Annotated in this window: 102 protein-coding genes, 1 tRNA gene and 1 other RNA gene (1 of these 104 running past the window's edge); 63 read left to right on the top strand and 41 right to left on the bottom strand. The window is 57.8% G+C overall.

Annotated features, from left to right (window positions below; genetic code table 11):
* Positions 1-640, bottom strand: the 5' portion of a protein-coding gene (locus tag QPL98_RS06520; protein WP_011786811.1) for a calcium/sodium antiporter. It extends 338 nt beyond the left edge of the window; 640 of the gene's 978 nt are visible here — the first part of the coding sequence; the start codon lies at positions 638-640; its stop codon lies off the left edge, out of view.
* Between the two features lie 463 nt (positions 641-1103).
* Between QPL98_RS06520 and mqo the strand changes: the two genes are divergently transcribed.
* A complete protein-coding gene (mqo, locus tag QPL98_RS06515; RefSeq protein WP_303292925.1) occupies positions 1104-2585 on the top strand; it encodes a malate dehydrogenase (quinone) in 1482 nt (493 codons plus the stop codon).
* Positions 2586-2629: 44 nt separating this feature from the next.
* Entirely contained in the window at positions 2630-4300 is a 1671-nt protein-coding gene (locus QPL98_RS06510; protein ID WP_153740550.1) for an acetolactate synthase large subunit, read from the top strand.
* On the opposite strand, the gene QPL98_RS06505 is transcribed toward QPL98_RS06510, so the two are convergent.
* The 5 genes from QPL98_RS06505 to smpB all read right to left on the bottom strand — a co-directional run bounded on the left by QPL98_RS06505 (position 4297) and on the right by smpB (position 8558).
* Positions 4297-5184 carry a chemotaxis protein gene (locus QPL98_RS06505; protein WP_014422626.1) on the bottom strand — a complete coding sequence of 296 codons (888 nt, stop codon included), beginning with the start codon at positions 5182-5184 and terminating at the stop codon, positions 4297-4299. The genes QPL98_RS06510 and QPL98_RS06505 overlap by 4 nt on opposite strands.
* A 180-nt stretch (positions 5185-5364) precedes the next feature.
* The gene (locus QPL98_RS06500; protein ID WP_303292924.1) at positions 5365-5961 is read right to left on the bottom strand and encodes an exopolysaccharide biosynthesis protein; all 597 of its coding nucleotides are present in this window, start codon (positions 5959-5961) and stop codon (positions 5365-5367) included.
* Between the two features lie 101 nt (positions 5962-6062).
* Positions 6063-6428, bottom strand: a transfer-messenger RNA (tmRNA) gene (gene ssrA, locus QPL98_RS06495).
* A 94-nt stretch (positions 6429-6522) separates the two neighbouring features.
* Entirely contained in the window at positions 6523-7941 is a 1419-nt protein-coding gene (locus QPL98_RS06490; protein ID WP_303292923.1) for a wax ester/triacylglycerol synthase family O-acyltransferase, read from the bottom strand.
* Positions 7942-8075: 134 nt separating this feature from the next.
* A complete protein-coding gene (smpB, locus tag QPL98_RS06485; protein ID WP_011786782.1) occupies positions 8076-8558 on the bottom strand; it encodes an SsrA-binding protein SmpB in 483 nt (160 codons plus the stop codon).
* Between the two features lie 179 nt (positions 8559-8737).
* Here smpB and QPL98_RS06480 point away from each other — a divergent pair, with 179 nt between their 5' ends.
* Genes QPL98_RS06480 through QPL98_RS06470 form a run of 3 tightly spaced genes read left to right on the top strand, consistent with a single transcriptional unit; the run spans position 8738 to position 11100 of the window.
* A complete protein-coding gene (locus QPL98_RS06480; protein WP_303292922.1) occupies positions 8738-10324 on the top strand; it encodes a sodium-dependent transporter in 1587 nt (528 codons plus the stop codon).
* A gap of 51 nt (positions 10325-10375) precedes the next feature.
* Positions 10376-10822, top strand: coding sequence for a type II toxin-antitoxin system RatA family toxin (locus tag QPL98_RS06475; RefSeq protein WP_014422610.1), 447 nt, complete (start codon positions 10376-10378; stop codon positions 10820-10822).
* Complete coding sequence (locus QPL98_RS06470) at positions 10822-11100, top strand: RnfH family protein (protein ID WP_303293015.1); 279 nt, start codon at positions 10822-10824, stop codon at positions 11098-11100. The genes QPL98_RS06475 and QPL98_RS06470 overlap by 1 nt, the downstream gene beginning before the upstream one ends.
* Positions 11101-11103: 3 nt before the next feature.
* Here the strand turns inward: QPL98_RS06470 and QPL98_RS06465 are convergent, their stop codons facing one another.
* Positions 11104-11436 (bottom strand): outer membrane protein assembly factor BamE, encoded by a 333-nt coding sequence (locus QPL98_RS06465; RefSeq protein ID WP_022991272.1) that lies wholly within the window; start codon positions 11434-11436, stop codon positions 11104-11106.
* Positions 11437-11558: 122 nt separating this feature from the next.
* On the opposite strand from QPL98_RS06465, the gene fur reads away from it, so the two are divergent.
* The gene (fur, locus tag QPL98_RS06460; protein WP_011786777.1) at positions 11559-11978 is read left to right on the top strand and encodes a ferric iron uptake transcriptional regulator; all 420 of its coding nucleotides are present in this window, start codon (positions 11559-11561) and stop codon (positions 11976-11978) included.
* Between the two features lie 53 nt (positions 11979-12031).
* Here fur and recN read toward each other — a convergent pair whose 3' ends face one another.
* Positions 12032-13711, bottom strand: coding sequence for a DNA repair protein RecN (recN, locus tag QPL98_RS06455; protein ID WP_023009670.1), 1680 nt, complete (start codon positions 13709-13711; stop codon positions 12032-12034).
* Positions 13712-13971: 260 nt separating this feature from the next.
* Between recN and grpE the strand changes: the two genes are divergently transcribed.
* The 7 genes from grpE to greA all read left to right on the top strand — a co-directional run bounded on the left by grpE (position 13972) and on the right by greA (position 23878).
* Entirely contained in the window at positions 13972-14580 is a 609-nt protein-coding gene (gene grpE / locus QPL98_RS06450; RefSeq protein WP_031210352.1) for a nucleotide exchange factor GrpE, read from the top strand.
* A 93-nt stretch (positions 14581-14673) separates the two neighbouring features.
* Entirely contained in the window at positions 14674-16599 is a 1926-nt protein-coding gene (gene dnaK / locus QPL98_RS06445; RefSeq protein WP_303292921.1) for a molecular chaperone DnaK, read from the top strand.
* A gap of 78 nt (positions 16600-16677) precedes the next feature.
* Positions 16678-17802, top strand: coding sequence for a molecular chaperone DnaJ (dnaJ, locus tag QPL98_RS06440; protein WP_011786773.1), 1125 nt, complete (start codon positions 16678-16680; stop codon positions 17800-17802).
* Between the two features lie 11 nt (positions 17803-17813).
* On the top strand, positions 17814-18617 hold the full coding sequence (dapB, locus tag QPL98_RS06435) for a 4-hydroxy-tetrahydrodipicolinate reductase (RefSeq protein ID WP_303292920.1): 804 nt from the start codon (positions 17814-17816) through the stop codon (positions 18615-18617).
* A gap of 345 nt (positions 18618-18962) precedes the next feature.
* The gene (gene carA, locus QPL98_RS06430) at positions 18963-20093 is read left to right on the top strand and encodes a glutamine-hydrolyzing carbamoyl-phosphate synthase small subunit (protein WP_023011652.1); all 1131 of its coding nucleotides are present in this window, start codon (positions 18963-18965) and stop codon (positions 20091-20093) included.
* A gap of 82 nt (positions 20094-20175) precedes the next feature.
* Positions 20176-23394: a carbamoyl-phosphate synthase large subunit gene (carB, locus tag QPL98_RS06425; RefSeq protein ID WP_286715590.1), complete on the top strand. Its 3219-nt coding sequence runs from the start codon at positions 20176-20178 to the stop codon at positions 23392-23394.
* Positions 23395-23398: 4 nt separating this feature from the next.
* Positions 23399-23878 carry a transcription elongation factor GreA gene (greA, locus tag QPL98_RS06420; RefSeq protein ID WP_022991279.1) on the top strand — a complete coding sequence of 160 codons (480 nt, stop codon included), beginning with the start codon at positions 23399-23401 and terminating at the stop codon, positions 23876-23878.
* A 78-nt stretch (positions 23879-23956) separates the two neighbouring features.
* On the opposite strand, the gene yhbY is transcribed toward greA, so the two are convergent.
* Positions 23957-24265, bottom strand: coding sequence for a ribosome assembly RNA-binding protein YhbY (yhbY, locus tag QPL98_RS06415; RefSeq protein WP_011786768.1), 309 nt, complete (start codon positions 24263-24265; stop codon positions 23957-23959).
* Positions 24266-24544: 279 nt separating this feature from the next.
* On the opposite strand from yhbY, the gene ftsH reads away from it, so the two are divergent.
* The 13 genes from ftsH to pnp all read left to right on the top strand — a co-directional run bounded on the left by ftsH (position 24545) and on the right by pnp (position 39149).
* Entirely contained in the window at positions 24545-26488 is a 1944-nt protein-coding gene (gene ftsH, locus QPL98_RS06410) for an ATP-dependent zinc metalloprotease FtsH (protein WP_181800037.1), read from the top strand.
* Between the two features lie 97 nt (positions 26489-26585).
* The gene (gene folP, locus QPL98_RS06405; protein ID WP_286715588.1) at positions 26586-27416 is read left to right on the top strand and encodes a dihydropteroate synthase; all 831 of its coding nucleotides are present in this window, start codon (positions 26586-26588) and stop codon (positions 27414-27416) included.
* The gene (gene glmM, locus QPL98_RS06400; protein WP_011786765.1) at positions 27416-28759 is read left to right on the top strand and encodes a phosphoglucosamine mutase; all 1344 of its coding nucleotides are present in this window, start codon (positions 27416-27418) and stop codon (positions 28757-28759) included. The genes folP and glmM overlap by 1 nt, the downstream gene beginning before the upstream one ends.
* A 79-nt stretch (positions 28760-28838) precedes the next feature.
* Positions 28839-29597 carry a triose-phosphate isomerase gene (tpiA, locus tag QPL98_RS06395; RefSeq protein ID WP_303292919.1) on the top strand — a complete coding sequence of 253 codons (759 nt, stop codon included), beginning with the start codon at positions 28839-28841 and terminating at the stop codon, positions 29595-29597.
* 24 nt (positions 29598-29621) lie between these two features.
* The gene (gene secG / locus QPL98_RS06390; protein WP_023009676.1) at positions 29622-30005 is read left to right on the top strand and encodes a preprotein translocase subunit SecG; all 384 of its coding nucleotides are present in this window, start codon (positions 29622-29624) and stop codon (positions 30003-30005) included.
* A gap of 8 nt (positions 30006-30013) precedes the next feature.
* A tRNA-Leu gene (locus QPL98_RS06385) sits at positions 30014-30098 on the top strand.
* A gap of 313 nt (positions 30099-30411) precedes the next feature.
* Positions 30412-30873, top strand: a complete 462-nt coding sequence (gene rimP, locus QPL98_RS06380; RefSeq protein WP_011786762.1) for a ribosome maturation factor RimP — start codon at positions 30412-30414, stop codon at positions 30871-30873.
* Between the two features lie 54 nt (positions 30874-30927).
* Positions 30928-32421, top strand: coding sequence for a transcription termination factor NusA (nusA, locus tag QPL98_RS06375; RefSeq protein ID WP_011786761.1), 1494 nt, complete (start codon positions 30928-30930; stop codon positions 32419-32421).
* A gap of 20 nt (positions 32422-32441) precedes the next feature.
* Positions 32442-34988 (top strand): translation initiation factor IF-2, encoded by a 2547-nt coding sequence (gene infB, locus QPL98_RS06370; protein ID WP_011786760.1) that lies wholly within the window; start codon positions 32442-32444, stop codon positions 34986-34988.
* Positions 34988-35419: a 30S ribosome-binding factor RbfA gene (rbfA, locus tag QPL98_RS06365; RefSeq protein ID WP_011786759.1), complete on the top strand. Its 432-nt coding sequence runs from the start codon at positions 34988-34990 to the stop codon at positions 35417-35419. Before infB ends, rbfA begins: the two co-directional genes overlap by 1 nt.
* Positions 35416-36339 (top strand): tRNA pseudouridine(55) synthase TruB, encoded by a 924-nt coding sequence (truB, locus tag QPL98_RS06360; RefSeq protein ID WP_153740561.1) that lies wholly within the window; start codon positions 35416-35418, stop codon positions 36337-36339. Before rbfA ends, truB begins: the two co-directional genes overlap by 4 nt.
* Positions 36340-36419: 80 nt before the next feature.
* The gene (rpsO, locus tag QPL98_RS06355; protein WP_014422591.1) at positions 36420-36689 is read left to right on the top strand and encodes a 30S ribosomal protein S15; all 270 of its coding nucleotides are present in this window, start codon (positions 36420-36422) and stop codon (positions 36687-36689) included.
* A 345-nt stretch (positions 36690-37034) separates the two neighbouring features.
* Positions 37035-39149, top strand: a complete 2115-nt coding sequence (pnp, locus tag QPL98_RS06350) for a polyribonucleotide nucleotidyltransferase (protein ID WP_228285567.1) — start codon at positions 37035-37037, stop codon at positions 39147-39149.
* Positions 39150-39362: 213 nt separating this feature from the next.
* Here pnp and QPL98_RS06345 read toward each other — a convergent pair whose 3' ends face one another.
* The 3 genes from QPL98_RS06345 to QPL98_RS06335 form a co-directional block, all read right to left on the bottom strand.
* Positions 39363-40238 carry an alpha/beta hydrolase gene (locus QPL98_RS06345; protein WP_199452708.1) on the bottom strand — a complete coding sequence of 292 codons (876 nt, stop codon included), beginning with the start codon at positions 40236-40238 and terminating at the stop codon, positions 39363-39365.
* Positions 40208-42076: a DUF4105 domain-containing protein gene (locus QPL98_RS06340; RefSeq protein WP_199452772.1), complete on the bottom strand. Its 1869-nt coding sequence runs from the start codon at positions 42074-42076 to the stop codon at positions 40208-40210. Before QPL98_RS06340 ends, QPL98_RS06345 begins: the two co-directional genes overlap by 31 nt.
* 79 nt (positions 42077-42155) lie before the next feature.
* On the bottom strand, positions 42156-42620 hold the full coding sequence (locus tag QPL98_RS06335; protein WP_011786753.1) for a DUF3015 domain-containing protein: 465 nt from the start codon (positions 42618-42620) through the stop codon (positions 42156-42158).
* Between the two features lie 309 nt (positions 42621-42929).
* Between QPL98_RS06335 and QPL98_RS06330 the strand changes: the two genes are divergently transcribed.
* On the top strand, positions 42930-43376 hold the full coding sequence (locus QPL98_RS06330; RefSeq protein ID WP_226538126.1) for a hypothetical protein: 447 nt from the start codon (positions 42930-42932) through the stop codon (positions 43374-43376).
* Positions 43377-43447: 71 nt separating this feature from the next.
* On the opposite strand, the gene QPL98_RS06325 is transcribed toward QPL98_RS06330, so the two are convergent.
* The 6 genes from QPL98_RS06325 to QPL98_RS06300 form a co-directional block, all read right to left on the bottom strand.
* The gene (locus QPL98_RS06325; RefSeq protein WP_199451850.1) at positions 43448-44149 is read right to left on the bottom strand and encodes an ABC transporter ATP-binding protein; all 702 of its coding nucleotides are present in this window, start codon (positions 44147-44149) and stop codon (positions 43448-43450) included.
* A gap of 9 nt (positions 44150-44158) precedes the next feature.
* Positions 44159-44914, bottom strand: a complete 756-nt coding sequence (livG, locus tag QPL98_RS06320; RefSeq protein ID WP_011786750.1) for a high-affinity branched-chain amino acid ABC transporter ATP-binding protein LivG — start codon at positions 44912-44914, stop codon at positions 44159-44161.
* A 5-nt stretch (positions 44915-44919) separates the two neighbouring features.
* Positions 44920-46191 (bottom strand): high-affinity branched-chain amino acid ABC transporter permease LivM, encoded by a 1272-nt coding sequence (locus QPL98_RS06315; RefSeq protein ID WP_199451849.1) that lies wholly within the window; start codon positions 46189-46191, stop codon positions 44920-44922.
* Positions 46191-47114, bottom strand: a complete 924-nt coding sequence (livH, locus tag QPL98_RS06310) for a high-affinity branched-chain amino acid ABC transporter permease LivH (protein ID WP_153740566.1) — start codon at positions 47112-47114, stop codon at positions 46191-46193. Before livH ends, QPL98_RS06315 begins: the two co-directional genes overlap by 1 nt.
* Before the next feature lie 162 nt (positions 47115-47276).
* Positions 47277-48389: a branched-chain amino acid ABC transporter substrate-binding protein gene (locus QPL98_RS06305; RefSeq protein ID WP_113879237.1), complete on the bottom strand. Its 1113-nt coding sequence runs from the start codon at positions 48387-48389 to the stop codon at positions 47277-47279.
* Positions 48390-48549: 160 nt separating this feature from the next.
* Positions 48550-49461, bottom strand: coding sequence for a tetratricopeptide repeat protein (locus QPL98_RS06300; protein ID WP_303292918.1), 912 nt, complete (start codon positions 49459-49461; stop codon positions 48550-48552).
* A gap of 206 nt (positions 49462-49667) precedes the next feature.
* Here QPL98_RS06300 and QPL98_RS06295 point away from each other — a divergent pair, with 206 nt between their 5' ends.
* Positions 49668-50162 carry a MarR family winged helix-turn-helix transcriptional regulator gene (locus QPL98_RS06295; RefSeq protein WP_023009685.1) on the top strand — a complete coding sequence of 165 codons (495 nt, stop codon included), beginning with the start codon at positions 49668-49670 and terminating at the stop codon, positions 50160-50162.
* 47 nt (positions 50163-50209) lie between these two features.
* On the opposite strand, the gene lon is transcribed toward QPL98_RS06295, so the two are convergent.
* A complete protein-coding gene (lon, locus tag QPL98_RS06290; RefSeq protein ID WP_121207592.1) occupies positions 50210-52660 on the bottom strand; it encodes an endopeptidase La in 2451 nt (816 codons plus the stop codon).
* Between the two features lie 138 nt (positions 52661-52798).
* Between lon and trxA the strand changes: the two genes are divergently transcribed.
* Together trxA and QPL98_RS06280 are read left to right on the top strand one after the other, a co-directional pair.
* Positions 52799-53662, top strand: a complete 864-nt coding sequence (trxA, locus tag QPL98_RS06285; protein WP_141067972.1) for a thioredoxin — start codon at positions 52799-52801, stop codon at positions 53660-53662.
* A gap of 59 nt (positions 53663-53721) precedes the next feature.
* Positions 53722-54042 (top strand): hypothetical protein, encoded by a 321-nt coding sequence (locus QPL98_RS06280; protein ID WP_041657046.1) that lies wholly within the window; start codon positions 53722-53724, stop codon positions 54040-54042.
* A 42-nt stretch (positions 54043-54084) separates the two neighbouring features.
* Here the strand turns inward: QPL98_RS06280 and QPL98_RS06275 are convergent, their stop codons facing one another.
* Positions 54085-55449, bottom strand: a complete 1365-nt coding sequence (locus tag QPL98_RS06275; RefSeq protein ID WP_041655078.1) for a KamA family radical SAM protein — start codon at positions 55447-55449, stop codon at positions 54085-54087.
* Between the two features lie 664 nt (positions 55450-56113).
* On the opposite strand from QPL98_RS06275, the gene aceE reads away from it, so the two are divergent.
* The 3 genes from aceE to QPL98_RS06260 all read left to right on the top strand — a co-directional run bounded on the left by aceE (position 56114) and on the right by QPL98_RS06260 (position 61843).
* Positions 56114-58777 (top strand): pyruvate dehydrogenase (acetyl-transferring), homodimeric type, encoded by a 2664-nt coding sequence (gene aceE / locus QPL98_RS06270; protein WP_303292917.1) that lies wholly within the window; start codon positions 56114-56116, stop codon positions 58775-58777.
* Positions 58778-58787: 10 nt separating this feature from the next.
* Positions 58788-60446, top strand: a complete 1659-nt coding sequence (aceF, locus tag QPL98_RS06265; protein WP_153740572.1) for a dihydrolipoyllysine-residue acetyltransferase — start codon at positions 58788-58790, stop codon at positions 60444-60446.
* A gap of 143 nt (positions 60447-60589) precedes the next feature.
* The gene (locus tag QPL98_RS06260) at positions 60590-61843 is read left to right on the top strand and encodes an NADH:flavin oxidoreductase/NADH oxidase family protein (protein WP_153740573.1); all 1254 of its coding nucleotides are present in this window, start codon (positions 60590-60592) and stop codon (positions 61841-61843) included.
* Positions 61844-62242: 399 nt separating this feature from the next.
* On the opposite strand, the gene QPL98_RS06255 is transcribed toward QPL98_RS06260, so the two are convergent.
* The 4 genes from QPL98_RS06255 to QPL98_RS06240 all read right to left on the bottom strand — a co-directional run bounded on the left by QPL98_RS06255 (position 62243) and on the right by QPL98_RS06240 (position 66132).
* Complete coding sequence (locus tag QPL98_RS06255; RefSeq protein WP_227548871.1) at positions 62243-63316, bottom strand: DcaP family trimeric outer membrane transporter; 1074 nt, start codon at positions 63314-63316, stop codon at positions 62243-62245.
* 92 nt (positions 63317-63408) lie between these two features.
* Positions 63409-64698 carry an ISL3-like element ISPpu12 family transposase gene (locus QPL98_RS06250; RefSeq protein WP_011784406.1) on the bottom strand — a complete coding sequence of 430 codons (1290 nt, stop codon included), beginning with the start codon at positions 64696-64698 and terminating at the stop codon, positions 63409-63411.
* Between the two features lie 21 nt (positions 64699-64719).
* Positions 64720-65232, bottom strand: coding sequence for a signal peptidase II (gene lspA, locus QPL98_RS06245; RefSeq protein WP_303292916.1), 513 nt, complete (start codon positions 65230-65232; stop codon positions 64720-64722).
* Positions 65233-65235: 3 nt separating this feature from the next.
* Positions 65236-66132 carry a cation transporter gene (locus tag QPL98_RS06240; RefSeq protein WP_004364974.1) on the bottom strand — a complete coding sequence of 299 codons (897 nt, stop codon included), beginning with the start codon at positions 66130-66132 and terminating at the stop codon, positions 65236-65238.
* A gap of 95 nt (positions 66133-66227) precedes the next feature.
* Between QPL98_RS06240 and cadR the strand changes: the two genes are divergently transcribed.
* The 7 genes from cadR to astB all read left to right on the top strand — a co-directional run bounded on the left by cadR (position 66228) and on the right by astB (position 74757).
* On the top strand, positions 66228-66635 hold the full coding sequence (cadR, locus tag QPL98_RS06235; protein WP_007148576.1) for a Cd(II)/Pb(II)-responsive transcriptional regulator: 408 nt from the start codon (positions 66228-66230) through the stop codon (positions 66633-66635).
* Positions 66636-66894: 259 nt separating this feature from the next.
* Positions 66895-68367, top strand: a complete 1473-nt coding sequence (locus QPL98_RS06230; protein WP_303292915.1) for an exonuclease domain-containing protein — start codon at positions 66895-66897, stop codon at positions 68365-68367.
* Positions 68368-68411: 44 nt separating this feature from the next.
* On the top strand, positions 68412-69629 hold the full coding sequence (locus QPL98_RS06225) for an aspartate aminotransferase family protein (RefSeq protein WP_153740575.1): 1218 nt from the start codon (positions 68412-68414) through the stop codon (positions 69627-69629).
* A gap of 168 nt (positions 69630-69797) precedes the next feature.
* Positions 69798-70814, top strand: coding sequence for an arginine N-succinyltransferase (locus QPL98_RS06220; RefSeq protein ID WP_153740576.1), 1017 nt, complete (start codon positions 69798-69800; stop codon positions 70812-70814).
* 27 nt (positions 70815-70841) lie between these two features.
* Entirely contained in the window at positions 70842-71927 is a 1086-nt protein-coding gene (gene astA, locus QPL98_RS06215; RefSeq protein ID WP_113879245.1) for an arginine N-succinyltransferase, read from the top strand.
* Positions 71927-73402 carry a succinylglutamate-semialdehyde dehydrogenase gene (gene astD, locus QPL98_RS06210; protein WP_153740577.1) on the top strand — a complete coding sequence of 492 codons (1476 nt, stop codon included), beginning with the start codon at positions 71927-71929 and terminating at the stop codon, positions 73400-73402. Before astA ends, astD begins: the two co-directional genes overlap by 1 nt.
* Before the next feature lie 14 nt (positions 73403-73416).
* Positions 73417-74757: an N-succinylarginine dihydrolase gene (astB, locus tag QPL98_RS06205; RefSeq protein WP_153740578.1), complete on the top strand. Its 1341-nt coding sequence runs from the start codon at positions 73417-73419 to the stop codon at positions 74755-74757.
* A gap of 11 nt (positions 74758-74768) precedes the next feature.
* Here astB and QPL98_RS06200 read toward each other — a convergent pair whose 3' ends face one another.
* Positions 74769-75413, bottom strand: coding sequence for a TetR/AcrR family transcriptional regulator (locus QPL98_RS06200; RefSeq protein WP_153740579.1), 645 nt, complete (start codon positions 75411-75413; stop codon positions 74769-74771).
* A 163-nt stretch (positions 75414-75576) separates the two neighbouring features.
* On the opposite strand from QPL98_RS06200, the gene QPL98_RS06195 reads away from it, so the two are divergent.
* Together QPL98_RS06195 and QPL98_RS06190 are read left to right on the top strand one after the other, a co-directional pair.
* Positions 75577-76668 (top strand): efflux RND transporter periplasmic adaptor subunit, encoded by a 1092-nt coding sequence (locus QPL98_RS06195; protein ID WP_153740580.1) that lies wholly within the window; start codon positions 75577-75579, stop codon positions 76666-76668.
* Complete coding sequence (locus QPL98_RS06190; RefSeq protein ID WP_303292914.1) at positions 76668-79694, top strand: efflux RND transporter permease subunit; 3027 nt, start codon at positions 76668-76670, stop codon at positions 79692-79694. Before QPL98_RS06195 ends, QPL98_RS06190 begins: the two co-directional genes overlap by 1 nt.
* Positions 79695-79718: 24 nt before the next feature.
* On the opposite strand, the gene astE is transcribed toward QPL98_RS06190, so the two are convergent.
* The 6 genes from astE to QPL98_RS06160 form a co-directional block, all read right to left on the bottom strand.
* Positions 79719-80777 carry a succinylglutamate desuccinylase gene (astE, locus tag QPL98_RS06185; RefSeq protein ID WP_303292913.1) on the bottom strand — a complete coding sequence of 353 codons (1059 nt, stop codon included), beginning with the start codon at positions 80775-80777 and terminating at the stop codon, positions 79719-79721.
* 171 nt (positions 80778-80948) lie between these two features.
* Entirely contained in the window at positions 80949-81671 is a 723-nt protein-coding gene (locus QPL98_RS06180) for an ABC transporter permease (protein ID WP_014422561.1), read from the bottom strand.
* Between the two features lie 3 nt (positions 81672-81674).
* Positions 81675-82379, bottom strand: a complete 705-nt coding sequence (locus QPL98_RS06175) for an ABC transporter permease (protein ID WP_014422560.1) — start codon at positions 82377-82379, stop codon at positions 81675-81677.
* Positions 82380-82426: 47 nt separating this feature from the next.
* Positions 82427-83179: a transporter substrate-binding domain-containing protein gene (locus QPL98_RS06170; RefSeq protein ID WP_303292912.1), complete on the bottom strand. Its 753-nt coding sequence runs from the start codon at positions 83177-83179 to the stop codon at positions 82427-82429.
* A gap of 106 nt (positions 83180-83285) precedes the next feature.
* Positions 83286-84056 (bottom strand): ABC transporter ATP-binding protein, encoded by a 771-nt coding sequence (locus tag QPL98_RS06165; protein ID WP_022990754.1) that lies wholly within the window; start codon positions 84054-84056, stop codon positions 83286-83288.
* Between the two features lie 59 nt (positions 84057-84115).
* Positions 84116-84874, bottom strand: a complete 759-nt coding sequence (locus QPL98_RS06160) for an FCD domain-containing protein (RefSeq protein WP_206853245.1) — start codon at positions 84872-84874, stop codon at positions 84116-84118.
* A gap of 254 nt (positions 84875-85128) precedes the next feature.
* Here QPL98_RS06160 and dctP point away from each other — a divergent pair, with 254 nt between their 5' ends.
* From dctP to QPL98_RS06115, 9 genes are all read left to right on the top strand, one after another.
* Positions 85129-86262 carry a TRAP transporter substrate-binding protein DctP gene (gene dctP, locus QPL98_RS06155; protein ID WP_031211052.1) on the top strand — a complete coding sequence of 378 codons (1134 nt, stop codon included), beginning with the start codon at positions 85129-85131 and terminating at the stop codon, positions 86260-86262.
* 102 nt (positions 86263-86364) lie between these two features.
* A complete protein-coding gene (locus tag QPL98_RS06150; protein ID WP_014422555.1) occupies positions 86365-87075 on the top strand; it encodes a TRAP transporter small permease subunit in 711 nt (236 codons plus the stop codon).
* Entirely contained in the window at positions 87072-88610 is a 1539-nt protein-coding gene (locus QPL98_RS06145; protein ID WP_014422554.1) for a TRAP transporter large permease subunit, read from the top strand. The genes QPL98_RS06150 and QPL98_RS06145 overlap by 4 nt, the downstream gene beginning before the upstream one ends.
* A gap of 19 nt (positions 88611-88629) precedes the next feature.
* Positions 88630-89055, top strand: a complete 426-nt coding sequence (locus QPL98_RS06140; protein WP_014422553.1) for a heme-binding protein — start codon at positions 88630-88632, stop codon at positions 89053-89055.
* Between the two features lie 12 nt (positions 89056-89067).
* On the top strand, positions 89068-90540 hold the full coding sequence (locus QPL98_RS06135; protein ID WP_303292909.1) for an FAD-linked oxidase C-terminal domain-containing protein: 1473 nt from the start codon (positions 89068-89070) through the stop codon (positions 90538-90540).
* Positions 90533-91600, top strand: coding sequence for a glycolate oxidase subunit GlcE (gene glcE, locus QPL98_RS06130; RefSeq protein ID WP_303292908.1), 1068 nt, complete (start codon positions 90533-90535; stop codon positions 91598-91600). Before QPL98_RS06135 ends, glcE begins: the two co-directional genes overlap by 8 nt.
* A gap of 2 nt (positions 91601-91602) precedes the next feature.
* A complete protein-coding gene (gene glcF, locus QPL98_RS06125) occupies positions 91603-92811 on the top strand; it encodes a glycolate oxidase subunit GlcF (protein ID WP_228224037.1) in 1209 nt (402 codons plus the stop codon).
* 107 nt (positions 92812-92918) lie between these two features.
* Positions 92919-93350: a DUF4124 domain-containing protein gene (locus QPL98_RS06120; RefSeq protein ID WP_153740590.1), complete on the top strand. Its 432-nt coding sequence runs from the start codon at positions 92919-92921 to the stop codon at positions 93348-93350.
* Positions 93351-93447: 97 nt separating this feature from the next.
* Entirely contained in the window at positions 93448-94650 is a 1203-nt protein-coding gene (locus QPL98_RS06115) for a multidrug effflux MFS transporter (RefSeq protein WP_278350544.1), read from the top strand.
* A 6-nt stretch (positions 94651-94656) separates the two neighbouring features.
* Here QPL98_RS06115 and QPL98_RS06110 read toward each other — a convergent pair whose 3' ends face one another.
* The 4 genes from QPL98_RS06110 to QPL98_RS06095 form a co-directional block, all read right to left on the bottom strand.
* A complete protein-coding gene (locus QPL98_RS06110) occupies positions 94657-95454 on the bottom strand; it encodes an ABC transporter ATP-binding protein (RefSeq protein ID WP_153740591.1) in 798 nt (265 codons plus the stop codon).
* Positions 95451-96440: an iron chelate uptake ABC transporter family permease subunit gene (locus QPL98_RS06105; RefSeq protein ID WP_278350545.1), complete on the bottom strand. Its 990-nt coding sequence runs from the start codon at positions 96438-96440 to the stop codon at positions 95451-95453. Before QPL98_RS06105 ends, QPL98_RS06110 begins: the two co-directional genes overlap by 4 nt.
* Before the next feature lie 14 nt (positions 96441-96454).
* A complete protein-coding gene (locus tag QPL98_RS06100) occupies positions 96455-97393 on the bottom strand; it encodes an iron ABC transporter permease (RefSeq protein ID WP_286715577.1) in 939 nt (312 codons plus the stop codon).
* A gap of 95 nt (positions 97394-97488) precedes the next feature.
* A complete protein-coding gene (locus QPL98_RS06095; protein WP_227548872.1) occupies positions 97489-98448 on the bottom strand; it encodes an iron-siderophore ABC transporter substrate-binding protein in 960 nt (319 codons plus the stop codon).
* A gap of 129 nt (positions 98449-98577) precedes the next feature.
* Between QPL98_RS06095 and QPL98_RS06090 the strand changes: the two genes are divergently transcribed.
* From QPL98_RS06090 to QPL98_RS06075, 4 genes are all read left to right on the top strand, one after another.
* A complete protein-coding gene (locus QPL98_RS06090; protein ID WP_278350547.1) occupies positions 98578-99531 on the top strand; it encodes a LysR family transcriptional regulator in 954 nt (317 codons plus the stop codon).
* A 95-nt stretch (positions 99532-99626) separates the two neighbouring features.
* Positions 99627-101657, top strand: a complete 2031-nt coding sequence (locus QPL98_RS06085) for a TonB-dependent receptor (RefSeq protein ID WP_303292907.1) — start codon at positions 99627-99629, stop codon at positions 101655-101657.
* A gap of 11 nt (positions 101658-101668) precedes the next feature.
* A complete protein-coding gene (locus QPL98_RS06080) occupies positions 101669-102535 on the top strand; it encodes an ABC transporter substrate-binding protein (protein WP_153740596.1) in 867 nt (288 codons plus the stop codon).
* Positions 102536-102621: 86 nt separating this feature from the next.
* Complete coding sequence (locus tag QPL98_RS06075; protein WP_303292906.1) at positions 102622-103476, top strand: hypothetical protein; 855 nt, start codon at positions 102622-102624, stop codon at positions 103474-103476.
* On the opposite strand, the gene QPL98_RS06070 is transcribed toward QPL98_RS06075, so the two are convergent.
* Together QPL98_RS06070 and rhtB are read right to left on the bottom strand one after the other, a co-directional pair.
* Positions 103473-104438 (bottom strand): calcium/sodium antiporter, encoded by a 966-nt coding sequence (locus QPL98_RS06070; protein WP_303292905.1) that lies wholly within the window; start codon positions 104436-104438, stop codon positions 103473-103475. The two genes, QPL98_RS06075 and QPL98_RS06070, sit on opposite strands and share 4 nt — an antisense overlap.
* A gap of 90 nt (positions 104439-104528) precedes the next feature.
* Positions 104529-105149 carry a homoserine/homoserine lactone efflux protein gene (gene rhtB, locus QPL98_RS06065; protein WP_113879266.1) on the bottom strand — a complete coding sequence of 207 codons (621 nt, stop codon included), beginning with the start codon at positions 105147-105149 and terminating at the stop codon, positions 104529-104531.
* A gap of 75 nt (positions 105150-105224) precedes the next feature.
* Between rhtB and QPL98_RS06060 the strand changes: the two genes are divergently transcribed.
* Together QPL98_RS06060 and QPL98_RS06055 are read left to right on the top strand one after the other, a co-directional pair.
* Positions 105225-105380: a hypothetical protein gene (locus QPL98_RS06060; RefSeq protein ID WP_022990772.1), complete on the top strand. Its 156-nt coding sequence runs from the start codon at positions 105225-105227 to the stop codon at positions 105378-105380.
* A gap of 154 nt (positions 105381-105534) precedes the next feature.
* Positions 105535-106302, top strand: coding sequence for a ParA family protein (locus QPL98_RS06055; RefSeq protein ID WP_153740599.1), 768 nt, complete (start codon positions 105535-105537; stop codon positions 106300-106302).
* Between the two features lie 12 nt (positions 106303-106314).
* On the opposite strand, the gene QPL98_RS19440 is transcribed toward QPL98_RS06055, so the two are convergent.
* Entirely contained in the window at positions 106315-107262 is a 948-nt protein-coding gene (locus QPL98_RS19440; RefSeq protein WP_153740600.1) for an RDD family protein, read from the bottom strand.
* Complete coding sequence (locus QPL98_RS06040; protein WP_153740601.1) at positions 107262-108944, bottom strand: molecular chaperone HscC; 1683 nt, start codon at positions 108942-108944, stop codon at positions 107262-107264. Before QPL98_RS06040 ends, QPL98_RS19440 begins: the two co-directional genes overlap by 1 nt.
* 150 nt (positions 108945-109094) lie before the next feature.
* Between QPL98_RS06040 and QPL98_RS06035 the strand changes: the two genes are divergently transcribed.
* Complete coding sequence (locus tag QPL98_RS06035) at positions 109095-109763, top strand: alpha/beta hydrolase (RefSeq protein ID WP_153740602.1); 669 nt, start codon at positions 109095-109097, stop codon at positions 109761-109763.
* Positions 109764-109790: 27 nt separating this feature from the next.
* Here the strand turns inward: QPL98_RS06035 and QPL98_RS06030 are convergent, their stop codons facing one another.
* Positions 109791-110435 carry a hypothetical protein gene (locus QPL98_RS06030; protein ID WP_023008653.1) on the bottom strand — a complete coding sequence of 215 codons (645 nt, stop codon included), beginning with the start codon at positions 110433-110435 and terminating at the stop codon, positions 109791-109793.
* Positions 110436-110632: 197 nt separating this feature from the next.
* On the opposite strand from QPL98_RS06030, the gene QPL98_RS06025 reads away from it, so the two are divergent.
* The 3 genes from QPL98_RS06025 to QPL98_RS06015 all read left to right on the top strand — a co-directional run bounded on the left by QPL98_RS06025 (position 110633) and on the right by QPL98_RS06015 (position 111885).
* Positions 110633-110881 (top strand): hypothetical protein, encoded by a 249-nt coding sequence (locus tag QPL98_RS06025; RefSeq protein WP_153740603.1) that lies wholly within the window; start codon positions 110633-110635, stop codon positions 110879-110881.
* A 143-nt stretch (positions 110882-111024) separates the two neighbouring features.
* Positions 111025-111588, top strand: a complete 564-nt coding sequence (locus QPL98_RS06020; RefSeq protein WP_153740604.1) for an NADPH-dependent FMN reductase — start codon at positions 111025-111027, stop codon at positions 111586-111588.
* Between the two features lie 120 nt (positions 111589-111708).
* On the top strand, positions 111709-111885 hold the full coding sequence (locus QPL98_RS06015) for a hypothetical protein (protein ID WP_153740605.1): 177 nt from the start codon (positions 111709-111711) through the stop codon (positions 111883-111885).
* Positions 111886-111981: 96 nt separating this feature from the next.
* Here QPL98_RS06015 and QPL98_RS06010 read toward each other — a convergent pair whose 3' ends face one another.
* Entirely contained in the window at positions 111982-113550 is a 1569-nt protein-coding gene (locus tag QPL98_RS06010) for a methyl-accepting chemotaxis protein (protein WP_153740606.1), read from the bottom strand.
* Positions 113551-113784: 234 nt separating this feature from the next.
* Here QPL98_RS06010 and QPL98_RS06005 point away from each other — a divergent pair, with 234 nt between their 5' ends.
* On the top strand, positions 113785-113961 hold the full coding sequence (locus QPL98_RS06005; RefSeq protein WP_162132545.1) for a hypothetical protein: 177 nt from the start codon (positions 113785-113787) through the stop codon (positions 113959-113961).
* The gene (locus QPL98_RS06000; protein WP_303293014.1) at positions 113909-115297 is read left to right on the top strand and encodes a phospholipase D family protein; all 1389 of its coding nucleotides are present in this window, start codon (positions 113909-113911) and stop codon (positions 115295-115297) included. Before QPL98_RS06005 ends, QPL98_RS06000 begins: the two co-directional genes overlap by 53 nt.
* Positions 115298-115343 lie beyond the last annotated feature (46 nt).

The following is a 115343-nucleotide window of genomic DNA, read 5'->3' as shown; positions in this document are numbered from 1 at the left end:
CAATGGTCAGGCCGATGATCAGATCACTCACACCCAGGCTCTGGGCAATAGCGACCGCACCCCACACCAGAAGCCTTGAACTGACAATCAGCAGAATCAGCCCGATCACCAGCCAGATAATTGCGGTTTTCAGGGGCATGGGGTGGGCAACGATTTCGGACTCAGCATCCCCTCCAAGCGGGTCAGCTTTGCCACGTATCCCCTGATAGATGGACCAACCCATGACCGCGGCAAAGACGCCCAGAAGCACCCAGCCATCCAGTCGGCTCAGCTCTCCGTCGATCAGTTGCGCACCGGCAATCAGAGTGAGTACGACCAGTAGTGGCAGTTCTTTGCGGATGACCTGTGAGTGCACAGCGATCGGCGCGATGATGGCGGTCAGGCCAACAATCAGGGCGATGTTGGTGATATTGGAGCCGTACCCGTTTCCGAGAGCCAGGCCGGGGTTGCCGTCAGACGCAGCCATGGCAGAGACCGCAAGTTCCGGAGCAGAGGTGCCGAAACCGATAATGACCATGCCGATCAGTAGCGTAGGCATGCCCAGGTGTTTCGCGGTGGCGGCGGCTCCTTCCACAAATTTGTCCGCGCTCCAGACCAGCAGGATCAGGCCGGCAATAACGGCACCGATGGCCATCAACATAGAGAAACCTCAAAAAGATTAACGTCGGAAACTCCGGCCCATGGCCCGGAGGAAAGTGTTTGGCGCACAAGATACCGTATTAGGGGGCGATTGGTCAGCACTGAGATGCGCGCCGTTGCAGGTAACTACGGATGATCCAATGGTTGGGTGCCGGGGTATCAGACTAAAGTGGCGCTGATATTGTTAACAAAACACGAGACAATCCCGGCAAAACGATAAGATGACGGGCAATGTGCCAACACACCGGTAATTGCACCACTGGTGCCAGCCGTGCCCGCAACCGACACGCATCAATTGATAATCGCAATTTATTCTTTCGGCGAAAATCGGGATAATTGCGCGCAATTTCAGACCGGAAGCTCACGGCAGCGCCGTCTACCTCGCGCCAGGCCGGCTTCCGACAGGCCACTTTGCTGATCGTGGAGTGGCAGCAGGCTTCAACACTAAGCTAGGGTGAAAACCAATGGCCGTTAGACAGGCAGATGTAGTGCTGGTCGGTGGGGGCGTCATGAGCGCTACTCTCGGCATGATGCTCAGGCAGCTGGATCCGTCTCTGGACATCGTCATGGTGGAACGTCTTGACCACGTTGCCCATGAGAGCACCGACGGATGGAACAACGCAGGTACCGGGCATGCCGGCTACTGCGAGCTGAACTATACCCCTGAAACCGATGATGGCGATGTCGAAATTGAGCGGGCACTGAAAATCAATGCCCAGTTCGAGGTGTCGCTGCAGTTCTGGTCTTACCTGGTAGAGCAGGGCATCCTGCCGGAGCCGTCTACTTTCATCAACCGCACGCCACACCAGAGCTTCGTCTGGGGTGAGAAAGACGTGGCGTTTCTAAAGCGCCGTTACGAGCGTCTGAGCGGGCACCACCTGTTCCAGGAAATGGAATACACGGAAAGCCCGGAGGATCTCGAAGAGTGGATGCCGCTGGTAGTTCGCCACCGTGATCCTATGCAGCGTGTGGCCGCGACCCGAATCAAACATGGTTCCGACGTGGATTTCGGTTCATTGACCCGCAGCATGGTGAAATGGCTGGAAACCCAGCCCAACTTTGAACTGATGCTCAGTAGCCCGGTGCACTACATTGATCAGCGCGACAATGGCCGCTGGAAACTGCGGGTGAAAAACCAGAAAACCGGCGAACTGACCAAGCTGGAAGCCGGTTTCGTGTTCCTAGGTGCTGGTGGTGGCGCGCTGCCGTTGCTGCAGAAGTCTGGCATTGATGAGGCCCGCGGTTACGGTGGCTTCCCGGTCAGTGGTCAGTGGCTGGTATGCCAGAAGCCGGACATCGTCAAGGAGCACCATTCCAAAGTGTACGGTAAGGCACCGATTGGCGCGCCGCCGATGTCTGTCCCGCACCTGGATACCCGCATCATCAATGGCGAACCTGCCCTGCTGTTCGGACCGTTTGCTGGCTTCACCACCCGCTTCCTGAAGCAGGGCTCCATCTTCGATCTGATTGGTTCGGTGCGCGCTACCAACCTGCGCCCGATGCTGTCAGTCAGCAAGAGCAATATGGACCTCACCCGTTATCTGATCGGCGAAGTGTTCCAATCCCATGCCGACCGTGTGAATTCCCTGCGCAACTTCTTCCCGGATGCCCGCGAAGATGACTGGAAGTTGCAGATGGCTGGCCAGCGGGTGCAGATTATCAAGCAGACCGAAGAGGGTGGTGGCAAGCTTGAGTTCGGCACCGAGATTGTCGCAGCCAAAGACGGCACCCTCGCCGCCTTGCTGGGTGCCTCTCCCGGGGCCTCTACTGCGGCTAACGCCATGATCAATGTGCTTGAGCGCTGCTTCCCGGAGAAGATCAAGAGCGAGCAGTGGCAGTCCCGCATGAAGGAGCTGGTGCCATCCTATGGCCAGTCTCTGGTCGATAATGAAGAACTGCTCAATAGCGTTCGTGAACGGACCCTGTCAACGCTCAAGCTCAGGTAATGCTATCCTCTTGATTTGAGAATTCTCAGATCAAGAGGACAGTTATGGCCAATGATCATCGTCAGGCGCTTAACGGCGCCGAAGTGTTTATCCGGGCACTTGAGAATGAGGGCGTAAAATACATTTTCGCCGTGCCCGGCGAAGAGAATCTCGCCTTCCTGGAAGCGTTACGCAATTCCAGTATCCGCCTGGTGTTGAACCGGCACGAACAGGCCGCCGGCTTTATGGCGGCGACCTATGGGCGACTGACTGGCCAGGTGGGAGTTTGCCTGTCCACGCTCGGGCCGGGCGCCACCAACCTGGTGACGGCTGCCGCCTACGCCCAGCTGGGCGGCATGCCCATGATGATGATCTCCGGCCAGAAGCCGATCAAGTCCTCGAAGCAGGGGCTGTTCCAGATTCTGGATGTGGTAGATCTGATGCGGCCGCTCACCAAATATACCCGTCAGATCAGCAACGCCAACACCATTCCCGCCAAGGTTCGCGAAGCGGTTCGCCTCGCCTCGGAAGAGCGCCCCGGCGCTGTGCACCTGGAGTTGCCCGAGGACATTGCCGAGGAGTGCGCCGAAGCGGGCATTCATATCTTTAATCCCAGTGATGCCCGCCGGCCAACGGCCAGTAAGAAGAGCCTGGACATGGCCTGCGACATGCTGCGCAGGGCCCATCACCCACTGATCATGATTGGCGCCGGCGCTAACCGCAAACGGGTATCCAAAGCCTTGCTGCACCTGGTGGATGTGACGGGCATTCCGTTCTTCACCACTCAGATGGGTAAGGGTGTGATTGATGAGCGTCACCCCCGTTACATGGGCAATGCAGCCCTGTCTGCCGGCGATTTCGTTCACTGCGCCATCGACCGGGCGGATCTGGTGATCAACGTCGGCCACGATGTAGTGGAGAAGCCGCCTTTCTTTATGACTCCGGGCGGTAAAAAAGTCATCCATGTGAATTTCAGCGGAGCCGATGTCGACCCGGTGTATTTTCCGCAGCATGAGGTGGTGGGTGACATTGCCAACAGTGTGGAGTACATGGCCGAGCACTGCGGACAATGTGCCAACCATGATTTCACCGGCCTGATGGAAGTGAAACAGGCGGTCGACAAGCATCTTCAGGAGCGGGCCACTGATGACCGCTTTCCGGTGATTCCCCAGCGCATTGTCCACGATGTCCGATCCGTGATGCCGGATGATGGCATCATTGCGCTGGATAACGGCATGTACAAACTCTGGTTTGCCCGTAACTACCCGGCTTACGACAACAACACCGTGCTACTGGACAATTCCCTGGCCTCTATGGGCGCGGGCCTGCCCAGCGGCATGATGGCGGCCATGCTTTATCCGGAGTTGAAGGTTATGTCGATCTGCGGCGATGGCGGCTTCATGATGAACAGCCAGGAGCTGGAGACGGCTGTTCGCCTTGGGCTGAACCTGGTCGTGCTGATCATCAACGACAGCGCGTACGGCATGATCAAATGGAAGCAGGGGCAGGATGGCTACGAAGATTTCGGGCTGGATTACCGCAACCCGGATTTCGTGAAATACGCAGATTCCTACGGTGCCGTTGGCCACAGGGTTAACCGTACCGAGGAATTGCGCCCGACCCTCGAGCGTGCACTGGAGGCCGGGGGTGTTCACCTGGTGGATGTGCCGGTGGACTACAGCGAGAACCGGCGGGTCTTTGATGAAGAGCTGGCGGAGCTCACCTGCCGGCTTTAGCCGGCCTGGGCAGCTCCGCGCAGCATGGCCTGTAACAGTTCCTCTGCGTCAAACTTGGTCAGGGCCTCGTTGGCCCCGACCTGATTGGCGTAGCTCAGGCTCATCTCACTGTTCAGTGAAGTATGCAGGATGATGTAGGGTTGCTGGAGGCTGGCATTATCCCGGATATCGAAAGTAAGCTCGTAGCCATCCAGGCCCGGCATCTCAATGTCACTCACCAGGATGTCGATCGGGTGCCCCAACTCATGCTCCCGGAGAAGAACCTGCAGAGCTTCGTCGCCATTGGCGGTCACGTGATAGCTGATGTCTTTGCTGTCGAGGACGTCAGACAGCTGCTTTCGGGCCACCTGAGAGTCATCCACCAAGAGGATGTTCAGGGATTTGAGTGTCTCGCTCTGTACATCCGTAAGAGCCACGGTCTGGGCGTCGAGCGATTCCGGGTAGACCTTGGCGAGGAGTAGCTCGACATCCAGCAACTGGATAATGTCGCCATCCACATCCAGCAGGCCGGTAATAAAGGCGTTGGCGCCCAGGGCCTTGGGCGGCGGCATCACGCTCTTCCAGTCTGTCTCGATGATCTGCTGAACACTGCGCACCAGAAAGCCGATTTCCTGGCGCTGAATGTCAGTAACAATGATGGACGCTTTCGCCTGCTCTTCGCGGGTGAGGGCCGGGTAGCCCACGGCTGCGGACATATCGATGACCGGCACGGCCGAGCCTCGGAAGGTTGCGGTTCCGATCACGGCGTGATGGCTATGGGGTAGCTTGGTTAGCCGCTGAAACGGGAGAATTTCCCGGATTTTCAGGGTGCCAATGCCAAACAGCCGCGATCCGAACAGGCGGAACAGAAGGAGTTTCTGGGACTGCTTCGCTTTGCTGGACATAAACCGATCCTTGCAAAAAAGATGAAAGCTCCTTGCTGAGCTTGCTGTCACGATTGGTGCTCTGAGAAATGAAACAAGGCGCCAGCGATCAAAAGGTTATGTAGCAATAATAGCAGCTTTATGCTCAGCGATTCGTCATCAGCTTTGTATCAAATGGTGACAGGTCTTTTGACAGTTCGCCTACCAGGGCAGGTTTGTAATCACCAACCAGCCAGTGCCAACGCTAGTGGCGATGGCAACCAGAGCCAGCAGCCCGTCCCGGGCGACAATGGACAGCCCGAACGCCATCAGTGCCAGGCCACCGCCATTGGCACTGAAGGGGATAAGTTCCATCATCGGCATGGCAGCGGCCACCGCCATGCAAATCAGTGCCATCAGATACTGGCCTGCCCCGGAAACCAACCAGGGTAAGCGCCGCCGGGTCCAGCGATCGACAAATGCCGCCGGTTTGTCTGCCCATTGCAGGCCTTTAAACAGTGTCTGTTTGGAAATATGGCGGTTCGATAAACGGGAGGGAATCCAGACTGAGCGACGCTGGAACAGCAGCTGCCCCAAGGTGAGCAGAACCAGCAAGCCCAGTAAGGTGGGTACGCCGGGAATGTCGCCAATAAGCGGCGCCACCGTTACCAGGCCGGCCAGCAGGACCAGCGGGCCAAAAGAGCGCTCACCCACTGCGGTCATCAGATCCCCAACCGACACTCGGTCCTGATCCCGGGTATGGTCACGGATTCTGGCCACCAGCTCTGTCAGGCTTTCCGGGTCGTTTGGCTGGTTCATGGTTGGCTTCCTTTTCCAGAGTGCTGCGAAGGTGCTGCAGGAATTGAGGCATTCCACAAACGAAAAAAGCCCCTGAAATCAGGGGCTTTTCTCTTGCAAGGTGGTGGAGACGGCGGGAATCGAACCCGCGTCCGCCAGCACTAGGCCTTGAGGTCTACATGCTTAGTGTCCTTCTATTGATTTAACCTCAAGCGACCCGAAGGTCAGGGTGCAAGAGGCGAGCTCTTTAATCTTAGCCGAACACCAGTGAGCTCTGGTGAACGGAGCAGCCTATAAGCGATGACGTCCTGGGATGTTGCTACTGAGTTATAGGCGCCTCAGCCAGGACGACTGGAACGGCTTACGCCGCCAGTGCGTAGTTTTCGTCGTTTGCGACTATTACGTTGCAGCTTTGGATTTACGAGATTCGCTGCCATCTCGGCATGCACCCAAGGGTTCGTCACCGGCGTCGAAGCCAAGTCGTCCCCTTGTTATTTCAGTATATGTGTCCGGATTGCCAGACTTCAAGGCTTCTTTGTGTAACGGCGTTACTATTTGTACCTACCGCTGGCTCTGGTGAGCCTAGGAGGCCTGGCGGAAACCGCCGGCGCCAGCTTTCACGAGTGCAGCCTGATGCAGGTTCTCGAAGCTGTCACGGAAATAATTCATCACCTCGCCCGGGTCGGCTTTGATGCCTTTGTCGACGGTTATGCCGAACTGTACCGTGCCGGCGTAACTGAAAATGCTCATGCCTATACCGATGTTGCCGCTCTGGGGTACCCAGAACATGGGTTGAGCCAGTTTGCTGCCCGCCAGGTAAACCGCATGGCGTGGGCCTGGAACGTTGGTCAGCACCGCTGAAGCCTTGTTGCTGAGCAGGTCCAGTGCCCGGCGTTCGAGAATGTCCGGGCCGCGGCCAAACAGGTCCAGCAGGCTATAGGTTACCTGGGCCTGGTAAGACCGTTTGAGCCGGTTCATGTTTTCCTGAACCTGGCGAAAACACATGATTGGATCTGTTACCTCAACGGGCAGGCACACCAGCACCAGGCCAAACTGATTGCCGAGGTTTTCGATGGGTTGGTCCAGCGGTCTCAGGTTGAAAGGAACGGCAACCCGAATGCCGCAGTCCGGAATGCTCTGGCCGTGCTCCGTAAAATGCCGGGTCAGCGCACCGGTCGCGGCGCAAAGCAATACGTCGTTGACGGTTCCCCCCAGTGTCCGCGCGCACTGTTTCACGGTTTCCAGTTCAAGGGGCTCGGCCCAGGCCACTTGTTTGCGGCCCAGCAGCGGGCTTTTCAGGCTGGTTTTGGGCTCGAAAGGGGCAAGTCCCAGTTTGGCCAGGTCCAGAACAATATCGCCGGCGGTGGTGGCCAGCTTCAGTGGGTAGTCAGGCTCTTTGCGAATGGAATCCACGAACAGGTTGGCCTGTCCCCAGGCCGCCTGAGTGCTGTCTACAATCCGGTGCAGGAACCGGCTGGCGGCTGTGCCATTGGGTTTTGCGGGTAGCTTTGGGTGTGCAACGCGCTCTAGCTTGGGTTCAGGAGTGCGATCGGTCAGCGAAAGCAGTACCCGCACCAGGGAAATGCCATCGGCAATACAGTGGTGAATCCTGATTAACAGGGCGCAGCCGTTCTCATAGTTGTCGATGTAGTGTATCTGCCAGAGTGGGCGGCGGAAATCGAGGGCGGTGCTGTTGAAGTCACTGGCCAGGGCCTGAAGCTCCTGCTTGCCGGCATTTCCCGGCAGAGCGATGGTGTGCAGGTGATTGTCCAGATCGAACAGGGGATCGTCTTCCCAATAGACCTTGTCACCTTTGTCAACGATGCGTTGCCGAAAGCGCCGGAACTTCAGGAAACGTTCTTCCAGGGTGCGCTTGAGTCGCTTGAGCGGAATGGGGTGTTCAAAGGCCAGTACCGCGGAAATCATCATGGGATTTTCCGGGGTATCCATGCGTAACCAGGAGCGATCGACCGAGGTCATGGCCGTCCGTTTTGCTGACATAAGCCCTCCCTAGGCTCTGTGCCGGAGTCCGGGCCGCCTGGTACTGCCATCGGGGCCAACTGACGAAAGGCCTAAAAGTATAGGAGGCTTTTTGAAATCAGCAAAGAGGGTGCATATGCGACACAGTTTTGGTGTCAGGTGTTGGCCTCGCGCATGATGCGCTGTTTCTGGCGGTTCCAGTCACGCTCTTTTTCGGTAGCGCGTTTGTCGAACAGCTTCTTACCCTTCACCAGGGCGATCTCACATTTTACCTTGTTCTTTTTCCAGTACAGGGCGAGGGGAATGCAGGTGTAACCCGCCTGATTCACCTGGCCGACAATCTTGGCGATTTCCTTGGCGTGCAGCAGCAGTTTTCGGGTGCGGGTCGGGTCCGCAATCACATGGGTAGAGGCGGTGTTCAGAGGCGTGATGTGGGAGCCCAACAGCCAGGCTTCGCCATCCTTCAGCAGCACATAGGCATCAACCAGTTGTGCCTTACCGGCACGCAACGACTTCACTTCCCAGCCGAGCAGGGCCAGGCCAGCCTCGAAGCGCTCCTCAATATGGTATTCGTGCTTCGCCTTCTTGTTCAGGGCGATGGTGTTGCTGGTTGGGGCGTTTGCTTTCTTCTTGCTCATGAATCCTGTCCGGGATCGGAAGAATGACGATGCTGGTCTTGTCGGTACGCCAGCAAAGCGCGCATTGTAGCGCAGGAGTGCAAGAAGGGTCACGGATTCGCCGTCTGGCTCGGGTTTAGTGTCGTTCCTGCAGGCTTGCTTCGGCTACAATGATGCGCTCGTCACTGCCTGGGGAAGTAATGCTGCGCAAGTACCAGACGTCAATAGGGTCGTTTACCCGAAAATCCACCTTTTTCTGGGCTTCTGTGGGTGCCACGGTCGGCCTGGCCAATTTATGGCAGTTTCCCTATCTGGCCAGTATCCACGGCGGTGGCTTGTTTATCTTGCTGTACCTGGCCTGCCTGCTGATTGTTACCTTGCCGCTGATGGTGACGGAGGCTGTGATTGGCCGTCATGCCCGGCATGGTATTGTGCTGGCCATGGACGGCATGGTTAAAAACGCTGGTTGCTCACCGTTCTGGCGACTGGCGGGGCCGCTTAGCATTCTTGCGGCGTTCGTGGTGCTCTCCTTTACCGCGGTTTTTGGCGGTATTGTGCTGGCTTACATCTTTTTCGGGGCAGCTGACCGTTTCGAGGGTGCTTCGGCGGCCTCAGCAACTGCTGTTCTGTCGGAGCTGGTGTCGGACCCGGGCCACTATCGGCAGTTTATGGCCTGGCATGTCTTCTTCGTGATTCTCGTGGTTGCGGTCTCTGCCCGCGGAGTGGTCAAGGGCCTGGAGCGATCGATGCGCATGATCGTACCCTGCACCCTGCTGTTGATGTTGGTGCTGTTCGGGCTGGCAGCCATGGGGGGGAGCTTGCAGTCCGGGATAGATCACGTTCTGGTGATGCGGCCTGAGCAGGTAACAGCGGCCAGTATCAAGGCAGCGTTCTTTCATGCTTTTTATACCTTGGGTCTCGGAATGGGGGTGTGGGCAATATTTGGCGCCTATTCCACCAGCCATACCCGTCTGAAACGCTCAATACTGGCTGTGGTGTTGATGGACACCCTCGTTGCCATCATGGCCGGATTGATGATGTTTTCAGTTGCTGCGGACGGTAGCAGCCTGGAGGGGGAGCGGGGTTTCAGCCTGCTTTTTGTTTCGCTGCCGGTCGCGCTATCAGGCATGCCCTACAGTCAGGTGGTGATCGCGGCGGTTTATCTGCTGGTGGTGCTGATTGTCTGGGCGACGGGGGTGTCTCTGCTCGAACCGGTGGTGGGATGGTTCCGGGAGTGGACCGGGGCGCCTCGGGGCTGGTCTGCGGTCATTGTCGGGCTTGCAGTCTGGTTCGCCGGGCTGGCTTCCCTGTTCTCCTTCAATCTGTGGGCAGATTACCGCATAGGTGGTGCCACTGTATTTCGATGGCTGGAACTGGTCGCCGGTGGCATTGTGATACCGGCGGTGGCTATTCTCATTGCCACATTTGCCGGCTGGTGTATCACCCGGCGCTTCGCGGCAACCATTTTGGGCAATGCGCCGGTTGTGTTCCGGAGAATCTGGTTCTGGGTCATGCGCCTGGTGCTGCCTGTTGTGGCGGCCTGGATCGGGCTACAGTACACGCTATTCTCACTCGGCAACCTGTGTGACAACGGCAGCGCTGCTATCTGGTGTCAACAGCCTCCAGCGTCTGCCGAGGCGCGGAACAGGGCGCCTGAAGACAGTCCGGTTGATGAAGATGTACCTCCGAAGACACCCGAAGAGGCCGTGCTGCCCGCGGAAAACGGGCAGCTCGAACCAGATGAAAATGCCCCCAAAGAGGGCGATATCCTTTATCATAGTGTCTGACCCGCCCGGCAGGGCTGGAACGAAGTCTGAAACGCAGGAAATCCGGTTTACATGGCACATCAGATCGACAAGACCGCATTGGTTATGCACTCGGCGGAGCGTATGTTCCACCTGGTCAATGACGTTGCCCGTTACCCTGAGTTCTTACCCTGGTGTGCCGGGGCAGAAGTCCACGAACAGAACGACGCTGAAATCATGGCTTCACTGGATATTTCCAAAGGGGGCGTTCGCCACCGGCTGACCACACGAAACCAGTTGCTGATGCCAGAGACCATTGAAATGAAACTCGTGGACGGCCCGCTCAGAAATCTTACCGGGCGCTGGCACTTTCGGGCTCTGGACGATAACGCCTGCAAAGTAATCCTGACCCTGGAGTTTGAATTTTCAGGTTCGCTTTCACGAATGACCTTCGGCCCGGTATTTAATCAGGCGGCCAATACCATGGTGGATGCTTTCTGTCGTCGCGCAGACGAGGTTTATCGCGGAGGGATCGTGTGATGGAAGTGGAAGTGGCCTATGCCCGCCCGGACAAGCAGCAGATTGTGCCCGTGGTGGTGCCTCCGGGCACTACAGCCCTTGAAGCCGTGAAGCTCTCCAGGATTATCGAGATCTTTCCGGAGATTGATCCGGACACTATCGATATGGGGGTGTTCGGCAAAATGGTGAAGAACCCAGCCGAGCATGCTCTGAGAGAAGGCGACCGGGTGGAGCTATACCGCCCACTCAAGATTGATCCCAAGCAGGCTCGCCTGAACCGGGCTAAAAAGAAAGCGTAAGCGCTAGTAGGCTGGTGTTTCTTCCAGGAGCTGGGCTTCGTAGTGGCTCAGCTGATCATTCTCGTAGTAAACGATGATGCGCTGTTCTTCGATCTCGTTGCCCCGGCGCTGAAAGGTGTAAACATAGTATTCCCGGGACGGGTCGACGGGGTTCAGCATCAACGGGCTTCCCAGCAGCGCGTGAACCTGACTTCTGGGCATGCCCTCGGACAGTTCCGTCAGCTCCTCATCGGTGACAATGTTGCCCTGCTGGACATTGATTTTGTAAACGCCCGGAAAAACACAGCCGGACAAGGATAAAATGCTAATAAGAACGATAGCGGGGAGCTTTTGCATCGCCGGGGGAAATCCTCTATCTTGAATTCGCCTGCGTTGAGCAGGTGTGAAACGGGTCATCCGTCGTACTGCGGCTTCATCATACCGGAAGCCGTGAGGCACACCAAAGAGCGAATGGTAACATGTCATCTGAAAACGCCGAATTACGAAAAGTCGGTCTGAAGGTTACTCTGCCAAGGGTCAAGATCTTCAATATTCTTGAGAATGCCGAAGAACATCACCTGAGTGCTGAAGACGTTTATAAAAAGCTGCTGGACCAGGGCGATGACGTGGGCCTGGCGACCGTCTATCGGGTGCTGACTCAGTTCGAAGCTGCTGGCCTGGTGTTGCGTCATAACTTCGAAGGTGGTCACGCCGTTTTCGAGATGGCCGGCGATGATCATCACGACCACATGGTCTGCACCCAGACCGGTGAGGTTGTTGAGTTTGTGGATGAGATCATCGAGGAGCGCCAGCAGAAGATTGCGGCAGAGCACGGCTATGAAATTGTTGATCACAGCCTGATCCTCTACGTAAAACCACTGAAGTCCGATAAGAAGTAAAAAAAGGGCCAGCGACAAGGCTGGCCCAGAAGCTCTCCGAAACGAGAGGGGGATTAGTGATGGGTTGCCTGGCCCTTTACAAACATCTCCCGGGCATGGGCTATGGTCTGTTCTGTCATGTCCACTCCGCCAAGCATTCTTGCGACTTCGCTGATCCGACCCTGATCATCCAGCGGCTCTATGCGTGAATAGGTCGCGTCTTTCTCCGTAAACTTGCTGACGAACAAATGCTGGTGGCATTGGGCCGCGACCTGCGGCAGATGCGTGACGCACAGTACCTGGCCGTTCTCGCCCAGTGATCTCAGCAGGCGGCCGACGACCTCAGCGGTACCGCCACCGATGCCAACATCCACTTCGTCGAACACCAAAGTTGGTGTGGTGGAGGTTTGTGCCACAACCACCTGAATGGCCAGGCTTATGCGGGAAAGTTCACCGCCGGAAGCCACCTTGGCCAACGATCGGGCGGGTTGGCCCGGGTTGGCACTCACCAGGAATTCCACCTCTTCCATGCCGTGAGGCGCGGGCTCGTCATCACTGTTCCGGCTCAGGTGGCTGACAAACTGCACCGATGGCATGCCCAATTGTGCCAACTCCCGGGCGATTCGCTGGTCGAGCTCCATGGCGGCATTATGGCGTGTTTCTGTCAGCTTGGTGGCCAGGGCGTCGAACCTTGCCCGCTGGTTTTCCAGCTCGGCCTGAAGCTGTTCCAGGCTGCCTTCGCCGCCATCCAGTTCGGCCAGCTCCTGGCTCAGGCGTTGATGCAATTCCGGTAACTCCTCCGGGGTGATCCGGTGTTTGCGCGCCATCTGATAAATGGCGCTGAGCCGTTCTTCCACTTCGTTCAGTCGGACCGGGTCGGCTTCGTAGTCGTCTACGAAGCGGCGCAGGTTGTCGCCGGCTTCTGAAATCTGAATCTGTGCTTCGTTCAGCATCTGGATGGTGTCGGTCAGTGCCGGCACATCAACCGGCAGTTGCTCCAGTTGGTGCAGTGCCTGGCGCACCAGATCTGCGGCTGAAACCTCATCTTCAGTGCATAGTAGGGCGGCCTGGTGGCTGCTGTGAAGTACGGCGTCGGCCTGGCTGAGCTGTGCCTGTTCGGCTTCCAGGGTTGTCTGTTCGTCCTCGCCCAGCGCCAACCTGTCCAGCTCTTCCACCTGATAGCGCAGCAGCTGTAAACGGGCCTCGGCCTCATCAGCATTGTGCTGGCGTTGCTGTAGTTTCTGACGCGTCTGGTGCCAGGCTTTCCATGCAGATCGGGTTTCGTCGGCCAGGCTTTCCGCGCCGGCGAACTCGTCCAGCAGCTTTCGGTGGGTTTCCTTACGCAGCAGGGATTGATGCTGGTGCTGACTGTGGATATCCATCAGCAGGCCGCCCAGTTCTTTCAATTGTGACAGCGGGCAGGGCTGGCCATTAATGAATGCCTTGGAGCGGCCGTCCTTGCTGATGGTCCGGCGCAGGATGCAATCGTCCTTGTCGTCCAGCTCATGGCTGTCCAGCCAGAACCGGGCTTCGGGGATGCGGGATATATCGAAGCTGGCGGTAATGTCGGCACGCTTGGCGCCATGGCGAACAGCGCCGGCATCGGCCCGGCCTCCCATGGCCAGGCCAAGGGCATCAAGCACAATCGACTTGCCGGCGCCGGTTTCCCCAGTCAGGGCTGTCATACCGCGGTTGAACTGGAGTTCAACCCTTTCTGCAATGGCGTAGTTCGATACCGTGAGTTGTGTGAGCATGCCGCAACCTCCGCTCGTTCTTGAGCAAGTAATAACTCTGGCCACTGTTCGTTTATACAGTTGCTGTGAATATATACAGGGTTTTTCCGGTTTGCAAACAGGAAATGATGAAAACATCAAAGATTGCGTGGGTGACGGTTGAAACCCGGGAAGCGGGCCCCATATCGGTTCGCAAAGCGATTCTTTCCTGCTTTCTGCACAAGCGGGAGTGGTTATTTCTGCAGGCCTCCGTGGCCGTGAAAACGTTATCAGGAGTTGTCATGAGTGCTGACGAAAAGCGCAACGAACAGGTAGAAGAACGCAACGAGGCAGCAGAAGCTGCGGCGAAAGAGCAGGCTGCAGGTAACCAGGATGCCGAGCAGTCACCGGAGCAGGGCTCCGAGCTGGATGTGCTGCAGCAGAAACTGCAGGAGTACCAGGAGCAGGCCTTGCGGGCACAGGCGGAGATGCAGAATGTCCGTCGCCGGGCCGAGATTGATGTGGAAAAAGCTCACAAGTTTGCGCTCGAGAAGTTTGTGAAAGAGCTGTTGCCTGTGGCCGACAGTCTGGAGAAGGCGGTCGAAAGCACCGAGGGTCACGAAAACGCAGGCGAGCTGGTTGGGTCCATTCGCGAAGGTGTGGAAATGACCCTGACGCTGTTCATGAACAGCCTGAAGAAATTCAACGTTGAACAACTCAACCCGGTGGGTGAGCCGTTCGATCCGCAGCAGCACGAAGCCATGTCCATGGTGCCGGCGCCGGATGCCGAGCCTAACAGCGTGGTTGCGGTTGTGCAGAAAGGTTATCTGCTTAATGGCCGGGTGGTTCGTCCGGCCATGGTCGTAGTGGCCAAGGCAGAAGATGCGCCAAAAATCGACGAGCAGGCTTGAAAAGTCGAGCAGAGCGCCAATATAGCGATTAAACAGCAAAGGCCGGGGTAGGCATTCTCCGGAACAGCATTCAGAAAGATTTGGAGTGATTCGATGAGCAAGATTATTGGTATCGACCTGGGAACCACAAACTCCTGTGTGGCCATCATGGATGGCGACAAGGTAAAGGTAATTGAAAACGCAGAGGGTGATCGCACCACCCCGTCCATCATCGCCTACACCGATGACAACGAGACTCTGGTTGGCCAGTCAGCCAAGCGTCAGGCGGTGACCAACCCGCACAACACTCTGTACGCCATCAAGCGACTGATTGGTCGTCGTTTTGAAGATGACGTGGTTCAGAAAGACATCAAGATGGTGCCCTATAAAATCGCCAAGGCAGACAACGGTGACGCCTGGGTTGAGGTGAAGGGTCAGAAAATGGCGCCGCCGCAGGTGTCTGCAGAAGTTCTGAAAAAAATGAAGAAGACTGCAGAAGACTACCTGGGTGAAAAGGTAACCGAAGCGGTGATCACCGTGCCTGCGTACTTCAATGACAGCCAGCGCCAGGCGACCAAGGATGCTGGCAAGATTGCTGGTCTGGAAGTGAAGCGGATCATCAACGAGCCAACTGCTGCGGCCCTGGCTTATGGCCTGGACAAGAAGAGCGGTGATCGTACCGTTGCTGTGTACGACCTGGGTGGTGGTACTTTCGATCTGTCCATCATCGAAATTGCGGACGTAGACGGCGAGCACCAGTTCGAAGTGCTGGCCACCAACGGTGACACCTTCCTGGGCGGTGAAGATTTCGACCTGAAAGTGATTGAATATCTGGCTGACCAGTTCAAGAAAGACACCGGCATCGATCTTCGCGGCGACTCTCTGGCCATGCAGCGTCTGAAAGAGGCGGCCGAGAAGGCCAAGATCGAGCTCTCCAGCAGCCAGCAGACCGACGTAAACCTGCCGTACATCACTGCAGATGCGTCTGGTCCCAAGCACATGAACGTGAAGCTGACCCGTGCCAAGCTGGAGTCGCTGGTGGAAGACCTGGTTCAGCGCAGCCTGGAGCCCTGTAAGATTGCTCTTCAGGATGCGGGCCTGAAGGCTGGTGAAATCGACGAGGTTATTCTGGTCGGTGGTCAGACTCGTATGCCGCTGGTGCAGGAGAAAGTAAAAGAGTTCTTCGGCAAAGAGCCCCGTAAAGACGTGAACCCGGACGAGGCCGTCGCCATGGGTGCAGCGATTCAGGGCGCGGTACTGTCTGGCGACGTGAAAGACGTACTGCTGCTGGACGTAACCCCGCTGACCCTGGGTATCGAAACCATGGGTGGCGTGGCCACTCCGCTGATCGAGAAGAACACCACGATTCCGACCAAGAAATCGCAGATCTTCTCTACGGCGGATGACAACCAGACTGCAGTGACCATTCACGTCGTTCAGGGTGAGCGTAAGCAGGCGGCACAGAACAAGTCTCTGGGGCGTTTTGATCTGGCCGACATTCCGCCGGCACCGCGCGGCGTGCCGCAGATCGAAGTCACTTTCGATATTGATGCCAACGGTATCCTGAACGTGTCAGCCAAAGACAAGGCGACCGGCAAGGAACAGTCCATCGTGATCAAGGCATCTTCTGGTCTGAACGATGACGAGATCGAGAAGATGGTTCGCGATGCCGAGGCCAATGCCGAGGAAGACCGCAAGTTCGAGGAGCTTGTCCAGGCTCGTAACCAGGGTGATGCCATGGTACACGCCGTGCGCAAGACCCTGAGTGAAGCCGGCGACAAGGTCTCCGACAGCGAGAAGGAGTCCATCGAGGCGGCCATCAAGGATCTGGAAGAGGCCCTCGAGGGTTCTGACAAGGAAGCGATCGAAGCCAAGACTCAGAAGCTGACCGAAGTGTCCTCTGAGCTGGCTCAGAAGATGTACGCGGATCAGGCCGACCAGGCTCAGCAGGCCGGTGGCCAGGAAGAAGGTCAGGCAAAGAGTGCTGACGACGCCGTCGATGCCGAGTTCGAGGAAGTCAAAGACGACGACAAGAAGTAATTCCGAAGTACATCAAGTAGTTGGGGAAACGCGGGCCGGGCTCGCGTTTTCCTCGTTATAAAAACAGGGTTTTGAAGCATGGCCAAGCGCGATTATTACGAAGTACTCGGGATCTCCCGGGATGCGGACGAAAAGGAAATTAAGCGGGCGTATCGAAAGCTCGCCATGAAGTACCACCCGGACCGTAACCCGGATGACAAGGATGCCGAGACCAAATTCAAAGAGGCCAGCGAAGCCTACGAAATCCTGGCGGACTCCAGTAAGCGCGCCGCCTACGACCAGTTTGGTCATGCCGGCGTAGACGGTCAGGCCGGCGGCGGCTTTGGCGGTGGTGGCGCCAGCTTCTCTGACATCTTTGGTGATGTGTTCGGCGATATTTTTGGTGGCGGAGGCCGTGGCCGCACCACCCGCGGTGCAGATCTGCGCTACACCCTGGAGCTGGATCTGGAAGAGGCCGTTAAAGGCAAAACCGTCAAGATCAACATCCCTGGCCATAAAGAATGTGAAGCCTGTGATGGTAGTGGCGCCGAAAAAGGCTCCCGCCCGGAAACTTGCGGCACCTGTCAGGGCATGGGGCAGGTACGGATGCAGCAAGGCTTCTTCACCGTACAGCAAGCCTGTCCTACCTGTCGCGGCTCCGGCCAGATCATCAAGAACCCGTGTAAGAGCTGTCATGGCCAGGGTCGGGTGCGCCAGGAGAAAACCCTCTCCGTCAAGGTGCCGCCAGGTGTTGATACTGGCGACCGTATTCGCCTGTCCGGCGAAGGTGAGATGGGTGTAGACGGAGGGCCTCCTGGAGACCTTTACGTACAGGTCGCCGTTCGTGAGCATTCCATTTTCACCCGTGACGGTCGCAATCTTTACTGCGAAGTGCCCATCAGCATCGTCGACGCCACCCTGGGTGGCGAGCTGGAAGTGCCAACGCTGGATGGTCGGGTAAAGCTCAAGATTCCGCCTGAGACCCAGACTGGCAAACTGTTCCGTCTGCGTAACAAAGGCGTCAGCCCGGTCCGCGGTGGCCCGGCTGGTGATTTGTTGTGCCGGGTGATTGTGGAAACGCCGGTGAATCTCACCAAGCGCCAGAAGGAGCTGCTGGAAGAATTCCAGCAAACCCTGGATGGTAACAACGGAACTCATCATGCCCCCAAGAAAACCTCATGGTTTGAGGGTGTGAAAAACTTCTTCGACGAAATGAAATTCTGAGGGTAGAGCAGATGAGGGTAGCGATCATCGGCGCCGCCGGGCGCATGGGTAAAGTGCTGATCGAAGCGGTCGACGGTACCGAAGGCCTTGAGCTCGGCGCTGCCATCGTCGAGCCGGGCAGCAGTCTGATTGGCGCCGACGCCGGTGAAATGACCGGCATCGGCAAAACCGGCGTAAAAATGGCCGCCAGCCTGGACGACGTCAAAGACGACTTCGACGTACTGGTGGACTTCACCTTCCCGGACCTGACCCTGGAAAACGCGAAGTTTTGCAGCGCCAACGGCAAAATGCTGGTGATCGGCACCACCGGCATGACCGACGCCGAAAAAGAGCAACTGGCCCTGGCGGCTGAAAATGCTCCAGTCGTCTTTGCGCCCAACATGAGCGTGGGCGTCAACGTCGTCCTCAACCTGCTGCGCACCGCCGCCGGAACCCTGGGTGATGACTACGACGTGGAAATCATCGAAGCCCACCACCGCCACAAAAAAGACGCTCCCTCAGGTACTGCCCTGCGCATGGGCGAAGTGGTGGCTGATGCCCTCGGCCGCGACCTGAAAGAGTGTGCGGTCTATGGCCGCGAAGGCTTCACCGGCGAACGCACCCGCAAGGAAATCGGCTTCGAAACCATCCGTGCCGGCGATGTGGTGGGCGATCACACGGTACTGTTTGCAACGGAGGGTGAGCGCATCGAAATTACCCACAAGGCGAGCAGTCGGATGACTTTCGCAAAAGGTGCCATGCGGGCGGCGTTGTGGCTTGAGGGTAAGGCGGCTGGTCTTTATGACATGCAGGACGTTTTGAGCCTGAAAAACTGAGATTGAATAGCATGCTCAGAGGCTGCGGGAGCAGGGCACCTTCCCGAAAATGTCGGAGGCCATGGATGGCCGGAGAGAAGCGCACATGGAAGTGCTCGTAGCGGTTTTCGGGAAGGTGCCCTGCTTCCGTGGCCGGAGTTTGCGTCAGGCCGAGAGCAATTCGGCGTGGACAAAAAACGCCAAAATCGCTTACAATAAGGCGATTTGACTGCACCAAGCGTACCTTTGAAAAGTTTATAAAAGCGGGACCGGGTTTTTACCTTGTCTCGCTTTTTTGCAACCTGAGATTATGCGCTTGCGTTCCTGTTCGTGACGAACTTACGCCACTCGATGAGGATACAAGCCTTGAGCACACCAGCAATCCTTGCACTCGCAGACGGAAGCCTCTTCTACGGCACCGCCATCGGCGCAGACGGAGAAACCAGCGGCGAGGTAGTTTTCAACACTGCCATGACCGGCTACCAGGAAATCCTGACCGATCCGTCCTACTCCCGCCAGATCGTTACCCTGACGTATCCGCACATTGGCAACACCGGTGTTAACGAAGAAGACGTAGAATCCGACCGCATCCAGGCCGCTGGCCTGATCATCCGGGATCTGCCCCTGCTCGCCAGCAGCTGGCGAAACAAGGGTAGCCTTGATGACTACCTGCGAAGCAACAACATTGTTGGCATTGCGGACATCGACACCCGCCGACTGACCCGCATCCTCCGGGACAAGGGCTCCCAGCATGGGGCCATCGTCGCTGGTGAAAACGCCACTGCCGAACGCGCACTGGAACTGGCTAACGCCTTTCCCGGCCTCAAAGGCATGGACCTGGCCAAAGAAGTCACCTGCAGCGAAGCCTACCAGTGGAACCAGGCCGAGTGGGATCTGGTAAACGGCTACAGTGACCGCTCCGAAGACAGGTTCAAGGTGGTGGCCTGGGATTACGGCGTAAAATACAACATTCTGCGGATGCTCGCGGCCCGCGGTTGCGAGATCACCGTCGTGCCTGCGCAAACCCCGGCCTCTGATGTACTGGCGATGAACCCCGATGGCATCTTCCTGTCCAACGGCCCGGGCGACCCCGAGCCCTGCGACTATGCTATCAAGGCCATTCAGGAAGTGCTGGAAACCGAGATTCCGGTATTCGGCATCTGCCTGGGCCACCAGCTACTGGCCCTGGCCAGTGGTGCAAAAACCATGAAAATGGGCCACGGCCACCACGGTGCCAACCATCCGGTGCAGGACATTGCCAAAGGCACTGTGATGATTACCAGTCAGAACCACGGCTTTGCTGTGGATGAAACAACCCTGCCCGCCAACGTGGAAGCGACTCACAAATCGCTGTTTGACGGCACTCTGCAGGGCATTCGCCGCACCGATAAGCCGGCCTACAGCTTCCAGGGTCACCCGGAAGCCAGCCCGGGGCCCCATGATGTGGCTCCGCTGTTTGACGAGTTTATCCAGCTGATGGAAGCGCGATCTGCCTGAGGGCAAGGCCATCAACGATAGCTCACCGGCGCTGAATACCGCGCTGCAAGAATTCAAAAGTTGCTGACAGGTTTACCAAGACATGCCAAAACGTACCGACATTAAAAGCATCCTGATCCTGGGCGCCGGCCCCATCGTGATCGGGCAGGCGTGCGAATTCGACTACTCCGGAGCCCAGGCCTGTAAGGCGCTGCGCGAAGAGGGCTACCGGGTGATCCTGGTGAACTCCAACCCGGCCACCATCATGACCGACCCGGCCATGGCCGATGCCACCTACATCGAGCCGATCACCTGGAAGACGGTCGAAAAGATCATCGAAAAGGAAAAGCCGGACGCCCTGCTGCCCACCATGGGTGGTCAGACTGCACTGAACTGTGCGCTGGACCTGGAAAAGCACGGCGTGTTGGAGAAGCATAGCGTTGAAATGATCGGCGCTAACGCTGACACCATCGACAAGGCCGAAGACCGCGACCGCTTCGACAAGGCCATGAAGAAAATCGGTCTGGAGTGCCCGCGCGCGGCCATCGCCCATTCCATGGACGAAGCCTGGAAGATCTCCGAAGACATCGGTTTCCCGTGCATCATCCGTCCATCGTTCACCATGGGTGGTTCCGGCGGTGGTATCGCCTACAACAAGGACGAGTTCGAGGAAATCTGTACTCGTGGCCTGGACCTGTCGCCGACCAACGAACTGCTGATCGACGAATCCCTGATCGGCTGGAAAGAGTACGAGATGGAAGTTGTTCGCGACAAGAACGACAACTGCATCATCGTCTGTGCCATCGAGAACTTCGACGCCATGGGCGTGCACACCGGTGATTCCATTACGGTGGCCCCGGCCCAGACCCTCACCGACAAGGAATACCAGATCATGCGGAACGCCTCCCTGGCGGTCCTGCGGGAAATCGGTGTGGAAACCGGCGGCTCCAACGTCCAGTTCGGCATCAATCCGGACACCGGCCGCATGGTCGTTATCGAGATGAACCCCCGGGTGTCCCGTTCCTCAGCGCTGGCGTCCAAGGCCACTGGCTTCCCGATCGCCAAGGTGGCGGCCAAGCTGGCCGTGGGTTACACCCTTGATGAACTGCAGAACGAAATCACCGGCGGCGTCACCCCGGCCTCGTTCGAGCCGTCCATTGATTACGTGGTTACCAAGATTCCCCGGTTTACCTTCGAAAAATTCCCCCAGGCCGACGCCCGCCTGACCACCCAGATGAAGTCTGTGGGTGAGGTTATGGCCATTGGTCGGACCTTCCAGGAGTCGGTGCAAAAGGCATTGCGTGGCCTGGAAGTGGGTTCCGAAGGCTTCGATGAAAAGCTGGAAGATCTGGACTCCGAAAACAGCCGCGAAACCCTGACCCGGGAGTTGAACGTGCCTGGTGCCGAGCGAATCTGGTACATTGGCGATGCCTTCCGCGCCGGCATGACCGTGGACGAAGTGTTCCGCCATACCAAGGTAGACCCCTGGTACCTGGTGCAGATCGAGGACATCGTGCGCGAAGAACAGGCCCTCAAGTCGGCCGGTAAGGCCGATATCGACAAGGCCACCCTGTTCCGCCTCAAGCGCAAGGGCTTCTCCGATGCCCGCCTGGCCAAGCTGCTGGGCATTTCCGAAGTCAGCCTGCGCAAGCTACGCCATGATCTTGGCATCCGCCCGGTGTACAAGCGCGTGGATACCTGTGCGGCGGAATTTGCCTCCGATACCGCCTACATGTACTCCACCTATGAGGAAGAGTGCGAGGCAGAGCCGAGCGATCGCGAGAAGATTGTGGTCATCGGCGGTGGCCCCAACCGCATTGGTCAGGGCATCGAATTCGACTACTGCTGTGTGCACGCGGCCCTGGCCATGCGCGAGGATGGCTACGAGACCATCATGATCAACTGCAACCCGGAGACCGTGTCGACTGATTACGACACCTCCGACCGGTTGTATTTTGAGCCGATCACCCTGGAAGACGTGCTGGAAATCATCAACGTCGAGAAGCCCAAGGGCGTAATCGTCCAGTATGGCGGTCAGACTCCGCTGAAACTGGCCCGTGGCCTGGAAGCCGCCGGTGTGCCCATTATCGGCACCAGTCCGGACGCCATTGACCGCGCCGAAGACCGCGAGCGCTTCCAGCAGATGATCCAGCGCCTGGGTCTGAAGCAGCCGGAAAACGCCACTGTGCGCAGCCACGAGGAAGGCATCGTGGCTGCCCGCGAGATTGGCTACCCGCTGGTGGTGCGCCCGTCGTACGTGCTGGGTGGCCGGGCCATGGAGATCGTCTATGACGAAACCGAACTGGTGCGCTACATGCGTAACGCGGTGCTGGTCTCCAATGACAGCCCGGTTCTGCTTGATCACTTCCTGAATGCTGCCATCGAGGTCGATATTGATGCGATCAGTGACGGCACTGATGTTGTGATCGGCGGTATCATGCAGCACATTGAGCAGGCTGGTGTTCACTCTGGTGATTCCGCCTGCTCCCTGCCGCCCTACAGCCTGAGCAAGCAGGTGCAGGACGAGATGCGCGAGGCCGTGAAAAAAATGGCCATCGAGCTGGATGTTATCGGCCTGATGAACGTGCAGCTGGCCTATCAGGATGGTGAGATCTACGTGATCGAAGTGAACCCGCGTGCCTCACGGACCGTGCCGTTTGTGTCCAAGGCTATCGGGGTGTCTCTGGCCGCGGTTGCGGCCCGGGTGATGTCCGGCAAGAGCCTGAAAGAACTGAACTTTACTCAGGAAATCGTGCCGGCCTACTACGCCGTTAAAGAGTCCGTGTTCCCGTTCAACAAATTCCCGGCCGTGGACCCGATCCTCGGGCCGGAAATGAAATCCACCGGTGAGGTGATGGGGTTGGGCGACAGCTTTGATGAAGCCTTTGCCAAGGCCGCTCTGGCCGTGGGTGAACGGTTGCCGGCCCAGGGCGTGGCCTTCATGTCGGTGCGCGATGTGGACAAGCCGGGTGCGGCCAGTGTTGCCCGCGACCTGGTGGATGCTGGCTTCAGGATTATTGCCACCACTGGCACCGCCAAGGCGCTGGAAGCCGAAGGTATCGCCGTTGAGCGGGTGAACAAGGTTCGCGAGGGTCGCCCGCACATTGTCGATGCCATCAAGAATGGTCAGGTTCAGCTGATTATCAATACTACGGAAGGTCGCAAGGCGATTTCTGATTCGGCGCAGATTCGCCAGTCTGCCTTGCAGACCAAAGTAACCTACACAACCACACTGGCAGGTGGCGAAGCCTTCTGCCGGGCCATCAAGTTTGGCCCGGAGCGCACCGTTCGTCGCCTCCAGGAACTACACGCAGGAAAGTAAGGCTATGGCTGACAGAGTACCGATGACCAAGACGGGCGAAGACCGTCTGCGTGAGGAGCTGAAAAAGCTGAAGTCCGAAGATCGGCCGCGGGTGATCGCGGCCATTGCCGATGCCCGTGAGCACGGCGATCTGAAGGAAAATGCTGAGTATCATGCGGCCCGGGAGCAGCAGAGCTTTATCGAAGGTCGCATTCAGGAAATCGAAGGCAAGCTGTCCGTGGCGCAGGTGATTGATGTGACCACCATGGAGAATACCGGCAAGGTGATCTTCGGCACCACTGTGCATCTGGTCAACATGGAAACCGACGAAGAGGTTACTTACCAGATCGTGGGTGAAGATGAGGCCGACATCAAGGCAGGCAAGCTGTCGGTGTCCTCGCCGATCGCCCGCGCGCTGATTGGTAAGAACGAAGGGGATGTGGTGGCTATCCGTATCCCCTCCGGTACCGTGGAGTACGAGATTTCCGAAGTGGAATATATCTGACTCGGTTGTGCTGATCGGGCGTAAAGAAAAAGCCGGCTCTGGGGAACCAGGCCGGCTTTTTCGCGTCTCAGCTTACGCTTATTTGTTGCGCAGCAGATTCGACAGCTTGGGGTTCGGTTTCTTCGCACGACGCAGAATGACGGCGATTTTACCGATCGTCTGGACCAGTTCGGCGCCGGAGCTTTCGCACAGAGCCTGAATGGCTTCCTGGCGGACTTCGCGATCCTGGCTGGCGACTTTGATCTTGATCAGCTCATGGTCGTTCAGGGCACGGTCCAGTTCGTCCTGCAGCCCTTCAGACAGGCCTTTGTCGCCAACGATGATGACGGGCTTCAGGTTGTGGGCAATAGCCCGGTATTCCCGGCGCTGTTCCGGTGACAGACTCATGATGTAATCTCTTAATAGGTGCAATTAACAAAAGGTCAGCGGTGATTCCGCTGGCAACCACGTATAATTCAGCGATTGTAACAGATAGCGACTCATGACAAATGGCCGTATTCACTTACAGAGGGTGTTGTAATTCCGGTCATGGCGTCCCATATAGGTAGTATCGCGATCGGTTCCGGATGGGCCGTTTCTGGTTTACCGGCGTACAATTGGTGTAAGGTGTCGGAAAAGGGTTGGCGGCCTTCAGGCGCTGATCCTGCAATTCACAGGTGATGATCCTTGAACGATATGGCAAAAAATCTGGTTCTCTGGCTAATCATAGCCGCCGTGCTGCTGATGGTGTTTCAGAATTTCTCTCCCACCACCACCGGCCAACAAGTTAACTATTCCCAGTTTGTCGAGATGGTCCAGCAGGGCCAGGTACGGCAGGTGACCATTGACGGTCTGCAGGTGCAGGGTGTCCGCAACGACGGCTCCCAGTTCCAGAGCATCCGGCCGCAGGTGTCTGACAACAAGCTGATGGATGACCTGCTCGCCAACAACGTCGAAGTGATCGGCAAGGAGCCCGAGCGCCAGAGCCTGTGGACGCAGCTGCTGGTAGCCGCGTTCCCGATTCTGATCATCATTGCATTGTTCGTGTTCTTCATGCGCCAGATGCAGGGCGGCGGTGGCGGCAAAGGCCCCATGTCGTTCGGCAAGAGCAAGGCGCGCCTGATGAGTGAAGACCAGATCAAAACCACGTTTTCCGATGTCGCGGGTGTCGACGAAGCCAAGGAAGACGTGAAAGAGCTGGTGGATTTCCTCCGGGATCCGAGCAAGTTCCAGCGCCTTGGTGGTCGCATCCCGAAGGGCGTATTGATGGTGGGCCCTCCCGGTACCGGTAAAACCCTGCTTGCCAAGGCCATCGCGGGCGAGGCCAAGGTGCCGTTCTTCTCTATCTCCGGCTCCGACTTTGTGGAAATGTTTGTGGGCGTGGGTGCCTCCCGTGTTCGCGACATGTTCGAGCAGGCGAAAAAACAAAGCCCGTGCATTATCTTCATTGATGAGATCGATGCGGTTGGCCGTCACCGTGGTGCTGGTATGGGCGGTGGTCACGACGAGCGTGAGCAGACCCTCAACCAGTTGCTGGTGGAAATGGACGGCTTCGAAGGCAATGAAGGCGTTATCGTCATTGCCGCCACCAACCGTCCGGACGTGCTGGACCCGGCGTTGTTGCGCCCTGGCCGGTTCGATCGCCAGGTGGTGGTGAGCCTGCCGGACATCATTGGCCGTGAGCAGATTTTGAAAGTGCATATGAAAAAAGTGCCGCTGGCTGATGGCATTGATCCTGCCGTCATCGCGCGGGGTACGCCAGGCTTCTCCGGTGCCGATCTTGCCAACCTGGTTAACGAAGCGGCTCTGTTTGCGGCCCGTCGTAACCAGCGCCTGGTCTCCATGGAAGAGCTGGAGCTGGCCAAGGACAAGATCATGATGGGCGCCGAGCGCAAGTCCATGGTGATGAGTGAGAAGGAAAAGCGGAACACGGCTTACCATGAGTCCGGCCATGCCATTGTTGGCCGCCTGATGCCTGAGCATGATCCGGTCTACAAAGTGAGTATTATTCCTCGTGGCCGCGCCCTGGGTGTGACCATGTTCCTCCCGGAAGAGGACAAGTACAGCCATTCCAAACGCTATCTGATCAGCTCGATCTGTAGCCTGTTTGGTGGCCGTATCGCGGAAGAGCTGACCCTGGGCTTCGATGGTGTCACCACTGGTGCGTCCAACGACATCGAGCGGGCCACGAGCCTGGCCCGGAACATGGTGACCCGCTGGGGGCTGTCCGAGAAGCTTGGCCCTTTGCAGTACGACACCGATAGCGAGGAACCCTTCCTCGGCCGTTCCGCGGGGCAGGCACATACGGTGTACTCGCCGGAGACCGCCCAGCGGATTGACGAGGAAGTTCGCAACATCATTGATGAGTGCTACGAAAAGGCCAAGCAGATCCTGATTGATAACCGGGACAAGCTGGACATGATGGCCGAAGCACTTATGAAGTATGAAACCATCGATCGTTACCAGATTGACGACATCATGGCTGGCAAGGAACCTCGGCCGCCCAAGAACTGGGGTGACAGTGGTCCTGCCGGAGGCGTCAAGGCTGAAGAGCCTGAGCAGGCGCCGGAGCCTAGAAGCTCCGACGACGGCCGGCAACCCGGTGTAGGGCGTCCGGCCGGCGAGCACTGACTCGCCGTCAAAGCCTGAGTAACTGAATGCGCCGCCCGGGCTCCCGGGCGGCGTTTGTTTTTGTCTCTCCGAAAACTCTGCCTGTGGAAGTCGCGTTATGAAAATGAACTTTGCCGGTCGCGAACTGGATCTGTCTCGGTGCCACGTGATGGGTATTCTGAATGTCACCCCCGATTCGTTTTCCGATGGCGGACGCTTTAATTCCAGGGAATCGGCGCTTGTGCGGGCCAGGCAGATGGTCAATGACGGCGCTTCTTTTATTGATGTTGGAGGTGAGTCGACTCGCCCCGGCGCAAACGAAGTCTCGACCCAGGAAGAGCTGGACCGCGTATGCCCGGTGGTCGAAGCCATTGCCAAAGAGTTGGATACCGTGATTTCGGTGGATACCAGCAATCCTGTGGTGATGGCTGAAACCGCTCGGCTGGGTGCCGGCCTGATCAACGATGTCCGCGCCCTGCAGCGCGAAGGCGCGCCCGAAGTGGCCGCAAAGGCCGGCATTCCGGTGTGCATCATGCATATTCAGGGTGAGCCGGATAGCATGCAGGACGATCCCCGATACCGGAATGTGCGTCGGGAAGTCAGCTCTTTTCTGACGGAGCGTATGCGGGTGGCTGAGCAGGCCGGTGTTCGTGCCGATAACATTATTCTTGATCCCGGCTTTGGCTTCGGCAAGAGCGTGGAGCATAACTATCAGCTGCTCGCCAGCCTTGAGCAGTTGCATATTCTCGGGCATCCATTGCTTGTCGGGGTCTCGCGAAAATCCATGCTGGGTGCGGTCACGGGTCGCGATGTGAATGAAAGGTTGCCGGCCAGCCTCGCTGCCGCGACAATATCGGCCATGAAAGGGGCGAGCATCCTCAGGGTGCACGACGTTAGGGAAACTGTGGACGCCGTCAGGATCGTAACGGCAGTGAAGGAGGCAATCTGATGACCCAGCGCAAATACTTTGGTACCGATGGCATTCGTGGCCGGGTCGGAGACAGTCCGATTACGCCGGAGTTCATGCTGCATCTGGGGTGGGCTGCGGGGCAGGCATTCAAGCGTGCGGGCCAGCGCAACAGCGTACTGATCGGCAAGGATACCCGTTTGTCTGGCTATATGTTCGAATCGGCGCTGGAGGCTGGTCTGGCCGCGGCGGGTGTTGATGTGAAGTTGCTGGGGCCGATGCCGACACCGGCGATTGCCTACCTCACGCGAACTTTCCGGGCATCTGCCGGAATTGTCATCAGTGCCTCCCACAACCCTCATCATGATAACGGCATCAAATTCTTTTCTTCTGCCGGTACCAAACTGGACGACGCCCTGGAAGCCGAGATTGAGCGCTGGCTGGACCAGCCTATCGAAGTGTGTGAGCCGGAAGAACTGGGCAAGGCGAGCCGGGTAGACGATGCGCCCGGTCGCTATGTGGAGTTCTGCAAAAGTACTGTGCCAAACGAGTTTACTCTCGACGGCATGCACCTGGTGCTTGACTGTGCTCACGGTGCTACCTACCACGTGGCGCCCAAAGTGTTCCGTGAGCTGGGGGCGAAAGTGACGGTGATTGGCGCCGAGCCAGATGGCTTGAACATCAACCTGAATGTTGGCTCTACCCATCTGGGCGCGCTGAAACAGGCGGTTGCCGAGAAAAAGGCTGATCTTGGTATTGCCTTCGACGGTGACGGCGACCGGGTGTTGATGGTGGATCGTGATGGTTCCGAAGTGGATGGCGACGAACTGTTGTATATCCTGGCTTCCCAGCGCCAGGCAGAAGGACGGCTGAACGGTGGTGTGGTTGGTACGTTAATGACCAACCTGGGTGTTGAGTTGGCTCTGCGCGAAATCGGCGTCGAGTTCGAGCGGGCCAAGGTTGGCGATCGTTATGTGATGGAGCGCCTGTTGGCCAATAACTGGCTGATTGGAGGCGAGGGTTCCGGGCATATGGTGATCCGGGATTGCACCACCACGGGTGACGGTATTGTCTCTGCGTTGCAGGTACTGCTGGCAGTGCGGAAGTCCGGCAAGACTATGGGAGAACTGCGGGCAGGTATGAGCAAGCTGCCGCAGAAAATGATCAACGTACGCGTTGCCGAACGGTTTGATCCGTTGGGTAGGGCGGATATTGTTGAGGCCATGGCGCGGGCAGAGGCTTCGTTGGGTGATGCCGGGCGCATTCTGCTGCGGGCATCCGGCACCGAGCCGCTGATCAGAGTGATGGCCGAGGGTCAGAGCGCGGACGATATTACCCGGGTGGTGGAAGAGCTTGCCCTGGTGGTGGAGCGTTCAACACCCTGATTTCGAAGGGTGGTTGTGTACCGCGGGTGACTGCTGTATAGTTCCGCCTCCCTTTTGCTCGGGACTGTCGAGGACAGAGATGCGTCGCAGAATTGTTGCCGGAAACTGGAAAATGAACGGGTCGAAAGATCTGGTGAAACAGTTGGTTGGCGCAATTTGCGAGCAGTCCGGTAATGTTGGCAAAGATGTGGAGGTGGTTATTATCCCTCCTGCGATCTATCTGGGCCAGGTTGCCGAGCAGGGAGGCGGGCGGATCACTACCGGTGTGCAGAACGTGTCCCAGTGGCAATCTGGCGCATATACCGGAGAAATCTCCGCCGAAATGGCCCGCGATATGGGTTGTGGCTATGTGCTGGTGGGCCATTCCGAGCGCCGGCAGTTGTTTGGTGAGACGGATTCTGTGGTAGCCGCCAAGGTTGAGCAGGTTCTGTTGAGTGGCTTGGTTGCGGTGCTGTGTGTAGGTGAAACGCTCGCGGAGCGGGAAGCCGGTCAAGCCGAAGCGGTGGTTGCCGAGCAGGTTCGCAGTGGGTTGTCAGTTGTGGCTGATGATCAGTGGTCCAGGGTTGTTGTGGCGTATGAGCCGGTCTGGGCTATCGGAACCGGAAAAACCGCGACGGCAGACGATGCCCAGGCCATGCATTCGGAAATCCGCAAGGTGCTGGATGGTATGAATGCACCGGCTAATGAGATTTCGGTACTTTACGGCGGCAGTGTAAAAGCGGATAATGCGGCCGCTTTGTTTGCAGAGCCGGATATTGATGGCGGTCTCATCGGTGGTGCATCGTTGAAGGCCGAAGAATTTATCAGCATTTGCCGGTCTTTCCCGGCAGGTGTCTAAGCCGACACGTTTACGAGAGTCTGTATGGATTGGTTGGAAACACTGGTAGTTGTTGTTCACGTCGTGATCGCCGTGTCGCTGGTGGGCCTGGTTCTGATCCAGCAGGGCAAGGGTGCAGACGCCGGAGCGGCTTTCGGTGGTGGTGCGTCCCAGACCGTGTTTGGTAGTCAGGGCAGCGGAAGCTTTCTGACGCGGATGACCACTTTTATGGCGGTTATCTTTTTTGTGACAAGTTTTTCGCTGGCAATTTTTGCCAAGCAGCGCGCTGAAGTGGCTGGCGAGGCAGGTATTCCGGTTGTTCAGGAATCGTCTCAGGCAGGTGCGCAAGCTGAGCAGGCGTCCTCTGCTGATGAGCCTGCAGCCAACAGCGAAACCGAGGGTGGGGACGCGCTCCCCGAACTCGAGTAAAGAATGATGCCCGGGTGGTGAAACTGGTAGACACGCCATCTTGAGGGGGTGGTAGCGAAAGCTGTGCCGGTTCGAGTCCGGCCCCGGGCACCATATTAAAAGAAGACGGCTTGGCAAACCCAGGCCGTTTTTTTTGGTCAGTCCTTGACCAGTCCGCGTGGCGTCACTATACTCCCGCGGATATTGGAGCCTGCGAGCATCGAGGCTTCCAGGCAGGCCAGGTGTCTGTCGGCAGAGCGCTTGAAAGGGTTGGCGCTTTGCGAATTCTTGCAACAAAAGGCCCCATGTTTCAGGGGCTTTTTGATTAAGGGGCCTGGCGCAAAGGGCCCTGGTGCATAAAAGGGCTGATTAACAGCCCTTTTTTTGTTTTTGTACCCTGAAAATTCGGAAACGGAGGCGGCGACACTTGTCAGCCAAACTGAAACAACTGGAAGACATCCTGCGCCCGGTGGTCGAGGGTCTGGGTTATGAGTTCTGGGGAATTGAATTCCGCTCCCATGGACACCATTCCAAGCTTCGGGTGTTTATTGATGATGCCGAGAACGGCATCGCGATCGACGACTGCGAGAAAGTCAGTCGTCAGGTCAGCGGGGTAATGGATGTGGAAGACCCCATCCAGACAGAATATACGCTGGAAGTGTCTTCGCCCGGTATGGACCGGCCGCTGTTCCGGCTGGAGCAGTACGAGGCATTTATTGGTCATAAAGTGCAGATCAAGCTGCGTATGGCGTTTGAGGGCCGGCGCAAATTCCTGGGCCTGATCAAAGGGGTGGAGGGCGACGACGTGGTAGTTGTAGTAGATGACCACGAATACCTGTTGCCCTTCGACAGTATCGAAAAAGCCAACATCGTGCCGGTTTTCGAGTGACACATTCGAATAAATCTATAGATGTATCGTTTATTTTGAGGGCAGGGCAATCCCATGAGTAAAGAGATCTTGCTGGTAGTGGAATCCGTCTCGAACGAGAAAGGTGTCGAGAAGGATGTGATTTTCGAGGCGATTGAACTCGCACTCGCTACCGCTGCCAAGAAACGTTATGAAGACGAAGAGGCGGATATCCGGGTTGCCATTGATCGCCGCACCGGAGAATACGAAACCTTCCGCCGCTGGCTGGTGGTCGATAATGATGCCGTTCCTGCGTTGGGCACTGAGCTGACCCTGCAGGAAGCGGAAGAGATCGACACCAATCTGAAGCCGGGTGATATGTACGAAGAGAAGGTGGAGTCTGTGGCGTTCGGGCGCATTGGTGCCCAGGCGGCCAAGCAGATCATCTTCCAGAAAGTGCGCGAAGCCGAGCGCATGAAGATTGTCGACAGCTACCGCGATCGTATCGGTGAGCTGGTGTCCGGTACCGTCAAGAAGGTGACCCGGGACAATGTGATTGTGGATCTGGGTGGCAACGCAGAAGCTCTGCTTCCCCGTGAGCACCTGATTCCCCGTGAAACCTTCCGGATGGGCGACCGCGTTCGTGCTCTGCTGCTGGAGATTCGCACCGATCATCGCGGACCACAGCTGATTCTGAGCCGTACCGATTCGCAAATGCTGATCGAGCTTTTCCGCATCGAGGTTCCCGAGATTGCCGAGGAACTCATCGAGATTCGCGGTGCCGCTCGCGATCCGGGCTCCCGGGCCAAGATTGCGGTGAAGACCAACGACCGCCGTATTGATCCGGTTGGCGCTTGTGTTGGTATGCGGGGCTCCCGCGTACAGGCAGTGTCTAATGAACTGGGCGGTGAGCGTGTGGATATCGTGCTTTACGACGATAACCCGGCTCAGTTGGTCATCAACGCGATGGCGCCTGCTGAGGTCGCCTCCATTGTCATGGATGAAGACCGTCACACCATGGATGTAGCCGTTGCCGAAGATAACCTGGCGCAGGCCATTGGCCGGAACGGCCAGAACGTTCGTCTGGCGACCGAGCTGACCGGTTGGACCCTGAACGTGATGACGGAAGAAGAAGCCGGTGAGCGCCAGGAGCAGGAATACAACCGCCTGCTTGAACACTTTACCGCTCATCTGGATGTTGATGAAGAATTTGCCGGTGTTCTTATCGAGGAAGGCTTTACCTCCATTGAAGAGGTGGCCTACGTACCGATGGAAGAAATGCTGGCGATTGAGGGCTTTGACGAGGAAACCGTCACTGAATTGCGCCGTCGTGCCAAAGACGTATTGCTGAACCAGGCGCTGGCCAGTGAAGAAGCCCTGGAGGGCGCTGAGCCCGAAGACGATCTTCTGAACATGGACGGCATGGACCGAGCGCTGGCATTCAAGCTTGCCGGCATGGGCGTGCGCACAATGGAAGATCTGGCGGAGCAGTCGATTGATGAGCTGCTCGAAATTGAAGGTATGGATGAAGAACGTGCTGGTCAGTTGATTATGACTGCGCGCGCACCCTGGTTTGAAGACCAGGCCTGATTCGGGAGAGGAGGACCAGTATGGCTGAAGTAACGGTAAAACAACTGGCCGCAGATGTAGGCGCTCCCGTGGATCGTTTGCTGAAGCAGATCGTGGAAGCGGGCCTGAAAGCCCGCAGCGAAAACGACGCTGTCACCAGCGATGAGAAGCAGCAGTTGCTGGCCTATCTGAGAAAAAACCATGGCGAGGCGGAAGCTGAACCGCGGAAGATTACACTCAAGCGCAAGACCACGACGACGCTTAAGGCCGGCAAGGCCAAGACCGTCAACGTAGAAGTGCGCAAGCGCCGCACCTATATCAAGCGTGCAGAGCTGCAACCCGAGCCGGAAGCAGAGGCGCCGGCACCGGAAGAGCCGGTACAGGCACCGGCGGCCGAACAGGCGCCGGTGGAAGAAGCGCCGAAGGTCGCAGCGGAAGCAGCACCTGCCGAAGCCCCTGAAACGGAAGCTCCGGCCGCAGCGGAAACCGAAGCCAAAGCTGCTCCGGAACCTGCTGCAGAATCCGCAGAGCCTGCCATCGCGCCGGAGGATATTCCCATGCCTCCGCCTGAGGATGAAGGTCGGGATCGCAAGCCGAAGAAGAAAAAAGAGAAGGTGCGTGAGCGCGGCGATGATATTGAAGAAGGCAAGCCGAAGAAGAAGCAGGCTGGCCATCGCGGTCCTCGCAGCCGTCCGGTAGAAGAACCGGTAGTACTGAGCGAAGACGAAGAGGAAACCACTCTTCGCAAGCCGCTGCGGGCCAAAAAGAAACCGAAAGAAAAGCGTCATGCTTTCGAGAGGCCCACAAAGCCCATGGTCAGAGAAGTACAGATTCCGGAAACCATCACCGTTGGTGATCTCGCCCAGCGCATGGCCGTCAAGTCCGCTGATGTTATCAAGACCCTGATGGGTATGGGGGTGATGGCAACCATCAATCAGGCGCTGGATCAGGAAACGGCGATCCTGGTTACCGAAGAGCTGGGCCACAAGCCCAAAGCGGTGAGCGAGGATGCTTTCGAAGAGGAAGTCCTGAGCGAAATCACCGGCCCGGACGAAGGCAAAGAGAAGATCAAGCGCGCGCCGGTTGTCAGTGTTATGGGTCACGTTGACCATGGTAAGACCTCACTGCTGGACCATATCCGCCGCGCCAAGGTTGCTGCCGGTGAATCCGGTGGTATTACCCAGCACATTGGTGCTTACCATGTAGAAACTGAACACGGCATGGTGTCCTTCCTGGATACCCCGGGCCACGCCGCGTTTACCGCCATGCGTGCTCGTGGTGCCCAGTGTACCGACATCGTTATCCTGGTGGTGGCAGCCGACGACGGTGTTATGCCTCAAACCAAGGAAGCCGTTGAGCACGCCCGTTCTGCCGGCGTACCGATCGTGGTTGCCATCAACAAGATGGACAAAGAAGAAGCCGATCCGGACCGCATCAAGAACGAGCTTTCAGCTCTGGAAGTCATTCCGGAAGACTGGGGTGGCGACGTTCAGTTCGTGCCTGTTTCTGCACACACTGGTATGGGCATCGATGACCTGCTGGAAGCCGTCTTGCTGCAGGCTGAAATCCTTGAGCTGGAAGCGTCCCCGGATGCAGCGGCGAAAGGTGTTGTGGTTGAATCCAGCCTGGAACGCGGCCGTGGTTCTGTTGCTACCGTGCTGGTTCAGAACGGTACGCTTCGCCAGGGCGACATGGTGGTGGCCGGTTCCTTCTTCGGTAAGGTGCGCGCCATGACAGACGAAGCCGGGCGCCAGGTGAAAGAAGCTGGCCCGTCGATTCCGGTCGAGATTCTGGGCCTGAACGGCACGCCAGACGCCGGTGACGAATTCTTCGCTGTGGCAGACGAGAAAAAAGCCAAAGAGCTGGCTGAATTCCGTCAGACCCGTGAGCGTGAGCAACGTCTCCAGCGCCAGCAAGCTGCCAAGCTCGAGAACATGTTCGAGAATATGGGCAAGGACGAGGTCAAGACCCTCAACGTGGTGCTCAAGACTGACGTGCGTGGTTCTCTGGAAGCCATTACCAAGGCCCTGCAGGACCTGGGCAACGACGAGGTTCAGGTGAAGATTGTTTCGTCTGGTGTTGGCGGTATCGCCGAGACCGACGTCAGCCTGGCCATGGCCACCAACGCCGTTATTTTCGGTTTCAACGTGCGTGCGGATACCGCATCCAAGCGTCTGGTTGAGCAGGAAGGTCTGGATCTGCGCTACTACAGCATCATCTATAACCTGATTGATGATGTGAAAGCGGCTTTGACAGGCATGCTCAAGCCGGAATTCCGCGAAGATATTGTGGGCATTGCCGATGTGCGTGACGTATTCCGTTCGCCGAAATTCGGTCAGGTGGCTGGCTGTATGGTGACTGAGGGCACCGTATACCGTAATAAGCCGATCCGCGTACTGCGTGACAACGTGGTGATCTTTGAAGGCGAGCTGGAATCCCTGCGTCGCTTCAAGGACGATGTGGCGGAAGTTCGCAACGGTATGGAATGTGGTATCGGTGTTAAAGGCTACGACGTGAAAGTGGGTGACCAGATCGAAGTGTTCGATCGCGTCCGTGTTGAACGTCAGCTTGAGTCCACGGGGGCCTGATGGCACGGGAATACAGTCGCGTAGATCGCATCGGCGATCAGATGCAGCGAGAGCTGGCGCAGCTGATCCAGCGCGAGGTGAAGGATCCTCGCGTTGGTATGGTCACGGTTAATGATGTGAAAGTCAGCCGTGACCTCGGCTATGCCGATATCTATATTTCGTTGCTGTCCACCGAGGAGCTCACCGAAGATTCACCCGAAGTGCAGGACTCCCTGACGGTGTTGAACAAGGCCTCCGGGTTTCTGCGCGGGCAGGTTGGTCGCGCCATGAAATTGCGTGTGGTGCCCCATCTGCGGTTTCACTTCGACAAACTGTTGGGGCAGAGCCGCAAGATGGATCGCCTGATCCGCGAAGCGGTTGGCGACAAGCCTGCCGTGCCCCGGGACGATAATGATGACCCGGTTTCCGATAACCCGGAGCGTGACGCTTGAGCCGAAGACGCAAAGGCCGTGACGTAAACGGCATCCTGGTAATCGACAAGCCCCAGGGCGTTACCTCCAACGGGATTCTGCAGCAGGTCAAGCGCCTGTATGGTGCGGCGAAGGCCGGCCATACCGGTGCGCTTGATCCGCTCGCCACTGGCGTGCTGCCCCTGTGTTTTGGTGAGGCCACCAAGTTCTCCCAGACCATGCTGGACAGTGACAAGGCGTATATCACCACCGCACGCCTGGGCATCCGGACAGAAACCGGAGACAGCGAAGGGGCTGTGGTGGAGGAAAAGTCGGTTCCCCACTTCAGTGAGGAAGAAGTGGAGGCCGTACTGGCCCGGTTCCGTGGCGACATTCAGCAAGTGCCCTCCATGTACTCGGCTCTGAAGCATCAGGGCAAACCACTGTACGAATACGCCCGCGAGGGTATCGAAATTGAGCGCCCGGCCAGGCCGGTGACCATTTACGAGCTCAAATTGTTGGCGGTTCGGGAACAGGAGCTGGATCTTGCGGTTACCTGTACCAAGGGTACGTATATCCGCTCACTGGTTGAGGATATTGGTGAGGTTCTGGGCTGTGGAGCTCATGTCAGTGCTCTGCGTCGCACCCTGGCCTCCGGCTACACCCTGGCAAATGCCCACGATGTCAAAGACCTGGAAGCCATGCGCGAGCGCGGGGAAAGCCTGGATGGCCTGCTGTTGCCGCCGGAAACCGCCCTCACCATGTTTCCCGAGTACCGATTGTCCGGCGTGCCGCTGGTATCGATCTTGAACGGACAACCGGTTAGAATACCGGGTCAGCCTTTTGAAGGTTTCGTCCGCCTGTATGGCGAGCATTCCTTCGTAGGGCTGGCAGAAGCATTGCCGGAAGGCGATGGCACTCAACTGGTGCCTCGCCGTCTGGTCAAGAACAGCAAACGGTAAACGCCTTTTGCTGATTAGCCGGGCTGTAGAGATGCGCGGTTCGGCTGAATAGGTATGCATCGCAACCAATGAGGTGAAATATGGCACTGTCTGCCAGTGAGAAAGCTCAGATCGTTAAAGATTTTCAGCAAGGTGATGGCGATACCGGTTCCCCTGAGGTTCAGGTAGCTCTGCTGAGCGCCAACATCAACAAGCTGCAGGATCACTTCAAGGCCAACAAGCAGGATCACCATTCCCGCCGCGGCCTGATCCGGATGGTAAACCAGCGTCGTAAGCTGCTGGACTACCTCAAGCGTAAAAACGCTGACCGTTACCTGGACCTGATCCAGCGTCTGGGTCTGCGTCGCTAATCCGGTTTAGCGACCTGATGGCTGGCCCGGGGGTTCCCGGGTTCAGCCGTGCTTCTCTCCCGCTCCCTGCCTTGCTCATTCCGAACAAGCAGGAAGCGTTTTTTGCTGCAGTTGATTTGTCTGTGAAACCGAAGGATTTTCCCTGTCACAATGGAAAGCCGCTATTGATAGCAGGTTGTTGAAAAGCCCGGGAACTCTGGCCGGGGTTTTGCAACAGCCTGTTAGCTTTCAGACGGGTTGCCTTTCGGTTCACTGATCAGACTGCTGCAGTTGTTGGAAAATGGCGAATGAATGGGTCATTGGCCAGAATCAAAACCGCTGAAAATGCAGGAGTTTATTGTGGAACTGCAACCACGTATCAAGACATTTGAAATGGGTGGGGAAACCTTCACCCTGGAAACCGGTCGTATTGCCCGTCAGGCAACCGGCGCGGTACTGGTAAGCACCGGCGACACTGCCGTTCTGGGCACCGTTGTTGGCGCCAAAGAGCCCAAGCCGGGCCAGGGCTTCTTCCCCCTGACTGTGAACTACCAGGAAAAAACCTACGCCGCCGGTAAAATCCCGGGTGGCTTCTTCAAGCGTGAAGGTCGTCCGTCCGAGAAAGAGACCCTGACCTCCCGCCTGATCGACCGTCCGATTCGCCCGCTGTTCCCGAACGGCTACATGAACGAAGTTCAGGTTGTGCTGACGGTTATGTCTGCCAGCAAGAACCACGATCCGGATATCGCTGCCATGATTGCTGCATCTGCAGCCCTGGCCATCTCCGGTATCCCGTTCGACGGCCCGATTGGTGCTGCCCGTGTGGGTTACACCAACGAGAAAGGCTACTTCCTGAACCCGACCTTCGAAGAGCTCAGCACTTCCCTGCTGGACATGGTTGTGGCCGGTACCGACGAAGCGGTGCTGATGGTTGAGTCCGAGGCCAAAGGCCTGACAGAGGACCAGATGCTGGGCGCCGTACTGTTCGGCCACCAGGAAATGCAGACTGCGATCACTGCCATCAAGGAATTTGCTGCCGAGAACGGCAAGCCGCGCTGGGAATGGCAGCCCGAGGCGGAAAACACTGAGCTGCTGAACGCCATCAAGGCCGAGTTCGGTGGTGCCATCGAAGAAGCCTACGCGATTCGCGACAAGATGGCCCGTTACGAGCGTCTGGGTGAGATCAAATCTGCTGCCGTTGAAAAACTGGCCGGTGAAGAAGAAGGCCAGCCTTCCGAAGAGGAAGTGAAGAAGTACTTCGGCAAGGTCGAGAAGTCTGTCGTTCGTCTGCAGGTTATCGAAGGCAAGCCGCGTATCGATGGCCGTGACAACAAGACCGTTCGCCCGATCAAGGTGGAAGTTGGCGTACTGCCGTCCGTTCACGGTTCCGCCCTGTTCACCCGTGGTGAGACTCAGGCTATCGTTACCGCCACGCTGGGTACCACCCGTGACGTGCAGATCATCGATGCCCTGGAAGGTGAGCGCAAGGACCCGTTCCTGTTCCACTACAACTTCCCTCCGTACTCCGTAGGTGAAGCTGGCCGTATGGGTAGCCCGGGCCGTCGTGAAATTGGTCACGGTCGTCTGGCCAAGCGTGGTGTAGCCGCGGTTATGCCGACCATCGAAGAGTTCCCGTATGCCATTCGTGCGGTGTCCGAGATCACTGAATCCAACGGTTCCAGTTCCATGGCTTCCGTGTGTGGTTCATCCCTGGCGCTGATGGATGCTGGTGTGCCGCTGAAGGCTCCGGTGGCCGGTATCGCCATGGGTCTGGTCAAGGAAGGCGACAAGTTCGCGGTCCTGACTGACATCCTGGGTGACGAAGATCACCTGGGTGACATGGATTTCAAGGTTGCCGGTACCAAAGAGGGCGTCACGGCCCTGCAGATGGACATCAAGATTCAGGGTATTACCGACGAAATCATGGAAATCGCCCTCGAGCAGGCCAACGCTGCGCGTCTGCACATCCTGGACGAGATGAACAAGGTGATCGCAGAGCCCCGTGCCGAGCTGTCTGATCGCGCTCCGAGCATCACCACCATCAAGATTCATCCGGACAAGATCCGTGATGTAATCGGTAAGGGTGGCGCAACCATCCGTGGTATTTGCGACGAGACCGGCGCTTCCATCGACCTGGACGACGACGGCAACGTGAAGATCTACGCCGACAACGCTGCGGCCGCACAGGCTGCCGTGAATCGCGTGAAAGAAATCACTGCCGAGATCGAAGTGGGTGCTATCTACAAGGGCCGCGTTGAGCGGATTGTGGACTTCGGTGCCTTTGTTAACATCCTGCCCGGCAAGGATGGTCTGGTGCACATTTCCCAGATCTCCGAGCGCCGTATCGAGAACGTCACTGACGAGCTGAGCGAAGGTCAGGAAGTTCTGGTCAAGGTGCTGGATGTGGACAACCGTGGTCGCGTTAAGCTGTCCATGAAGGAAGTCAAAGAAGGCGAGCAGCCGACTGACTTCACTGACTAAGATGATTCTTGGTTAGAAAAACCCGCCCGGCTTCAAGCCTGGCGGGTTTTGTCGTTTATGGGCCTTGTAGTTTTAGTGCCTGCAGCGGTTGTGGGAAGCCTTTCCAAAAGACGCTACGAGCACATCCATGTGCGCTTCTTTCGGGCCGTCCATGGCCCTCAAGACTTTTGGAAAGGCTTCCCACAACCGCTGCGCTAGACCTTGTGCTTGCCTCTAAAGGCCTTTTTCCATGAATTCCAGTACTGCCTCCCTGTATGCGGGAATCACAAACGTCGCTGCATGGGGCGTATCGGTCTGCAAGAACTCCTTGGGCTGCTCCGCCGCTTCATACAACCGCACGCCATGCTCGAACGGAATGATGCCATCCCGAACGCTGTGGATAATCATCACCGGCACCGGTGATACACCGGCGATCCTGTCGGTGCCTTCGTAGTCATCCGGGATGGTCCAGCTCAGGGGGTACTGGAACGGCCAGGTGAGCCAGAACAGGTCGAGCTTTTCCCGGGCGATGTAGCGGAAGCCGGAGAAGGTGCCGTCGAGGATGATGCCGTTTAGCTCTGGTTGTTCGTCTCGCTGCACCCATTCGCTGGCCAGGGCGATACCGAGGGCGCCGCCGAGGCTTTGGCCGAGGATATAGAGCGGGTGTTCACTATCGGCGCGGCGTTGGGCCAGCCAGCGCAGTCCGGTTTCCACGTCGTGCAGTGCGCCTTCGATATCGGGGGCGCCGGTGGATTGGCCGTAACCGCGATAATCGATGGTGAACACGTTGTAGCCCTGTTCCGGCAGCCAGGCGGCGTTGAGGATGTGGGCGCTGACGTTCTGGGCGTTGCCGTGCAGGAAGTAGATGGTGCCCTTGGCGGGCTCGTCGGTGAGGGCAGGGAGCCACCAGCCGTGGAGGGTTTCGCCGTCCGCGGTCTTGAGGTAGATGTCTTCGTATTCCAGGTTGAGTCGGTCCGGGGTGATGTAAGTGGCATTGTCCGGATAGAAGAACACGCTGCTGCATCCGGTTTGCAGCAGCGTGGTGATGGCCAGCAGGGTGATGAGAGCCGTTTTGGTATTCAGAAGTAAGCGTGCAGGCCGGCTTGCCATGTGCTTTGGTACCTGTCGTAGTGGTCTTCCCGGGTGAATTTGGCGAATAGGCTGAATTCCCGGCCAATGTGCCAGTTGGCTTCGGCATAAAGCTGGTCTTGCCGGTGTTGGCTGCTGACGATCCAGGCTTTGGTTTTTACGCCAGTCAGCAGGCTGAAGCGGTTGTTCTGGTGCAGCAGGCCGAGGTCTGCGCCCGGGGCGAAATCGTAGCCCCGTTTGATGTCATCATCGATTTCCACATCCGCCGTGGCAATGGCGAAGGCTTGGGTGTTCTTGCCCAGGCTCCAGCTGCCGCCGGCTCCGCCTTCAAGATAGGGGGCCAGTACGCGATCATTGCCGGTGTCCGTGCGGCGGCCGCCAAAGCCAACTTGCCAGGAGATCGGGGCAAAGAACTGGTTCCGGGGGCTCAGGGAGCGTATCTCGACGCCGGTGATCTGTTCCACCTGAAGTTCGTCGTTTTTGTGGTAAAGCCTGGCGTCCAGGCGCAGGAACTGCAGTTGTGCACCGGTACGGTAACCGGCGGGCGGATCCAGTACGTCGTGATAGGCCGGCCGGATGGTCAACTGGGTGAACTCGCTGTGGGCGAGCTGGCCGGAACCGAGGCTCAGGCGAAAGGTGTCATGCCCCTGATCGTCGCGGATCTCCGGTTCGGGCACGTCTGGAAGTTCTGCCGCATCCTCAATCTGGCTGCGGGCGACCAGTAGTTGATGAGACAGCGGCGCCGCGTGTTCCCGGGGCCAGCCTTCGGCTTCGCTCTGGTAGCGTACGTAATCGTACGTGGCATCCAGGAGTTGGGCGCGGTCGTCTTTACCAAGCTTACGCACTTCTGGGTCGTTCACTGCCACGTAGCCATTGGCTAAGGCAGCGGCGATGGTCTGGTGGTCTGAGGGCAGGCTTTCCAGGCTATGGGCTACAGAGGTGGCGGCAGACGGGCGGTAATGGATGCTTTCAAGCAGCCCGGCATCCCTCACCCAGCGCACGGTGTCAGAGGGGATGGCGTGAGTGCTTACTTCGTCGAGCAGGTTCGTGCCCGGGCGGGCGGCGTCGATCAGGGCCAGCAGGCGATAGGCGCAGTTCTCATCGAAGAAATAGTAATCAAAGTTCTTGTCCTGAATTTCCCAGGTATGGGCCAGCAGGGTGTCAACCTCCTGTTGGTCGAGATTCAGGGTGTACTCCCAGAGATCCCGGTGTTCGATGTCGTTGTACAGCCGGATCATTTCGTAATAGGGCTTGATGGAGGTAATGCCTGGATAGCCCCCGAAAATACCCCGATAGGCAAACAACAACTCGCTGTCATGTTCAGCGGCATCGGCTGCGTAGGAAACAGTATTTGCCAGCAGCAGATCGGTTTCTTCGTCATCCTGGGGGGGATCGAGCCGCAAGAAGGTGTGTCCGAACATGGATGAGGGACTGTTCAGATAGGACGCAGCAAACACCAGGGTGACTTTCTCGGTATTCAGTGTGCCTGCCCATTCCTCGAAAGCGGGGCAGTTTACCGGTGTATCCGGCAACTCCAGTTGCTCTCTCAGCCAGGCATCCCGGGCCGGGAATCGACAGCGGGCGTGGCTATCACCACCTCCGGGTTGTTGTATGGCCTCCAGGGTGGCTTCCAGTTCGGCTCTGGGCGATGTCTTGCCGTCGTCACTCAGAAAGAAGGCCGGGTCATCGGCCTGGCTGGAGTAATCGGAACCGAACCTGTCCTGATGATAGTGGCCGAGGGTCAGCCAGGTTGGATGAAGGTGAAGGTTGTCAGGCAGTGTAACGGTTTCTGCCTGTGCCCAGGCGGTACTGCATGCAAGCCATAAAACGGCCTGCCCGGTGCGAAGGGTAAAGCCCATGGAGTTGGTAGTTCCGGATTGGTGGCTCTGGGGTTTGTTCGCCGTCCCTGGCGCCATTCTGTTCCATTGTCGCCAGTGATCAGGCGGCCACGTATTTGCTCAGAGCGTCGTTCTGCTCCAGCAGGGCCACGATGGCGTCTACGGCTTCACCTGAGGTGGTATCAGCGTTGGGGAAAATGGAAGCAAAGTTGTCTTGCAGTACTTTGCGGAAGGTATCACGGTCAGTTTCTTCTACACCCAGCAGGACTGCCAGAGTATCCAGGTTTTCGCCAGAACCGCGGGACATGTCGCGGGCAACCTTATCGATGTTGCTGTCCATGTACATGGCCATGGATTGAACAGACTGGTTGGTCTGGCAACCCAGAGTGCCGGTGGTCATGCCGAAGGTCTGGTTACCGAAGGTTCCGTTGGTGGTAGCGGCCAGGACATGTGGAGCAATGCCGGACTGCCCTTTCCAGATCATGGCACCCACGCCACAGCCGGGCTGTGCGAACGCCATGGAGGAAGCACCAAGAAGAATTGCACCTGCGATCAGTTTTTTCATTATCCACTCCTTTCTGTGGTTATAGCTTTGTCGCATACCCTGCAGCGTTCGAATTCCGTGGCTGCAAGACAACGGCCAGTATCTGGTTTGGTTAAAAGACCGTCTGTTTGAGTATAGATCAAAACCTGAAATCGCAAGTTAAGCCACTGTTAAAAAAGGTAGCGGCCTGATACACGGAAATGTGAACATGTGTTCATATTTCTAAATCGAACAAAAAATCATCTGTTAGCCGCTATTGTTATATAGAGTGTATTTCAGTATAGTGCGCGCGGCCATGAGGGCCATGCAACAACATATGGAGAGTTTGTTTTGAAAAAAGCGCTTATTGCATCAACACTCGTTCTGGCCGGCGCAATGACCGGTTGTTCTTCCCTCAACACCAGCGCTCCTTCGCTGCCGCTGACTGGCGCCGTTCAGAGCGACGTCAAAGCTGACATCGAAGTTGGTGAGAAGATTACTGGTAAGGCTTCTGTAACCCAGCTGTTTGGTCTGCTGACTCTGGGTGATAGCAAGAAATACGCTGACGGCGTTGCCTACGGCGTGGGTTCCACTGGCGGTGCTCTGCCCCTGCCGATCGGTGGCGCCAGCCTGGTAGAGAAGGTTAAGTCTTCTGCTGCCTACAACGCTGTGACCGAATCTGGTGCAGACGTGATCGTGGCTCCGCGTTACACCGTTGAGCAAAACGGCTATGGTTTCTTCGGAACCATCGACGTAACCGTTGAAGGCTACAAGGGCACCATCAAGAGCATCAAGTAAGCTGCTTTTGTGAGTCCCAAAAAAAAAGCCGGAGCGCTGATGGCCTCCGGCTTTTTTGGTTTCTGGATGGGTTAACCACCCAGGTAGGCATCCCTCACTTCCGGATTGGCCAGCAGGTTCTTGCCGGTGTCGTGCAGGCGGATACGGCCGGTTTCCAGCACATAGCCCCGGTCTGCCAGGCTCAGGGCCTGGTGAGCGTTCTGCTCCACCAGGAACACCGTAATCCCTTCCTCTCTCAACTGGCCGATGATCTCGAAGATCTGCTGAATGATGATCGGCGCCAGCCCCAGAGATGGCTCGTCCAGAATGATCATTCTGGGTTTGCTCATCAGTGCCCGGCCGATGGCCAGCATTTGTTGTTCGCCGCCGGACATAGTGCCGGCCCGCTGATGTTCACGCTCTTTCAGCCTGGGGAACAGCTCGTACACGTGATCCTGGCTTTTGCGGATTTCCGATTTGGTGTTGAAGAAACCGCCCATGTGCAGGTTCTCTTCCACCGTCAGCCCGGGAAACACGCGGCGGCCTTCGGGCACAATCGCAATGCCGGAACGCATGATGTTGGAGGTGGCGTCATTGGTAATGTCGCGGCCCTCCAGAATCACCCGCCCTGCGCTGGCTTGCGGGCTACCACAAACGGTCATCAGCAACGTGGTTTTGCCGGCGCCGTTGGCGCCGATCAGTGACACAATCTCGCCCTTCTTTACTTCCACGGATACGCCGTGCAGGGCCTCGATTTTGCCATAGTGGGTATGTACGTCTTCCAGTACCAGCATGGTGCCTCCTCAGGCCTCGCCCAGATAGGCTTTGATCACATCGTCGTTCTGGCGAACTTCGTCCGGTGTGCCGGCAGCCAGGGGGCGGCCCTGGTTGATGACGGTAATCCGGTCTGAGATGTCCATAACCAGGCTCATATCGTGCTCAATCAGCAGTACGGAAACGTTGTAGTCCTCTTTCAGGCTGACAATCAGCTGGTTGAGGTCTTTGGTTTCCGCCGGGTTCAGGCCTGCGGCTGGTTCGTCCAGCATCAGCAGTTTCGGTTCGGTCACCATGCAGCGCGCAATTTCCAGCCGGCGCTGCTGGCCATAGGCCAGGTTGCCGGCTTCCCGGTTGGCCAGTTCCAGCAGGCCAACCCGATCCAGCCAGTACGCGGCCCGGTCAAGGGACTTGCGTTCCCGCTCCCGATAGTCGGGTGTCTTGATCAGGCCGGATATCAGGTTGGTGTTCAGGTGCCGATGCTGGGCCACCAGCAGGTTTTCCACTACGGTCATCTGGCCGAACAGGCGCACGTGCTGGAACGTTCGCACCATGCCCAGTCGGGAAATCTTGTAGTCCGGTTTACCCTGGACTTCATTACCTTCAAACAGGATCTTCCCGCCCGTGGGCTTGTAAAAACCACTGATGCAGTTGAAGACCGTGGTTTTGCCGGCCCCGTTGGGGCCGATGATGGAGACTATTTCGTGTTCCTGCACGTCCAGGCTTACCTGGTCGACTGCCAGCAGGCCGCCGAAGCGCATGGACAGATTCTGTACTTCTAGCATGTCTGTCACTCCTGGCGTCTGAGTTCAATGTGAATGCGGCGCATGGGCATCAGCCCCTGTGGCCGCCAGACCATCATCAGTACCATGGCGGCGCCGAAAACCAGCATCCGGTAGTCGGAAAACTCCCGGGCCAGTTCCGGCAGGATGGTCACGGCGATGGCGGCAAGTACAACGCCCAGCTGCGAGCCCATGCCGCCGAGCACCACAATGGCCAGGATGATGGCCGACTCAAGGAACACAAACGACTCCGGGCTGATAAAGCCCTGTTTGGAGGCAAACACAGTGCCGGCAAACCCGGCAAAGAACGCGCCAATGGTAAAGGCAGAGAGTTTTACCGCGGTGCGGCTCAGGCCCAGGGAGCGGGCAGCAATCTCGTCTTCCCGCAGGGCTTCCCAGGCACGACCAACAGGCATGCGCATGAACCGGCGGATGATCAGGGCGGTGATCACGGCCAGGACCAGAGCAATCAGGTAGAGGAAAATCACCTTGTGCTCGCCGCTGTAGGCGATACCGAAGGTCTCATGGAATGACGTGTTACCTTCTTCCCGAACCCGCCGGCCGAATTCCATGCCAAACAGGGTGGGATCGGGAATTCCGCCAATGCCGTTGGGGCCGCCGGTAACGGCAGTCCAGTTGTTGAGCAGAATCCGGATGATTTCGCCGAAGCCAAGAGTGACGATAGCGAGATAGTCACCCCGTAACCGCAGTACCGGGAAGCCCAGAACCAGTCCAAATAAGGCCGCCAGGCAAGCCCCGATAGGCAGAGCCATCCAGAAGGAGATGCCGGCGTATTGGGACAGCAGGGCAAAGGTGTAGGCGCCAACCGCGTAGAACGCCACGTAGCCAAGGTCCAGCAGGCCTGCAAGACCCACGACGACGTTCAGGCCCAGCGCCAGCATGACGTAGATCAGCACCAGCGTCGCCAGATCCACAGCGCCACGGGAGACAAAGAAAGGCCAGAACAGGGCCAGAACGACAATGCCTGTGAGTACCCAGGATTCGATTTTGGCCCGTTTGTTCTCGGCCATCGGCTCCTTCTGGGTTTTGGGCAGCGGGCTTGGGATGCTCTTGAGCCCGCCCATGATCTGATCCCGGAACAACTGGAACAGGAACACGATCACCGCGGCCAGCAACACAAGGATTACTGTGCTGGTATCGGCGCCGGTCAGGGTCACGCTGATGCCCTGGGCTTCCAGGTTAAAGCCGATGATGGGGTAGGAAATGATCAGTGTGATGATCGCGCAGAAGAGCGCGTGTCGAAAATTGTTGGCAGCCATCAGATCTTCTCAACCTCCGGTTTGCCCAGCAGTCCGGTGGGTTTGAACAGCAGAATCAGAATGAGCAGGCTGAACGACACCACATCTTTGTATTCACCACTCAGGTAGCCCGAGGTCATACTCTCGGCAACGCCGAGGATGAGGCCGCCCAGCATGGCGCCGGGAATGCTGCCGATACCGCCAAGGACGGCTGCGGTGAATGCTTTCAGGCCGGCAATAAAGCCGAAGAGTGGATCCACAGATCCGTAATACATGCCAAGCAACAGGCCCGCGACGGCTGCGAGGGCTGCACCAATCACGAAGGTGGCCGAGATGATGCGGTTGGTATCGATGCCCAGCAGGTTTGCCATGCCCAGATCCTGCGAGACCGCGCGACAGGCCCTGCCGATACGGGAGCGGGAGATGAACAGGGAAAGTGCGGTCATACAGATCAGGGTAGTGATGAAGATGGTGATCTGAATGTAGGAGATGGACATCGGGAAGGTATCTTCGGAGCCGAACTGGAAACCACCTTCGATCAATGCCGGAAAGCCGATGTTGCGGGAGCCTTGGGCCAGGTGGACATAATTCTGCAGGAAGATGGACATGCCGATGGCGGAGATCAGTGGAATCAGGCGGTGACGCCCGCGTACCGGCCGATAGGCCACTCGTTCCACGGCCCAACCCATGGAGCTGGAGACAATTACCGCGCATATCAGCGCCACGATCAATATCAGGGGTAGCCAGGCAATCCCCATGGTTGCCAGGCCGGTTATGGCGATCAGCGCGGTGTAGGCACCGATCATGTAAACCTCACCATGGGCAAAGTTGATCATGCCGATGATGCCGTAAACCATCGTGTAGCCGATGGCGATCAGGGCGTAGGTGCTCCCGATCGTCAGCCCGTTAATGAGCTGTTGAAAGAAATACAGGAGGTCTTGCATGTTTGTGGAACTCCGAAAGCCCGCTCCCTCGCCTGGCTGCAACCGGCCACCGGTGTCGCCGGTGCGGATGCAGTGAGGGTCTGCAGGAGCCCAGAAAAACACCTTCCCCCGGATCGCGGTGGGAAGGTGCTCTCATTATTACCGTTAGTTAACGATTTTGGCTCAGTTTACCGGAGTTTTACTGCCGTCTGAATGCCATTCGTACACCACAAACTCGAACGACTTCATGTCGCCGGCTTTATCGTACTGAACAGTGCCGATGGGGGTCTCGAAGCTTCCGGCACGAAGAGCCTGGGCCACGTCGAACGGATCTTTCGAATCGGCGGCTTCAATGCCTTCCGCAATCAACTGCACGGCGGCATAGGAGGTGAGTACGAAGGGGCCGGAGGGATCTTCACCTTTGGCATCAAAGGCGGCGATCAGCTCCTGGTTTTCCTCTTTCTGGTCGAAGCTGGGGGGCAGGGTAACCAGCAGGCCTTCAGCGGCTTCGCCGGCGATGGTGTTAATGTCTTTGTTACCGACGCCTTCCGGGCCCATGAACTTGGCATCTACGTCAGACTGGCGTGCCTGGCGGAGGATCAGGCCCAGCTCAGGGTGGTAACCGCCGTAGTACACGTAATCGACATCAGCTTGCTTGATTTTGGTGACAAGGGAGGAGAAGTCCTTGTCACCGGCGGTAATGCCCTCAAACATTGCGATTTCAATGCCGGCGTCTTTCAGGGTGTCGCGCACGGCGGTGGCAATGCCTTCACCGTATTGCTGTTTGTCGTGAACCACCGCCACGCGCTCCGGCTTCTGGCTGGCGATATAGTTGCCGGCTACCGGCCCCTGCATGCTGTCCAGGCCAATGGTCCGGAACACCAGTTCGTAGCCGCGCTGTGTGATTTCCGGGCTGGTGGAGGCCGGGGTAATCATCAGGATGCCTTCGTCTTCGTAGATGTCAGACGCCGGCTGGGTAGAGCTTGAGCAAAGGTGACCCACCACATACTGAACGCCTTCGTTCACCAGTCGGTTGGCGACGGTGACAGCCTGCTTGGGGTCGCATACGTCGTCCACTTCAACGGCAACGAGTTCTTCACCCATCACACCGCCGGCGGCGTTGATGCGCTCGATAGCCATGCGTGAACCGGAGAATTGCATGTCGCCATACTGGGCTACGGGGCCGGTCATTGGGCCGGCAATACCAATTTTGATCTCGGCAGTTGCCTGGCCTGCGGCCATCAACGCAACGGAAGCGCTAACAACAGTAACGAGTTTTTTGATGGAGGGTTTCATCGTGATGTCCTGTTTGTGTCAGGGTTATTGTTATGTTCTCAGAGATTTAAGAAACACCACCACCCCAGCCTTGTCAAGCTGGGGAGCTGAGGCATTTGCTCCGGAACACAGCATTGCTATTCAAAGTTGAAATAGCAAACGCCGTGCCGTCTCCGGATGATTACGCGTCCGTGCTGTCGTCCTGGTCAACGAACACCAGGCTCCTGAAGCTCTCGTGGTCTTGCAACTGCTCAAAGCTCGGGTCTACCGAGGCGTCGTCCCGGTAGGCCTCGGAAATATTAATGGCTTTTTCAAGGGTGCTGACGGCATCTTCCCAGCGGCCAATCTCAGCGTAGGCGCAGGCCAGCTGGTAATGGGCGTGGCCGTTGTCCGGCGCCAGCTTCAGTGCCCGCTGGCACAGGCTGATGGCCCACAGGGGCTCACGCATTTCCAGCACCGCATCGGCTTTGTAACTGAGCGCCTCAACGTCGTCCGGGCGCAGGTCAAGAATCTGGTCGTAGGCGGCGATCTTGTTCTGTTGCGAGGTCTCCTGGCTTGCCTTCAGCCAGAGCGCATGCACCTCGTTGGTGCGCTCAATCTCAGCCTGGTTCTGATGAATAATCTCGGACTTCTGCTGCAGTTGTTCCTCAATGGACTTCAGGCGCTGTTCATATTCCACCACCAGCTCGTTTACCCGTTTCTCGGCCAGGCTGGTCAGCTGGTTGCGCATGTCGCGGATGGAGTTCCAGCCAATCACCACCAGAATGGAGGTGGCGCCGGCGATCAGGTAGAAAAAGTAAGTCACCGTGTCGGTGGCGTAGGACATGGTTTTGTCGGCCACGGACAGTTCCTTGTCCACCACTTTCTCGATCAGTTCCGCCCGGGTATTCTGCATCTCCTGGCGCAGTGCCTTGGTCTCCTCCAGCAGGTAAAGCTCCACAAACGGGGTATACATGGGTTTTTCCAGGGTTCGTGTGCTTTCCTCTACGTCTTCCGCGGTCAGCTCTTCTTCCGGGCCGAGCTGTTGTTGCTGGGCATTAGCCTGGCCGGCAAAAGTGAGCGCGAGTGCGAACATGAGGTAATACCTGATCATTAACCAGATCCATCAGTCAGTGAATTGAAGCGATTGCTGACCTTAGCATAGTGGCTGGCAGAAATAATGCTGCATTGCCCACCTGAAAGCCCTAAGGCCAACAAGAAAGCAAGCTAGTAAAACTGCACACTTGCAATCCTTGGTGCAAAGACCTCTAATAATTAGTGGTATAAATAATGGTCAGAAATCTCTTCCGGGGGACGGATGTGAACAGCTATGAGCAGGTTTTGGTGGCATTGCGCCGGGTAATCCGGGCCACGGATCTTCATTCCAAGCGACTCAGCAAGCACGCCGGGCTTACCGGCCCCCAGTTGCTGATCATGCGCACTATCCGGGATATGGGTGAGGTTACGATCGGCACGATTGCCGAGAACGTGAGTCTCAGCCAGGCCACGGTGACGACCATTCTCGACAGACTGGAGCATCGCAAACTGGTGTACCGGGTTCGCAGCACGAGAGACAAACGCAAGGTTCACGCCCATCTCACGGAGGAAGGTGCTGAGATTCTGGCTCGTGCGCCCAACCCTCTGCAGGAGGACTTCATCCAGAAGTTTCAGAGCCTGGCGGAGTGGGAGCAGACCATGATTCTGGCCTCGTTGCAGCGCGTGGCCAACATGATGGATGCTGATGATATTGATGCTTCACCGGTGCTGACCGTTGGCTCGGTTCTGAAAGACGACGGCTGGAAAGAAAAGCCCTGACCTGTTTTTGAGGCCGGCCCTGATCAAGGGCCGGCCTCAGCAGTTCATTAATGAACGCTTGATCCCTGCTTCGGCTTGTTGCCAAAACACACCTGAAACACATCGTTGTAGTGTTTGGCAAAGTTCACCGAGATACCTTCTTTCAGGTAATCGGGAAGTTCCTCGTAATCCCCGCGGTTCGCTTCCGGCAGGATCAGGTTATTGATCTTCTGTCGGCGTGCGGCAATCACCTTTTCCCGAATGCCTCCCACCGGCAAGACCTGTCCGGTTAACGTCAGTTCCCCGGTCATGGCCAGGTTCTGTTGCGGTGCTTCCTTGCGGGCAATGGACAACAGGGCGGTGGCCATGGTGATGCCGGCGCTCGGCCCGTCTTTTGGCGTTGCGCCCTCGGGCACGTGCAGGTGGACAAAGGATTTGTCGAAGAAAGTCGGGTCACCCTTGAACCGCTTGAGGTTCGAGGACACGAAGCTGTAGGCGATCTCGGCCGATTCCTTCATCACATCTCCCAGTTGTCCGGTGAGCTTGAAGCCCCGCTGGCTGCTGTGAATGCGTGAGGCCTCAATGCTGAGAGTGGCGCCGCCCATGGCGGTCCAGGCCAGGCCCGTCACCACGCCGGTGCCTTTCAGGGATTTCTCTTTCTTGAATGCCGGCTGGCCGAGATAGTCGGTCAGATCGCCAACACCCACTCGAACCGGGTCATCCGGGTTTTCCAGCAGGCGCACGATGCCCTTGCGGACAATCTTGTGCAGCAGCTTCTCCAGATTCCGCACGCCGGCTTCCCGGGCGTAGCCCTCAATCACCTGGCGAATGGCAGCGTCGCTGATGTTCAGCTGCTTCTTCAGCAGGCCCGCCCGCTTGAGCAGGCGAGGTACCAGGTAATGTTTGGCAATGGCCAGTTTTTCTTCGCCGATGTAGCCGGACAGGCGGATCACGTCCATCCGGTCCAGCAGCGGCCGGGGGATCGTGTCCAACTGGTTGGCGGTGCAGATGAAGAGCACTTTCGAGAGGTCCATGCGCACATCCAGGTAGTGATCCAGGAACTCCCTGTTCTGTTCCGGGTCCAGGGTTTCCAGCAAGGCTGAGGCCGGGTCACCCTGGTAAGAGCTGCCGATCTTGTCGATCTCGTCCAGCATGATCACCGGGTTGGCTACTTTGCTGTCTTTCAGGGCCTGTACGAACTTTCCGGGCATGGCGCCGATGTAGGTGCGACGGTGTCCCTTGATTTCGGCTTCATCCCGCATGCCGCCCACGCTGAAACGGTAGAACTCCCGGCCCAGGGCATCCGCCACCGAATGGCCGATAGAGGTTTTACCGACCCCGGGCGGGCCGACCAGCAGCAGTATGGAGCCGCTCACTTCGCCCTTGAACGTGCCTTCAGCCAGAAATTCAATGATGCGGTCCTTTACATCGTCCAGGCCGTCATGGTCCCGGTCCAGAATCTTGCGGGCCTCGGCCAGATCAAAATGATCCTGTGAATGCACGCCCCAGGGCACCTGGGTAATCCAGTCCAGATAGTTGCGGGTTACCCCGTATTCCGGTGAGCCCTGTTCCAGCACCTGCAGTTTCTGGATTTCATCCTTGAATCGCTCCTGCACGGCTTCCGGCGGATTCAGTTTGGCCATTCGCTCTTCGAAGCGTTCCACGTCCGCGGTTTTGTCATCCTTCGCAATGCCCAGCTCCCGCTGGATCACTTTCAACTGCTCGCGCAGGAAAAACTCCCGCTGGTGCTTCTGCACCTTCTCGTTTACTTCTTCGTTGATCTCGGATTGCAGGCGGGCGACCTCCTGCTCCTTGCGCATCAGCAGCAGTACTTTTTCCATGCGCCGGAGCAGGGGTACGGTGTCGAGAACATCCTGAAGTTCGCGACCCGGAGCGCTGGTCATGGATGCACCGAAGTCCGCAAGGGGAGAGCTGTCATCGGGCCCGAAGCGTGACAGGTATTGCTTCACTTCTTCGCCATAAAGCGGGTTGGTGCGCAGCAGTTCCTTGATGGCGCTGATGATGGCCAGGGTGTAAGCCTTGAGTTCGTCGGCCGGTTCTTCGGGCTCCTGTGGGTATTCGACTTCCACCAGATAGGGTGGGCGACGGCGAAGCCACTGGACAATTCTGAACCGTTGCAGACCCTGGGCGATGAACTGAACCTTGCCGCTCTCGTTCTGGGCTTGATGCACGCGTACGGCGCAGCCCATGGTCTCAAGGTCTTCACTCTCGGGAATGCCGTTTTCGGCCTCTGGATTCTCAACAAAACAGATGCCCAGAACCCGGTGATCGGTTTCACCAACCCGCTTCAGGGTTTCCTGCCAGGGGTCCTGGTTGACCATGACCGGCTGCACCTGAGCAGGAAAGAACGGCCGGTTGGAGACCGGCAGAATATACATGCGCTGCGGCATAACCTGCTGTGGCAGCGCCAGGCTCTTGCTGTTTTCGTCTTTGCCGATGTATTCGGTCACGTCTTCTTCAAATTCTTCCAGGGAGTCTTTGCGGTTCTCGTCATTCATACCGGATTGCTCTCAAGGCGTGAGTGGTTAAAGACCTATGTAACGACAAAAGCCGGGTTTTCAAGCTGGCTTGATTTTTCCGCCGTTGGCTCCATATCTTCAGACAATTTCATTCATTCTGGTTCAGGTTCCCGACATATGAGCAATTCGCCGCATATCTTTGATGCCACCGCCGACAACTTTCAGCAGAAAGTGATGGAAGCCTCTGCTACCACGCCGATTCTGGTGGATGTATGGGCGGAGTGGTGCGCGCCCTGCAAACAGCTGATGCCGATTCTGCAAAAGCTGGCGGAGGAATATCAGGGTAACTTTCAGCTGGCCAAGGTGAATGCCGACGAACAGCAGGAACTGACGGCCTCCCTGGGGGTGCGCAGTCTGCCGACCATCATTCTGGTGAAGAATGGTCAGGCTGTGGATGGTTTTAATGGCGCCTTGCCCGAGAGCGAAATCCGCAAGATTCTGGAAAAGCACATCGAAGCCCCGGCGGAAGATCCTTACGAGAAAGCCCACGCTCTTTGGGAAGCCGGTGATGTGGACGGAGCTCTGGCCATCCTCACGGAGCTGAACCAGAAAGACCCGGAAAACCTGGATGTGCTGATTGATCTGGCCCAGTTGAAGGCCGAGCAGGGCGATCTGGATACCGCGGAGCAGGTGCTCAACAGCCTGCCGCCGGAAGAAAAAATGCAGCATAAAGCCAAACAGCTGGCGGCGAGGGTGAAGTTCCTCAAGCAGTCGGGTGAACTGCCCGCGCAGGCGGAGTTGGAGGCAAAACTTGAGGCCAACCCGAAAGATCCTGAGGCCCTGCATCAGTTGTCCCTGCACATGGTTTTGCAGGATAAAAACGCGGAAGCCATGGATTTGCTGATCCGGCTGATGCAGGCCGATAGCACCTACAAGGACGGCGTCGCCAAAACCACATTGGTGGAGCTGTTTGAGAAACTGGGCAACAACAATCCGGATGTGCGCACGTATCGTAGGAAGCTGTATACCCTGATGCACTGAGCCGGTTGGACGGTGAGCCGGTCGGTAGCATCGCTGACTGGCTCAATTATCTCTCCACGATGCTGAAACTCCCTCCCCAGCCCGACCATTGTGAGCTTTGCGAACGCCCGGTGGCAAAGCTCACAAGGCATCACCTGATACCCAGGCATCTGCATCGCAAGAAGCGCTTTCAGAAACTGTTTTCCAGGGAAGAGTTGATCACCCGTACGCTTTGGGTCTGTCGCCCGTGCCATAACGCGATTCACAGGGCGTGTTCAGAGTATGAGCTGGGGCTGAATTACAACTCGAGGGAAAAGCTGCTGGAGCTCGAGGAGGTGAGGGTGTTTGTTGAATGGATTCGGGAAAAGCCGGCGGGGTTTGTGCCTAAGAAGGGACGGTAAGGAGGCCCGTCACGGGGACGGGCCTGATCTTAAGTCAACGCCTCAGGCGTTGCCGTTCTTCATTTCTTCAAACTCATCCTCAAAGAAGAACTTCTCTTCTCCGAAGGCGGGCTCGAGCTCATGCAGCCAGGTGGCCGTTTCGCTGTATTTGGCGAAGAACGGTCGCTGCACCCAATCCGGGTTTCGGCCTTGCAGGAAGCGCAGTACGAAGACCTTCTCGCCGTTGATTTCGGTGATGCCCTGGATCTCCACTTTGCCGGGGCCGGCGCTCATGCTGGGGCCGCGGGCGGTCCGGGCCAGGCCGCTGACTTGCTTCATGGCCTCACGATAGATGTGGTAAGCCTCGGCCAGGGGCACCTCGAAGTAGTTCTTGGCACCGGTGTCCCGCTCTACGAACATGTAGTAGGGGATGATGCCCAGCTTCACTTCTTTCTTCCACAGCTTGGCCCAGGCATCGGCATCGTCGTTCACATGCTTGATCAGCGGGCCCTGGGCGCGGATCTCGGCACCAGTGGCGCGAATGCGGCGGATGGCCTCTTCCGCGATGTCGGTGGTGATCTCCTGCCAGTGGTTGTAATGGGCCATGATGGCCACGTGTTTGCCACCATCAACCAGCTTGGCGAACAGCTCGATCAGTTCGTCGGCGTCCTTGTCGGTCACGAAGCGATAGGGCCAGAAGGTCAGGGCCTTGGTGCCGATGCGGATGGTCTGGATGTGGTCGAACTCCGGTTGCAACAGGGGTTCCAGGTACTGCACCAGGTTCTTGGTTTTCATCACCATCGGGTCGCCACCGGTGACAAGCAGGTCGGTCACTTCGGTGTGCTCCTGCAGGTAGCCGTGCAGCTTTTCGGCATCGGTACTGGCCATTTTCAGGTCTTTATCGCCAACAAACTGCGCCCAGCGGAAACAGAAGGTGCAGTAGCTGTGGCAGGTCTGGCCCTGGGACGGGAAGAACAGCACGGTTTCGCGGTACTTGTGCTGCACGCCGTCCAGCACCTCTCCGTCCAGTTCCGGCATGTTCATTTCCATCTGCCCGGCCGGGTGCGGGTTCAGTGCGTCGCGGATTTCCTTGGCAGCGGCCTGGATGTCTTTCTTGTCGGCGCCTTCCCGGTGCAGTTGCGCCATGCGCTCGTAGTGTTCGTCCTTGAGCATGCCTTTCTGTGGAAAGACCAGTTGATAGATCGGGTCGTTGGGCACCTTGTCCCAGTTGATCAGTTCGTTGATCACATATTCGTTAACCCGGAAGGGCAGCACGCTGGCCACCACTTTCATTTCAAACAGGGTTTCCTCGGGGAGATTCTGGATCGCCTCAATCTTGTCGAGCTGGCGGTCGGTAAAAACCTTGAACCGGCGCTCCTCGAATTCCTGAACCGGTATTCGGTTCGGAAAGGTGACGATGGAGTTCATGGATCGCCCTCTGTTGTGAGCCAAAGACAAAAGGAGGTGTGCCTCCTTCACTGGTTAAAAAACGGGCAGGCAAGTATACATAAATCATAATTTATTTTCAGGTCTAATTAATAAAACGGAGGTCCGGGCGAGGGTTTTCGGTCGTTCGGTCGGTATTAGCGCCTATTTGTCGCTAAAGGCTGCGAAAAGTCGTGAATGACAGTTTCAGATTATGCTTAGTGTGTTGATGTAAATGAGCGCTGGGAGGGGGTTCGACCTTGGTCGGAGATCGGTTGTTTCGTGATCGGAATATCGCCATTATTGCGTAAGTAATCTAAATAAATGATGGGTATCTGCCATTCAAACAGGTGTTTGTTTGTTTCTTAGTGTCATTTTGTAGTAAAAGAACGAAAGTTTTACTTCTGCTGGATAGTCAGGGCTGGCAGAACCATTCTCCGCGCAATCGGTCCGTGCCAAAAGCCATACCGATAACCGTTCGCGCGGCAGGAAAAATGAGAAAGCTGTTCTATGCTTGAGAGAGGTCAATCACGCAGCTCAGCCTTTCTTACAAGCTGACGTTTCCACAAAAAAATACTGCATACCATCGCAGCTTATCGACTTCGCACCGTCTTTGGCCGCTGATCGTGGCCGGCGTTGCACCTTTTGATGCCAAGGGGAGGGTTTGATGTACCAGGATGATGATCCCATTGAAACCAGTGAATGGCTGGATGCGCTGGAATCTCTGATTGAGAACGAAGGCGTAGAAAGGGCCAAATACATTCTTGAACGGCTTTCCGAGCGAGCCAGCCGCGATGGCACCGAACTGCCTTATTCCATAACCACGCCATTCCGTAACAGCATCCCTGTGACCCAGGAATCTCGCATGCCGGGCGATCTGTTCATGGAGCGCCGCATTCGCTCGCTGATTCGATGGAACGCCATGGCCATGGTGGTGCGCGCCAACAAGCGCCCGGGTGACCTCGGTGGCCACATTTCCACTTTCTCCTCAGCAGCCACTCTGTACGATGTGGGCTTCAACTATTTCTTTCATGGCGGTGGTGAGGATCGTGCTTCAGACCTGGTGTATTTCCAGGGCCACGCGTCGCCGGGCATCTACGCCCGCTCCTTCCTGGAAGGTCGTTTCAGCGAAGAGCAGCTGGACAAGTATCGCGAGGAAGTCGATGGCGAAGGCCTGTCTTCTTATCCTCACCCCTGGCTGATGCCGGATTACTGGCAGTTCCCGACGGTATCCATGGGGCTTGGGCCAATTCAGTCCATCTACCAGGCCCACGTAATGAAGTACCTACACAGTCGCGAGCTGATCGACATGGACGGCCGCAAAGTGTGGGCGTTTGTCGGTGACGGCGAGTGCGACGAACCGGAAACTCTGGGCTCCATCTCCAAGGCGGGCCGCGAGAAACTGGATAACCTGATCTGGGTGGTCAACTGCAACCTGCAGCGCCTGGATGGCCCGGTTCGGGGTAACGGCAAGATCGTACAGGAGCTGGAAGGTGTGTTCCGTGGCGCTGGCTGGAACGTTATCAAGGTGGTCTGGGGCCGAATGTGGGATCCGCTGTTCGACAAAGACGAAGACGGCGTGATGCAACGGGCCATGGACGAGCTTTGCGATGGCGAACTTCAGAACCTGACGTTCAAGGGCCCCGCCTATACCCGCAAGGAATTCTTCGGCAAGCATCCGGAGCTGGCCAAGCTGGCGGAAAACCTGTCGGACGAGGATATCAGCAAGCTGAACCGCGGCGGCCACGACCCTTACAAGGTCTACGCGGCTTATCACAAGGCCGTGAACCAGGCCAACGGCAAGCCGACTGTGATTCTTGCCCACACCATCAAGGGCTATGGTTTTGGTGCGGCGGGCGAAGCCCAGAACACCGCGCACTCTTTGAAGAAGCTGGACATCGATACCCTGAAAGCGTTCCGGGATCGTTTCGGTGTGCCGCTGAAAGACGAAGAACTGGAAGACGTACCTTATTACCGTCCGGCGCCGGACAGCCCGGAGCTGGTCTATATGAAGAAGCGCCGGCAGGAGCTGGGTGGTTTCTATCCCAAGCGCAACAAGGATTGCCAGCCGCTGCAGATTCCCGAACTGGATATCTTCAAGCAGGTGCTGGAAGGGTCTGACGGCCGTGAGATCTCTACTACCATGGCCTTTGTCCGCATTCTGAGTGCCCTGGTCAAAGACAAGCGCATCGGCAAGCGCGTCGTGCCTATCGTGCCGGACGAAGCCCGTACTTTCGGTATGGAAGGCATGTTCCGTCAGTTGGGTATCTACACGGCGGAAGGCCAGAAGTACGTGCCTCAGGATCGTGACCAGATCATGTACTACCGGGAAGACAAGAAGGGGCAGATCCTGCAGGAAGGCATCAACGAAGACGGTGCCATGTCCACCTGGATGGCGGCGGCTACGTCATACAGTACCAACAGTTTCCCGCTGATTCCGTTCTACGTGTTCTACTCCATGTTCGGCTTCCAGCGGGTAGGAGACCTGGCCTGGGCCTCGGGCGACATGCAGGCCCGCGGCTTCCTGATCGGCGGCACTGCCGGCCGGACTACTCTGAACGGTGAGGGCTTGCAGCACCAGGACGGCCACAGCCACATTTTGGCCAACACCATTCCCAACTGTAAGGCCTACGACCCGGCTTACGGCTACGAGATGGCCGTGGTGATCCGTCATGGTATGAAGGAGATGTTTGAAGACAACCAGAACGTCTTCTACTACCTGACCATCGAAAACGAGAACTACGAACAGCCGGCGATGCCGAAAGACTCTGAAGACGGCATCATCAAGGGTATGTACAAGTTTGAGTCTGTGGAAACCAAGGGCCGCAAGAAGAGCCCGCGGGTTCAGCTGCTTGGCTCCGGCGCGATCATGAACGAGGTCCGTGCCGCGGCGCAGATGCTGAAGGACGACTGGGGTGTGGCCTCGGATGTCTGGAGTGTCACCAGCTTCAACGAACTGGCCCGTGATGGCCAGCATGTGGAGCGCTGGAACCACCTGCACCCGGATGACAAGCCGCGCAAGGCCTACGTCACGCAGTGCCTGGAAAAGGCTCAGGGCCCTGTGGTGTCGTCTACCGACTACATCAAACTGCACTCCGAGCAGTTGCGGGCATTCATCCCGAAAACCTACATGACCCTGGGCACCGACGGTTTCGGCCGCAGCGATACCCGTGAGAAGCTCCGTAACTTCTTCGAGGTGGATCGTTACTATGTGGCGGTGACTGCACTGGCCGCCCTGGCTAAAGATGGTGAGATCAAACAGGAGCAGGTTCTCGAAGCCATGCGCAAGTACGGAATCGATCGCAACAAACCGAACCCGGTGCTGAGCTAAGGAGACCGCCATGAGTGAACAGGAAATCAAGGTTCCCGATCTCGGCGGTGCAGATGAAGTCGAGATCATCGAAATCATCGTCAGTGAAGGGGATTCGGTAGAGGAAGAAGATCCGATTCTGACCGTGGAATCCGACAAAGCCTCGGTAGAACTGCCGGCCCCCGTCGCCGGCAAGATCAGCAAAATCACCGTCAAGGTGGGTGACAAGGTGAAAGAGGGCGACGTGATCGGCATGCTGGCCGCCAGCGGTGATGCTGGGGGCTCGGACGATGCCGCGGATGATAAGTCGGAACAGACCGAGGAAAAATCCGAGGCGCCATCTGAGGCCAGATCGGAAGACGCCAAGCCGGCTCCGAAAAAGAAGAAGTCTGGTGGCTCTCGCACCGAAGTGGTGAAAGTGCCGTCGCTGGATGGCTTTGAAGATGTGCCGGTGATTGAAATCAACGTGGCTGAAGGCGATACGGTTGGTGAGGAAGACCCGCTGGTAACAGTGGAGTCCGACAAGGCCACCATGGAAATCCCGTCACCCTACGCGGGCAAGATCGGCAAGATTCTGGTGAAGGAAGGCGACAAGCTCTCCGAAGGTTCAGACCTCCTGGAAATGACCATCGAAGACGATGGTGACGACGAGGGCGAATCGGAAGATTCCGGTGACAGCGCCCGGGCAGACAGCCAGGAAAGCAAACCGGAGAAATCCCAGGGCAAACAGGAGTCCGAGCCTCAGCCGCAGGGCTCTACCTACGAGCCGCCGTCACCTGGCACCAAGGTGCACGCCGGTCCGGCCGTGCGTAAGCTGGCCCGGGAACTGGGGGCAGACCTCACGCGCGTGAAAGGTTCAGGCCCAAAAGGCCGGATCGTGAAAGACGATGTCCACGCCTACGTGAAGAGCCAGTTGCAGCAGGCCCAGCAGGGCAGTGGCGTAGCCACTGGCTCTGGCATTCCGGGCGTGAAACTGCCGGACTTCAGCCAGTTCGGTGAGATCGAGCGTGAAGGTATGTCCCGCATGATGGCAGCCACCGCCACCAACATGCAGCGCAGCTGGCTGAACGTGCCTCACGTAACCCAGTTCGACGATGCCGACATCACCGAAATGGAAGCCTTCCGTAAAGGCCAGAAAGCGGCCGGCGAAAAGCGTGGCGTGAAGATGACCCCGCTGCCGTTCCTGCTCAAGGCCTGCGCCGCCGCGTTGGCGGAACTGCCTCAGTTCAACGTGTCCCTGGACATGGAGCGCAAAGAGGTGGTGCGCAAGAAGTACATACACATCGGCATTGCGGTGGATACGCCACACGGCCTTATGGTGCCGGTGATACGGAATGTAGACCAGAAGGGCCTATGGGAACTGGCGGCCGAAAGCGCCGAGTTGGCCCAGAAGGCGAGGGACAAGCAGCTGAAGCCGGCAGAAATGCAGGGTGCCTGCTTTACCATCACCAGCCTGGGCGGCATTGGCGGCACAGCGTTCACGCCGATCGTGAATACGCCGGAAGTGGCGATCCTGGGTGTGTCCAAAGCCTCCATGAAACCGGTGTGGGACGGCAAGGAGTTCCAGCCGCGGCTGATGCTGCCGCTGTCGCTGTCTTACGACCACCGCGCGGTGAACGGAGCGGATGCTGCCCGGTTTACCAACCTGCTGACGCAGCTGCTCGGGGATATTCGGACCCTGCTGCTGTGATGTAGCCTTGTTGGTCGCACTGCGACGGTGTCGTTGCAGTGCGACCACTCTTCCGCTCGGGCCTGGTCAGCTCGGCCAATGTCTGCACGTTATGAGCCACCCACCATCAGTGTCACAACAAACGACTGTGATACGAGGCTCCCATGACTCCCTCAGAACTGATGTCCAGGCCATTCACGCTGCCGAATGGATCGGTTATCCCCAATCGCTTTGCCAAGTCCGCAATGAGCGAAACGCTGGGAAGCATTGATAATCATCCGACTAAAGAATTGATCACCCTTTACAGAGCCTGGGCAGACGGGGGTGCCGGGCTGTCGATCACTGGCAACGTGATGATTGACCGGAGGCACATCGGGGAGCCGCAAAACGTCGTGGTCGAGGATGAGGCCGATCTGGATCTTCTCAAATCCTGGGCCAGGGCCGGGCGGGGTGGCGGGAAACAGATCTGGATGCAGCTCAATCATCCAGGCAAGCAAAGCCCGAAGATGCTTAATAGAGACCCGGTGTCTCCAAGCGCGATTCCGTTCAAGAAGGACCTGCGGGGGATGTTCGCAACTCCGCGTGCGCTCACGGGGCCGGAGATTGATGACATTATTCGTCGCTTTGCGCAGGCCGCAGCCGTCGCCAAAAAGGCGGGATTTGATGGTGTACAGATTCACGGAGCCCATGGGTATCTGGTTAGCCAGTTTTTGTCTCCCCATCACAATCAACGCACCGACGAGTGGGGTGGTTCTGCGGCGAACCGGCGGCGCTTTGTACTGTCTGTGTATCGAGAAATCCGCAAGGCTTGTGGCAGGGAATTTAATGTTGGTATCAAACTGAATTCGGCTGATTTTCAGCGCGGGGGCTTCACTGAGGATGAGTCTCTGGCTGTGATCAAGGCGCTGGTGGCAGAGGGCATTGATCTGGTGGAAATCTCAGGAGGAAATTATGAAAACCCCGCCATGGCGAAAGGTGCCGGAAGCGAGGAGGTGAAAGCCAGCACCCTGGCACGGGAAGCCTACTTCCTGGAGTTTGCTGAAAAAGTCCGTGAATTGACGGACGTACCCTTGATGGTCACGGGCGGGTTCCGCACAGAGCGGGGGATGGCACAGGCCATCGATTCTGGTGCCACGGACCTGGTGGGGCTGGCAAGGCCCTTGGTTGTGGAACCTGATCTGCCGACTCGTATTATGGCGGGCGATCCGGTTACCAGTGCGGTCAAGCCTATTAAAACCGGCCTTCGAATGATCGACGATATGGCTCTGATGGAGGTCAGTTGGTACACCCGTCAGATCGGAAGAATTGCCCGTGGCAGGGCTCCAAAACAGCACGACCGGGGCCTGTTATCCCTGATGGAGGTGCTGGCGGTTATGGCTACCCGAGGCGTTCGAACACGGTTACGGGCGGGCAGCTAATCGGAGAGCCGGCTGTCCCCGGGGGCCAGCCGGCCGCCTTTCTGATCAGTTGGCAAAGAACATCCAGTCAAAATAATCGTGCAGATCCTGCATGGCCCAGGCTTCCGCAGGTTGGGTCAGTTCAAACAACAGGTTTTGGTCTTTGGCGAGTTTCATGGCGTTACCTCACGTCGTTGCGATAGGAATGCGAGTTCGCTGTCGCCAGCGTATCCAGGCTTTTGCATTGGCCGTGCCAAATCTTCTGGCAGAAGGTAAGTCTATGAAAATGTTAAGTAAGGAATAATTGGCTTTGAGGCTGGAAGATAAGAGCTGAGCAGGAATGGTGCCGGCGCACCATCCTGGAACGAAAAACCCCGGCCGAAGCCGGGGTAATTCTGAGTTAACTTCTGATAGGAAGGATCAGAAGTTGTACTGTGCTGCGAACATCAGGCGGTTAGCGTCTTCGCTGTCACCACCTTTGGTTTCAGTTTTCCAGTACTGGTATTCAACGCCCATCATCACGCTCTTGACCGGCGTCCACATGTAGTTGGCAATGATGTTGGAGCGGGTTTCTTCGTCTCCATCATTTTCAACATCCAGTTCCACCATACCGTAGGTCAGGTTGACGCTGCGGCCGTTACCGAGGGACAAGCTGGTGCCGATTGAAGCGCCGTAGCCTGAGATGGTTTCGAGGTCTTCACCGTCGAGGTAGGCATCAGCTGAACCGGACTGGTACAGATAGGCATTGGCGCCGTCTGTATAGTTCAGGGCGCCTTGGATAGACACCATGTCAGAGGCCTTGAATTTGGCAGCGCCAAACATGCCGTAACCCATGGCTGTATCATCAGTGTCGTTGACTTCGTTTTCATATGCGTTTTGCTTGAGGAGACCTGCAACCGCGAACGACAGAGCATCAGCAGAGCCCTCGTAGCGAGCAGTGAAGGCCGGCATGGTGTCTTTGTCGGTGTCAACCTCATCCCCGTTGACTACAATTGTTGTTCCGTCCAACGAACCCTTGGGATCCTCTACTGAGACGGAGAGACCGCCCGTGGTATAACGAAGCTGTGCGGTCCGAAGCTGATATCCTGCCCAGCCGGCGCTGCCGTTAAAATCCAGGGTCGGCGTATTGCCGGTGAAGCTGTTGTAGTTTGACCAGGTCTGCCCTGCCAGAATGCCGTTATATTCGCCAAAAGCATGGCGGAGGCGGAAGTTTCCACCACTGGCAAAGTCACCTTCGACGGTGATCTTGAAATCCTGTGGCAGGCTCGCTTTAACACCAATACGACTTTGAGTTGCTGAGGCGTCGAAGTGGCCTTCATTATCGGAGCCAGAAACCTTACCGAAATCACCAGCCAGAGTACTGTTGTCACCGGTGATCTTTTCGTTGATATCGTAAGTGGCAGTCAGTCGCGCGTAGCCGTAGATGTCGGCATTCACATCGCCGGCCTGGATTTCAAACGCCTGTGCCTGAGAAGCCAGACCCAGAACTGTCATAGCAGCCGTCGCACGAATTGCCATTCTTAATTTGGGGTATACGGATTTAATGGTTGATGGGGCACCTTCACCCCATCAATCTGATACCACCCTCAGATGGTTGATAGATCGACTCCGTAGTTGAGTTCCTCTGCGAAGTCCGGCAGTCCGTAACCGATGGTTTTCTTGTAGAAAGGAGAGACCTTCGCAGTCGGTGCCTTCTTCTTGTGCTTCGTGGTGTAGAGCATTCGTGCCCGCATCACCTCGAAGGAGTAACCGCGCCCTTCACGGTTCTTGTCCTTGGCCAGTCGGTTGATGGACTCCGTGTAAGCGTTGGTGACGGGCATGTCCGTCTCGAAGTAGGTCATGGTCTCTTCGCGCCAGTTTCCCACTGCCCTGACCAGATCGCTCCAGACTTCCTTTTGGCCCTTCGGGATGGTGGCTATCCACTCGTCCAGGGCGGCTTCTGCCTGGAGCCGTGTGGTGGCGTCCCAGATGCCGTAGAAGCGCTCCTTGTGCTCGTAGGCGGCCAGCAGTTGCGGGAACGCGCCTGTCCAGGTCTCCATGATGAGGCGCTCCCGGTCTGAGACTTCGTGAGCGCGTTTCAGCAGGATTTTCCGGTCTCCCTTGAGAGTCCGGCTCTGGGACGGTTTCAGCTCCTTTCTGAGGCCCTTGCGCACTCTCTCTAGGGCATCGTTGGCCATGCGCACCACATGGAACTTATCGACCACGATACGGGCCTGGGGCAGCACAGCCTTGACCGCTGCCCGGTAGGGGTTCCACATGTCCATGCTGACGATCTCGACCTTCTGCCGGTCTTTCAGCTTCATCAGGTAGTTGGTCACCACGTCCTGGCGGCGGGTGGTCAGCAGGTCGAGCAGGGTTCGCTCCTCAATGTTGGTCAGAATGCAGCGGTAGCGCTTGTTCAGGTATAGCTCGTCAATGCCCAGGATGCGGGGCGTCTCGAAGCGGTGCCAGCGCCCCAGGAACTCGGCGCGGGCGTTGAAGATGTCGCGCACCGTCTTCTCGTCCAGGCCGGTCTGTGCCGCCACAAAGGTGTAGGGGTGGTTGAAGGATTCCTTCTCCACGTACTCATGCAGCCGCAGTGTCATACGGAATCCGTCCACCATCTCCGGTAGCTGGGGCCTGAATGTTGTCTTGCAGGCCCGGCAGGTGTATCGGCGGCGGACCACCCAGAGAGTGACCCGCTTGCCGTGGATGGGCAGATCACGATAGGGAACGTCACGCTTGCCGAACCGTACGAACTCACCCTGCACGCCGCATTCCTCGCAGGCGATGGGATCGGGCACGTCCACCTGGAAGTGCATTTCGTCGTCGGTTGATTTGCAGCCCAGTACTTGGTATTGCGGCAGGTGAAGGATGTTGTCGGGAAGTTCGGTCATGGTGTTGTATAGGCGTAGGTGTCAGTCAGATCCATCCGACTCGGTATTGGTGTTTGCTTTTTTACCCAACAAGCTGCTGGAAACGAAAAGTAAGGCACCGAGGACAATTGCAATATCAGCCAGGTTGAAGGCCGGCCAATGCCAGTCTCGCCAATAGAAATCAAAGGAATCCACAACATAGCCGCGAAAGACCCGGTCAATCAGGTTGCCCATGGCGCCACCGAGGATAAGACTGTAAGCGATGGCTTCTCCTTTATGACGATTTTCAAGGATCAGCTTGATCAGAAAAATCGAGACCACTACCGCGATTCCGATAAAAAAGTAGCGCTGCCAGCCTCCACCATTCGCAAAAAGACTGAATGCGGCACCGGTGTTCCATAGGTGCACCCAGTTAAAGAACGGGGTCACCGAAACATACTCGCCATAGGCCATTGATTGCTGCACCAGCCACTTTACAGCCTGATCAGACGCTGCCAGCAGGCCCGATATGGACAATAGGGCATACGGCGAGAGCTTTTTGCCAATAATGAGCATTATTTAACCCTTCAACGCCAAAATGCGTCTGGCACCGTTAAGTACAATGCCCCCCGCGATGGTGCCGATAATCAGATCCGGATAATTGGAACCGGTCCACGCGACCAGGGCGCCGGCGGTGATGACCCCCAGGTTGATCACCACGTCGTTGGCCGAGAATATCCAGCTTGCCTTCATGTGCGCCCCGCCTTCCCGATGTTTGGATATGAGCAGCAGACAACTGGTATTGGCAATCAATGCGACGAATGCGATAGCCATCATCACCAGCGATTCAGGCTCACTACCGAATACAAAGCGTCTCACCACCTCTACGAGCACGCCCACAGCCAAGATCAGTTGCAGTACACCAGCAAGATGCGCGGCACGTACCTGCATTTTCACGCTATGTCCAACCGCATAAAGGGCAAGCCCGTACACCGCCGCATCGGCAAAATTGTCCAGGGATTCTCCAATCAGGCCGGTGGACCGGGCGATCAGACCGGCAGTCATTTCCACCACGAACAGAAGTGCATTGATGCCGAGCAACCAGCGCAGGGTCCCGGATTCTTGCTTAGCAGAAGCTGCCGAAAACTCGGCGGCCTTGATGGTCTCCGGATTTGCAGCGACGGTTTCCTGAAGCGAGGCGCCTAGCCCCAAGGTCTTCAGTTTCGAGGTGACGGGCTCGACCTCGCCGTCATGCACGACCTTCAGCCGGCGGTTCGACAAGTCGAAGGACAGCGCCCGAATCTCCTCAAAGCCGTTCAGGGCTAGGCGAATCATTCGTTCTTCTGATGGACAGTCCATCTTCGGCACGGCATAAACACTGACCCATCTCCCTGGCGCCTCGGAGGAGGCCTGTATATCGGTATCCGCTGCGGACGTTGCATCACCGCCACAGGCGCCACCACAGGATTTGCTCATGATACGACTCCACTTGAACAATGTTGTGGTACCATTTAAAACTATAAAGCTACTATAAGGTCAATAGAGTAAAGAATCCGTTGGGGAGGAGGCTGATGCGCATTGGTCAGTTGGCGCAGTTGGTAGGGGTCGAAACACAGACGATCCGCTTCTATGAACAGCAGGGCTTGTTGCCGCCGCCTGATCGGCAGGACAACGGTTACCGTGTCTATACCGAGAAGCATGGTGAGGGGCTGGCCTTCATCCGTCGCTGCAGAATCCTGGGCCTGTCACTGGCTGAGATTCACGAACTACAGAGCTATCAGGACGACCCTCATCAGCCTTGTACCGCCGTCAACACCTTGCTCGATGATCACATCTCTCATGTGCGGTCGCAGATAACCGCTCTGCAAGCGCTTGAGAAACAACTCGTTTCACTGAGAGCGAGTTGCAACGATGACCGGGAAGTTGAGGCGTGTGGGGTTCTTGCTGGAATTAGCGAAGGAAACATGCACCAGCAGTAGGTGAAGCATCAACCAGATAATCCGATGAGATGCCGGTCTGTCTCACTCTCATGCAAAGGTAAGATCAACCATTTAATCCGCTTACCCTTAATTTGTTGCTTTGCATTGTTGTTGTCTCCACACGTTTATTGTTGTTGGACCCACAGACAAAGTAGTTACGAATCTATGACAATTCAAACAGAATCGGTGATTATTTAGACGAATGACTATAGGCCTTCGATTCAGTCATGGTGGCATCCGGAGGAGTACTTTGGTCGTAATGGGCAAGATGATTTTCAAACACGAGATGCTATCTGAACCTACGTTTGCCTTCGTCGATATTGAAACCACCGGCGGCAATGCCCAGCGGGATCGGATCACCGAAATTGGTATCCGCTTCTGGCGTAACGGGGTCGTTGTGGGGGAATGGCAAACGCTCCTGAACCCGGAAGCCCGGATCTCCGGGTTCATCGAACGACTGACGGGTATCTCCAATGCCATGGTGGCGAGTGCCCCTCGTTTTGAGACCATTGCCGACGAGCTGGAGCGGCACCTGGACGGGTGCATTTTTGTCGCCCACAACGCACGCTTTGATTACGGTTTTATCAAGAGTGAATTCCGCAGATTGGGGCGACTGTTCAGTGCCCGGGTGCTTTGCACCGTTCGACTTTCCCGGGCGCTCTATCCGGAGGCCGAACGCCACAACATGGATGCGCTGATCGCCCGGCACGGATTACCCGCTGTTGAGCGCCACCGGGCCATGGGCGATGTCACTGCCATGCTGGCGTTCTTTGAACACACCTTGCTTGAGCAGGGCGAAGACACCGTTGGTGCCACCATCAACCGCCTGCTCCAGCGCCCCAGCACACCCTCCAACGTACCCGCGGAAATGCTCGCTGATTTGCCGGCGGGGCCCGGTGTGTACCGGTTTTATGGAGATAACGATGTGCTGCTGTACGTTGGCAAAAGCACCAATATTCGCCAGCGGGTGACCTCGCATTTTTCCGGTGATCATCAGAGCAGCCGTGGAATCCGGCTGTCCGAAAGCCTGCGCCGGGTGGAATACACCGAAACTGCCGGAGAGCTAGGTGCCCTGTTGCTGGAACTCAAACAGATAAAGACCCTGAGCCCGCTGTTCAACCGTCGCTCACGGGCGGCGAAAAGCCTGGTCAGCATCGCCCTGCACCCGGACAACTCCGGCTACCTGAATGCCGAGTTGGCCAGAACCATCACGCCGGATCAACTGGGAGATTACTTCGGCCTGTTTCGCAGCAAGCGGGACGCGTTAAGTGCGTTACGGGGCATCGCCAGCAAAAACGACCTGTGCGGAAAACTCCTGGGACTGGAGCCGGCAACCCCGGGACCATGCTTTCAACGATCCCTGGGGCGGTGCAAAGGTGCCTGTGAAGGCGCGGAAGACGTCACCCGGTTCAACCTGCGCATGCAGATCGCCTTTCATAATCTGCGTCTGAAAACCTGGCCCTGGCCCGGCCCAGTTGCCCTGGCCGAAGAAAACCCGGAAAACGGACGCACGGACTGGCTGATCATCTGGAACTGGATTCATATAGAAACGCTGCGCAGCGACCAGCACACCGAGGCCGATCTGCACGACTATCAGCCCGGCGAAGACCCGGTCACCTTTGATCTGGATTCCTACAAGCTGCTCATTAAAGCGCTCCTGGGGAAAGATCGAAACCACCATCGCATCATCGAGTTACATGCTATAACACAACCGGCTGTTCTTATGCCCTGAGTGGCGTATTATGGGGAGGAATTCATCCACTCAGAGAGAGATCCATGAACAGAGAACCTGTCTCCCGCGAACTTTTTGATGAAGTCATGGTGCCCAACTACGCCCCCGGAACCATTATCCCGGTGCGAGGCGAAGGCTCCCGCGTGTGGGATCAGGAAGGCCGAGAGTTCGTGGATTTGCAGGGTGGTATTGCCGTCACCAGCCTGGGCCACGCCCATCCGGGGCTATTGGGTGCGTTACAGGAACAGTCAGAAAAAATCTGGCACCTGTCGAACGTCATGACCAACGAGCCTGCCCTGCGGCTGGCCAAAACCCTGTGTGACCTCACCTTCGCCGAGCGGGTGTTCTTTGCAAACTCCGGCGCTGAAGCCAACGAAGCTGCCTTCAAACTGGCCCGTCGCTACGCCTGGGAACACTACGGTCCGGAAAAACACGAGATCATTTCGTTCAAGAATTCCTTCCACGGCCGCACCCTGTTCACCGTCAGTGTGGGTGGCCAGCCCAAATACCTGGAAGGCTTTGAACCGGCCCCCGGCGGCATCCATCACGCCGAATTCAATAACCTGGACTCAGTGAAAGCGCTGATCTCCAAAGAGAAGACCTGCGCTGTCGTGGTCGAGCCCGTCCAGGGTGAAGGCGGCGTCATGCCGGCAGATCCCGAATTCCTGCAAGGGCTGCGAGAGCTCTGCGACGAACACAACGCCCTGCTGGTCTTCGACGAAGTCCAAAGCGGCGTAGGCCGCACCGGCTACCTGTACGCCTACGAAATGTACGGCGTAACACCGGACATCCTCTCCAGCGCCAAAGGCCTGGGCGGCGGCTTCCCGGTTGCCGCCATGCTGACCACCGCCAAAGTCGCGGCCAGCCTGGGCGTAGGCACCCACGGCAGCACCTACGGCGGCAACGCGTTGGCTTGCGCCGTGGCCCAGAAAGTCATCGACACCGTCAGCCAGCCGGAAATCCTCAAGGGCGTCAAAGCCCGCTCCGAAAAACTGCGCAAAGGCATGATGGACATCGGCGAACGCTACGGCGTGTTCTCCGAAGTTCGCGGTGCTGGTCTACTCTTGGGTTGTGTACTGACCGAACAATGGCAGGGCAAGGCCAAAGACTTCCTGAACGCCGGTCTGGATGAGGGCGTGATGGTCCTGGTAGCCGGAGCCAATGTGGTGCGGCTGGCGCCTTCGCTGATCATTCCGGAAACGGATATTGAAGAAGCGCTGGAAAGGTTTGAAGCTGCAGTGAAGAAGATCACGGCTAAGTAAAATGTAGCCCCTGGGGCTGGGTTCCCCTTCCGGAAATTTCGGAGGCCATGGATGGCCGGAGAGAAGCGCACAGGGATGTGCTTGTAGCGGTTTCCGGAAGGGGAACCCAGTTCCAGGGGCGGGCGAGCCTGCTCCAAAAATCCTGATGGTTCGATAGAGGAGCGCACCATGTGGCGAGTCAGACCAGCCAAACTGGATGACCTGCAACAAATCCTGGACATAGCCGGCGCCCAAACCGCCAGGCTCTCGTCCACCCTGCCCAAAACCGAAGAAACCCTGGCCCGGAAAATTCAACACTCCCGGGACTCCCTGGCCGACAACGCCCCCGAAGGCACTCCGCGCCGCTTTCTGTTCGTACTCGAAAACACCGAAACCGGCGAAATCGCCGGCACCGCAGGTATCGACAGCCGCGCCGGCAACGGCCACCCGTTTTACAATTACCGGCGTGACTACCTCATCCACGCCTCCCACGAACTCAACGTCTCGCGCCGCGTCGAAGTCCTGTACCCGAGCCACGCCCTGACCGACCTGACACTGCTGTGCTCCTTCACCCTGAAAGAACAACACCGCAACACCCCGGTATTCGAGCTGCTATCCCGGGCCAGAATGATGTTCATTGCCAGCCACCGGGAATGGTTCACCAACCGAACGGTGGTTGAAATCCAGGGCGTACAGCACGAAAACGGCAGCGTGCCCTTCTGGGACAGCCTGGGGCGACATTTCTTCAATATGGACTTTGAAACCGCCGATCAATATTCCGGCCAGCTCAGCAAAACCTTTATTGCCGAACTCATGCCGCCGAACCCGGTGTACGTCACCCTGCTCAGTACCGAGGCTCAGGAAGCCCTCGGCCAACCACACCCGCTGACCGAACCCAACTATCAGCTACTCCAGCGCGAAGGTTTTCAGCCCGGATGCTACGTCGATATCTTTGACGGCGGACCAGTGATGGAAGTGCGCACCGACAGCCTGAAAACCCTGGTGACCAGTCAGCCCAAAACACTGCACGGCAGCCACCAGAACGATGGTGAAACCTGCCTGATCAGCGCCGGCGAAGGTGAGCACTTCCGCTGCCTGTTGACCCCGGTGGCAGAAACGTTGGCGGATGATGTAAAAGTGCCGGTGAGCACCTGGCATGGCCTGCAAAGCAGCGCCGGCGACCCGGTAAGGATTTCACCGTTATGAGCATGCAAATACAGGGGAGGGCGTAAGATGCTGGTGATCCGCCCGCTTCAGTCTGACGATCTGGAAGACCTCTATGCCATGGCGCAGAAGGCCGGCAAAGGCCTGACCACATTGCCCGCCGACCGGGAACTGCTTCAGCGCAAGATTGATCGCGCCCGTGAATCCTTCAATCAACGCTGTGCGCCGGAAGCGGCCCTGTACCTGTTTGCGCTGGAAGATATTCAGGCCAGGAAGACCGTTGGCATCAGTGGCATCGAGGCCCGGGTTGGCCTGGAAGAAGTGTTCTACAATTACCGGCTGAGTGTCACGGTCAATGCATCGAAAGAGCTGGGTGTGCATGTGCGCACGCCCACGCTGAACCTGTCCAACGACATGACCGACACCACCGAAATCTGCTCGCTGCTGCTTTCCGACGAGTATCAGGGCGGCGGCAATGGCCTGTTGTTATCCCGCTGTCGTTTTATGTTCCTGGACGATTTTCGCAAACGCTTTTCCGACAAAGTGTTCGCGGAAATGCGTGGAGTCTCGGACAAAGACGGTAAAAGCCCCCTGTGGGATGCCCTGGGCAGCAAGTTTTTTGACATGGAGTTCAGCCAGGCCGATATGCTCTCCGGGCTTGGCAATAAATCCTTCATTGCGGAACTGATGCCGAAATACCCCATCTACCTGCCGATGTTGCCAGACGCTGCGCGGGCGGTCGTTGGCATGGTGCACGACAATACCCGGCCGGCGCTGAAGATGCTGCAGGCCGAAGGTTTCAACTTCAACGGCATGGTGGATATTTTCGATGGCGGGCCTGTGGTTGAAGCCTTTGTCCATAACATTCGTACGGTGCGGGAAGCGGTCAACCGGCATGCCATGGTAGTTAATCACAGCATGGATCTGGATGTGCCGGCAGAGCAACGGGTGATGATCTCGAACCGGTCGTTCCGGGACTTTCGGGTAACCACCATACCCATGAACTGCATCGGGCCCGACACTGTCAAAATTCCTAGAGTGCTGGCCGAGGCTCTTTTAGTGGAGTCGGGTGATCCGGTGCGTATTGCCCCCTTGAAGGAGGGTGCTTTGTCGCCGATCCGGCCAAACAATTCCGAACCGGGAGGTGGTAAATAATGGCAAACCTGACAGGCAATGTTTACATCGACGGGCTCTGGCTGCAAGGCCACGGAGCGCCCTTTGAATCGGTGCAGCCGGTAACAGGTGAAACGGTCTGGGATGGCAATGCCGCCAGTCTCGAAGATGTGGACGCAGCGGTTCGGGAAGCTCGAAAGGCGTTTCTGGCGTGGCGCCGGAAAAGTCTCGCAGAACGCCAGGCGGTGATTGAGGCCTTCGGCGAACTGCTTGAGGCCAACAAGGAAGAAATGGCCCATCAGATCGGCCTGGAAACAGGAAAGCCTCTCTGGGAGTCCCGCACCGAAGTGGCGGCCATGATGGGTAAAATTCCGATCTCCGTGAAAGCCTACAACGAGCGTACGGGGCACACCGAATCCGACGTGGCCGGTGGGCATGCGGTATTACGCCATCGCCCCCATGGCGTGGTCGCCGTGTTTGGCCCCTATAATTTCCCGGGCCATCTGCCCAACGGGCACATTGTGCCGGCCTTGCTGGCCGGCAATACCGTGGTGTTCAAACCCAGTGAACTGACCCCGGGGGTGGCGGAACTCACCGTCAGGCTCTGGGAAAAAGCCGGTCTGCCGGATGGGGTGATCAATCTGGTTCAGGGCGGTTCCGATACCGGCAAGTGCCTGGCCCGGCACCCGCTGATTGACGGTTTGTTCTTTACCGGCAGTTCCACTGTCGGGCACCTGCTGCACGAACAGTTCGGCGGCCAGCCGGAGAAAATCCTGGCGCTGGAGATGGGCGGTAATAACCCTCTGATCGTTCAAAATGTGTCAGACCTGGATGGCGCCGTGCACCACGCACTGCAGTCCGCGTTCCTTTCGGCCGGACAGCGCTGTACCTGTGCTCGCCGGCTACTGGTGCCCAAAGGCAAGAAGGGTGATGAATTCCTGGCACGGCTGGTGGAAGTGGCGGCCCGCATCACCGTGGCGGAATTCGATGCTGACCCGCAGCCGTTTATGGGCTCGGTGATTTCTGCCGATGCGGCAGACCAGCTACTCAAGGCTCAGGCTGCGATGCTGGAGAAGGGTGCGACCTCGTTGCTGGAAATGAAACAGCTCAAGCCCGATACAGGTCTGTTGTCGCCGGGAATTGTGGATGCGACCGGGATAGAGCTGGAAGATCAGGAGTTTTTCGGCCCGCTGCTGACGGTGTACCGCTACAAAGGCTTCGATGAGGCCCTGGAGCTTGCCAACAACACTCGCTACGGCCTGTCTGCCGGCATCCTGAGCGATGACCGCAAACTCTATAATCGTCTGGTGGAGGAAGTGCGCGCCGGTATTGTGAACTGGAATCGGCCACTTACCGGGGCCAGCAGTGCTGCACCGTTCGGTGGTGTCGGCGCCAGCGGTAACCATCGTGCCAGTGCCTATTACGCGGCCGATTACTGCGCCTGGCCGATGGCCTCTCTGGAAGCCGGCAAGAGTGAGCTGCCGGATAGCCTGGCCCCGGGCCTGAATTTTGACTGACAGGAACAGCTGCCATGGTTAAACATGCGGTAGAAGCAAACTTCGATGGCCTGGTGGGTCCGACCCATAACTACGCCGGGCTGTCATGGGGCAATGTGGCCTCAAAATCCAACGTCAATGCGGTGGCCAACCCCAGAGAGGCGGCACTCCAGGGACTCGAGAAGATGAAGCGGCTGGCGGACCGGGGCTATGTGCAGGGCATTCTGCCACCCCACGAGCGCCCGCACATTCCCACCCTCCGTGCGCTGGGCTTTGAGGGCAACGAGCGTCAGATTCTGGAAGCCGTAGCCAAGGCAGATCCCGCCATTCTGGCGGCGGTGTCGTCGGCGTCCTGCATGTGGACAGCGAACGCGGCTACCGTCTCTCCCAGTGCCGACACAGCCGATCACCGGGTGCACTTCACCCCGGCCAATCTCAGTGCCAAGTTCCACCGCTCCATTGAACACCAGGTCACGGGTCGTTCGCTGAAAGCGATTTTTGGTGACGAAAGCTACTTTGCCCATCATCCGGCGCTGCCGTCGGTCAGTCATTTTGGCGATGAGGGGGCGGCTAATCACACCCGCCTGTGCAGTCGCTACGGGGAGCCGGGCGTTGAGCTGTTTGTGTATGGCCAGGTCGCGTTCAATGAATCCGCTCCGGCGCCAGGCAAGTACCCGGCGCGCCAGACCCTCGAAGCGTCACGCGCCATTGCCCGCCTGCATGGCCTTACCGATCACCGTGCCGTGTTTGCCCAGCAGAATCCGGCGGCTATCGATGCCGGCGTGTTTCACAACGATGTGATTGCGGTCGGTAATGGCAATTGCCTGTTCTATCACGAGCAGGCTTTTCTTGATGAGGCCCGGGTACTGGCAGACATCCAGGAACGCCTGACCGGTGCCAAGCTGGAAGCCGTGCGTGTTTCATCAGCGCAGGTGCCCATCGAAGATGCGGTGGCCTCCTATCTGTTCAACAGTCAGTTGTTGAACACTGCCGATGGTATGCTGCTGGCTGTACCGGGTGAGTGCCGCGAAGTGGCCTCGGTCAGCCGGTATCTGGATGAACTGGTGAAAGCCGACACGCCGATCACCGCGGTGGAAGTGTTTGGTGTCAAACAGTCCATGCGCAATGGTGGCGGGCCTGCGTGTCTGCGCTTGCGGGTGGTGCTCAACGACGACGAGCTTCACGCTATCAACCGGGGTGTGATCCTGACCGATGCGCTCTATGAGCGACTGACCTCCTGGGTTGAGGCCCACTACCGCGACCAGCTCAGCCAGCAGGACCTGGCCGACCCGATGTTACTGGAGGAAGTGCGCAAGGCGCTGGATGAACTGACCGGTATTCTTGGCCTCGGCAGCATCTACGATTTTCAGTTGTAAGGCTGGTCAGCTCAGCGTACCGGCTCGCTGGAGATAGAGCGGGTCAGCATATCCATGGTGTGACGAATGAGTGCTTCGGAAGGAAACTCCCCGGCCTCGGTGGATTCCGCCTGGCACAGCATGATCACGCCATGCAGGGCGCCGCGCAGGTAAAGCGCGGTTTGCGCTGGCGACTGGATACGGTCGCGGCTGATGGTGCCGTCTTCCAGGCCAAGATGAATCGCCGCTTCCATCAGCACCATCAGTTCGTTCTTTGAACACAGCATCTCCCTGGCCTGGTCTTCTTCCGCATCGGCGATGGCGGTGGAAGCCTTGGTCAGGGCGGTGAAGTAGTCCGGAGCTTCCACAAAGAAATGGTAGTAAGCCTCTCCCATGGCCCGGATCTTCCCGAGCCCGGTATCGGTTGCCTGCATCGCCCGCTCAAACCGGGTCACCAGATCCTGCCCGGCCCGCAGCATGATGCCTCGCTGGATGGCGGCCTTATCCTTGAAATAGACATAGAGCAGAGCCCGGCTCAGGCTGGCTGTGCGCGCAATGTCGTCCATGGAGGTGCGGTCGTAGCCCTTTTCTGAGAACACCAGTTCGGCGGCGTCCAGAATGGCGTCGTACCTTGCCTGTTTTTCCCGTTCCCGTCGTGACTTCAGCGGTTCATTCATTGTGATCCCGAGCTTTCCGGCTTTGGCTGCATGATAACTGAAAACCGATGAAAGCCGATTATTGACAATTTGTCAAAGAGTGACATGATGTCGGAAACAATGGGCAACCTCCGATGGACCGGGGGTCACAATCAACCTGTTCAGGGAAAGGGGCTGGAACACTATGTCTCTCACACTACGTCACTCTCCGTTTGTTCTGGCCAGTGCGCTGCTGGCCGTGCTGTCTGTCTCCGGCTGCCGCGGTGGCGGCGCCGAATCCGGCGAAAACGTTGAAAATACGCCGGTCGCCGTGCGGGTATCCGCTGTCACCGGTGGTCAGATGGAAGAAATTCCTCTGCGCTTTTCTGGCATTGTCCGTGCGGCCCAGCGGGCAACCCTGACATTTCAGGTCAGCGGGACGCTCAAGGAACGCCCGGTTGAGCTGGGGCAGACGGTAAAGCCCGGTGATGTGCTGGCGCGTCTGTACAATCCGGCGCTGGAACCGGCGCGGGATTCCGCGGCTGCCCGCCTGGAGGAACTGAGAACCCAGTTTGAACAGGCTCAGCGGGAGTGGGAACGCTCCAGCCGGTTGCATCAGCGAGGCGTGGTCTCGGAGCAGACTCTGGAACAGATTGCCGCCCGCCGGGATTCGCTGAGGGCAAGCATGGCGACGGCCGAAGCCTCACTGGCCGAAGCCACAAGGCTGCTTGAGGAAAGCGTTCTGAAGGCGCCCTTTGCCGGGCAGGTGGAAGCATTGCTGGTGGAGCGGGATGAGTTCGTGGGAGCCGGTCAGCCGGTCATGCGGTTGTCCTCGCCGCTGGGGCGGGAAGTGGAAGTGCGGGTACCCGCGCACTTGCTCGGTCATGTCCGGATTGGTCAGGAGCTACCGGTTTGGCTGGTGCAGGACCGCAACCGTGAACCTGCCACCGGCACTGTGGTGGAGATTGCCCAGGGCAGTTCCATCCGCGGGGAACTGCATCCGGTACTGGTCAGCCTGCCACCAAATTCCCTGTCCTCCGGTGAGCCGGTGGAAGTGGGCATTGCCCCGGTGCGGGAATCTGCCATTACCGTGCCCCTGCTGGCGGTCGTTCGCGACAGTACCGGCACCAGTGTGTTCCGGGTGCAAGACCAGGTAGCTCAGCGGGTTCCGGTACAGGTCGACCGGGTCATCGGTGAGCGCGTCATGGTGCACCCGGGTGCATTGAGCCCGGGAGATCAGGTGGTGTATGCCGGTATGACCCGGCTGGTGGATGGTGACACCGTGGAGGTGCGCTGATGACCCGCCGACTGCTTAACTGTCAACGCTTGCTGGGCATGGTGGTGACCATGCTCTGCCTGCTCGGTATTGCCGCCTACAGCACCATGCCCCGTCAGGAAGATCCGAGTTTCCCATACCGGGCCGGTATGATCACGGTGAGTTATCCCGGTGCCAGTGCCGAGGCGGTTGAGCGCCTGGTGCTTCAGCCGCTGACCGATGAGTTGCGTCAGGTCGAAGAGCTGGACTGGAGCCAGGGCACCGCCAGAACCGGCGTGGCACTGGCCCGGCTGAAACTCCGGGACCGCATCTATGACACCGATTCGGCGTGGGATCGGGTTCGTCAGGCCATGGAGCGGGCGCGCCAGGATTTCCCCGATGATGTGGGCCTGATGGAGCTGGATGACCGTCTGATCGACATCCCGGCCGTGGTGCTGGCCGTGGGCGGTTCACCCTCAGTGACTGAGCTTTCGGAGGTGGCCGAACGCCTGAAACAGAACCTTCTGGATATCCCTGGCATCTCCCGCATTGAACTTGAAGGGGATGCCGACGAACAGATTACCCTGGCACTTGACGACGCCGCGCTGTATCGGCTGGGAGTTCCGCCCAAGCGGATACTCGACACCCTGGCCCGGCGCAACCAGACCATCCCCGGTGGCTTCGTGGTGGTGGAAGGCAAGCGCCTATCAGTATTGCCGAACACTGAGTTCACGGACATAGACGCGATTCGCGCGACGCCCATTGAGCTGCCAGATGGCTCCCAGGTGCCCCTGGCAGCGGCCGCAGAAGTCTGGCGTGGGCCGGCCGAGCCCCGGCAGCCAGAGACCTGGTTCGACGGCGAGCGGGTGGTGTTGCTGTCAATTATCATGGAAGAAGGTTCCACCGACGCCATCCGCTTTGGCGAGCGGATCCGGGAACGGCTGGACCAGGTGCGTCCAGACTTCGAGCCGTACCAGCTCCGCGAGATGTTTTTTCAGCCCGACAAGGTGTCTGACCGGCTGGATGATCTGGCCTGGAGCCTGGTGCTGTCGGTACTGATCATTGTGGCGGTGGTATTTACCGGCATGGGTATCCGCATGGGCCTGCTGGTGGCGTCCATCCTGCCCATGGTGGCCCTGATCAGCGTGGGGCTCTATGACCTCGGGGGTGGGGTGTTGCATCAGATTGCCGTTATCGGGATGGTCATTTCCCTGGGTATCCTGATCGACAACGCCATTGTGATTGTTGAAAACATACAGGGCCATCTGGATGAGGGCATGCGCCGGCTGGATGCCCTGCGCAAGGCGGTCGGTGAGCTGGCCGGGCCGTTGGGTGCGTCTACCGGCACAACACTTGCCGCCTTTGCGCCGCTGTTGATGGCCAAGGGCGGCGCCGCGGATTTCACCCGGGGCGTACCGGTGATGATCATGCTCACCCTTTCTGTGAGCTATCTGCTGGCAATTTCTGCCGTGCCCCTGCTGGCGGCGCGTTTTCTGAAGCCCCGGAAAAATATTCACAAAGACCGGCTTATCGGCCTGGCCAGCTACCTCGGTGGCCTGGTGTATCGGCACCCGGGCCGGTTGATTACCGCCGGCGCCCTGCTGGTGGTGATCAGCCTGGGCATGACCCCGTTCATGGCCCAGCAGTTTTTCCCCAACGCAGACCGCCCTCGTGTCATCGTCGAGATGTACATGCCCGAAGGCACCGATCAGGCCCGAACCTCTGAAGTGGCCGCCGTTCTTGAACAGGCCATTCGGACCCGGGCCGAGGCACTGGAAGTGCACCGCTTTGTCGGCTTTACCGGGCCGTCGTTCTATTACAATCTGCAGCGCTCGCCACAGGCGCCTAACCGGGCAAGGCTGGTGGTTCGCACGCCGACGCTGGCCGATACCACCGACCTGGTGAAATGGATCCGCCACGAGGCCGCCCGGTCGCTACCGGAGCTGGATATCACCGCCGGGATTCTGGGGCAGGGACCACCGCGGCCTGCGCCGGTAGAAGTCCGTGTCTTCCATCCGGACGACAACGCCCGCGCCCGAGCCACCGAGCAGGTCTATTCCATTCTCAGGGGTGTTGAGGGCACGGTGGATGTTCGCCATGATCTCGACATTGGTGTGCCCAGCATCGCCATCAATGTGGACGACGCCACCGCCGCCCGCTATGGCCTCACCCGAGCCGATGTTGCCCAGAGCCTGTATGGCCAGAGCTACGGCGCCGTGGCTGAACGTTACCGACAGGAGGACGACCCGATACCCATCGTGCTGCGCTCCCGCGAAGGCACGTCGCTGTCACTGTCGCGCCTGCTGTCTGTGAATACCTACAACGACCAGGGCGATGCCATTCCGCTATCGGCCGTGGCCACGGTTGAAACTACCTGGGAACCGGCGGCGGTTTACCTGCGCAACGGGGTACGGGTGAATACGGTCAGTGCCAATCTGGAGGAAGACTACAGCTTCAGCCAGGCGCTGGACGGCCTGTATGCGGGCCTGGAACAGAACCCGTTGCCGGCGGGCACGCGACTGGACATGGGGGGAGATGCCGAAGGTTCTGACCGTGCCAACTCCGCACTGCTGACCGCGGCACCGATCGGCATGCTACTGTTGCTGTTCTTCCTGCTGTTGCAGTTCAACTCCTTCCGGCGGGTGGGCATTATCCTGCTGACCGTACCGCTGGCAACTGTTGGCATTTTCCCGGGGCTGGTTCTGTCCGGTTCGCCCTTCGGTTTTCAGTCGCTGCTGGGGGTGATTGCTCTGGTTGGTATCGTGGTGAACAACGCCATCGTGCTGCTGGACGTAATGGATCGGGAGCTGGAACGGGGCCGAGCCATTGCCGATGCGGTGCGCACCGCTGTGGAACGCCGTACCCGGCCCATCCTGCTGACCACCGCAACCACCGTGGCCGGCCTGCTGCCGCTGGCGTTCTCAAGTTCCACCCTGTGGCCACCCATGGCCTGGGCCATCATCAGTGGTTTGCTGGCTTCGACGGTCCTGACCCTGCTGGTGATACCGTCAGTCTGCACCAAACTGATCAAACTGCCGGTGGGCGAACCCGAAAACGCGCCAGCCTGAACCTGGTGTCATGTACAGGGCGGCTCAGACAGAGCCGGCCCTGTACACTTCCCTGGCTCGGATCATCAAACCCACCCGCTGGCCCACAGGCACCGCCCGGTTTGGAAACACCACCGCCTCCGGCGCGGTTCCGACCCGGTAGTCATCCTGATCATCCTCCCAGATCACCGTGCCAGGCTGATACTCCGTGAAGTTCGCCACATCGTCCGGAACATGAAACCGGAAAGACGGCCCGGTATTGAGCACCTCATGCACCACCTCAAACACCGTCAGATGATCAAATGGTGGCTGCACTGCGGGCGCTGCCTCGCCCCGGAAACGCCGGCGCAAGGCCCGCTCAATGCCTTGGAACCGTCGCAGATCATTCCGGCCAAACGGCTCCACCTTGCCCAGTTCAATGGTAAAACTCTCCGCCTTCAGAGTGCTGGCAGTGAACGATGAAAACACTGTCGATTCCTTATGCTGCAGCAACAGGGTCTCCACCTCGGCCTCCAGCAGGAACGCACACTGGCCGGCCGGAACCGACCGCCCTTCCACGTACGGGTACAGCGCAAAGCGCTCCCGTTTCGACGGGCGAATAGCGGTATGCAGATCATAATGGTTTAACGCCAGGCCCTGATGCGCCATCGCAAACTGCCGACACATTTCCTCCAGAAACCGAGCCCGCCGGCCCTCCGCAAGCCCGGAATATTCCGGTTTGCCATGGGCACCATTGAACAACCGGTTCATGTTCACATCCAGAAACCGCTCACCCTCCACCATGGCAGGAGGGTTGCCCAGGATCAGCAGCAGCGGGCACGCCAGCGACCACTCCCCGGAAAACAACTCCGACACCAGCATGTTCAACACCTCAATCGGTGCTGTTTCGTTGCCATGCACACCGGCAGAAATGATCAGGGCTTCCTGGTTCGGGTTAGCCTGCTCTGCCGGTGGCGTCAGCCAGAGAACCCCGTTGGCCTTGCGGGAGACCTGAGTGCCATCGGGCAGGGCGGTTTTGGTTTCGGGCAGATCAGCGGAAGCGTTGGCGAGGGTATGGCTAAGCCAGTCCGGATGGAAATCAAAAAGACGATTCGAAGCGTTCATCGATACCCCGCAAAAGGTTCGGGGTCAGCCGGCGGGAACGTCTTCCGGGAATGTCGAAGGCCAAGGATGGCCTTCGAGAAGCGCACATGGATGTGCTCGTAGCGGTTCCCGGAAGACGTTCCCGCCGGCTGGCCGTGCACCAGGATTGGATGATGGGTTGTAGGGCGCTGCTCAGGAATTAACCGGCCGCTGATGCCGCAAAAGATGGTTTTCCAGCTTGCGGAAAGCAAACACCAGAATAAACGTCAGCGCCATATAGCAAAGCGCCACGAAAATAAACGCATCGAACGGCGCATAAAACCGCGAATAAATGTTCCTTGCCGCCCCCGTCAGATCAACAATGGTGACCACACTGGCAATCGCACTGGCGTGCAGCATGAAAATCACCTCATTGGAATAGGCCTGGACCGCCCGCCGAGCCGCACTCGGCAGAATGATCCGGCGCATCCGCAGAAACCAGTTCATGCCATAGGCTTTCGCCGCCTCGATTTCACCATGGGGCGTCGACATGATCGCCCCCCGGATAATCTCCGTGGTGTAGGCTGCGGTATTCAGCGTGAAGGCCAGCAGGGCAGGATAAAGAGGTTCCCGGAAGATCTCCCACCAGAAAGTCTCCTGAATCCCCGGAATCTGCGCTACTCCATAATAGATAATGTACAGCTGGATCAGCAGCGGCGTGCCCCGGAACAGATAGGTGTAGATCCAGATTGGCCCGGACACCAGCGGATTCCGGACCGTACGCAGAATCGCCAGCGGCACCGCCACCACCAGGCCGATGACCAGCGACAGAAACACCAGGTGTACGGTCGTAACCAGACCGTCCCAGTACTCCATCAGCGTCATGGCCGTGAAAATTTCGTTCTTGTTCAACCACTCGGCAATGAAATCAGGCATCGTTTAATTCCCCTGAACCACGCCGACATTGGCTCGACGATCAAGCCACTTGATAAACAGCTCCGACCCCGCCGTCAGCGCCAGATACACGGCAGCCACCGGTACGAAGAAGTGGAAAGGCATGCGCTCCGCCTTGGCGGCTTCCTCCGCCACCCGAACCATATCGGTCAGGCCAATGATGGACACCAGCGCTGTGGTCTTGAGCAACACCTGCCAGTTATTGCCGATGCCCGGCAGGGCATGGCGTAACATCTGCGGGATCATCACCCGCCGGAAGGTATGCCAGCGGGAAAAACCATAGGCCTTGGCCGCCTCAATCTGACCGACATCCACTGCCAGAAAGGCGCCGCGAAAGGTTTCGGTCATATAGGCACCGAAAATCAGACCGATGGTCACCACGCCGGAAATGAAAGGATCAAACTGGAAGAAAAAGTCGATACCGCGGGTTTCCCACAGATAATCCGAAAGCATGTTCACCGCTACCTGGCCGCCATAATAGAACAACAGCATCATTACCAGGTCCGGAACCCCGCGAATCAGCGTGGTATAGGCGGTTGCGATGCCGGCGGCAACACGGCTGCCGGAGAGTTTTGCGCTGGCACCAACCAGGCCAAGCGCCAGGGCCAGGGCCAGAGACAGGAAGGCCAGCTCAATGGTGATGACCGCTCCTTCTGCGAGGGCCGGGCCATAGCCTTTCAGATCAAACATGGGAGTATCCGGTCAGCGGGGGCGACGTGGCGCCGCCCCCGTGGTCATTACATCTTGATATCGTAGTTAAAGTACTTCTTCATGATGGTGTCGTAGGTGCCATCTTCCTTCAACGTGCGCAGGGCGGCGTTTACTTCATCGGCCAGGTCGGCATCACGCTTGCGCATGGCAACGCCCACACCTTCACCCAGTTTCACAGGCTCGCCCACTTCCTTGAAGCCGTCTTTGGACAGAACGGTCTGCTCACCCACCGGGTAGTCGACAAAGACCACATCCAGACGCTGACCTTCAAGGTCCAGTACCATGTCATCAGCGGTGGTGTAGCGCTTGATTTCAACAATGCTACCCATGTTTTCGGTCACGTAGGTATCCATGGTGGTACCGCGCTGCACGCCGACAGTCTTGCCTTTCATGGCATCCATATCAGTGACGTCGGTGCTGAAATCGTTCGGGCCGAACCAGCCGCCCGGGGTGTTGTAGTACGGCTCGGAGAAGAGCACGCGCTCGGCGCGCTCCGGTGTAATCGACATGGAAGACATGATCAGATCAAACTTACGAGCCAGCAGGCCCGGAATCATGCCGTCCCATGCCTGGATGACGAATTCGCAGTTGGCGTTCATCTCTTCACACATGGCGTCGGCCAGTTCCACTTCAAAACCGGTCAGCTCACCGTTCTCGTCTTTGTATTCGAATGGCTCGTAGGGCACATCAAAAGCAATGCGCAGGTTTCTTTCCTGAGCCTGGGCCGTGCCGGCAACCAGGGCCAGGGCGCAACTTGCTGCAACAATCAGTTTTTTCATGTGTCACTTCTCCAGTAATTCGCCACAAAGACTTTATTTTTTATGGAAGTTTCGGGAGCTTCTCTTTAACTCCAGGTCTAACACCGATTCAAGATAGCACTGGTGTTCAGAACTTGGGAGCAAGAAATTGCTTCATACGCTCGGAATCCGGGTTGTCAAAAACCTTGTCCGGGGTTCCCTGCTCCTCAATCACGCCCTGATGCAAAAACAGGACCTGGCTCGACACATCCCTTGCAAACGCCATCTCGTGGGTGACCACGATCATGGTGCGGCCTTCCTCGGCCAGACTCTGCATAACTTTCAGGACCTCGCCCACCAGCTCCGGGTCCAGGGCCGAGGTTGGCTCATCAAACAGCATCACTTCGGGTTCCATGGCCAGCGCCCGGGCAATGGCCGCCCGCTGCTGCTGTCCGCCGGACATCTGGGCCGGGTAATAGTCCTTGCGTTCGTAGATGCCGACCTTGTTCAGGTAGGCCTCTGCGCGCTCAATCGCTTCTTTTTTCGGAATCTTCAGAACGTGAACCGGCGCTTCGATAATGTTCTCCAGCACCGTCATATGGGACCAGAGATTGAAGCCCTGGAAGACCATGGAGAGGCGAGCCCGGATCAGTTCCACCTGGCGGTTATCGGCGGGTACCCGTTCACCTTTTCGGTTTTCGGTGAACCGGATTGGGTCGCCGTGCACAATAATGTCACCGGAGGTGGGGGTTTCCAGCAGATTGATGCAGCGCAGAAAGGTACTCTTGCCGGAACCGGAACTGCCAATCAGGGAAACCACATCACCCTTGCGGGTTTCCAGAGAGATGCCCTTGAGAACTTCCAGCTTGTCAAAGGTCTTGTGGATGTCCCTGCAAATAAGAGGCGCTGGTTCCGCCATGGCTGGCTCCTGAGACTGTCATACAAAGGCGCATGTTTTACGGACTGTTGCCGTGGAAATCAATACCGCTTTGTTGGGTTTTCGTGAAAGTTGTTGGACTCGAGTGAGACTCGAATGACCTCTGCCCCCTGGTTTTCCAGGCTTCTCAATGAATCCTGAACAAAACGTACGTGGGCCATGGCCACCTTGCGGGCGGTTCTGGCTTTACCCGCCATAATGGCCTGGTAGATCTGCTTGTGCTGTTTCATGATTAACTGACGCATTTCTGCTCTGGGATTCAGGTTGGCAACGGAGGCATGCACGGTCAGCAGCATCATGTTTTTCAGACCATTGAGCACGTGTACCAGTACCGGGTTATGAGACGCTTCAATAATAGCCTGGTGAAAACCGTGGTCGGGTTTGGCGTTGCTGAGTGGGTCGGTTTCCTCAAGAGCCCGATAGGCTTTGGTAATGCGGTGCCGGTCGCCGCGGGTTGCGCGCTGGGCCGCCAGTTCCGCCGCCTGGCCTTCCAGCTGTTCGCGCACTTCCAGCAGGTCATAAAGGGTGCGGGGGTGGCCGGCAAACAGGTGCATTAACGGGCTGTTGTCTTCCAGATCGTCCGTAGTCGGGACTATGCTGGCAACAAAGGAGCCCCGGCCATGCTGGGTTTCGATCACGCCTCGGCCCTGGAGTTCATGCAGGGCTTCACGAATGATGGCCCGGGAAACCCCAAGCCGGGTCGCCAGCTGGCGCTCCGAGGGTATCTTCTGCCCCGGTGCCAGGCCGCCGTCGAGAATCAGCCGCTCTAGCCTGAAGGAAATTTCCTGCGATATCCCCATGTTTTCTACCTGGCTGGTCTGACCAGTTGCTAATGATCGAGTGTTCAGGAAGTCCTTCTCGGGCAATGCTCTCCAGACCGCTAACTATGGCCTATGGCGCTGAATTCGTCCATTTTGCCGCAATCAAAAACTGGTCTGACCAGTTGGCAATTCTCTGGACTAAACCGCACCTGCCTACGAATATCTTTTTAATGCTGGCATTTGCTGGTGTTGGATTACCTCTGCATAACAACAAAGTGAACGGAGATGTTTCGATGAACATCAATGATAACAACGACAAGCATTGTGATTCAGACGCAAACCCACCACGCCGGAGTTTTCTCAAGAAACTGGCAGTTGGTGCAGCCCTGGCGGGCGCACTGACACTGGGCGCCGGTCAGGCCCAGGCCGCGACTACCTGGAAGATTCAGTCGGTGTGGGATGCGGGCACGGTTGGCTATGACCTGTTTGAGGAGTGGTGCAACAGCATCAAGGAAAAATCCGGTGGAGAACTGATTTTCAGGCCGTACCCGGCAAAGGCGGTCGCGGCCGACAACAACGCCCTGTTTGATGCGGTACGTAATGGCGTACTGCAGGGTATGAACCCGTTTACCCTGTACTGGTCAGGCAAGATTCCGGCATCGGTGTTCCTGTCGTCCTACCCGGCTGGCCCGGATCAGCCACACCAGTGGGACACCATGTTCTATTCCCTGGGCATGCTGGAGAAAACCCGGGAGATCTACAAAAAATACGGGCTGTTCTACGTGGGCCCGATTCAGCACGACGCCAACATCATTCATTCCAAGAAGCCGGTGAACAGCCTGGCGGATCTCAAGGGTATGAAGATCCGGGTGCCAGGCGGCATGGTGGCTGAAGTATTCCAGCAGTTCGGGGTATCCACTGTCAGCCTGCCGGGTTCCGACATCTTCCCGGCTCTGGAAAAGGGCACCATCGATGCGGCGGACTACGTGGGCCCGGCAGTGAACTATGAGCTGGGCTTCTCCCAGGTGACCGATTACATCCTGTTCGGGCCTCCAGGGGTGATGTCTATTTACCAGCCGGTGGATCTGATGGACCTGACGGTGAACCTGCGTGCCTGGAACGCCCTGGATCCCAAGCTGCAGCAGCTGGTTGAGGAAGAGGTGCGCAATTACTCCCAGAAGCACTACCTGACCATCCAGAAGCGCAACATCGAAGCCATGGAGAAGTTCAAGGCGGATGGAGACACCGTCACGCGTCTGAGCCAGCAGGATCTGCAGGAGTTCCGTCGCGCGGCAATTCCCATCTGGTACAACTGGGCGAACAAGAACGAGGATGCCAAGGCCATCTTCGATATGCAGCTCGAGTACATGATGAACGACACCGTGGGCTACGTCACCGAGGAAGACCTCAAGGCGGCTGGCAAGTAAAGCGGCACTACCAACAACAATCAAAAAAGCGGGGAAGGGCAGGGAAGCCTTGGTTCAGGGCGCTCTCTCCCTTCCCCGCGTTGTCACTGACGTGAGGACAGTATGTCTGATCTGAGCAACTTTGGCTTTGTGCTGCCGCACTGGTTCTACTGGGGTTGGCTGGCGGTAATGCCGCTGCTGATGATGGCGTGGGACCGTTGGTCCAGTAGCCGTGGCGTGCAGGCGATTGACAAGAATGCCCTGGCAAACGAGAAGCTTCAGCAGATCGAAGCCGAAATGTCGAAAACCATCGAGTCGGATTACGCGAACTGGTTTACCCGGATTATCGACTGGATCAGCGAAAAATCTGGCGTGTTTATTTCCTTCTGGACCGTAAACGCCGTTGTTTTCTACTTTTTTGAAGTGGTTATGCGCTACATCTTCAATATGCCGACCATCTGGGTGCATGAGGCCAGCTTTCTGCTGTTCGGTATGCAGTACCTGCTGGCGGGCGCGTTTGCCCTGCTGCATGGCGCCCATGTGCGGGTCGATGTGATCTATAACCTGTTGCCTGTGCGGGGCCGGATTGGCATGGATATCTTCACCTCCATGTTCTTCTTCATGTTTGCGTTGGCGCTGGTGATTACCTCCTGGACCTTTTTCCAGAACTCCTACTCGATGGATGAACGTACCGTCGAGACCTGGGGCATCCAGTACTGGCCGGTCAAGGCCATGATGCTGCTGGGGGCTGTTCTACTTACCTTGGCGGGCCTGTCCAAACTGATCAAGGACATTGCCCTGTTCGTCAAGCTTGGCCGGGAGCAACACGCATGACTACCACTACAGTGAACAATCCGGGCCAGGGCAACCTCAAAGGCAAGCTTGGCACCTGGCTGATGATTCTGGCCACCGCTGCGCTGGCCTTTGTGATGTTTGTCGAGTTCGTCAACATTCTGTTCTACGACCCGTTCAGCGATGAGAAATTCCTGTTCAAGCTGGCCGGAAGCCTGGCCGATGTGAACATCGGACCGCTCACCTACCTGATGTTCGGCTCCCTGTTGGTGGCTTTGATGATGGGTCTGCCACTGGCGTTTGTTACCGGTGGTCTTGGGGTTGCCTTCATTTATCTGGTGGGCGACTCGCTGATGCTGAACATCATCCCCAGCCGCATCTTCCCGATGATGACCAACTCCGATCTGGCCGCTATTCCGCTGTTCATCTTCATGGCGGCGATGCTGGAACGGGCCGGCCTCATCGAAGAAATGTTCAATGTCGTCTACAAGTGGATGGGTGGTGTTGGCGGCGGCCTGGCCATTGCCACCATTGTGGCCTCGACCATTCTAGCAGCGATGGTCGGGGTTATCGGTGCGGCGGTCGTGACCATGGGGATCATTGCCCTGCCGGCCATGCTCAAACGGGGTTACGACCACAAGATCGCCCTCGGCTCCATCATGGCGGGCGGTACCCTGGGTATTCTCATTCCGCCCTCGATTCTGGCGATCCTCTATGCCGTGGTTGCCCAGCAATCGGTGGGTGAACTGTATCTGGGGTCGGTGATTCCTGGCGTTCTGCTATCCAGCCTGTATGTGTTCTATGTCTGGATCCGGGCGAAGCTGAACCCCGAACTAGGGCCTCCGATTCCCAAGGAGGAACGCATCGGCCTGAAAGACAAGCTGCTGCTTCTGAAAGACCTGATTGCGCCTCTCATTCTGGTGTTCCTGGTGCTTGGCCTGCTCTTTGGCGGCATTGCCACACCAGTTGAGGCGGCCGGCATCGGCTCCTTTGGCGCCATTCTTGTGGCGATGAAACACAAGGTGTTCACCATCGCGACTCTGCGGGATGCTTCGGTCACCACCGCCAAGGCTTCCGCCATGGTGCTATGGATCATGTTTGGTGCCTCGGTGTTTGTAGGTTTCTACATTCTCCAGGGTGGTCAGGACTTTATTACCGAATCCATTCTGGGCACCGGCCTGCCGGCCTACGGCATCCTGTTCCTGCTGATGGTCTTGCTGGTGGTACTGGGCATGTTCCTGGACTGGGTCGGCATCCTGCTGCTGGCGGTGCCTATCTTTATCCCCATTGTGGAAGCCCTGGAGTTCCCGGGTCTGTTCGGCCTGCCGGGCGTGTCTGGTGACGACGTGGTGCTGTGGTTCGGGGTGTTGTATCTGGTGAATATGCAGATGTCGTTCCTGAGCCCGCCCTTCGGCTATGCGCTGTTCTATATCCGCGGCGTGTGCCCGCCGGAAATTTCCATGGGCACCATCTTCAAGTCATCCCTGGTGTTCCTGGCCATCCAGGCCCTGGGCGTATTCCTGTGCATTGTGTTCCCGGCCATCACTACCTGGCTGCCCAATCTCGCTTATGGCTAACCAAGAGGAGTAAATCGTTATGTTGACCATTCATCGTCTCGACCTGTCTGATGCACGCATCCTGATTGAGGGTGCGGCGGCCAAGGCCCGTGAAATCGGCGTGCCCATGTGCATCGCAGTGGTGGACGAGTCCGGCACGCTGATCGCCTTTGAGCGTATGGACGGGGGCAAAGTGACCAGTGTTACCATCGCACAGGACAAGGCATTTACCGCTGCGGCCGCGCGCAAAGCGACCCACGACTACAATGCCGCCAACGTGCCGGGCAACCTCGCCTTCGGTATACATACTGAAGTGGGCGGTCGCCTGAGCACGGTAGGCGGTGGCCTGCCGGTGATGGTAGACGGTGAAGTGGTCGGCGGTATCGGTCTCAGCTCGGGCACGCCACAACAGGACATGGACTGTGCCCAGGCTGGCATCGACCATTTTGAAAGCAAACGCCAGTAACCGGTGCCTCTTATGAATACTCAATCCCGTATCAGCAAATCCCGGCTGGCGGAGCAGTTCCGGGCTTTTATTGACCCGGACTTCGTTATCACCGATGACGAAACCCTGAAACCCTATGAGTGCGATGGCCTGGCCATGTACCGGGAAATGCCCATGCTGGTGGTGCTCCCGGAAACCGTGGAACAGGTGCAGCGGGTCATGCGCATTTGCCACGAAAACGGCGTGCCGGTGGTGGCCCGTGGTGCCGGTACCGGTTTGTGTGCCGGTGCCATGCCGCATAAGGAAGGGGTTGTGCTCTCGCTGGCCAAGTTCAACCGGATTCTGAACATTGATCCGATTGGTCGCACCGCACGCCTGCAGCCGGGTGTCCGTAACCTCGCGATCAGCGAAGAGGCTGCACAGTACGGCCTTTATTACGGTCCGGATCCTTCCTCTCAGATCGCCTGCACCATTGGCGGCAACGTGGCCGAAAACTCCGGTGGCGTGCACTGCCTGAAGTACGGCCTGACCGTGCACAACATCCTCAGTGTGGAAATGATCACCGCCGAGGGTGACCGGGTAACGGTCGGCAGCGATGGCCTGGACAGCTACGGTATGGATCTGCTGGCGCTGCTCACCGGCTCTGAAGGACTGCTGGGCGTGGTCACCGAGGTGAAGGTGAAACTGCTGCCCAGGCCGGAAGTGGCACAGGTGATCATGGCGGGCTTCGACAGCATCGAGAAAGCGGGCGACGCGGTGGGTGGCGTGATTTCCCACGGCATCATCCCCGGTGGCCTGGAAATGATGGATGGTCATGCCATTGTCGCGGCCGATGACTTCTGCGGTGCCGGGTATCCCCGGGATGCCAAGGCCCTGCTGCTGTGTGAAGTGGACGGCACCGAAGAGGAAGTGCACGAACACATCGCAGAGGCCGAAGCGCTGTTCGGTAAGCTGGGCGCGACCTCCATTCGCACCTCACAGAGCGAGGAAGAGCGGGCTCTGCTGTGGAAAGGGCGCAAGTCGGCCTTCCCGGCGGTGGGGCGGATCTCGCCGGATTATTACTGCATGGATGGCACCATTCCGCGTCGCTATCTGGCCAAGGTATTGCTGGAAATGGAAAAGATGTCAGAAGAGTTCGGCCTGCGGGTGGCGAACGTGTTTCATGCGGGCGATGGCAACCTGCACCCGCTGATCCTGTTTGATGCCAACGTGCCAGGCGAATTTGAGCGCACCGAGGCGTTCGGCAGCAAGATCCTGGAACTCTGTGTGGAGGTGGGTGGCTGCATCACCGGTGAGCATGGCGTGGGCGTGGAGAAAATTCGCCAGATGGCGGTGCAGTTCAATGATGACGAGCTGCAGCAGTTCCACGATGTGAAAGCGGCCTTCGACCCCACCGGAATTCTGAACCCGGGCAAAGGGGTGCCCACCCTGAAATTCTGTCAGGAATACCGCTCCATCGAGCACAAGCAACACAAGCACGAAGAGGCGGACACTGCCCATGGCTGATCAGATCCAAACGATACAGGAGCAGGTGCTCAAGGCCCGCAGTAACGGGCAGAAACTCAACATTGTCGGCGGCGGCAGCAAGTCCTTTATGGGGCGCCAGAGCGATGCTGATGCCAGCACTCTGAGCCTGGCCGAGCACACTGGTGTGGTGGAATACCATCCGGTAGAGCTGGTGCTGACGGTACGTGCCGGTACCACCCTGAAAGAAATTGAAGCGGTGCTGGCGGAGCAGGGCCAGTGTCTGCACTTTGAGCCGCCGCATTTTGGCGACGCATCCACCATCGGCGGCACAATGGCCTGCAACCTGTCCGGCCCGGCCAGACCCTGGGCTGGATCGGTGAGGGATCAGGTGCTGGGTATTCGCCTGCTGAACGGCAAGGGCGAACACCTGCGTTTTGGTGGCCAGGTGATGAAAAACGTGGCGGGATACGACGTTTCTCGTCTGCAGGCCGGCGCCATGGGAACACTCGGGGTGATCACCGAGATCAGCCTGAAAGTCATGCCGAAGCCGGCGGCCACCGTTACCCTGGTGCGGGAGATGGCCATGGACGAGGTGGTGGAATACATGAACCGCCGTGCCGGTGAGCCCAAACCCATCACCGGTGCCTGCTGGGTAGATGGCAAGGTGTACCTGCGCCTGGCCGGTGCACAATCAGCGGTTGAGGCGACCGCCGAGAAGTGGGGTGGCGAGGTTATGGCTGAGGGTGACCAGCTCTGGCGACAGGTTCAGGACATGCAACACGGCTTCTTTGACGATCCGGAAGCGCCCCTCTGGCGGTTCTCCCTGGATTCCACCGCCAAAACACCGGAGCTTGAAGGCCCCTGGATGATCGACTGGGTTGGCTCCCAGCGATGGTATCGCGGCCAGGCATCACTCAGCGATCTGGAGCCGCTGGCTAGTGCTGCCGGTGGTCAGGTCAGTCTGTTCCGGGGTGGTGATCGCACTGCCGAAGTGATGCAAAGCCAACCCGAGGCGTTGAAAACCATCCAGCGCCGCGTGAAACACTCGTTCGATCCCGACGGCATTTTCAATCCTGGCCGTCTCTATAGCTGGTTGTAATTATGCAAACGAATCTGGTTCAACAATTTGCCAATGATCCCGAAGGTCAGGAAGCGGAGGAGATCCTCAGGGCCTGTGTGCATTGCGGTTTCTGCACCGCAACCTGCCCAACCTACCAGGAACTGAACGACGAGCGGGACGGGCCCCGTGGCCGCATCTATCTGATGAAGATGTTCCTGGAAGGCGGCGAAGTGACCGAGAAAACCCGTGAACATCTCGACCGCTGCCTGACGTGTCGAAGCTGTGAAACCACCTGTCCCTCCGGCGTGAAATATGGCCGTCTGGTGGATATCAGCCGTGGTTTGATGGAGAAAGAGCTGCCGCGTAAGCCGCAGGAAAAATGGCTGCGCTGGGCGCTGACCCGCTTCCTGCCGGATCGCCGGCTGTTCGGGTTGATGCTGCGTCTGGGCCAGGCCTTCCGGCCGGTCCTGCCGGAAAAACTGCGCACCAAGGTGCCGCCCCGCCGGCACGCAAGCCCCTGGCCCTCGTCGAGCCACAGCCGTGTGGTTCTGGCCCTGGCCGGCTGTGTTCAGCCGTCGGCTGCGCCCAATACCAACGCTGCCGCCGCCCGGGTGCTGGACAAGCTCGGCGTGACCATGGTGGAAGCCCCCGAGGCCGGATGCTGTGGCGCGGTGAACTACCATCTTTCCGAACATGAGCGCGGTCTGGAACAGATGCGCCGCAACATCGATGCCTGGTGGCCCGCCATTGAAGCCGGAGCCGAGGCCATCATCATGACCGCGTCAGGTTGTGGTGCCATGGTCCAGGATTACGGCCATCTGCTGAAAGATGATCCGGTCTACGCCAACAAGGCAAGGAAGGTCAGCGAGCTGTGCACTGATCTCGGGGCGTTCCTGTTGAAGGAAGACCTGGAGCCTCTGAAGGCCAGTGCCCAGGCTGGCAAGGTGGCGTTCCACTGTCCGTGTACCCTGCAGCACGCCATGAAACAGAATGGAGTAGTGGAGCAGGTGCTCACCAAAGCGGGAATCGACCTGGCGGCCACCAAAGACAAGCACCTGTGCTGTGGCTCGGCGGGTACCTATTCCATTACCCAGCCGGAGATGAGCCAGAAGCTGCTGGATAACAAGCTCAAGGCGTTGACGGTGGAGAACCCGGTGCGGATTGTCACGGCCAACATTGGCTGCCAGTTGCACCTGGAGAGCAAAGCAGACGTGCCGGTGAACCACTGGATCGAGTTGCTGGACCGCTGACCCGTTCCTGAAAGTGGCGCTGGTTTTCGGTATAGTCCCCAGCGCCTGTCCCGCTGCCGTGATGGCAGCGGGAATGTTGCGATAACTCTTTCACAGGATGTGATCCCATGCCAAGGAGACTGGCCCTGAGCCTGCTTTTCGTTGCCGCGGCAGCGCCCGTCACTGCCGAAATCTACCGTTGGACCGATGCCAACGGGTCCATTCACTTTTCCGATACGCCTCCCAGGCAGCTGCGACATTCCAGTGTTTCGGTGAAACCACCGGTGACCGTCCCCATGGGCGAAAACATCCGCCAGGCTGACCGAGTGCGGCAAAGCCGGGCCGAGGTGAGTCGCCTGCTGGCCCCCGGCAGCACGGATCGCTACGCCCAGGCCAGAGAGGCGAAAAAGCAGGCGGCACAGTGCGAGAAATATCGGAAGCAGCTGGACCGGATTCAGGGCCAGTTGCGAGCCGGCTACAGCAATGATCGAGGCAATGGCCTGCGCCAGAAACGACGCAAGCTCAGTCAGCTTTATAGCCGGGAGTGCGTGCTCGATTAGGCCTGAGTAGCTGAGTTCTGCCCGGGCTTCGGAAACCGCGCATTGTGGTTTCTCCTTGATTATTGTTAGCTATCTACCTAGTCAGCGGAGGTAGCCCTTGTCTCATTTTCAGCTCGCGTTATTACTTGGTATGACCGTCGCCCTGGGGCCTCTGGCTCTGGATGCGTATTTGCCAGCGTTCCCCGATATTGCCGACGGATTTGGTATTCCCCACGCGGATGTGGGCCTGACTCTGAGTGCCTATGTCGCCACCCTTGGTCTCGCCCAGCTGGTGGGCGGGCCTTTGTCGGATCGCTATGGTCGCAAGCTGATACTTTTCGTTGGACTGACCATTTTCGCCATTGCCGCGATGATGATTGCTGGTGCTGATACCCTGGCGGAGTTGGTGGGCTGGCGGATCGTGCAGGGCATCGGCGGTGCTTTCTGTGCGGTCTCGGTGCCGGCGATTGTCCGGGACCAGGTGGGCGGACAGGAAGCCGCGCGCCTGTTCGGCCTGATTGGCCTGATCATGTTTATTGCCCCGGCTGCGGCACCTTCACTCGGTGCGTTGATGCTCGCGCTCGGCGATTGGCACTGGATCTTCGTATTTCTGGCCGGCTACGCGCTCTTGCTGGCGGTCGTGCTGCAAATTGCCCTGTTTCCCAGGTTGAAACCCAGGCCCCAGGCCACGACGCCGGTGAAAACTCTGGTGACCAACTACCTGCTGGTGCTTCGCCACAGCACAACCATGCGCTTTATCGGTATTCAGGTGATGTGCTTCAGCACCATGCTGCTGTTCATTACCCACTCGTCGTTTATCTACCAGGAGTGGTTCGGTCTGTCGAACGCCAGTTTCTCCATGCTGTTCGCGGCCAATATCGGATTGATGGCGGTGCTGAATCTGGTCAACCGGCCGCTGTTGCGACGTTTCCCATCGGTAATCCTGTTGCGGGTACAGGTCATGCTGCAGTTCCTGATGCTGGTCGGGCTGGTTACCGTGGTAATTCTGGACGGCCCGTTCTGGGCGGTGGCGTTGTTCATCATTGGCGCCATTGGCTGTCAGGGCGGGATCGTGCCTAACAACATGGCCAATGCGCTGGAGTTCTTTCCGCATCTGGGCGGAACCGCCGCCGCTATGCTGGGCGCCTCTCAATTCACCCTGGCCGGAGGGATCAGTGCGCTGTCATCGGCCTTCGGAGGTGATGCGCTGCTGCCCATCGTGCTGAGCATGCTGGCCTGCTCGGCTGGTGCGGTGGTGCTGGCGGCCGGAGCGCCAGCCGCTATTGCCCGGGAAAAGGCCAGGGCCGAAGCCCAGGCCTGATACCGCTCAGGGATTGCGGCGCACGTTGACCAGTAACGGGCTACCGGTGGCCGGGTCGTGAATCAGATCGCAGCTGACGCCGTAGAGTTCCTGCACCAGCTCCGGTGAGACAATCTCCGCCGGAGCGCCCTCCTCAATAATGGTTCCATTTTTCATGGCCACCATATGGTCCGCATAGCGACAGGCACTGGCCAGGTCGTGCACCACCATGGCGATGGTCTTGCCTTGTCCGCTCAGCGCCCGGATTAACTCAAACACCTCAATCTGGTGACCCAGATCCAGAGCCGACGTGGGCTCATCCAGCAGCAACAGCGGCGTTTGCTGGGCCACCGCCATGGCAATCCAGGCCCGCTGTCGTTGCCCGCCAGAGAGGGTGTCCAGTGCACGGTCAGCCAATCCGGCAACATCGGCGGCCTGTATCGCCTGATCGAAGGCCCGTTGGTCTTCTTTCGACCACTGTGTCATCCAGCCCTGATGAGGCTGGCGGCCAAAGCGTACCAGGTCGGCAACGGTGAGACCTTCCGGGGCGGTGTTGTCCTGGGGTAGCAGGGCCAGTTTCCGGGCGACTTCTTTGGACGGCAGGCGATGGATATCCTTGCCGTCAAGAAGCACCGAGCCGCCCTTGGGCGTATGAATCCGGGCCAGACCATTCAGCAAGGTGGATTTTCCGCAGCCGTTGGGGCCCACGATGGCGGTGACCTGGGCCGTTGGCAGATGAAGGCTCAGATTCTCCGCTACCACAAACTGACGGTGCGCCAGGGTGATGTCGTCGGCGGCAAGGGTCGCGGTTTGGGGTTGGCTCATGTCAGGCTCCGTGGCGAAGGTCTCAGCAGTATCCAGAGCAGGTAAGGGCTGCCGACGATGGCGGTAATGATGCCTACCGGAATTTCCAGCGGCGCAAACAGCGTGCGGCCTAACAGGTCGGCAATCAGCATGAAGCTGGCGCCCGCCAGGGCCGCAGCCGTGAGCGGAACCTTGCCCGGGCGGCACAGGGCCCGGGCAAGCTCCGGCGCCAGCAGGGCAATCAGGCCAACCGGCCCGCAGACCGATACTGCCAGGCCCGTGAGCATCACCGACAAACCCAGGCCGATTATGCGGGTGGCTTTCAGTCGGGTGCCCAGGGCAATGGCCACCGCATCCGTGAACTGCAAGGTATTGAGGGCCCGGCTGAGACTCATAAGAACCAGGTAGCCGGCCGCAAGGCCCATTCCGAGTACCAGCACACTCTGGCCGGAACGGGCATTCAGACTGCCCACGGTCCAGGGATAGGCCGCATTGGCGGCATCAATCGCCACCCGACTGAGCATTACCTGGGTAACAGCGCCCGCGATGGCGCCAATGCCAATTCCGGCGACGATAAAGCGATAGCCGCGGGTACCATTGGCGCCCGCCAGACCAAAGGCGATCGCCGTGGCGGCTGCCGCTCCGGCCAGAGCCATGGCTGATGGCGCCAGCGATAGCCCCACACCCACTACCGACGCGACGGCAAAGGCGGTAGCCGCGTTATCGATGCCGATAATGCCCGGTGTCGCCAGACGGTTACGGGCCAGGGTCTGCATCAGGCATCCGGCCATGGCCAGCGCCGCGCCACTCAGTAGTCCCGCAATTACCCGGCTCAGACGAAGCTCGTTGATCACGAAATCGGTTATTGGGTCTGCGTTACCGGCTAATGCCCTGAGGGTATCGAACAGGGAAACCTGCACGGTACCGGTGGCCAGCGAGATGATGGTTGCCAGGACTAACAGCCCGAGCAGGGCGGTATTAACCAGAGCGTTACGTTTGTCCGGCATGGCGAATCCTGCGGTCATAGCGAAGGCATCCGGCCGGCCCGGACAATGGCCAGCAGCACCGGAGCGCCAATCAGAGCGGTAACCACCCCCAGAGGCATTTCGGCGGGCGCGGCAATCAACCGGGAAACCACGTCGGCACCCAATACCACGGCAGGGCCAACAGGCACACACAGCCAGAGGGTCTTGCGGATATCCGGGCCAGAAAAGGCCCGGGCAATAAACGGCACCACCAGCCCCACAAAGATCAGCGGCCCGGCCAGGGCCGTTGCCGAGCCCACCAGAAGAGCAACCGTGAGGGTGATCAGGAAACGGATTCGCCCCGGGTGATGTCCCAGCCCAACGGCCGCCTTTTCGCCCAGGGCCATGGCTGCCAGTGGTCGTGCCACGGTAGCCATCAGAACCAGCGCGAGTGTGATGGAAGGAAGCGTTGCCCAAAGTATGGATAAGGGTTTGCCGGCCACGCTGCCGGTAATCCAGAAGCGAATCTCATCGGCGGCTCGCTGGTCTATCAACATCAACATGGAGGTCAGCGCCAGCAGCAGTCCGGTCAGGGTGGCCCCGGCCAATACCAGGCGCACAGGATCATTGCCCAGCCCCTGCACCCGGGTGGCGGCGATCACCAGGGCGCAGCCGGCCAGCGCCCCGAGCTGGGCGACCAGAGTGGTGAGTGTGGCTGTGGTGGCTCCCAAGAGGATGGCCAGGGCCACTGCAAAGCCACTGCCAGCGCTGACGCCCAGCAAGCCAGGCTCGGCGAGCGGATTGCGGGTCATGGACTGGAGCAGGGCACCAGCCAGGCCCAGTGCGAGGCCGGTGACCAGGGCAATGATGGTGCGGGGTAGCCGAAGTTCGGTGACCACAAACCAGGCTTCCTCAGTGCCATTGGCCATCAGCGCCGCAATGGCATCGCTGGCAGACACCGGGCCGGCGCCATAGAGCAGGCTGGCCAGTACCACCAGCAACAATAAAAATCCCGCAGCCAGAAGCGGCGGGAAAAAAGCGCGAGACGCAACCACGCTAGTCGGGGATAGAGCGTTTAACATTGGGCGCTTCAGGGCTGAATGGCCGTGACCGCAGCTTCGATGTCATCAAGAATGGCCAGTACCGCCAGAGGTCCGGTAGCGCTGGTCCAGAGTTGCCCGCTGACGGTGATCACCCGGTCGTGTTCAACCGCATCCAGGCGGGCAAAGGCCGGGGATTGGCGGGCTGCCTCCAGTGCTTTATCGCCATCTGCATTCAGTGTCGCCAGGAATACCCAGCTTTGATCCATGCTGGACAGGTTCTCCAGGCTCAGTGGTTCGCTATGGGGGCGACCTTCTTTAACCAGATCATTGTCATCTATCCGGAAGCCTACTGCCTGAAGAATCGAGGCCGAGAACAGGCCTTCCGCCATCACCAGGGGGCCCTGGGGCATCCAGCGAACCAGGGTGGCATCTCGCTGGGCTTCCGGGATGCGGGCCTCCACAAGGGCGGCAACTTCGGCAATGCGTGATTCGACTTGGGCAATCACCTGCTCAGCGGCTTCTTCCCGCCCCAGGGCTTTGGCGAACAGGCGGGTTTCCCGTTCCCAGCTGTCTGATTGGAACATGGGAACATCTGACACGATCACCGGCGCAATCCGCGACAGCAACTGGTATTGCTGCTCATTGGTGCGTGGCGCCGCCAGAATCAGATCGGGCCGGACGGAGATAACCGCTTCAATATTGGTTTCGGCCGGAGCGCCCACAATAGCGATATCACCCGCCCGGGACTTGATGTAATCGGCAACGTCGCTGCCGCCACGGGTAATCACTGCGCCCACTGGGTTGGCATCTACGGCCAGTGTCGTGTCCAGGGCACCCTCATACAGTGTGACTACTCGCTCTGGCTGGCCGTTGACCGTTACCGGGCCATAGGCCGTTTCCACAGACCGGGTATCCGCGAGACTGGCACCCACGCCCATGGCGGAGAGAGCCAGTACGGCAATGGAACGGAGAAGCGTCTGTTTAGGGGGGTGAGTGCGGCATGTCATGGTCAGTGCGCTCCGGCAGCGGGGTGTTAGATAGCTTGCAAATTTTAATGGAAAATAATGATAATGGTTCTCGTTAAGGTTTTAAAGTGATAAATTGGAACGGTCAGTTGCAAATAATGGAACCAAATCATGTATGACTTGCAGGAGCTGGAGGCCTTTGTGTCCGTGGTGCGTACTGGCAGCCTGACCGCCAGTACCCTGGATCTGGGACTACCCAAGTCCACTCTCAGCCGCCGGATTCGGCAACTGGAGGAGAATGTGGGGCAGCCACTGCTGTTGAGGCAATCCCGGAAGATCGTGCCGAACGATGCCGGGCGTGTGTTCTACCGCTATTGCAACGACATTCTCGAGTTGGTGGTGCAGGGGCGGGAGGCACTGGACGAACTCAAAGCCGAGGTAACCGGCAAGCTGGAATTGCGTTGTCACGAATCTTTTGTGCGTGGCTGGTTTTCCGGGGTGGTTGAGTCCTTTATGGCTGACCATGACGACCTTCGTGTTGCGATTCACACCCAGAGGAACCTGCCGGAAGCGGTCGAGGACGGTGTGTGTATCTGGCTGGGCGAGGCCGGTGAGACAGCGCTGCGCCACGAGGTGCTCGGTGTGCTCAAACAGGGTATTTTCGGTAGCCCGGCCTATTTCCGGCAGCACGGCAAGCCGGCTTCACCGGGAGAGCTTGCCCATCATCCCTGGGTGGATCTGCTGGGTATGGCAGACACCGGGGTGATACTGCATCACTCCCGCCAGGGCAATTTTCCGCTGTCGCTACCGGATCGCCGGTTTACCGTGGATCAGTTCAATGTACAGGGTGACGCCATTGCAGCGGGCCGCGGCCTGGGGTTGATGCCGGCCTGGCTGGTAGAGCGCCGGCTGACGGCTCACCCCGGTAGCTTTCAGTCCTGTTTACCGGACTGGTATGGACCCGACCTACCAGTAACCTTGCTTTATCCTCATGGTGTTCTTCCCCGTCGGGTGCGGGCCTTTATTGCTCATTTACGAAGCTGTATCCCGGAGGAATGGACGGGGGGTGCTGGAACTGCCACACAGGCTGTTCCGAAAAGCGGAACGCATCATTCCAACACCTGAACCCTTGCGTTGTGTTAATGTTCACGCCACTGATAATGATTCGCAAATGCGAAAACTGATACATCGTGAACGTTGCACAACACAAGGAGTTATTCATGCGCCGTCGTTTTCCTTTGCTGGCGTCAGCAGTTGCCCTGGCCAGTGCCAGCACCGCGAGCCTGGCCCAGACTGAGCCCGTTGAGCTGGGTGAAATTGTGGTGACTGCGGCTGGTTTCGAGCAGAACATCTCGGATGCGCCGGCCAGTATTTCGGTGATCTCTGGCGACGAGCTGGCGAAGAAGTCCTACAAGAGTATTGTCGATGCGGTGAATAACATCCCGGGAGTGTACGTAACCGGTGGCGGTGGTGCGCAGGACATCAGCATTCGGGGGATGGACGACAGTTACACGCTTTATCTGGTCGACGGCCGGCCGGTCTCAGCGGGGCGTTCGGTAAACACCAACGGCCAGGACGGTGGCAAGCAGATTGCTCTGCCGCCCATCTCCATGATCGAGCGGGTTGAAGTCATCCGTGGCCCGATGTCCTCGCTGTACGGTTCTGAAGCCATGGGCGGCGTTATCAACATCATCACCCGCAAAAACCGTGGTGAGTGGGCGGGCACTATCTCATCCGAGTACACCAAATCTCTGAACGATGTCAGCAACGACAGCCGGCAGACCAGCCTGTTTGCCGGCGGCGCACTGGTGGAGGATCTGCTCAGTGCGGAAGTGAATGCCGCCTGGGGAGGGGACGATGAGAGTGATTTTGCCGGTGCCGATGACTCCGCACGCAGCACCCCGGAAAGCAAGCGCAAGCAGGGTGGTGCCAAGCTGATTCTGACTCCGGATAGTCGCAACGAATTTGCCCTGAGTTACGACAGCTCCCGTCTGGAAGAGGTGAGCACACCCGGGAAGAGTGTGGCAGAGGATGAAACCGGCTCAAACTACATCTACGACAAAGATGTATACGTGCTGTCTCATGCCGGCAACTATGGCGACTGGTTGACCCGCAGCTTTATCCAGCATGACCTGTCCGAGCGGGTACAGGATCAGACCAAGAAAGAGAAAGTATCCATGCTGGATACCCAGGCTACACGGTTCTGGGGCGACCATGTGCTGACAGTGGGTGGCCAGTACAAGAAGGAAAAGCTGACCGACGAAACCAATGGTTTGCTGACATCCAACATTCCAGGCGCCGTACGCAGTGTTGATCGCTGGATCGCTGCGGTGTACTCAGAAGTGGAGTGGGGGCTGACCGAGAAGTTGTCGGTGACCACAGGGCTGCGCTACAACGACGATGAGCTGTTTGGTGGTGAGTTTTCACCAAGGGTTTACGCACTTTACGATCTGACGCCAGAGCTGACCCTCAAGGGTGGGGTGTCTACCGGGTATCGTCAGCCGGGTCTGGCCGATGTGACCGAAGGCTTCGGCCGCGGCACTGGCGGCGGTGGCTCACCTGCGCCGCATCCACGGGCATTGATCATCGGCAACCCGGAACTGGATCCGGAATCCAGTATCAGCTACGAGGCGGGTATGGTGTTTGATAGCCGGGCCATGGGACTGAACGCCAGCGTGATGCTGTTCCAGACCGATTTCAAAGACAAGATTGCCGAGGACCGGCTTTGTGAGTCTCCCAGTGGGGATCGCGATGACCCGGCCACCTGGACCTGCAGCTTTCAGGGCAACGACTACCTGTTCCTGAGTACCCGGGCCAACATCGACGAAGCCGAAATGCGAGGCGTCGAACTGACGCTGGATTACCGGCTGACCGACTCGGTCACTCTGAATTCCAGCTACACCTACACCGATTCTGAACAGAAGACCGGCGAGTACAAAGGCGAACCGCTGAACAAAATTCCTGAGCACATGGCTAACGCCAACCTGGACTGGCAAGCGAATAACCGGCTGAATCTTTGGTTCCAGGCCAACTATCGTGGTGAAACCAGCGATTACCTTGGCCGCCGTAGCATGTCAGATGGCACGCCGGGTTACACGCTGATGGATGCCGGCTTGCTTTATCAACTGACCGATTCTGCCCGGGTGACCGCGGGTCTGTACAACCTGGCTGATAAAGAAATCACCAATGATGACTATGGCGTGGTGCTGGATGGCCGTCGCCTGAACCTTGGCCTGGCGGTCGACTTCTGAGGATAGTAACCATGACTTCAATGAAACGGATTATGGCTTTTGCTCTGGCTGGCATGACCCTGACCGGATGCGCGACCACGACGGAAGTAACCGGCCCAACCGTGATCAGCTACGATCACGGTGCACTGGACACCTTGCTGGAGCTGGGTCTGGAAGAAAAGGTTGTGGCCATTCCGCACCAGAGCCTGCCGGATTACCTGGCGGACCTGGGCGCAAGGCTGCCGGATGCAGGTGGTCTCAAGACACCCGACCTGGCATTGGCCACTGACCTGAAACCAGGATTGGTACTGATGACCGGGCGCCAGGGGGCGGAAGCCCTTACGTCCTTTGCGAAGGTGGCTCCAGTACGTGATGTCACGCTGGAGGGGGATGGTCTTCAGGCAGCGGTGAATGACCGTGTGCTCAGCCTGGCTGGCTACTACGGCCTTGAAGAGGCGGCTGGCGCAGAGCTGGACGCGCTCTGGCAGCACGTCGAGGCGCAAAAGGCGACGTTGGCTGACGCAGGTACCGTTACCGTGGTGACCCATAATAACGGTAACTTTTCACTCCGGCAGGAAGCATTAGTCTACGAACTGTTGGCATTGACGCCAGCGGCTGTACCAGACAGTGTGCAGCCGGTGATGCGTGGAGAGCGTACCTTCTATCCGGTGACGGCCGACGTTCTCGCGCAAATGGCGCCGGATACCCTGCTGGTGGTTGATCGCAGCGCCGCGATCGGGGCTGAACCGCTGGCGCCGGAGACGTTGAAAGCTTCGTTGGCCGAGGCGGGTGTGTCTGCCGAAGTCGTGGTGCTTAACCCAGGCCTCTGGTACCTGTCCGGTGGCGGCTTGCAGAGCGTACGGCTGCAAGTGGACGAAGTGGTGAACGCGGTGCGGTAACTTCCGCGCAGCAGAATCTTAAGGCCTGCCGGCAAACGCCGACGGGCCTTTTTTGTTTGCGCCGCTTTGGTCAATAATGCTCGGCTATGAAACTGATCCTCAGCAGAAAAGGCTTCGACAGTTCCGCTGGCGGCTGCCCCAATCCGGTCTTCCCGGATGGCAGCTGCCTGGCGCTGCCCATTCCGGACGAACAGTCGCCCATTCGCTACAGCCAGATCCGGCACCATGGCGAAAGCATTGGTTCGCTGGTGTCGCAGTTGACGGGGCAGCGGGCGTTTTCCAGACGTGGTGCGCATCTGGATCCGGATGTCATCGAAAACGCCTATCCCCGGCTGCCAGGCTGGCGTCCGGTGCTTGGCCAGCACAGTTCGGCCCAGGCGCACCTGGCCAATCATGACATTGGGCCTGGTGATCTTTTTCTCTTTTTTGCGCAGTTCCGGCCGGTGGAACGTTATCGGAGACGATGGCGCTTTGTGCTCGGTAGCCGACCGTTTCACGCTGTCTGGGGCTGGTTGCAAGTGGCAGACGTCTGGCCTCTGGGCAACGCGTCGTCGGTACCGGAGTGGGCGCGCTATCATCCGCATCTGCATGGCGAGCGATCAGTACGGAACTGTCTCTATGTCAGCGGCGACAGGCTTCAGATTCCAGGCTTGCGTGAGGATTTGCCAGCTGCTGGAGCCGTGCAGGCTTTGTCAGACCAACACCGGCTGACCGCGCCCGGAGCTGCAAAGGTCACGGAGTGGCGATTGCCGGCAGCCTTCATGCCCCAACCTGGTAAGTCGTCCCTGAGTTATCACCACAATCCGGAACGCTGGCGTCTGGAGGATTCCGGGGAATACTGCCGCTTAAAGTGCGCGGCACGTGGTCAGGAGTTTGTCCTGGACCTGGAGCAGTATCCGGGAGTCAGTGAATGGTTGCTGACCCCGGGACTGCTCTCTTAAAAGGTGGTGCTTAGCAGGTAGGCCGTATAGCCCACGAAGATGGCCAGCAGCCCAACACCTTCCACACGATTGATACGCCCGGGCCCGCGAAATCCATAGCCTAGCACAAACAGGGCGAGGGTGAGGCCCACCATCACTGGAATATCCCTGATCAAGACTTCATTGGCCACCGCCATGGGGGCAATGGAGCCGGCAATACCGACCACGGCCAGGGTGTTGAACAGGTTGGAGCCCAGAATATTACCCAAAGCCAGATCATGCTCGCCCTTGCGGGCCGCGATGATAGAAGAGGCCAGTTCCGGCAGGGATGTGCCAATAGCCACAATGGTCAGGCCGATCACGAGGTCACTGACGCCAAAGCGGGTGGCAAGATCGACTGCGCCCCAGACCAGAATACGGGAGCTGATAATCAGCAGAACCAGCCCCACGACCAGCCAGAGCATCGCGTTGCGAATGGGCATGGGATGAGTGGCAAGCTCGGCATCCATTTCGGTGGCGAAGACATCATCAGTTTTTCTCATGCCAGACCAGATACTCCAGCCCAGTAACAGGGCAAACAGCACCAGCAGGCCGGCCGCATCCAGCCGGCTGAGTTCGCCATCAAACAGCAGCCAGGCCGCCGCCAGGGTAACCAGGGCCAGAATCGGCAGTTCCTTGCGCATCACCTGAGAGTGCACGGCAATCGGGGCGATCACGGCGGTGATACCCAGAATCAGGGCGATGTTGGTGATGTTGGAACCATAGGCATTACCCAGCGCCAGTCCCGGGTTGTCCTGAGAGGCCGCCAGCGCGGAAACCACCATCTCCGGTGCCGAGGTGCCAAAGCCAACCACCACCATACCGATCAGCAATGGTGGCATTCCGAAGTGGCCGGCCGCAGCGGCGGAGCCCTCAACAAAGCGGTCTGCACTCCAGACCAGAAGGGCAAGACCGGCAAGAATGGCGAGAGAAGCAATCAGCACGTTGTTGGCTCCCAGGTTGATGTCGGAGTATTTGACGGCAATCGCAGTGGCCGCACAATTACACAGAACTACCTATCAGCCAGTGGCAATTCAGGCTCTCTTGAAACTGGCCAGGGCCACCGCTGCGGTCACGAACAGGCCACCAAAAACCCGGTTCATTTGCCGCTGGCGCGCAGGGGTGGTCATGAACCGGAACAGCTGGCTGGCGAGAATGGCATAGCCTACCATCACCAGGATATCGACAAAGATCAGCGTGGCCCCCATGGTGGCCAGTTGAGGGCCGTGGGGCGCGCCCGCCACCAGAAACTGAGGGAACAGGGCAATCAGGAAGATGGTGGCCTTCGGGTTGGTGAGGTTTACCAGAGCTCCGTTCCAGAACTGTTGTCTTGGACTGAACGCGGAGAGGTCCGCCCGGGATGCTTCAATAGGTGGCTCCCTCCATTTCTGGATGCCGAGCCAGATAAGGTAAACCACGCCAATCCATTTGATCACTGCCAAAGCAGTATTGGAGGAGGCGACGATTGCGCCCAGCCCGGCGCCTACCAGCACGATCTGTGCGCCGTAACCGAATTGCTGACCGGCAATGGTGGGCAGAGATTTACGCACCCCGTAGCGAAGCCCGCTGCTCATGGAATTCACCGCGCCGGCGCCAGGCGAAATACTGATAAAAACAGCTGCGACCAGAAAGGTCAGCCAGACAGTGAGTGTCATTGCTTACGCTCTTGCTGAATCCGAAGATGTTATACTAGCCGCCACAAAACACCGGCCAGAAGAGGAGACTGTGACATGGCCAGAAAACGGGCGAAAGCCACGCAGCATAGTGCTGTGCAACGTGAATTGAGAACGCCAAAATACCAGATGCGTGTGGTTGAGGACAAAACCAAATACAAGCGCAGCCGGGACAAGACGGTTCGGTCGGAGGGCTTTCGCAAAGCCGCTTGAAAGTGGTTTTACGAAAGCCTTTCATACCCTCCTATCCCGGACAGTTAGTGCCAGTCGTCGCTTGCTGGTTGTCATAAAAGCTTCATGAATAGCCCCTGGGTCGCTGTTATCCTGTAGTGTTTACTGACATGGAACACGGCAGGAGCCGCACAGGATGAGAATCATCGCCTTCTACAGCCCCAAGGGCGGGGTTGGAAAGACCGCCGCTGCGGTCAACACCGCTTACCTGGCCAGCCGGGACAATCTGAGGACCTTGCTCTGGGATCTGGACCCACAGGGGGCCTCCAGTTTCTACCTTGCCGGAGCAGAGCCCGTGAAGGGCCGGAAACTCTCCAAACTGCTGGAGGGGAAATCGCCTATTGCCCGCTTTATTCACGAAGACGTTTATCCCAACCTGGATTTTATCCCCGCCCATTCCAGCTTTCGAAATTTCGACATCAAGCTCGAACAGGAGCACGATGGCAACGCGTTGAAAGACCTGTTGGCACCTTTGTCGGAAGACACCAGTCTGGTAATTCTGGATTGCCCGCCCACGTTATCCCGGCTTACCGAGCAGGTGCTGGATGTGGCTGACAAGGTGTATGTACCGGTGGTACCCACCTGGTTGTCCCTGAACAGCTGGGATCAGTTGAAAGACTTTGTAAAAGATAAAAAACTCGGTGTTAAGAAGCTGCGTCCGTTCTTTTCAATGGTGGATAGGCGTAAGAATCTGCATCGGGATGTGTTGGCAAGGGGAACGGAGCTGCTGACGAATCCGATGCCGGTCGCCGTTCCCTATGCCAGTGTGGTGGAACGAATGGGGGAGGAGGGGCAGCCTCTGGAACGATTGGCGCCTCGCAGTCCTGCAGCCGAGGAATACCGGAAAATATGGCAGGCGATTCAGGCCGATCTTGGTCTCAGCCGGAAACGAATGTTTCGCTAGTTTGTTCAGCCTTCAGGGAAGGTTGCTCACATGTACAACGTAGCTTTTACTAAGCCGATCATGCAGTAGCCGGCCGCGCAGAAACGCATTGACCAGCCAGATGCCTTTCCAGAGCAACGCGGTGGTCACAACGAATGTAAAAATGCGCCCCAGGCTGTGGCGTTTTGATAGCGGCATCAGTTCGCGATTGACCACTTTGAGCCCAAGCAGTTTTTTCCCGGGGGTGGCCTGCCAGCGTGACCCCTCGAAGAGCAGAGCCGCCAGTGGGTAAGTTGCCGGAGCTAAAATCCATAGAGGCAAGCCCGCTTTACCCGTAATGGCGGTTAACAGGAATTGGCCAATGGCCAGAGCAACTGCTATGGCAATCGTATCCAGTGCAAACGCCAAAGCCCGCATTCGGTAGCTCGCCACTGGGGTATCTTCAATCGGTGGTGGTGCCGCGGTGCTACGTCCGCCCCGGATAAACCGAAAGATTTTTTCGCCGGGAACGGGTTTGGCCGGATCAATATCCGTCTGTGGCGGCGGTTCGGTTTCAAGTGTGAGCTTTGTGTTTTCGAGGGACTCGGGCTTGTTGTCCGTGTTGTCGAAAAAAGGCTTGTTGTCTGGAGGAGGCTCATTGACCTGAAGTGGTTGCTGTCCCGCAGGCTGACCCGGGAATGGGTCAGCGTTTGGCGGTGGCGTGTTGCCAGAGTCATTCAGCGGTTGAAACAGTTTTGATGCCGCAGAGGGTTCTTCTGGCGTCTGTATCGGCTCTGACGGCGCCGGCTCACCAAACTTGGGAGCCGGGTGCTGGTTCTTTGGTTGTGCGCTGGCCAGAGCCTCTTTGTAGGCCTGATGCAGGCGCTGGAAGGCTTCAGGGTGTTCGTCGGGTCGGGTCTGTTTCAGAAGCCTGGCATAGGCTTTCTTGATGGCCCGGACATCGTCGGTAGATTCCAGCCCGAGCTCAGACCAGGGCCACATCAGAACCAGTGCTCGCTTTCCAGCTGATCCAGCATGTCTTTCATATAGGTCTGTGCTTCCTCTATCTCATGAGGAAGCTGCCGGTCCAGAGCGTAATGAAAGCGATCGAGCAATTTGCCAACAAACTCTCGCCGGTGGTCCAGACTCGATTCGTAGAGGCGTTCCGCCCTTGCCACGAGCATCCGGTTCTCTTCACCGTCCCGGGGATGGAACTTGAGCCCGGCGAGTTTAGCTCTGGCGGCCTCTTTTTCAGCGTCACTGAGAGCTCCCGGGGCACGTTCTATAACCAGTTGTTTGTTCACTCCGGTGGAGACCACTGTAACATCCACTTCCAGAATGCCGTTGGCATCGTAGCTGTAACGCACATCCACAGCTTCAACGCCTTTGGGGCCTTTTGGTACCCGGACCTTTATCTCACCCAGGAATATGTTCTTGTTTATGTTCGGGCTTTCGCCCTGGTAGACCTTAACACCCACCACCGACTGGTTGTGGCTTGCCGTATAGAGTCTTCGAACGATACTGATTGGAACCACGCAGTTGCGTTCAATGATCGGAAAGTAGCTGAGTTCATCGACATAGGGTTCATTGAAGGCAGCCGTACCCAATGTGAACGGGCAGACATCGGTCAGCACGATATCGTCCAGGGCTTCGTCCCGCATTACCAGTCCGGCCTGGATGGTGGCGCCCATGGCAACCACAGTATCCGGATCAATATGGCAGGAGGGCAGTCTGCCGAACATACGCCCGACCATGGCGCGGAAAGGAGCCAGCCGGGTTGACCCGCCCACCAGGATGACATCGTCTATGCTGGCTACGGGTATCTTTGCATCACGCAGTGTTCTTTCGATAGGTGCCTTGGCGCGTAGCAAAAGTGGGGTGCAGATTTCGATAAACCAGTCCTGGGTTACTTCGAATTCCACCGTTTTCTTCCCAAGCGTCAGTGTGAGCGTTTGGCCCGGCCCCAGCTTGCGTTTCGCACCCTCCATCTGGAGATACAGGTTCTGCAGATCAAGGGGTGGAATAGCTTCCTGGGACAGGCCGTTGCGCGCCAGCACATCCGCCACCATGACGTCGACAAAATCCTCGCCACCCAAGTGGTTATCACCGGCGCTGGCATGAACTTCCATAACACCGTCAAAATATTCGAGCAGGGAGACGTCGAAGGTGCCGCCACCAAAATCCAGAATCAGGAACATGCCTTCCTGCTTTTCATGCAGACCATAGGCAATCGCGGCGGCTGTGGGCTCGTTAATCAGGCGCTCCACCTTCAGGCCGGCAAGCTCTGCGGCTTGTCGGGTTGCCTGGCGTTGGTTGTCGCTGAAGTAGGCAGGAACACTGATGACGGCGCTGGATACCGGTTCTCCGAGAAAGGCCTCCGCGTCTTCTTTCAGAGACCTTAGAACCAGCGAAGACAGTTCCGTCGCGTTGAACCCCATGCGGCCAAGAAAAACGGTATGGTCCGTACCCATCAGTCGTTTGAACGTGGCCACGGTACGATCGCTGTGATTGATCAGACGTTGCCTGGCGCCCCGGCCGACAAGCAATTCGTTGTTGGTGTCAAGGCTGACCACGGAGGGTGTCAGGATTTCGCCAAGGCGATTGGGAATTAGTTTTACGCCGTCTTTCGTCCAGACGCCGCAGGCACTGTTGGTGGTGCCAAGGTCGATACCAATGGTTGTCATTGTACGTCCATGTTCCTTTATAGTGGGCTGCCGAATTCAAATCGGCAGGCTGTGCGCTCGCTGTATCCATCAGGCCGAGCGTGGCAAGGACTGGAAAATTATCGAATCTACAGGCGGATGACAACCTGTTACTGACATAACGGAGAACGGATGGGCACTCTGAATACTTTGCAAATCGACACCGGCGACAACCCGCAAACCACCATAATCTGGCTGCACGGTCTTGGCGCCAGCGGTCACGACTTCGAGCCGGTGGTTCCGGAGTTCCGGTTCTCGCGGGAGCAGCCCGTCCGTTTCATTTTTCCCCATGCACCGGAGCTGCCAGTTACCATCAATGGCGGAATGGTGATGCCTGCCTGGTACGACATTCTTGCCATGGACGTCGATCGTAAGGTTGATGCCGAACAGCTTCGCGCGTCCGCAGCCATGGTGGCAGAGCTGATCCGGGCCGAGCAGGAGCGGGGCGTTGCCAGTGAAAACATTATCCTGGGTGGATTCTCCCAGGGCGGTGCGGTGGCCTATGAACTGGCTCTCAGCTATCCGGAACGTCTTGGTGGCCTGTTTGCGCTGTCTACTTACTTTGCCACGGCTGATACCATTGAGCTGAGCGAAGCCAACCGCAAGTTGCCGGTATTTATCGGCCATGGTCGCTTCGACCCTATCGTGGCCGATACACTTGGCCAGGCGGCACTTCGGAAACTTCAGGATCTCGGGTACGAGCCGGAGTATCAAAGCTATGGAATGGAACATAGCCTGTGCCTTGAAGAGGTAAGAGACCTGGACGCTTTCCTGTCTCGTTTGACCTCGGGAGACCGCTAACTCGGACGGGGACTCATCTTCCCCGTTCTATTCGCTGGCGGACTGGTCGGAGCTGTCCGATTCCGAACGACCTCTGCATTTGGGCTGAAGCTCTTCCTCAAGCCAGCGGCGTACCTCGTTGCGGTCTCTGCGCCGGTTTAGCTGCTCGCTGTGAATGTTGTGCGGGAATATTTTGGGTCTGCCATCGTGGCGCAAAGTGAAGCTCCGGCGCACACCTACGGGGTAGGTGCTGGGGCCGTGAATCACGGCTGCCCGAAGTTCAAATCCTGTAATGTCCTCGAAAAGATAGTCGCTGTCTTCGTCCTCGCTGTTCTTGCCGAGAATCACATTCCGGAACGAGCCCAGAACCAGGTAGCCACCGGAAGGCACCGGGCCTTGCCGCAGAGCATGCTGTACGTTGGAGTCATCCGGTGCGACGCTCTCGTATTGCGTAACCGTCAGGGTTTTCTCTTGCCCAGCCCGGGTATGCACCACAACCTGTACACACTGAATATGCACCGTTTCCTGCCCCATGTTCACCAGCAAACACAGTGCATCCGGGTTCTCGTTCTGGGCATGGTGGATGACCAGATAGGGGCGGTTATTTCGTTTGTATTGCAGGAAAAACAGCTGAAAGTAGACGATCCAGACAACCGCCATTATGGCGCTGCTGATCGGGCTGACGTAGTCCATTGGGGTAGCCTCCGGTTCCTGTTTTCGGAACTAACATAGCAGCCAGCCGGTCCAGGGTTCAAAGACATGGATTGTGACAGTCTGCTGAACACGGAAACGGTCTTGAGGTGTGTCAACGCAGCGACACAAATCCTGCCTACACTGGCCGTGACGGATCGAAACCGGTCCCCTGCCTGAATGCCCGAAGAGGTTTTGCCATGAACTCACATCTGCTCGATATCGCACTTCCCGGAAACCCGAACCTGAAGCTTCAAGAAGTCGCTCCTGACAGTGATGATGAACGCATTACCCACGAGAAGAACACCTCCTTTGAAATGATTGCCGAAGATGGCCAGGTGGTCGGTTACGTTAAGACCTGGCATGAATCCGACGGCTATTCTGGCTATGTTCAGTTTGATTCCGAGGGAAATGTTCTGGACTGGAAGGTGCTCCGGGATCGTCAGTAAAACTGAACAATTACTGCAGAAGCTTGTGTTATCTATCGCCTGGCGCTGAGGCTAGACTGATCAAGACTACATAACGGCGTGAACCGGTATTGCTGTACGGTTTGCGTTGGTGGATCTGTTTATTCAGCAAAAGGAAACCTGCCATGTCCCTCAAGTTACAGACAATCATCTGCAGTACTCGCCCCGGCCGTGTAGGCCCCGCCATCGCTGAGTGGTTCAACGGTTTTGCCAACGAACAGGGTGCTTTTAACAGTGAGCTGGTGGATCTGGCGGATTTTAACTTGCCGGTTTATGACGAGCCCAATCACCCGCGTCAGCAGCAGTATCAGCACGAGCACACGAAAAACTGGTCGGAGAGTGTGTCCGGCGCAGACGCCTACGTGTTCGTGCTTCCGGAGTACAACTTCTGCCCGCCGCCTTCCTTCATCAACGCGATCAACTACGTGTACAACGAGTGGAATTATAAACCGTGTGCCTTTGTCAGCTATGGCGGCGTCTCTGGCGGGCTTAGGTCTGCCCAGATGGCAAAACAACTGGTGACCACCGTTAAAATGATGCCCATGGTGGAGGGCGTGATGGTGCAGATGCCCTGGGAACTTCTGGACGAAAATCGCAAGTTCCAGGCGGCCGAGCATCATACTGGATCGGCCTCGACCATGCTGACGGAGCTGGCCAAGTGGGCCGAGGGAATGAAGGCCATGCGCTAACTCACCGGGCGCTCTGATTTCCGATCATTATTTGCCACAATTCAAGCATAAAGCTTTCGGGATTCTACCTCCGTGGGTCGTTTATGGTGAACGCATACCTAACGAAAACGGAGGTGAACCATGAGCACAGTAGAGCTTATCGAACAGTGGCTGGAGAAGTGCGATCTGGCGCATCAGGCGCAGACACGCTATGACCGGGAACCGACCCCAACCAACTATTCCCGCTTGAAAAGAGCCCAGGAGGAACGTGGGGAGGTGGAGCGGAAGATGTCCCCTCTGCAGGCCCGGGTCGGCTAACAGTCTCTGGCGTCAGCGAGCTCCTAATCGATACCTCGAACCTCGCTGCCCGCTTCAAGTTGTTGTCGTTCATGATCGGAAGGCCCGCTGGGTTGATCAGTACCGGAATTGCGCGATTTGCGTGTGAAGCCCTTCGGCTAGTCTTGCCAGCTCCTCGCTGGCCGCCGATACCTGCTCCGTGGAGGCCGCAGACTGGTCTCCAATATCCCGGATCTGAGTCATATTCTTGTTCATGTCTTCGGCAACCGAAATCTGTTGATCAGCGGCGGTAGCGATCTGGCTGTTGTAACGGCGAATCTCTTCAACAGCTTCCGCAATGGCCTGAATGGCTGTGCCTCCCAGTTCTGCCCGTTCCAGTGTTTGCTTGGCTAATTGGTGCCCGCGCCCCATGTCTGATACGGCCGCTTCGGCGCTGGCGAGAAGGTTGCCGATCAGGGACTCGATTTCCACTGCAGACGTTTGGGTTCGCTTGGCAAGTGATCTTACTTCATCCGCCACTACGGCAAAGCCGCGCCCCTGGTCTCCGGCCCGGGCAGCCTCGATCGCAGCATTCAGCGCCAGAAGGTTGGTCTGCTCAGCAACTGCTTTGATAACGTCCAGCACCGTGCCGATATTGTCGGTTTCCGCTTTCAGGGTATTGAGTTGCTGCATGACCGAGGTGCTTTGCGAGTTCAGCTCGGATACGAAGCTGAGGGTCTCGTTGGTAGCCGCAGTACCACTTTCTGTCCTGTCGCTGCAGTGATTTGCGGACTGAAAGGCGGCTTCGGCGCTTCGAGCAACTTCAGTGACCGTCGCGACCATCTGATTCAGCGCTGCGGCGACCTGATCTGTTTGCGACTTCTGCTCGGCGACTCCCATGTTTGTCTGGTGGGTGACCGCGGAGAGTTCCTCTGACGCCGAAGCGATGCTGGCCGCACCCTGATTGATTTCCTGAATCAGTCCCCGGAGGTTGGTGACCATGATGCCAAACGCTGCCAACAGCTGACCAAACTCATCGCCACGACTACTTCGGCTGTCTACGGTGAGGTCGCCCGATGCAACCTTGTTGGCAATACTCAGGGTTTCGCTGATCGGACGTGTTATTGAGCGAGTGAGGGTCCATGCCACGATCGCCGCCACAAACATGGCCAGTGCGGTTATAGCGATGATTTCGATAACCGTCAGGTCATAACGCTCTTCCATCAGAATCCGCTCGCGCTCTTTCAGTTCCTCGGTCTTGCCAATGGCATTGTGAGCGGCTTTGTATAGTTGTTCTTCGAGGGACGACGTATCAGCAGCGCCTGCGGATAGGCTTGCCGTATAGGTGTTCAGGAGAGACTGATAGTCTTCGATATCGGCGCGTATCTGTTCAACCAGTTGCCGGTCGCTTGCGTTTTGGATCAGTGTCATCAATGTGGCCAGAGCGGCTTTGGTTTGCACCAGGTAGTCGGCGGCTCGATCAATGGATTCGGGGGTTTCGTGTATCCGATAGTTCTTCTCCTCCCGCTCAGCCTCCAGCAACGAGATTTCAGCTTGGTTGGCCTGTTTTAATATCGATACGCGATGGTTGTAGTCGTTGAGTGAGGTGATGCTGACGACCGCGACGATCAGGATGAGCAGCACCAGAATCGCAAAGCTGGAAGCCAGCTTCTTTCCCACCGCAAGGTTTCCCCAAAAAGCACGCATCGATTTTTCCTTTGGTAACCGCCTCCCTGCGAGTCATTTAATGGCCTGTTGGGACGGTATACGGCATTTTCTCCTGAATTTTTGGTTGAGTTTGAAAAAGATTTGTAAATTTAATTGTGAGAATGGCTAAGGATAGTGTTTGCGCCAGGACCGGCTGAATAATCGCCCGATTGTTAATAGGGCAGAGGGCGGACGCCAGCGACATGGTAGTCTGACCATTGGATATCAACGCCTATGGTCATTACCTGGGCAAATCTGTTTTCATGCGAGTTGGGGCGCTATTGGGGCAGGCACGTTGAGACAATTTATTCCGGATTTTGGTTTCGCGAATCCAAAGCAACGGACGTTAACGTTGCTGATGGTCTTCTTTTTATCGGTCTTGTTGTCGGCCTGCGCATTGCCAATCGCTGACCGATCGGAGTCCAGCGCCCTGGACCTGGATGAGGCCGCCGATACCCGGCTCGGACAGGCCATTGCGCCGCAGCTGGAGAGCTATCCTGGTAATAGTGGCATCCATACCTTGGCAAACCCTCGGGATGCCTTTGCTGCCCGCGTTCTGCTGGCGCGCGCCGCCGATCGAACTCTGGACGTTCAGTATTACATCTGGCATGGCGATATAACCGGAACACTGCTGTTGGAAGAGCTGCATACGGCGGCTGAGCGGGGAGTGCGGGTCCGGTTGCTGCTGGATGATAACGGCACCTCCGGGTTAGACGCCGAACTCGCTGCCTTGGCAAGTCATCCTTCCATTGAAGTACGACTCTTTAACCCGTTTGTGATCCGTAATCCCAAATGGTTGGGGTACCTGACGGACTTCTCGCGGGCTAACCGGCGCATGCACAACAAGTCATTCACGGCGGATAACCAGGCCACCATTGTCGGTGGCCGGAATATCGGCGATGAGTATTTTGGTGCCACCGCCGGCGTTCTTTTTGCGGATCTGGACGTGCTGGCCATTGGCCCGGTGGTGCCTGAGGTATCGAGTGATTTTGATCGCTATTGGGCCAGTGCCTCCGCGTATCCCGTTGAACAGCTGTTGCCCGCCGCTTCCGATGCGGATTTGCGCGAGCTGGAGCGTCGTGCGCTGAAGCTTGAGAACGACCAGGCGGCGACAGACTATGTGAAGGCAGTTTCCGAATCTGATTTTGTGCGTCAGTTGTTGTCTGGGGTACTGGAGTTCGACTGGGCCAGAACCCGAATGGTCAGTGATAGCCCCGCCAAAGGGCTTGGGAGATCTGAAAGGGAAGATCTGCTGGCGTATAAGCTTGGCGAGATTCTTGGAGAACCAGAATCCCGGGTCGCATTGATTTCCCCGTACTTCGTGCCAACCCGGGCGGGTGTTGATGCGTTTGCGGCTTTGGCGAACAAAGGTATTGAGGTAAGCATACTGACCAATTCTCTTGATGCCACCGACGTAGCCGCTGTTCATGCGGGTTATGCCAAACGTCGCAAGGCTCTGCTTAAGGCCGGTATCCATCTGTATGAGATGCGGCGGCTCTCGCCTGATGTTGAACGGAACCAGAGCGCCGGGCCCTTCGGTAGTTCGGGCTCCAGCCTGCATGCAAAGACCTTTGCCGTTGACGGCGAGAGACTGTTCGTTGGCTCCTTCAATTTCGATCCCCGCTCAATCAACCTGAACACCGAGCTGGGCTTTGTGATTGAGAGCCCGGCGTGCGTATTCCAGACCAAGGTTGCCACTGATTCCAGACGAAGCCTGCCACCCATTCCACGCGAAAGCTGCCACTGATTCCACGGCAAAGCTGCCACCCTGGCAGGCTGCCTGATTTCCCCAT

The sequence above is a fragment of the Marinobacter sp. ST-43 genome (assembly GCF_030541085.1).
Classification (GTDB): domain Bacteria; phylum Pseudomonadota; class Gammaproteobacteria; order Pseudomonadales; family Oleiphilaceae; genus Marinobacter; species Marinobacter nauticus.
This window is presented reverse-complemented; position numbering and strand designations above follow the sequence as displayed.

What these genes read in the sequence shown, in the direction of transcription:
- QPL98_RS06170 (WP_303292912.1), bottom strand. Translation starts at nt 83,179, where the DNA reads ATGAAAAAACTGATTGTTGCAGCAAGTTGCGCCCTGGCCCTGGTTGCC.
- QPL98_RS06510 (WP_153740550.1), top strand. Translation starts at nt 2,630, where the DNA reads ATGGCCAATGATCATCGTCAGGCGCTTAACGGCGCCGAAGTGTTTATC.
- QPL98_RS06325 (WP_199451850.1), bottom strand. Translation starts at nt 44,149, where the DNA reads ATGCTGGTACTGGAAGACGTACATACCCACTATGGCAAAATCGAGGCC.
- QPL98_RS06335 (WP_011786753.1), bottom strand. Translation starts at nt 42,620, where the DNA reads ATGAAAAAACTGATCGCAGGTGCAATTCTTCTTGGTGCTTCCTCCATG.
- QPL98_RS06105 (WP_278350545.1), bottom strand. Translation starts at nt 96,440, where the DNA reads ATGCCGGACAAACGTAACGCTCTGGTTAATACCGCCCTGCTCGGGCTG.
- livH (WP_153740566.1), bottom strand. Translation starts at nt 47,114, where the DNA reads ATGCAAGACCTCCTGTATTTCTTTCAACAGCTCATTAACGGGCTGACG.
- QPL98_RS06500 (WP_303292924.1), bottom strand. Translation starts at nt 5,961, where the DNA reads ATGAACCAGCCAAACGACCCGGAAAGCCTGACAGAGCTGGTGGCCAGA.
- QPL98_RS06135 (WP_303292909.1), top strand. Translation starts at nt 89,068, where the DNA reads ATGAATACTCAATCCCGTATCAGCAAATCCCGGCTGGCGGAGCAGTTC.
- QPL98_RS06315 (WP_199451849.1), bottom strand. Translation starts at nt 46,191, where the DNA reads ATGGCTGCCAACAATTTTCGACACGCGCTCTTCTGCGCGATCATCACA.
- QPL98_RS06150 (WP_014422555.1), top strand. Translation starts at nt 86,365, where the DNA reads ATGTCTGATCTGAGCAACTTTGGCTTTGTGCTGCCGCACTGGTTCTAC.
- fur (WP_011786777.1), top strand. Translation starts at nt 11,559, where the DNA reads ATGTCATCTGAAAACGCCGAATTACGAAAAGTCGGTCTGAAGGTTACT.
- QPL98_RS06505 (WP_014422626.1), bottom strand. Translation starts at nt 5,184, where the DNA reads ATGTCCAGCAAAGCGAAGCAGTCCCAGAAACTCCTTCTGTTCCGCCTG.
- QPL98_RS06080 (WP_153740596.1), top strand. Translation starts at nt 101,669, where the DNA reads ATGACTTCAATGAAACGGATTATGGCTTTTGCTCTGGCTGGCATGACC.
- QPL98_RS06275 (WP_041655078.1), bottom strand. Translation starts at nt 55,449, where the DNA reads ATGAACTCCATCGTCACCTTTCCGAACCGAATACCGGTTCAGGAATTC.
- astA (WP_113879245.1), top strand. Translation starts at nt 70,842, where the DNA reads ATGCTGGTGATCCGCCCGCTTCAGTCTGACGATCTGGAAGACCTCTAT.
- nusA (WP_011786761.1), top strand. Translation starts at nt 30,928, where the DNA reads ATGAGTAAAGAGATCTTGCTGGTAGTGGAATCCGTCTCGAACGAGAAA.
- QPL98_RS06140 (WP_014422553.1), top strand. Translation starts at nt 88,630, where the DNA reads ATGTTGACCATTCATCGTCTCGACCTGTCTGATGCACGCATCCTGATT.
- QPL98_RS06480 (WP_303292922.1), top strand. Translation starts at nt 8,738, where the DNA reads ATGCTGCGCAAGTACCAGACGTCAATAGGGTCGTTTACCCGAAAATCC.
- QPL98_RS06240 (WP_004364974.1), bottom strand. Translation starts at nt 66,132, where the DNA reads ATGAGCAAATCCTGTGGTGGCGCCTGTGGCGGTGATGCAACGTCCGCA.
- QPL98_RS06470 (WP_303293015.1), top strand. Translation starts at nt 10,822, where the DNA reads ATGGAAGTGGAAGTGGCCTATGCCCGCCCGGACAAGCAGCAGATTGTG.
- glmM (WP_011786765.1), top strand. Translation starts at nt 27,416, where the DNA reads ATGACCCAGCGCAAATACTTTGGTACCGATGGCATTCGTGGCCGGGTC.
- cadR (WP_007148576.1), top strand. Translation starts at nt 66,228, where the DNA reads ATGCGCATTGGTCAGTTGGCGCAGTTGGTAGGGGTCGAAACACAGACG.
- QPL98_RS06340 (WP_199452772.1), bottom strand. Translation starts at nt 42,076, where the DNA reads ATGGGCTTTACCCTTCGCACCGGGCAGGCCGTTTTATGGCTTGCATGC.
- QPL98_RS06165 (WP_022990754.1), bottom strand. Translation starts at nt 84,056, where the DNA reads ATGGCGGAACCAGCGCCTCTTATTTGCAGGGACATCCACAAGACCTTT.
- QPL98_RS06200 (WP_153740579.1), bottom strand. Translation starts at nt 75,413, where the DNA reads ATGAATGAACCGCTGAAGTCACGACGGGAACGGGAAAAACAGGCAAGG.
- grpE (WP_031210352.1), top strand. Translation starts at nt 13,972, where the DNA reads ATGAGTGCTGACGAAAAGCGCAACGAACAGGTAGAAGAACGCAACGAG.
- QPL98_RS06015 (WP_153740605.1), top strand. Translation starts at nt 111,709, where the DNA reads ATGAGCACAGTAGAGCTTATCGAACAGTGGCTGGAGAAGTGCGATCTG.
- QPL98_RS06090 (WP_278350547.1), top strand. Translation starts at nt 98,578, where the DNA reads ATGTATGACTTGCAGGAGCTGGAGGCCTTTGTGTCCGTGGTGCGTACT.
- QPL98_RS06250 (WP_011784406.1), bottom strand. Translation starts at nt 64,698, where the DNA reads ATGACCGAACTTCCCGACAACATCCTTCACCTGCCGCAATACCAAGTA.
- recN (WP_023009670.1), bottom strand. Translation starts at nt 13,711, where the DNA reads ATGCTCACACAACTCACGGTATCGAACTACGCCATTGCAGAAAGGGTT.
- QPL98_RS06095 (WP_227548872.1), bottom strand. Translation starts at nt 98,448, where the DNA reads ATGACATGCCGCACTCACCCCCCTAAACAGACGCTTCTCCGTTCCATT.
- dnaK (WP_303292921.1), top strand. Translation starts at nt 14,674, where the DNA reads ATGAGCAAGATTATTGGTATCGACCTGGGAACCACAAACTCCTGTGTG.
- dctP (WP_031211052.1), top strand. Translation starts at nt 85,129, where the DNA reads ATGAACATCAATGATAACAACGACAAGCATTGTGATTCAGACGCAAAC.
- QPL98_RS06175 (WP_014422560.1), bottom strand. Translation starts at nt 82,379, where the DNA reads ATGTTTGATCTGAAAGGCTATGGCCCGGCCCTCGCAGAAGGAGCGGTC.
- dnaJ (WP_011786773.1), top strand. Translation starts at nt 16,678, where the DNA reads ATGGCCAAGCGCGATTATTACGAAGTACTCGGGATCTCCCGGGATGCG.
- QPL98_RS06000 (WP_303293014.1), top strand. Translation starts at nt 113,909, where the DNA reads ATGGTCTTCTTTTTATCGGTCTTGTTGTCGGCCTGCGCATTGCCAATC.
- trxA (WP_141067972.1), top strand. Translation starts at nt 52,799, where the DNA reads ATGAGCAATTCGCCGCATATCTTTGATGCCACCGCCGACAACTTTCAG.
- rhtB (WP_113879266.1), bottom strand. Translation starts at nt 105,149, where the DNA reads ATGACACTCACTGTCTGGCTGACCTTTCTGGTCGCAGCTGTTTTTATC.
- rpsO (WP_014422591.1), top strand. Translation starts at nt 36,420, where the DNA reads ATGGCACTGTCTGCCAGTGAGAAAGCTCAGATCGTTAAAGATTTTCAG.
- lon (WP_121207592.1), bottom strand. Translation starts at nt 52,660, where the DNA reads ATGAATGACGAGAACCGCAAAGACTCCCTGGAAGAATTTGAAGAAGAC.
- QPL98_RS06220 (WP_153740576.1), top strand. Translation starts at nt 69,798, where the DNA reads ATGTGGCGAGTCAGACCAGCCAAACTGGATGACCTGCAACAAATCCTG.
- QPL98_RS06475 (WP_014422610.1), top strand. Translation starts at nt 10,376, where the DNA reads ATGGCACATCAGATCGACAAGACCGCATTGGTTATGCACTCGGCGGAG.
- aceE (WP_303292917.1), top strand. Translation starts at nt 56,114, where the DNA reads ATGTACCAGGATGATGATCCCATTGAAACCAGTGAATGGCTGGATGCG.
- tpiA (WP_303292919.1), top strand. Translation starts at nt 28,839, where the DNA reads ATGCGTCGCAGAATTGTTGCCGGAAACTGGAAAATGAACGGGTCGAAA.
- livG (WP_011786750.1), bottom strand. Translation starts at nt 44,914, where the DNA reads ATGCTAGAAGTACAGAATCTGTCCATGCGCTTCGGCGGCCTGCTGGCA.
- astB (WP_153740578.1), top strand. Translation starts at nt 73,417, where the DNA reads ATGGTTAAACATGCGGTAGAAGCAAACTTCGATGGCCTGGTGGGTCCG.
- rbfA (WP_011786759.1), top strand. Translation starts at nt 34,988, where the DNA reads ATGGCACGGGAATACAGTCGCGTAGATCGCATCGGCGATCAGATGCAG.
- QPL98_RS06010 (WP_153740606.1), bottom strand. Translation starts at nt 113,550, where the DNA reads ATGCGTGCTTTTTGGGGAAACCTTGCGGTGGGAAAGAAGCTGGCTTCC.
- QPL98_RS06035 (WP_153740602.1), top strand. Translation starts at nt 109,095, where the DNA reads ATGGGCACTCTGAATACTTTGCAAATCGACACCGGCGACAACCCGCAA.
- smpB (WP_011786782.1), bottom strand. Translation starts at nt 8,558, where the DNA reads ATGAGCAAGAAGAAAGCAAACGCCCCAACCAGCAACACCATCGCCCTG.
- infB (WP_011786760.1), top strand. Translation starts at nt 32,442, where the DNA reads ATGGCTGAAGTAACGGTAAAACAACTGGCCGCAGATGTAGGCGCTCCC.
- QPL98_RS06345 (WP_199452708.1), bottom strand. Translation starts at nt 40,238, where the DNA reads ATGGCAAGCCGGCCTGCACGCTTACTTCTGAATACCAAAACGGCTCTC.
- folP (WP_286715588.1), top strand. Translation starts at nt 26,586, where the DNA reads ATGAAAATGAACTTTGCCGGTCGCGAACTGGATCTGTCTCGGTGCCAC.
- QPL98_RS06025 (WP_153740603.1), top strand. Translation starts at nt 110,633, where the DNA reads ATGAACTCACATCTGCTCGATATCGCACTTCCCGGAAACCCGAACCTG.
- QPL98_RS06005 (WP_162132545.1), top strand. Translation starts at nt 113,785, where the DNA reads ATGGTCATTACCTGGGCAAATCTGTTTTCATGCGAGTTGGGGCGCTAT.
- QPL98_RS19440 (WP_153740600.1), bottom strand. Translation starts at nt 107,262, where the DNA reads ATGTGGCCCTGGTCTGAGCTCGGGCTGGAATCTACCGACGATGTCCGG.
- QPL98_RS06020 (WP_153740604.1), top strand. Translation starts at nt 111,025, where the DNA reads ATGTCCCTCAAGTTACAGACAATCATCTGCAGTACTCGCCCCGGCCGT.
- greA (WP_022991279.1), top strand. Translation starts at nt 23,399, where the DNA reads ATGGCTGACAGAGTACCGATGACCAAGACGGGCGAAGACCGTCTGCGT.
- astD (WP_153740577.1), top strand. Translation starts at nt 71,927, where the DNA reads ATGGCAAACCTGACAGGCAATGTTTACATCGACGGGCTCTGGCTGCAA.
- QPL98_RS06180 (WP_014422561.1), bottom strand. Translation starts at nt 81,671, where the DNA reads ATGCCTGATTTCATTGCCGAGTGGTTGAACAAGAACGAAATTTTCACG.
- QPL98_RS06230 (WP_303292915.1), top strand. Translation starts at nt 66,895, where the DNA reads ATGGGCAAGATGATTTTCAAACACGAGATGCTATCTGAACCTACGTTT.
- QPL98_RS06060 (WP_022990772.1), top strand. Translation starts at nt 105,225, where the DNA reads ATGGCCAGAAAACGGGCGAAAGCCACGCAGCATAGTGCTGTGCAACGT.
- QPL98_RS06190 (WP_303292914.1), top strand. Translation starts at nt 76,668, where the DNA reads ATGACCCGCCGACTGCTTAACTGTCAACGCTTGCTGGGCATGGTGGTG.
- secG (WP_023009676.1), top strand. Translation starts at nt 29,622, where the DNA reads ATGGATTGGTTGGAAACACTGGTAGTTGTTGTTCACGTCGTGATCGCC.
- QPL98_RS06225 (WP_153740575.1), top strand. Translation starts at nt 68,412, where the DNA reads ATGAACAGAGAACCTGTCTCCCGCGAACTTTTTGATGAAGTCATGGTG.
- QPL98_RS06305 (WP_113879237.1), bottom strand. Translation starts at nt 48,389, where the DNA reads ATGAAACCCTCCATCAAAAAACTCGTTACTGTTGTTAGCGCTTCCGTT.
- QPL98_RS06300 (WP_303292918.1), bottom strand. Translation starts at nt 49,461, where the DNA reads ATGATCAGGTATTACCTCATGTTCGCACTCGCGCTCACTTTTGCCGGC.
- QPL98_RS06055 (WP_153740599.1), top strand. Translation starts at nt 105,535, where the DNA reads ATGAGAATCATCGCCTTCTACAGCCCCAAGGGCGGGGTTGGAAAGACC.
- QPL98_RS06465 (WP_022991272.1), bottom strand. Translation starts at nt 11,436, where the DNA reads ATGCAAAAGCTCCCCGCTATCGTTCTTATTAGCATTTTATCCTTGTCC.
- carB (WP_286715590.1), top strand. Translation starts at nt 20,176, where the DNA reads ATGCCAAAACGTACCGACATTAAAAGCATCCTGATCCTGGGCGCCGGC.
- QPL98_RS06260 (WP_153740573.1), top strand. Translation starts at nt 60,590, where the DNA reads ATGACTCCCTCAGAACTGATGTCCAGGCCATTCACGCTGCCGAATGGA.
- QPL98_RS06280 (WP_041657046.1), top strand. Translation starts at nt 53,722, where the DNA reads ATGCTGAAACTCCCTCCCCAGCCCGACCATTGTGAGCTTTGCGAACGC.
- QPL98_RS06255 (WP_227548871.1), bottom strand. Translation starts at nt 63,316, where the DNA reads ATGACAGTTCTGGGTCTGGCTTCTCAGGCACAGGCGTTTGAAATCCAG.
- mqo (WP_303292925.1), top strand. Translation starts at nt 1,104, where the DNA reads ATGGCCGTTAGACAGGCAGATGTAGTGCTGGTCGGTGGGGGCGTCATG.
- QPL98_RS06145 (WP_014422554.1), top strand. Translation starts at nt 87,072, where the DNA reads ATGACTACCACTACAGTGAACAATCCGGGCCAGGGCAACCTCAAAGGC.
- glcF (WP_228224037.1), top strand. Translation starts at nt 91,603, where the DNA reads ATGCAAACGAATCTGGTTCAACAATTTGCCAATGATCCCGAAGGTCAG.
- QPL98_RS06075 (WP_303292906.1), top strand. Translation starts at nt 102,622, where the DNA reads ATGAAACTGATCCTCAGCAGAAAAGGCTTCGACAGTTCCGCTGGCGGC.
- dapB (WP_303292920.1), top strand. Translation starts at nt 17,814, where the DNA reads ATGAGGGTAGCGATCATCGGCGCCGCCGGGCGCATGGGTAAAGTGCTG.
- QPL98_RS06040 (WP_153740601.1), bottom strand. Translation starts at nt 108,944, where the DNA reads ATGACAACCATTGGTATCGACCTTGGCACCACCAACAGTGCCTGCGGC.
- QPL98_RS06160 (WP_206853245.1), bottom strand. Translation starts at nt 84,874, where the DNA reads ATGGGGATATCGCAGGAAATTTCCTTCAGGCTAGAGCGGCTGATTCTC.
- QPL98_RS06120 (WP_153740590.1), top strand. Translation starts at nt 92,919, where the DNA reads ATGCCAAGGAGACTGGCCCTGAGCCTGCTTTTCGTTGCCGCGGCAGCG.
- QPL98_RS06490 (WP_303292923.1), bottom strand. Translation starts at nt 7,941, where the DNA reads ATGTCAGCAAAACGGACGGCCATGACCTCGGTCGATCGCTCCTGGTTA.
- QPL98_RS06030 (WP_023008653.1), bottom strand. Translation starts at nt 110,435, where the DNA reads ATGGACTACGTCAGCCCGATCAGCAGCGCCATAATGGCGGTTGTCTGG.
- astE (WP_303292913.1), bottom strand. Translation starts at nt 80,777, where the DNA reads ATGAACGCTTCGAATCGTCTTTTTGATTTCCATCCGGACTGGCTTAGC.
- yhbY (WP_011786768.1), bottom strand. Translation starts at nt 24,265, where the DNA reads ATGAGTCTGTCACCGGAACAGCGCCGGGAATACCGGGCTATTGCCCAC.
- lspA (WP_303292916.1), bottom strand. Translation starts at nt 65,232, where the DNA reads ATGCTCATTATTGGCAAAAAGCTCTCGCCGTATGCCCTATTGTCCATA.
- QPL98_RS06195 (WP_153740580.1), top strand. Translation starts at nt 75,577, where the DNA reads ATGTCTCTCACACTACGTCACTCTCCGTTTGTTCTGGCCAGTGCGCTG.
- QPL98_RS06085 (WP_303292907.1), top strand. Translation starts at nt 99,627, where the DNA reads ATGCGCCGTCGTTTTCCTTTGCTGGCGTCAGCAGTTGCCCTGGCCAGT.
- glcE (WP_303292908.1), top strand. Translation starts at nt 90,533, where the DNA reads ATGGCTGATCAGATCCAAACGATACAGGAGCAGGTGCTCAAGGCCCGC.
- QPL98_RS06110 (WP_153740591.1), bottom strand. Translation starts at nt 95,454, where the DNA reads ATGAGCCAACCCCAAACCGCGACCCTTGCCGCCGACGACATCACCCTG.
- aceF (WP_153740572.1), top strand. Translation starts at nt 58,788, where the DNA reads ATGAGTGAACAGGAAATCAAGGTTCCCGATCTCGGCGGTGCAGATGAA.